The sequence below is a fragment of the Candidatus Nitrosocosmicus sp. R genome (assembly GCF_054408505.1).
On sequence record NZ_CP167090.1, the window covers coordinates 466,374 to 581,716 of the forward strand.

The 115,343-nt window shown below is 34.2% G+C and carries 110 protein-coding genes and 4 pseudogenes (1 of these 114 only partly in view); 52 read left to right on the top strand and 62 right to left on the bottom strand.

Annotation, left to right across the window (positions count from 1 at the left end; all coding sequences use genetic code 11):
• On the top strand, positions 1–7 hold the final stretch of the coding sequence (locus AAGU22_RS02460) for a heparin lyase I family protein (RefSeq protein ID WP_458720656.1). The gene continues 1,517 nt to the left of window position 1, outside the view; the window shows 7 of its 1,524 coding nt (coding positions 1,518–1,524); its start codon lies off the left edge, out of view; the stop codon is at positions 5–7.
• A gap of 541 nt (positions 8–548) precedes the next feature.
• On the opposite strand, the gene AAGU22_RS02465 is transcribed toward AAGU22_RS02460, so the two are convergent.
• Entirely contained in the window at positions 549–1,019 is a 471-nt protein-coding gene (locus AAGU22_RS02465) for a DUF2299 family protein (protein ID WP_458720657.1), read from the bottom strand.
• Between the two features lie 51 nt (positions 1,020–1,070).
• On the opposite strand from AAGU22_RS02465, the gene AAGU22_RS02470 reads away from it, so the two are divergent.
• The 3 genes from AAGU22_RS02470 to AAGU22_RS02480 all read left to right on the top strand — a co-directional run bounded on the left by AAGU22_RS02470 (position 1,071) and on the right by AAGU22_RS02480 (position 2,624).
• Positions 1,071–1,442 carry a hypothetical protein gene (locus AAGU22_RS02470; RefSeq protein ID WP_458720658.1) on the top strand — a complete coding sequence of 124 codons (372 nt, stop codon included), beginning with the start codon at positions 1,071–1,073 and terminating at the stop codon, positions 1,440–1,442.
• A gap of 297 nt (positions 1,443–1,739) precedes the next feature.
• Positions 1,740–2,240 carry a 4Fe-4S dicluster domain-containing protein gene (locus tag AAGU22_RS02475; RefSeq protein ID WP_458720659.1) on the top strand — a complete coding sequence of 167 codons (501 nt, stop codon included), beginning with the start codon at positions 1,740–1,742 and terminating at the stop codon, positions 2,238–2,240.
• Positions 2,241–2,492: 252 nt separating this feature from the next.
• Entirely contained in the window at positions 2,493–2,624 is a 132-nt protein-coding gene (locus AAGU22_RS02480) for a hypothetical protein (protein ID WP_458720660.1), read from the top strand.
• Positions 2,625–2,708: 84 nt separating this feature from the next.
• On the opposite strand, the gene AAGU22_RS02485 is transcribed toward AAGU22_RS02480, so the two are convergent.
• The 4 genes from AAGU22_RS02485 to AAGU22_RS02500 all read right to left on the bottom strand — a co-directional run bounded on the left by AAGU22_RS02485 (position 2,709) and on the right by AAGU22_RS02500 (position 5,329).
• Positions 2,709–3,017, bottom strand: coding sequence for a hypothetical protein (locus tag AAGU22_RS02485; RefSeq protein ID WP_458720661.1), 309 nt, complete (start codon positions 3,015–3,017; stop codon positions 2,709–2,711).
• A 376-nt stretch (positions 3,018–3,393) separates the two neighbouring features.
• Positions 3,394–3,936: a hypothetical protein gene (locus AAGU22_RS02490; protein WP_458720662.1), complete on the bottom strand. Its 543-nt coding sequence runs from the start codon at positions 3,934–3,936 to the stop codon at positions 3,394–3,396.
• 554 nt (positions 3,937–4,490) lie between these two features.
• Positions 4,491–4,865 (bottom strand): ZIP family metal transporter, encoded by a 375-nt coding sequence (locus AAGU22_RS02495; protein ID WP_458720663.1) that lies wholly within the window; start codon positions 4,863–4,865, stop codon positions 4,491–4,493.
• A gap of 38 nt (positions 4,866–4,903) precedes the next feature.
• Positions 4,904–5,329, bottom strand: a complete 426-nt coding sequence (locus tag AAGU22_RS02500) for a hypothetical protein (protein ID WP_458720664.1) — start codon at positions 5,327–5,329, stop codon at positions 4,904–4,906.
• Positions 5,330–5,593: 264 nt separating this feature from the next.
• Here AAGU22_RS02500 and AAGU22_RS02505 point away from each other — a divergent pair, with 264 nt between their 5' ends.
• A complete protein-coding gene (locus tag AAGU22_RS02505; protein ID WP_458720665.1) occupies positions 5,594–5,737 on the top strand; it encodes a YHS domain-containing protein in 144 nt (47 codons plus the stop codon).
• A 217-nt stretch (positions 5,738–5,954) separates the two neighbouring features.
• On the opposite strand, the gene AAGU22_RS02510 is transcribed toward AAGU22_RS02505, so the two are convergent.
• The 5 genes from AAGU22_RS02510 to AAGU22_RS02530 form a co-directional block, all read right to left on the bottom strand.
• A complete protein-coding gene (locus tag AAGU22_RS02510) occupies positions 5,955–6,143 on the bottom strand; it encodes a hypothetical protein (RefSeq protein ID WP_458720666.1) in 189 nt (62 codons plus the stop codon).
• Between the two features lie 355 nt (positions 6,144–6,498).
• Positions 6,499–7,110: a hypothetical protein gene (locus tag AAGU22_RS02515; RefSeq protein ID WP_458720667.1), complete on the bottom strand. Its 612-nt coding sequence runs from the start codon at positions 7,108–7,110 to the stop codon at positions 6,499–6,501.
• A gap of 41 nt (positions 7,111–7,151) precedes the next feature.
• Positions 7,152–7,472, bottom strand: a complete 321-nt coding sequence (locus AAGU22_RS02520; protein ID WP_458720668.1) for a hypothetical protein — start codon at positions 7,470–7,472, stop codon at positions 7,152–7,154.
• 17 nt (positions 7,473–7,489) lie between these two features.
• Positions 7,490–7,813 (bottom strand): hypothetical protein, encoded by a 324-nt coding sequence (locus tag AAGU22_RS02525; protein ID WP_458720669.1) that lies wholly within the window; start codon positions 7,811–7,813, stop codon positions 7,490–7,492.
• A 483-nt stretch (positions 7,814–8,296) separates the two neighbouring features.
• Positions 8,297–8,485 (bottom strand): hypothetical protein, encoded by a 189-nt coding sequence (locus AAGU22_RS02530; protein ID WP_458720670.1) that lies wholly within the window; start codon positions 8,483–8,485, stop codon positions 8,297–8,299.
• Positions 8,486–8,761: 276 nt separating this feature from the next.
• Here AAGU22_RS02530 and AAGU22_RS02535 point away from each other — a divergent pair, with 276 nt between their 5' ends.
• Complete coding sequence (locus tag AAGU22_RS02535) at positions 8,762–9,229, top strand: hypothetical protein (protein ID WP_458720671.1); 468 nt, start codon at positions 8,762–8,764, stop codon at positions 9,227–9,229.
• Between the two features lie 840 nt (positions 9,230–10,069).
• Positions 10,070–10,525 (top strand): hypothetical protein, encoded by a 456-nt coding sequence (locus tag AAGU22_RS02540; RefSeq protein ID WP_458720672.1) that lies wholly within the window; start codon positions 10,070–10,072, stop codon positions 10,523–10,525.
• 374 nt (positions 10,526–10,899) lie between these two features.
• On the opposite strand, the gene AAGU22_RS02545 is transcribed toward AAGU22_RS02540, so the two are convergent.
• Positions 10,900–11,820, bottom strand: coding sequence for a transcription initiation factor IIB (locus AAGU22_RS02545; RefSeq protein WP_458718676.1), 921 nt, complete (start codon positions 11,818–11,820; stop codon positions 10,900–10,902).
• Between the two features lie 406 nt (positions 11,821–12,226).
• Between AAGU22_RS02545 and AAGU22_RS02550 the strand changes: the two genes are divergently transcribed.
• Both AAGU22_RS02550 and AAGU22_RS02555 read left to right on the top strand, forming a co-directional pair.
• Positions 12,227–12,682 (top strand): M23 family metallopeptidase, encoded by a 456-nt coding sequence (locus tag AAGU22_RS02550; protein ID WP_458720673.1) that lies wholly within the window; start codon positions 12,227–12,229, stop codon positions 12,680–12,682.
• Positions 12,683–12,717: 35 nt separating this feature from the next.
• Positions 12,718–14,532: an alkaline phosphatase D family protein gene (locus AAGU22_RS02555; RefSeq protein ID WP_458720674.1), complete on the top strand. Its 1,815-nt coding sequence runs from the start codon at positions 12,718–12,720 to the stop codon at positions 14,530–14,532.
• Between the two features lie 537 nt (positions 14,533–15,069).
• On the opposite strand, the pseudogene AAGU22_RS02560 reads toward AAGU22_RS02555, so the two are convergent.
• Both AAGU22_RS02560 and AAGU22_RS02565 read right to left on the bottom strand, forming a co-directional pair.
• Positions 15,070–15,222 (bottom strand): annotated as a pseudogene (locus AAGU22_RS02560) (ATP-binding cassette domain-containing protein); the annotation flags it as partial.
• Positions 15,223–15,488: 266 nt separating this feature from the next.
• Positions 15,489–16,055 carry a hypothetical protein gene (locus AAGU22_RS02565; RefSeq protein WP_458720675.1) on the bottom strand — a complete coding sequence of 189 codons (567 nt, stop codon included), beginning with the start codon at positions 16,053–16,055 and terminating at the stop codon, positions 15,489–15,491.
• Positions 16,056–16,396: 341 nt separating this feature from the next.
• On the opposite strand from AAGU22_RS02565, the gene AAGU22_RS02570 reads away from it, so the two are divergent.
• A complete protein-coding gene (locus tag AAGU22_RS02570) occupies positions 16,397–17,413 on the top strand; it encodes a cache domain-containing protein (RefSeq protein WP_458720676.1) in 1,017 nt (338 codons plus the stop codon).
• A gap of 95 nt (positions 17,414–17,508) precedes the next feature.
• On the opposite strand, the gene AAGU22_RS02575 is transcribed toward AAGU22_RS02570, so the two are convergent.
• Positions 17,509–17,688 carry a hypothetical protein gene (locus tag AAGU22_RS02575; protein WP_458720677.1) on the bottom strand — a complete coding sequence of 60 codons (180 nt, stop codon included), beginning with the start codon at positions 17,686–17,688 and terminating at the stop codon, positions 17,509–17,511.
• A gap of 1,122 nt (positions 17,689–18,810) precedes the next feature.
• Here AAGU22_RS02575 and AAGU22_RS02580 point away from each other — a divergent pair.
• The 4 genes from AAGU22_RS02580 (at position 18,811) to AAGU22_RS02595 (ending at position 22,911) form a co-directional block, all read left to right on the top strand.
• Positions 18,811–19,002, top strand: a complete 192-nt coding sequence (locus AAGU22_RS02580; protein ID WP_458720678.1) for a hypothetical protein — start codon at positions 18,811–18,813, stop codon at positions 19,000–19,002.
• A 1,350-nt stretch (positions 19,003–20,352) separates the two neighbouring features.
• Complete coding sequence (locus AAGU22_RS02585) at positions 20,353–20,631, top strand: GNAT family N-acetyltransferase (protein WP_458721730.1); 279 nt, start codon at positions 20,353–20,355, stop codon at positions 20,629–20,631.
• Positions 20,632–21,507: 876 nt separating this feature from the next.
• On the top strand, positions 21,508–21,888 hold the full coding sequence (locus tag AAGU22_RS02590) for a response regulator (RefSeq protein ID WP_458720679.1): 381 nt from the start codon (positions 21,508–21,510) through the stop codon (positions 21,886–21,888).
• A 597-nt stretch (positions 21,889–22,485) separates the two neighbouring features.
• The gene (locus AAGU22_RS02595) at positions 22,486–22,911 is read left to right on the top strand and encodes a hypothetical protein (RefSeq protein ID WP_458720680.1); all 426 of its coding nucleotides are present in this window, start codon (positions 22,486–22,488) and stop codon (positions 22,909–22,911) included.
• A gap of 208 nt (positions 22,912–23,119) precedes the next feature.
• On the opposite strand, the gene AAGU22_RS02600 is transcribed toward AAGU22_RS02595, so the two are convergent.
• From AAGU22_RS02600 to AAGU22_RS02615, 4 genes and pseudogenes are all read right to left on the bottom strand, one after another.
• Entirely contained in the window at positions 23,120–24,829 is a 1,710-nt protein-coding gene (locus tag AAGU22_RS02600) for a PQQ-dependent sugar dehydrogenase (protein WP_458720681.1), read from the bottom strand.
• 1,609 nt (positions 24,830–26,438) lie between these two features.
• Positions 26,439–27,623, bottom strand: coding sequence for a right-handed parallel beta-helix repeat-containing protein (locus AAGU22_RS02605; protein WP_458720682.1), 1,185 nt, complete (start codon positions 27,621–27,623; stop codon positions 26,439–26,441).
• 328 nt (positions 27,624–27,951) lie between these two features.
• The gene (locus tag AAGU22_RS02610; protein WP_458720683.1) at positions 27,952–28,365 is read right to left on the bottom strand and encodes a carboxypeptidase-like regulatory domain-containing protein; all 414 of its coding nucleotides are present in this window, start codon (positions 28,363–28,365) and stop codon (positions 27,952–27,954) included.
• A 134-nt stretch (positions 28,366–28,499) separates the two neighbouring features.
• Positions 28,500–28,667 (bottom strand): annotated as a pseudogene (locus tag AAGU22_RS02615) (DUF1326 domain-containing protein); the annotation flags it as partial.
• Between the two features lie 1,352 nt (positions 28,668–30,019).
• Between AAGU22_RS02615 and AAGU22_RS02620 the strand changes: the two are divergent.
• Entirely contained in the window at positions 30,020–30,475 is a 456-nt protein-coding gene (locus AAGU22_RS02620; RefSeq protein WP_458720684.1) for a hypothetical protein, read from the top strand.
• A gap of 1,141 nt (positions 30,476–31,616) precedes the next feature.
• Here AAGU22_RS02620 and AAGU22_RS02625 read toward each other — a convergent pair.
• Positions 31,617–31,865: a hypothetical protein gene (locus tag AAGU22_RS02625; RefSeq protein WP_458720685.1), complete on the bottom strand. Its 249-nt coding sequence runs from the start codon at positions 31,863–31,865 to the stop codon at positions 31,617–31,619.
• 20 nt (positions 31,866–31,885) lie between these two features.
• Positions 31,886–32,776, bottom strand: coding sequence for a cache domain-containing protein (locus tag AAGU22_RS02630; protein WP_458720686.1), 891 nt, complete (start codon positions 32,774–32,776; stop codon positions 31,886–31,888).
• Between the two features lie 104 nt (positions 32,777–32,880).
• Here AAGU22_RS02630 and AAGU22_RS02635 point away from each other — a divergent pair, with 104 nt between their 5' ends.
• A complete protein-coding gene (locus AAGU22_RS02635; protein WP_458720687.1) occupies positions 32,881–34,227 on the top strand; it encodes an extracellular solute-binding protein in 1,347 nt (448 codons plus the stop codon).
• A gap of 330 nt (positions 34,228–34,557) precedes the next feature.
• On the opposite strand, the gene AAGU22_RS02640 is transcribed toward AAGU22_RS02635, so the two are convergent.
• Positions 34,558–34,755 carry a hypothetical protein gene (locus AAGU22_RS02640; protein WP_458720688.1) on the bottom strand — a complete coding sequence of 66 codons (198 nt, stop codon included), beginning with the start codon at positions 34,753–34,755 and terminating at the stop codon, positions 34,558–34,560.
• Between the two features lie 272 nt (positions 34,756–35,027).
• Between AAGU22_RS02640 and AAGU22_RS02645 the strand changes: the two genes are divergently transcribed.
• Positions 35,028–35,831, top strand: a complete 804-nt coding sequence (locus AAGU22_RS02645) for a CAP domain-containing protein (protein WP_458720689.1) — start codon at positions 35,028–35,030, stop codon at positions 35,829–35,831.
• Between the two features lie 682 nt (positions 35,832–36,513).
• Entirely contained in the window at positions 36,514–37,014 is a 501-nt protein-coding gene (locus AAGU22_RS02650; protein WP_458720690.1) for a hypothetical protein, read from the top strand.
• Between the two features lie 510 nt (positions 37,015–37,524).
• Here the strand turns inward: AAGU22_RS02650 and AAGU22_RS02655 are convergent.
• Positions 37,525–37,920, bottom strand: coding sequence for a hypothetical protein (locus AAGU22_RS02655; protein ID WP_458720691.1), 396 nt, complete (start codon positions 37,918–37,920; stop codon positions 37,525–37,527).
• An 89-nt stretch (positions 37,921–38,009) separates the two neighbouring features.
• Here AAGU22_RS02655 and AAGU22_RS02660 point away from each other — a divergent pair, with 89 nt between their 5' ends.
• Positions 38,010–38,471: a winged helix-turn-helix transcriptional regulator gene (locus AAGU22_RS02660; RefSeq protein ID WP_458720692.1), complete on the top strand. Its 462-nt coding sequence runs from the start codon at positions 38,010–38,012 to the stop codon at positions 38,469–38,471.
• An 871-nt stretch (positions 38,472–39,342) separates the two neighbouring features.
• Here AAGU22_RS02660 and AAGU22_RS02665 read toward each other — a convergent pair.
• Positions 39,343–40,686 (bottom strand): nucleotidyl cyclase domain-containing protein, encoded by a 1,344-nt coding sequence (locus AAGU22_RS02665; protein WP_458720693.1) that lies wholly within the window; start codon positions 40,684–40,686, stop codon positions 39,343–39,345.
• A gap of 225 nt (positions 40,687–40,911) precedes the next feature.
• On the opposite strand from AAGU22_RS02665, the gene AAGU22_RS02670 reads away from it, so the two are divergent.
• The gene (locus tag AAGU22_RS02670; RefSeq protein WP_458720694.1) at positions 40,912–41,037 is read left to right on the top strand and encodes a hypothetical protein; all 126 of its coding nucleotides are present in this window, start codon (positions 40,912–40,914) and stop codon (positions 41,035–41,037) included.
• Positions 41,038–41,796: 759 nt separating this feature from the next.
• On the top strand, positions 41,797–42,405 hold the full coding sequence (locus tag AAGU22_RS02675) for a hypothetical protein (RefSeq protein ID WP_458720695.1): 609 nt from the start codon (positions 41,797–41,799) through the stop codon (positions 42,403–42,405).
• A 256-nt stretch (positions 42,406–42,661) separates the two neighbouring features.
• Here the strand turns inward: AAGU22_RS02675 and AAGU22_RS02680 are convergent, their stop codons facing one another.
• Entirely contained in the window at positions 42,662–43,159 is a 498-nt protein-coding gene (locus AAGU22_RS02680) for an FxLYD domain-containing protein (protein ID WP_458720696.1), read from the bottom strand.
• A gap of 295 nt (positions 43,160–43,454) precedes the next feature.
• On the opposite strand from AAGU22_RS02680, the gene AAGU22_RS02685 reads away from it, so the two are divergent.
• The gene (locus AAGU22_RS02685; protein WP_458720697.1) at positions 43,455–43,763 is read left to right on the top strand and encodes an antibiotic biosynthesis monooxygenase family protein; all 309 of its coding nucleotides are present in this window, start codon (positions 43,455–43,457) and stop codon (positions 43,761–43,763) included.
• A gap of 84 nt (positions 43,764–43,847) precedes the next feature.
• Here AAGU22_RS02685 and AAGU22_RS02690 read toward each other — a convergent pair whose 3' ends face one another.
• The 6 genes from AAGU22_RS02690 to AAGU22_RS02715 all read right to left on the bottom strand — a co-directional run bounded on the left by AAGU22_RS02690 (position 43,848) and on the right by AAGU22_RS02715 (position 49,340).
• Entirely contained in the window at positions 43,848–44,009 is a 162-nt protein-coding gene (locus AAGU22_RS02690) for a hypothetical protein (RefSeq protein WP_458720698.1), read from the bottom strand.
• Between the two features lie 1,182 nt (positions 44,010–45,191).
• The gene (locus AAGU22_RS02695; protein WP_458720699.1) at positions 45,192–45,671 is read right to left on the bottom strand and encodes a hypothetical protein; all 480 of its coding nucleotides are present in this window, start codon (positions 45,669–45,671) and stop codon (positions 45,192–45,194) included.
• Between the two features lie 412 nt (positions 45,672–46,083).
• A complete protein-coding gene (locus AAGU22_RS02700) occupies positions 46,084–47,106 on the bottom strand; it encodes a methyltransferase (RefSeq protein ID WP_458720700.1) in 1,023 nt (340 codons plus the stop codon).
• A 413-nt stretch (positions 47,107–47,519) separates the two neighbouring features.
• Entirely contained in the window at positions 47,520–48,335 is an 816-nt protein-coding gene (locus AAGU22_RS02705; RefSeq protein WP_458720701.1) for an aldo/keto reductase, read from the bottom strand.
• Positions 48,336–48,656: 321 nt separating this feature from the next.
• On the bottom strand, positions 48,657–49,154 hold the full coding sequence (locus tag AAGU22_RS02710; protein WP_458720702.1) for a hypothetical protein: 498 nt from the start codon (positions 49,152–49,154) through the stop codon (positions 48,657–48,659).
• Positions 49,155–49,184: 30 nt separating this feature from the next.
• Entirely contained in the window at positions 49,185–49,340 is a 156-nt protein-coding gene (locus tag AAGU22_RS02715) for a hypothetical protein (RefSeq protein WP_458720703.1), read from the bottom strand.
• Positions 49,341–49,799: 459 nt separating this feature from the next.
• Here AAGU22_RS02715 and AAGU22_RS02720 point away from each other — a divergent pair, with 459 nt between their 5' ends.
• The 3 genes from AAGU22_RS02720 (at position 49,800) to AAGU22_RS02730 (ending at position 54,699) form a co-directional block, all read left to right on the top strand.
• A complete protein-coding gene (locus tag AAGU22_RS02720; protein WP_458720704.1) occupies positions 49,800–50,942 on the top strand; it encodes a cupredoxin domain-containing protein in 1,143 nt (380 codons plus the stop codon).
• Positions 50,943–51,557: 615 nt separating this feature from the next.
• Complete coding sequence (locus tag AAGU22_RS02725; protein ID WP_458720705.1) at positions 51,558–52,688, top strand: BMP family lipoprotein; 1,131 nt, start codon at positions 51,558–51,560, stop codon at positions 52,686–52,688.
• Positions 52,689–52,782: 94 nt separating this feature from the next.
• A complete protein-coding gene (locus AAGU22_RS02730) occupies positions 52,783–54,699 on the top strand; it encodes a sensor histidine kinase (protein ID WP_458720706.1) in 1,917 nt (638 codons plus the stop codon).
• A gap of 288 nt (positions 54,700–54,987) precedes the next feature.
• On the opposite strand, the gene AAGU22_RS02735 is transcribed toward AAGU22_RS02730, so the two are convergent.
• Positions 54,988–55,155 (bottom strand): hypothetical protein, encoded by a 168-nt coding sequence (locus tag AAGU22_RS02735; RefSeq protein WP_458720707.1) that lies wholly within the window; start codon positions 55,153–55,155, stop codon positions 54,988–54,990.
• 842 nt (positions 55,156–55,997) lie between these two features.
• Here AAGU22_RS02735 and AAGU22_RS02740 point away from each other — a divergent pair.
• Positions 55,998–56,651, top strand: a complete 654-nt coding sequence (locus tag AAGU22_RS02740; protein WP_458720708.1) for a DsbA family protein — start codon at positions 55,998–56,000, stop codon at positions 56,649–56,651.
• Positions 56,652–57,140 carry a hypothetical protein gene (locus tag AAGU22_RS02745; RefSeq protein WP_458720709.1) on the top strand — a complete coding sequence of 163 codons (489 nt, stop codon included), beginning with the start codon at positions 56,652–56,654 and terminating at the stop codon, positions 57,138–57,140.
• A gap of 417 nt (positions 57,141–57,557) precedes the next feature.
• Here the strand turns inward: AAGU22_RS02745 and AAGU22_RS02750 are convergent, their stop codons facing one another.
• The gene (locus AAGU22_RS02750; protein ID WP_458720710.1) at positions 57,558–57,728 is read right to left on the bottom strand and encodes a cupredoxin domain-containing protein; all 171 of its coding nucleotides are present in this window, start codon (positions 57,726–57,728) and stop codon (positions 57,558–57,560) included.
• Between the two features lie 1,183 nt (positions 57,729–58,911).
• Here AAGU22_RS02750 and AAGU22_RS02755 point away from each other — a divergent pair.
• From AAGU22_RS02755 to AAGU22_RS02775, 5 genes are all read left to right on the top strand, one after another.
• Entirely contained in the window at positions 58,912–59,499 is a 588-nt protein-coding gene (locus AAGU22_RS02755) for a hypothetical protein (protein ID WP_458720711.1), read from the top strand.
• 746 nt (positions 59,500–60,245) lie between these two features.
• Entirely contained in the window at positions 60,246–61,763 is a 1,518-nt protein-coding gene (locus AAGU22_RS02760; RefSeq protein ID WP_458720712.1) for a multicopper oxidase family protein, read from the top strand.
• A 28-nt stretch (positions 61,764–61,791) separates the two neighbouring features.
• The gene (locus AAGU22_RS02765; RefSeq protein ID WP_458720713.1) at positions 61,792–62,460 is read left to right on the top strand and encodes a hypothetical protein; all 669 of its coding nucleotides are present in this window, start codon (positions 61,792–61,794) and stop codon (positions 62,458–62,460) included.
• A 761-nt stretch (positions 62,461–63,221) separates the two neighbouring features.
• Positions 63,222–63,446 (top strand): hypothetical protein, encoded by a 225-nt coding sequence (locus AAGU22_RS02770; protein ID WP_458720714.1) that lies wholly within the window; start codon positions 63,222–63,224, stop codon positions 63,444–63,446.
• 377 nt (positions 63,447–63,823) lie between these two features.
• Entirely contained in the window at positions 63,824–64,168 is a 345-nt protein-coding gene (locus tag AAGU22_RS02775) for a hypothetical protein (protein ID WP_458720715.1), read from the top strand.
• A 1,210-nt stretch (positions 64,169–65,378) separates the two neighbouring features.
• On the opposite strand, the gene AAGU22_RS02780 is transcribed toward AAGU22_RS02775, so the two are convergent.
• Complete coding sequence (locus tag AAGU22_RS02780; protein ID WP_458720716.1) at positions 65,379–66,149, bottom strand: SIMPL domain-containing protein; 771 nt, start codon at positions 66,147–66,149, stop codon at positions 65,379–65,381.
• A gap of 464 nt (positions 66,150–66,613) precedes the next feature.
• Complete coding sequence (locus AAGU22_RS02785; RefSeq protein WP_458720717.1) at positions 66,614–66,838, bottom strand: hypothetical protein; 225 nt, start codon at positions 66,836–66,838, stop codon at positions 66,614–66,616.
• A gap of 362 nt (positions 66,839–67,200) precedes the next feature.
• Here AAGU22_RS02785 and AAGU22_RS02790 point away from each other — a divergent pair, with 362 nt between their 5' ends.
• Positions 67,201–68,658, top strand: coding sequence for a patatin-like phospholipase family protein (locus AAGU22_RS02790; protein ID WP_458720718.1), 1,458 nt, complete (start codon positions 67,201–67,203; stop codon positions 68,656–68,658).
• A 97-nt stretch (positions 68,659–68,755) separates the two neighbouring features.
• Here AAGU22_RS02790 and AAGU22_RS02795 read toward each other — a convergent pair whose 3' ends face one another.
• Entirely contained in the window at positions 68,756–70,213 is a 1,458-nt protein-coding gene (locus tag AAGU22_RS02795) for an SLC13 family permease (RefSeq protein ID WP_458720719.1), read from the bottom strand.
• A gap of 148 nt (positions 70,214–70,361) precedes the next feature.
• Here AAGU22_RS02795 and AAGU22_RS02800 point away from each other — a divergent pair, with 148 nt between their 5' ends.
• The 4 genes from AAGU22_RS02800 (at position 70,362) to AAGU22_RS02815 (ending at position 75,365) form a co-directional block, all read left to right on the top strand.
• Positions 70,362–70,574 carry a hypothetical protein gene (locus AAGU22_RS02800; RefSeq protein ID WP_458720720.1) on the top strand — a complete coding sequence of 71 codons (213 nt, stop codon included), beginning with the start codon at positions 70,362–70,364 and terminating at the stop codon, positions 70,572–70,574.
• 225 nt (positions 70,575–70,799) lie between these two features.
• Complete coding sequence (locus AAGU22_RS02805; RefSeq protein WP_458720721.1) at positions 70,800–71,639, top strand: 6-bladed beta-propeller; 840 nt, start codon at positions 70,800–70,802, stop codon at positions 71,637–71,639.
• A gap of 669 nt (positions 71,640–72,308) precedes the next feature.
• Positions 72,309–73,787 (top strand): carboxypeptidase M32, encoded by a 1,479-nt coding sequence (locus AAGU22_RS02810; RefSeq protein WP_458720722.1) that lies wholly within the window; start codon positions 72,309–72,311, stop codon positions 73,785–73,787.
• A gap of 1,188 nt (positions 73,788–74,975) precedes the next feature.
• Positions 74,976–75,365 (top strand): hypothetical protein, encoded by a 390-nt coding sequence (locus AAGU22_RS02815; protein WP_458720723.1) that lies wholly within the window; start codon positions 74,976–74,978, stop codon positions 75,363–75,365.
• 497 nt (positions 75,366–75,862) lie between these two features.
• Here the strand turns inward: AAGU22_RS02815 and AAGU22_RS02820 are convergent, their stop codons facing one another.
• Both AAGU22_RS02820 and AAGU22_RS02825 read right to left on the bottom strand, forming a co-directional pair.
• Entirely contained in the window at positions 75,863–76,315 is a 453-nt protein-coding gene (locus AAGU22_RS02820) for a hypothetical protein (RefSeq protein ID WP_458720724.1), read from the bottom strand.
• 313 nt (positions 76,316–76,628) lie between these two features.
• Entirely contained in the window at positions 76,629–78,182 is a 1,554-nt protein-coding gene (locus AAGU22_RS02825) for a cytochrome P450 (protein WP_458720725.1), read from the bottom strand.
• A gap of 466 nt (positions 78,183–78,648) precedes the next feature.
• Here AAGU22_RS02825 and AAGU22_RS02830 point away from each other — a divergent pair, with 466 nt between their 5' ends.
• Positions 78,649–79,032 carry an aminoacyl-tRNA hydrolase gene (locus AAGU22_RS02830; protein WP_458720726.1) on the top strand — a complete coding sequence of 128 codons (384 nt, stop codon included), beginning with the start codon at positions 78,649–78,651 and terminating at the stop codon, positions 79,030–79,032.
• 314 nt (positions 79,033–79,346) lie between these two features.
• Here AAGU22_RS02830 and AAGU22_RS02835 read toward each other — a convergent pair whose 3' ends face one another.
• Complete coding sequence (locus tag AAGU22_RS02835; RefSeq protein ID WP_458720727.1) at positions 79,347–79,877, bottom strand: hypothetical protein; 531 nt, start codon at positions 79,875–79,877, stop codon at positions 79,347–79,349.
• A 1,647-nt stretch (positions 79,878–81,524) separates the two neighbouring features.
• Here AAGU22_RS02835 and AAGU22_RS02840 point away from each other — a divergent pair.
• Positions 81,525–81,740: a hypothetical protein gene (locus tag AAGU22_RS02840; RefSeq protein ID WP_458720728.1), complete on the top strand. Its 216-nt coding sequence runs from the start codon at positions 81,525–81,527 to the stop codon at positions 81,738–81,740.
• A 663-nt stretch (positions 81,741–82,403) separates the two neighbouring features.
• Entirely contained in the window at positions 82,404–82,700 is a 297-nt protein-coding gene (locus tag AAGU22_RS02845; RefSeq protein WP_458720729.1) for a hypothetical protein, read from the top strand.
• A gap of 760 nt (positions 82,701–83,460) precedes the next feature.
• Here AAGU22_RS02845 and AAGU22_RS02850 read toward each other — a convergent pair.
• The 3 genes from AAGU22_RS02850 to AAGU22_RS02860 form a co-directional block, all read right to left on the bottom strand.
• A complete protein-coding gene (locus AAGU22_RS02850; RefSeq protein ID WP_458720730.1) occupies positions 83,461–83,805 on the bottom strand; it encodes a hypothetical protein in 345 nt (114 codons plus the stop codon).
• Complete coding sequence (locus AAGU22_RS02855) at positions 83,805–84,083, bottom strand: hypothetical protein (RefSeq protein WP_458720731.1); 279 nt, start codon at positions 84,081–84,083, stop codon at positions 83,805–83,807. The genes AAGU22_RS02850 and AAGU22_RS02855 overlap by 1 nt, the downstream gene beginning before the upstream one ends.
• A gap of 317 nt (positions 84,084–84,400) precedes the next feature.
• The gene (locus AAGU22_RS02860; protein ID WP_458720732.1) at positions 84,401–85,267 is read right to left on the bottom strand and encodes a class I SAM-dependent methyltransferase; all 867 of its coding nucleotides are present in this window, start codon (positions 85,265–85,267) and stop codon (positions 84,401–84,403) included.
• 775 nt (positions 85,268–86,042) lie between these two features.
• Here AAGU22_RS02860 and AAGU22_RS02865 point away from each other — a divergent pair.
• Positions 86,043–87,671 (top strand): hypothetical protein, encoded by a 1,629-nt coding sequence (locus AAGU22_RS02865; protein WP_458720733.1) that lies wholly within the window; start codon positions 86,043–86,045, stop codon positions 87,669–87,671.
• Positions 87,672–88,204: 533 nt separating this feature from the next.
• Here AAGU22_RS02865 and AAGU22_RS02870 read toward each other — a convergent pair.
• On the bottom strand, positions 88,205–88,708 hold the full coding sequence (locus AAGU22_RS02870; RefSeq protein ID WP_458720734.1) for a hypothetical protein: 504 nt from the start codon (positions 88,706–88,708) through the stop codon (positions 88,205–88,207).
• Between the two features lie 1,488 nt (positions 88,709–90,196).
• On the opposite strand from AAGU22_RS02870, the gene AAGU22_RS02875 reads away from it, so the two are divergent.
• A complete protein-coding gene (locus AAGU22_RS02875; RefSeq protein WP_458720735.1) occupies positions 90,197–90,469 on the top strand; it encodes a hypothetical protein in 273 nt (90 codons plus the stop codon).
• Positions 90,470–90,761: 292 nt separating this feature from the next.
• Positions 90,762–92,279, top strand: a complete 1,518-nt coding sequence (locus tag AAGU22_RS02880; RefSeq protein WP_458720736.1) for an alpha/beta fold hydrolase — start codon at positions 90,762–90,764, stop codon at positions 92,277–92,279.
• A 350-nt stretch (positions 92,280–92,629) separates the two neighbouring features.
• Here the strand turns inward: AAGU22_RS02880 and AAGU22_RS02885 are convergent, their stop codons facing one another.
• Positions 92,630–92,836 (bottom strand): YncE family protein, encoded by a 207-nt coding sequence (locus AAGU22_RS02885; RefSeq protein ID WP_458720737.1) that lies wholly within the window; start codon positions 92,834–92,836, stop codon positions 92,630–92,632.
• Positions 92,806–92,964 (bottom strand): annotated as a pseudogene (locus tag AAGU22_RS02890) (YncE family protein); the annotation flags it as partial. The gene AAGU22_RS02885 and the pseudogene AAGU22_RS02890, both read right to left, overlap by 31 nt.
• Positions 92,965–93,546: 582 nt before the next feature.
• Between AAGU22_RS02890 and AAGU22_RS02895 the strand changes: the two are divergent.
• Positions 93,547–94,086: a hypothetical protein gene (locus tag AAGU22_RS02895; protein WP_458720738.1), complete on the top strand. Its 540-nt coding sequence runs from the start codon at positions 93,547–93,549 to the stop codon at positions 94,084–94,086.
• Between the two features lie 580 nt (positions 94,087–94,666).
• Here AAGU22_RS02895 and AAGU22_RS02900 read toward each other — a convergent pair.
• The 7 genes from AAGU22_RS02900 to AAGU22_RS02930 all read right to left on the bottom strand — a co-directional run bounded on the left by AAGU22_RS02900 (position 94,667) and on the right by AAGU22_RS02930 (position 100,990).
• Positions 94,667–95,515, bottom strand: a complete 849-nt coding sequence (locus AAGU22_RS02900; protein ID WP_458720739.1) for a carbohydrate ABC transporter permease — start codon at positions 95,513–95,515, stop codon at positions 94,667–94,669.
• Between the two features lie 7 nt (positions 95,516–95,522).
• Complete coding sequence (locus AAGU22_RS02905; RefSeq protein ID WP_458720740.1) at positions 95,523–96,392, bottom strand: carbohydrate ABC transporter permease; 870 nt, start codon at positions 96,390–96,392, stop codon at positions 95,523–95,525.
• A 34-nt stretch (positions 96,393–96,426) separates the two neighbouring features.
• Entirely contained in the window at positions 96,427–97,746 is a 1,320-nt protein-coding gene (locus AAGU22_RS02910) for an extracellular solute-binding protein (RefSeq protein WP_458720741.1), read from the bottom strand.
• Positions 97,747–97,889: 143 nt separating this feature from the next.
• A complete protein-coding gene (locus tag AAGU22_RS02915; RefSeq protein ID WP_458720742.1) occupies positions 97,890–98,975 on the bottom strand; it encodes an ABC transporter ATP-binding protein in 1,086 nt (361 codons plus the stop codon).
• Positions 98,976–99,399: 424 nt separating this feature from the next.
• On the bottom strand, positions 99,400–99,681 hold the full coding sequence (locus tag AAGU22_RS02920; RefSeq protein ID WP_458720743.1) for a hypothetical protein: 282 nt from the start codon (positions 99,679–99,681) through the stop codon (positions 99,400–99,402).
• Between the two features lie 541 nt (positions 99,682–100,222).
• On the bottom strand, positions 100,223–100,492 hold the full coding sequence (locus AAGU22_RS02925) for a hypothetical protein (protein WP_458720744.1): 270 nt from the start codon (positions 100,490–100,492) through the stop codon (positions 100,223–100,225).
• A gap of 264 nt (positions 100,493–100,756) precedes the next feature.
• On the bottom strand, positions 100,757–100,990 hold the full coding sequence (locus AAGU22_RS02930) for a hypothetical protein (protein ID WP_458720745.1): 234 nt from the start codon (positions 100,988–100,990) through the stop codon (positions 100,757–100,759).
• 346 nt (positions 100,991–101,336) lie between these two features.
• Here AAGU22_RS02930 and AAGU22_RS02935 point away from each other — a divergent pair.
• Positions 101,337–102,263: pseudogene (locus AAGU22_RS02935) on the top strand (Dyp-type peroxidase).
• Positions 102,264–102,768: 505 nt separating this feature from the next.
• Here the strand turns inward: AAGU22_RS02935 and AAGU22_RS02940 are convergent.
• Both AAGU22_RS02940 and AAGU22_RS02945 read right to left on the bottom strand, forming a co-directional pair.
• Positions 102,769–103,146: a nuclear transport factor 2 family protein gene (locus tag AAGU22_RS02940; protein ID WP_458720746.1), complete on the bottom strand. Its 378-nt coding sequence runs from the start codon at positions 103,144–103,146 to the stop codon at positions 102,769–102,771.
• Between the two features lie 968 nt (positions 103,147–104,114).
• A complete protein-coding gene (locus AAGU22_RS02945) occupies positions 104,115–104,894 on the bottom strand; it encodes a DNA alkylation repair protein (RefSeq protein ID WP_458720747.1) in 780 nt (259 codons plus the stop codon).
• 451 nt (positions 104,895–105,345) lie between these two features.
• On the opposite strand from AAGU22_RS02945, the gene AAGU22_RS02950 reads away from it, so the two are divergent.
• Positions 105,346–105,489: a hypothetical protein gene (locus tag AAGU22_RS02950; protein ID WP_458720748.1), complete on the top strand. Its 144-nt coding sequence runs from the start codon at positions 105,346–105,348 to the stop codon at positions 105,487–105,489.
• Between the two features lie 560 nt (positions 105,490–106,049).
• Positions 106,050–106,493, top strand: a complete 444-nt coding sequence (locus AAGU22_RS02955; protein WP_458720749.1) for a hypothetical protein — start codon at positions 106,050–106,052, stop codon at positions 106,491–106,493.
• A 700-nt stretch (positions 106,494–107,193) separates the two neighbouring features.
• Here the strand turns inward: AAGU22_RS02955 and AAGU22_RS02960 are convergent.
• On the bottom strand, positions 107,194–107,748 hold the full coding sequence (locus AAGU22_RS02960; protein WP_458720750.1) for a CAP domain-containing protein: 555 nt from the start codon (positions 107,746–107,748) through the stop codon (positions 107,194–107,196).
• A gap of 616 nt (positions 107,749–108,364) precedes the next feature.
• On the opposite strand from AAGU22_RS02960, the gene AAGU22_RS02965 reads away from it, so the two are divergent.
• The 4 genes from AAGU22_RS02965 (at position 108,365) to AAGU22_RS02980 (ending at position 110,351) form a co-directional block, all read left to right on the top strand.
• Positions 108,365–108,601: a hypothetical protein gene (locus AAGU22_RS02965; protein ID WP_458720751.1), complete on the top strand. Its 237-nt coding sequence runs from the start codon at positions 108,365–108,367 to the stop codon at positions 108,599–108,601.
• A gap of 364 nt (positions 108,602–108,965) precedes the next feature.
• The gene (locus AAGU22_RS02970) at positions 108,966–109,502 is read left to right on the top strand and encodes a CHRD domain-containing protein (protein WP_458720752.1); all 537 of its coding nucleotides are present in this window, start codon (positions 108,966–108,968) and stop codon (positions 109,500–109,502) included.
• Between the two features lie 452 nt (positions 109,503–109,954).
• Positions 109,955–110,128 carry a hypothetical protein gene (locus AAGU22_RS02975; protein WP_458720753.1) on the top strand — a complete coding sequence of 58 codons (174 nt, stop codon included), beginning with the start codon at positions 109,955–109,957 and terminating at the stop codon, positions 110,126–110,128.
• Complete coding sequence (locus tag AAGU22_RS02980) at positions 110,109–110,351, top strand: MscL family protein (RefSeq protein ID WP_458720754.1); 243 nt, start codon at positions 110,109–110,111, stop codon at positions 110,349–110,351. The genes AAGU22_RS02975 and AAGU22_RS02980 overlap by 20 nt, the downstream gene beginning before the upstream one ends.
• Positions 110,352–110,621: 270 nt before the next feature.
• Here AAGU22_RS02980 and AAGU22_RS02985 read toward each other — a convergent pair whose 3' ends face one another.
• From AAGU22_RS02985 to AAGU22_RS03000, 4 genes are all read right to left on the bottom strand, one after another.
• Complete coding sequence (locus AAGU22_RS02985; protein ID WP_458720755.1) at positions 110,622–110,972, bottom strand: hypothetical protein; 351 nt, start codon at positions 110,970–110,972, stop codon at positions 110,622–110,624.
• 214 nt (positions 110,973–111,186) lie between these two features.
• Entirely contained in the window at positions 111,187–112,374 is a 1,188-nt protein-coding gene (locus AAGU22_RS02990) for an alpha/beta hydrolase family protein (protein ID WP_458720756.1), read from the bottom strand.
• Positions 112,375–112,550: 176 nt separating this feature from the next.
• A complete protein-coding gene (locus tag AAGU22_RS02995; protein WP_458720757.1) occupies positions 112,551–112,847 on the bottom strand; it encodes a hypothetical protein in 297 nt (98 codons plus the stop codon).
• Positions 112,848–112,866: 19 nt separating this feature from the next.
• Positions 112,867–113,172: a hypothetical protein gene (locus AAGU22_RS03000; protein ID WP_458719600.1), complete on the bottom strand. Its 306-nt coding sequence runs from the start codon at positions 113,170–113,172 to the stop codon at positions 112,867–112,869.
• Between the two features lie 283 nt (positions 113,173–113,455).
• On the opposite strand from AAGU22_RS03000, the gene AAGU22_RS03005 reads away from it, so the two are divergent.
• On the top strand, positions 113,456–113,992 hold the full coding sequence (locus tag AAGU22_RS03005) for a hypothetical protein (RefSeq protein ID WP_458720758.1): 537 nt from the start codon (positions 113,456–113,458) through the stop codon (positions 113,990–113,992).
• A gap of 79 nt (positions 113,993–114,071) precedes the next feature.
• Here the strand turns inward: AAGU22_RS03005 and AAGU22_RS03010 are convergent, their stop codons facing one another.
• The 4 genes from AAGU22_RS03010 to AAGU22_RS03025 all read right to left on the bottom strand — a co-directional run bounded on the left by AAGU22_RS03010 (position 114,072) and on the right by AAGU22_RS03025 (position 115,300).
• Positions 114,072–114,353 (bottom strand): SemiSWEET family sugar transporter, encoded by a 282-nt coding sequence (locus tag AAGU22_RS03010; protein ID WP_458720759.1) that lies wholly within the window; start codon positions 114,351–114,353, stop codon positions 114,072–114,074.
• 142 nt (positions 114,354–114,495) lie between these two features.
• Positions 114,496–114,663, bottom strand: coding sequence for a hypothetical protein (locus AAGU22_RS03015; RefSeq protein WP_458720760.1), 168 nt, complete (start codon positions 114,661–114,663; stop codon positions 114,496–114,498).
• Between the two features lie 89 nt (positions 114,664–114,752).
• Entirely contained in the window at positions 114,753–114,947 is a 195-nt protein-coding gene (locus AAGU22_RS03020; protein WP_458720761.1) for a manganese catalase family protein, read from the bottom strand.
• A complete protein-coding gene (locus AAGU22_RS03025) occupies positions 114,932–115,300 on the bottom strand; it encodes a manganese catalase family protein (RefSeq protein WP_458720762.1) in 369 nt (122 codons plus the stop codon). The genes AAGU22_RS03020 and AAGU22_RS03025 overlap by 16 nt, the downstream gene beginning before the upstream one ends.
• Positions 115,301–115,343: the final 43 nt, after the last annotated feature.

Genomic DNA, 115,343 nt, shown 5'->3' on the forward strand with positions numbered 1-115,343 from the left:
TTCCTAATGGTTAATTCGTTAGCACTTTACTACAAGTCTTATGACATTGACCTATAGATGAATAATTGTAGAATATCTATCTCTATTCTTATTTATTTGGCAGCAACCAAAAAAGAGAACATCTAGCCGGAATATAATAATAACTAATACAAATTATCATACCAAATCATGATCCAACAGCCATTATCTCCAATAAGTCTAGACTATACTTATCATCGTCTATCTAAGAATTATTTTCTTGGCCTTATCATTGACATAATCAATCTTTAGTAAGTTCATTCTTTATCTAGCATCATTGTAGTATTCATAGCGAAGTTAGCCCACTTGTATATACCTCATAAAACACTCGCTTGTGTGAAGGTGCGGGATACGTCATTGCTATTGTGCGGGATCCAGATACCTATTTCCTCACCAAGCCTGAGGCTCCATTTCTTTGGGGTGGCAACAATTATACGAACCCCTATACCATAAGGGACTTAATCCCACCGAATCCTAAAGTGTAGGGTAAAATTACTAGAACAAATCTATTCAAGAATCGTATAAGATCACTAAGATTTCTGCTGATCAGAAGGAAGATGACTTTCAGTAAATTTTTTCCACATAATAAAAACTAAGTCTGTCGCATCTGCCAATTTATAAATTTCGTGGATAAGTTTATTTCTTGAGAATCCATCAAAGTAGATGAAATTAGCTAAATTGATAGATTCTAATTTCTCAAAACTTGGATATATTTCCGTCGAAACTTCCATTTGCATTAGATGAACTTTTAGCTCATTCAAGAATTTGTATTTGTTGGTGGATAACCTATAGATGTTCTTAACGTCTGGAGGTACGAGAAGAGTATTCTGAATAGTTAGCCGGTCTACTGATTTTTCTAACCCTAAATAAATTTCTTTTCCACTGGAGAGAACTATTTTATAAGCCAGTTGAAAATTGGCATCGCTAAATTCAGAAAGTTTCCATTTTTCTGCCTTTAACCATTCACGAATATTACTAATTACTTCCTCCCGAGTAAACAATATCTATCAATGTTAATGAAAATTTATGATATAAATTTTCATACCATTATTATGTCATCTGACGATTTAAGAGAATTTGGAAATCTCAAATCTATTGATAGGGGTAATTATTCTGGAATTATCCCTTGTCATAGTGTCTGTTCTGGTATGGCGAGGGTAGGAATTAAGACACTGTTTACATATATTCCGTTAGTCATCCTATCTACTATTGGGAATAGCCTTACTCCCCCAGATCTTGATTTGACGATGACCTTTTCGAAACCGCTAAAAGCAATTATTCTGGTTATTTGCGGATACGCACTACAGTGCTCTAATATATACCAGCTTGAAGTCAATACTGAATATACTGTCGAGATTGGCTTATACTACTTGAATTGTAGAATTGTGATTATCGTTTGCGAGGGATTACTAACATACATCTGATTAGGTAACTATCCGCAATGTTTCAAAAGCATACAAGCAGCCATCGAAAAACTGATTTTCAATATCTTATAACGAATTACTTACAGATTTGTGATTCTTTCCACTGAACCCTTATATCATATGGAAAGTAATCCTAACGTGCCATCTTTTGTATTGTATACGAGGGGGCAAGTATTGACAAGCTGTATCACTCATGCGAGTAGCTTTATTGTAGATTAGAACTCCTTTCATTCTCAGAGAGAGTAAAACTCAAAATTACGCGTTAACCTATATCAACTTTGTTAACAACATAAAGATATGCCAATAGATCCAGAATTTCCAAAAAATCACAAAACAGTAGGAAAACATTCAACTTCAGATGGAGATTATACTCATTTGGTTTGGGGGCCAGGAAGAGCAAATGCAGAATCCTCTACCAACAAGGATGTTCAAGATGCATACAAAACAAGAGGAGAAGAATATGTCCCCTTGGGCGTCCATGGAACATTTGTAGCTGTTGACTGGGATTCTTGTATTTCTGACGGAGCATGTATCGAGGCTTGTCCTGTTCAAGTATATCAATGGTATAGATCAGAACAGGATGTTCCAGCTATAGAAATGGTAAATGCCGTAAGTGAAGGGATCGGAGATGATAATAACAGAGAAGGCAGAAAAGATTATACTGACAAACCAGATCCCATTAGGGAAAAAGCGTGTATTTGGTGTATGGCATGTGTAACAGTGTGTCCTACTCAATCAATTAAGGTCGACGAATCTAATTTATCAGTTCATGAGGAAATGCTAAAATCATTTGGTTAGACACCGAGATAACTTCTAAGTTATTTTGACTATGAAATAAAGTAATTTTATTATGAGCCATGAAAACTTTTCACGCGTTACTGTCTCTTACTAATAATATAGTAGAAGAGAACAACAGTTATTGATGATAATACAATTAATATATCTTCATGGCAAGGTTGAAATTGTGTAAGGAAACTAGCACTAGTAGTAGCGAAGGGTGGAGTAGATGTTGGAGCCGCGAGCCCGGTTATACTACCAATGGTAGGAACAATGACAATTATCACCACATTCATATCCCCATATATTATCAAATACGGATGGAAATTTACAGAAAGATTTGTAAAAGGACAGGATAAAAATAAAGGAGATCAACAACAGCAAAAACCACCCAATTCAGATTAAAATTCGGATATTGTGCCAACTTCTTGACAATTTTTGAATCAAAAATAAATTATACCATTTTTGTGTACATCAACCAGAAATATCTTAAAAAATCACTTGGTCATCTCTATCATAATCTTGCTTTAAGCAAATTGCAAATCCAACATGACCACAATCATCCGTGTTACAAGACATACACAAAGGCATGCACTCTCTATAATCAACGATAACATCTTTTGAAATACTTTTATCAAACAAAATTACATACTTATTAACAAGAAAATCTTTGACGATAATCAAAGAATCTCCAGAACCTGCATCTTTTGCTATTAACCATTTCATAAACTCCATTGTACCGAAATCAAGAGTAGTAAATACAGTTTCCTTCTCAGCTATTTGGGATTTTCCAGACAAAGCTTTCTTAATCTTTCCTTTCCAATTAAGGTACACACAAAAATGGGTATTAAAGTTATCTAAATTATGTTATCTAATATCATTTTTTTAAAATGTAAAATGTTGCACAATTATTACAGTATTTCAACCTCAACCTTTGTTCGAACTTAATTATAGCGAACTTCGGTTTCATTGACCGACACCGCAGATATCCATTTTTCAGTTTTCGGATAATCGATAAGAATGGTAGTCCATATAATTTTGTCGCTTAATGGAATTTGATTTGTCATAGTCTGATCGTGACGCAATCGAATAGCCTGAATATTTGATTTAGCATCTTACTATACATCAGGTTTAAACAACGAATACCTATCATGTTAATTCTTTTGAGCTTTATTCAGTGACCTGTATGCTCTGTAGATTGATAGGTCATAAATTGATTGATAGAACTAACCAGACTTGAATTATTTGTAATTAATAATAAGATGGAGCCATTTTTTAAATCCTGTATCTTGTATTGTATTTGATCCTTATTTTGGGCCATAGCATCTGTGCCAGGAACTGACTGCGCATGAATGAAGAATGGTTTTGTAAAGTTTCCTTCAGTAAAGTCATTTTGTATATCTATTGTGTGGCTTTTAATTTGGTTAATTGTTTTATTATCTTTCTCATCTAATGCTGTTATCCTTATTTGTCCTCCATCCTTAGTTGAAGCGAATTCATGAGCTATCTTGGTTTGATCAAACCCCATAGCAAGATTACCTCTTTGCATCATCTGAGTCATATTGTGACTATTCATAGGTTGCGATAAGTCATTCTGTAAAGCATCCCTAGAGGATTCTTGTCCAGATGTAACAACTAAGCTAGTAGTGGCACATAGGAATATGATAAAAGTAACATAAAGGGTTCCAATAACTCGTAAATTAAATGAACCTTTCATGATTATCGATGTATAGACTAATAATAAAGAATTATTGTTCATTCGTAGAATACCATGATGTTTTACGATATAGATAAGAGTAATTAGCGAATCAAATTGTGTGTGCAAAGATTTATCGTGAATTTTGAAACGAGTCAGTATCATCTAAAATTACAAAACTAAAAGAATGTTTAAAGAAGTGTCAAGAATCAATGGATCAATTTGCGGAATTGTCATTTCCAAAATGATGGATATGCATTATGAAATTAAATAAGATGTGTTCACCGCATTAACCTGCTATTAGAATATTTATTAGATATATCCTGATTTTCCCCCCATAATATAGTCATGTATCATTATTTATTCAGGGTATAACCCACAATTAGCGCCACGAGGTTCAAGTCCCAAACTTCATCCGATCCATTTTTGTATTTTTTATGACAAATCTAGTATTACATAGATTGATGATGATCAATTCTACATTCTTATTTTCGTTATAAACTTGGTTGTAAAGGGGCAACATTCTACCCATTTCATGACTTTCATGATTGATCATAATTTCAAATAACTAAATGTTAATAATAATGAAATATAATGAAACTTACAAATAGTCCTAAACAAGCAGCTAAACCGATATGCCAATTCACTTTTCTATAAGCATCGGGTATTAATTCTTCTGTTACAAAAGACATGAGTGCTCCTGCAGCGAAACTGAATATAATGGATAAATAATATTCATTTAATACTAACGTAAGTAAATAACCGATCGGTCCACCGATTGAAACAAAAATGAACACCATACTCCACTTGTGGACAATCTTTCTCTTAGATTCGTCTTCGGCTATCAATTCTCTGGTACCTACAATAGTAGCCGCAAAATTGCCAATAAATAATGTCAATGCTGTAGGAAAAAGACCCGGAATTCCCAATGCGATCATTACACCTATCATGATTGTTTCAGGGTGACTATCTGCTAAAGTACCTATAATTATGAGTCTACCTGATCCTTTCTTTTCTTTTTTTGTACTTCACTATTTCCATTGTTATCATGATTGCTATTTTCCTCGTCAGGAGTACTATTAGAATCGACAGGATTTTCAAAATAGTTTTTGCCTATAGGAGATGGCTTCTTTTGCAATAAATAGCGCGTAATACTAAAGGTGATAGCGCCGATGCCAAATCCAAAACCTAAGGTGTAAATATTTCCTAAATTTATAGCCTCTTCGATAATACTAAATGTTACTGTTCCAATAAAAATACCTGCAGAGAAAGAGGCAAGATCCGCACGTAATCTTAATGGGTGTCTATATTCTTTACTTATAATTGAAGCTACCAAAAATGGCGATGCTACAAATAATGATATACCAATGGTGAACAGGATCGATTCCAGAGTCAAGTCAGAATATTCAATCATTTTAGAATCTTTTGACTGGCATAATACGACGTATGGTTTTTCTGTTAGTTGAACCTAAATTCAAAAAAAACATCGTCTATTCTTATATCCTTGTGTTGAATCTTGTTTCAAATATTAATTTTAATTTTTGTATTGTTGCATTATTATTCCTTTATTTTAAAAACTCCTTCCATTATTATTTCACTTAACTCCATTCTATTGATAGATATTATTGTCAGCAATCTTTCAGTTTATGATTAAATAGTTTGTTTCTGAAAAACCAATATGGCAGCAGATCCAGTATGTGGTATGATTGTGGATGAAAAAACTACGAAATATTCTTCTCTATATAAAGGAAAAAATGTTTATTTTTGTGTAGATGCTTGCAAGAATAGCTTCGATAGTGATCCATCAAAATATGGATATTAATGGATCCTTTTGATTAAATAGAAAATAACTAGGAATTATTAATAAGAATAGTCTGTAACATTTTATAATTCTTTTAGAATTTTTTTAAACTCATTCTAAACTCGTATGAAATTTAATACTCGTCCTACCGAACCCTTATACCATGAGGGATTTAATCCCACCGACTCCGCTACCAATTTTAGTAACGATATTAAGTACTTTAACTAAAAATGGTTAATTAGAATGCATTATTTTCTTCTGAGCTGGTCAAAACCAAAGCTGTAGTAGCAAAAATTTTGTCTGTTTTTTTGACTTTCATTGTTATTATCTCCTTCAATTCGTCAACACTATTTGCAGAAATTCTCATAATTATATCATAGAATCCAATCACTTCTTTGACTTCGTCTACACCTGAAACTTTTACCAAAGTAGTAGTTCCAGCTCCAGCTGTATCATCGCCATCTGATGATGATGGAGATTCGGGCTAATTTTTTTTATTTTATACTTTAATTAAACATATGTTATTATGAATTATTTACTCATTATTCAGAATCTAATATTTTGTCCGCAGAAATGAATGTGTGTTGTGCTTAAATTCGATCTTTACTAATTAGCTAAAACATAGTAATCCAGAAGAGCAGCAGACCTAGATGATCAATTTATCTCATTTCAAGAGGTCTAGTAGAGATTCCTATAAACTAAAAACTATAAACTATAAACTAAAAACTAAAAATGAAATATTGATAGAAATAAAGAAGAAAAGACTAATTTATCTTTCTCTTCTAATTTTTTGATTGATGATCTTTTTGAGCAGATAACAATGCATCGTTGTTGTCTCTTTCAATTCTTTCATATGCTGATACATTTCTTTTTCCTATTTCTGCAAGATGTTTAGATTGTTTCTTTGTGTTATCAACTACATTTTTGAATATTTCAATATTAGAAAATGCCATATCATTGAAAATTCTACTCATTGCTATGGTATTTTCTGCATAATTATTCACCAATTTCGAGTACATCTCTGGCATTCTTCTAAAGTAGTCTTGGCTATTCAATAATTGGTTATTTACATTTTGTATATATGGGGTAGATATTGATTGAAAAGAATCAATTGTTTGTTTTTGATATTCAAGATAGTTTTCTGCAACATCTCTAGTAGCTTGAAGTGTTTGTTCTTGAACTTGATTAACGGTTTCAGTATAACGTGGAATCTGATTTCTTGCTTCTCTAATACTTTCATCTATACTTTTTTTTGACTCATCAAAAGCTTGTTCAAGTGATTCGGTGTTTTGTTCTACAATTCTATTATATAATCTTTGATTACTTTGGTAAATATTATTGTTATTTAAAGATGAAGTTTGGTCATTAATTTCTTTTTTATCGCTCTTAGACATTGTAATATTATATAGTTTCTATACTATATAAACACAGGTATCTATTGGTTTTTAATACCATGAAAGGGCTTATTCATCACAAATCGGCTCATATTGATCAATTGCTCTTTTCGTGATGAATACTTCTGCATCATCAGGATTAACAAAAATATGGCCGTTTCTAAGTAAATATCTCTTACATGATGACGGATTTCTAAATTTGAATGGTCATGTTTTTTATTGATATCTCTCGTACAAGCCTCCATGTAAACTTGCTCAAAAGTTACAGGACTTTTCAAATTACTTTTTGTCTTTTCAATCAAACTTTTTACAACAATATGGACTAACTGTCGTACCTCAAGAGAAACTTCGTCAGATAGCATATTTATTTATCTAAATTTTAGATTTTTAGTGGGCGTCCCAAATTATCGGTCTGGTTATTACATTTAATACTTGAAGAGAAATAATTATTTGTATTCTCACCTTCGGTGTGTTTATCCTTTTCATTATTAAATTCATTTTCAGATTTTTTCTTTTTTATATGGCTAGTATATTTTGAAATAAGTTGAAATTCTTCTTTGAATATTGTATACTTCCAATAGTATTTGTTAACAAGAGTCGAGATAACAAACCAAATAATACTATTGACTATGACAGTGATTAAAAATCCATAATAATGAGCCATAAATGACGCCGTTATTGTGCCCCCAATAAGATACGGCATTTGGCGCTTTAATACTGATTATAATAAATTATCCAAAAGAACTACTACTCATTGTTTATTGTATAACATAGTTTATAGACAGGTAAAAGATAACTGATACTTTTGAAAGGTTTATACCATTATCTGGAGATTACAATAAGTAAGATATTTCTAAATTTATTATGTATAGCGGGTCCTGTCTATTGGACAAAATTGCATTTATTTATAGGATGATTATGAATTACCATATTAAGATAGATATTCTATCTGAATGTTAAATGTTGGAGAACAGTTGGATAATATTCTTTTCAGACGACAATTGTATATCATAGATTTGAAGTCATCCACCATGATCTGAAGGAAAAAGATAATTTAGATAATGATATTAAATTAAGGACAAGAAATTGGTAGCAAATAGAAAACTTATTACGGGACGATAACCCCTAAATCCTAGTTACATTTTACAATGTGTGTTCTAGACACAAATGCCATTTTGCCCCCTAACTATACTCCGGTGATTATTGACAACGCTGTATCGATATTTGTGTCAGTTTTAACGAATTCCATCCCTACAGGAGCTATAACTAAAATTCCAAAAAGAAATCTTAGTAAAACTACTATAACGATAATTGCTATTATAATCAAAATAATTGTCCAAAGTGTTCCAAGCATATCTTCAAGAAATTTTATCAATAATAGTTTATATACATGTACCATCATTTATCATGGATGTTATATATTATGGTAATATCATACAGAAAAGAATAATACTATAAAACATCTATAATCGCTATTGAAATTACATGTTGCCACGTAGTTGATTAATACTGGATCATAATTGATTTTGATTTATCATTTGACAATCATTGTCTTAGTAATGCTTCGCCTAGTAAGCCTATTAGGATTATTTAACCCGAATGTTACTACTATAAAAACATTGTTATAAATTATATTTCAATGAAGACTTTCATGAATATTAGTATTCCAGTGGTATTAACCATTAGTTTGGTATTATTACTAAACACGGGAGGCTCCAGTATCTATGGACAAATTATAGGACAGACAAATCAGACCAATCAAACTAGTGGACAAAACACAACACAACAAGCTCAACAGCAATTAGATCAAGCTAATCAACAGATGCAACAAGCTCAACAACAAAAACAGCAAGCTGAGCAACAATTACAACAATCAAACCAAACCCAACAACAGCAACAATCCAATCAATCTAAGCAACAAGAGCCAGAAATGAATGAAAAATTGCTTAATTATACAAATGCAGCTATCTTAGCTTTAAACGACGATAACACAAGTGCAGCACAAGACAATCTCGTTCAGATTCAAAACGCACTGATCAACGCCAGTGGAAAACAAGTAGTAGTAGTTCCAGCTCCAGCTGTATCATCACCATCTGATGATGATGGAGATTCGGGCTAATTTTTTTTATTTATAACTTTAATTAAATATCTGTTATTATGAATTATTTACTCATTATTGAGAATCTAATATTTTGTCCGCAGAAATGAATGTGTGCTGAGCTTAAATTCGATCTTTACTAATTAGCTAAAACATAGTAATCCAGAAGAGCAGCAGACCTAGATGATCAATTTATCTCATTTCAAGATCTAGTAGAGATTCCTATAAACTATAAACTATAAACTATAAATGAAATATTGATAGAAATAAAGAAGAAAAGACTAATTTATCTTTCTCTTCTAGTTTTTTGATTGGTGATCTTTTTGAGCAGATAACAATGCATCGTTGTTGTCTCATTCGATTCTCTTGTATTTCGATATTTGTTGATACTGTTGTCATCAAAAAAAACTTGATAGAAAAACTTTATATCTAACCCAAATATCATTTTCAAAAAGTTGGTACTAGTATCTGTAGGTAGATTAAATCTCAGAGGATAGTTCTGGGATTTTATTTTATCATGAACTAAATATTATCTTGGTTATCAGAAGACTGTTTTGATACAATCTTAGGTCTTTTTTATCAGTCTTGTTGTAATAATTTGATCTCATTAAACCTTTTACTAAAAGAATGTTCCGTGATGCCTCTGAAAGGTGGCGCTCTATAACAAACAAGTGTATCATAAACATAGTGGAGGAATAGAGTATGATCTATCAGTAACAGGAAATGAAAAACAATTATCTATTTTGTTGACGTGTTCTTATGGGTATTAGGACAGACACATCTTTTTCTATCGTCGTAGAGGCATTCTCATTGCCATTATATTGTTGAAGATTAATATTAAGATAGGATTCAAAATATAAAATGAAGGTCTTTTATATTCAAAAATACTCAAAAATGCTCATTATAACAACTACAATACTTATTATAACTCTAGGAATTTCAGAATTAAATTACAGCTATTCTCAACCATCACCTCTTACAATCTCTGAGGACCAAACCAGTCAGCAAGGAAACGATCCATCCTTAATCAATACCTTAAACCAATCTAATGAGGTCCCAATTCAACAATCCATTAATTGGAATCAATCATTAATACTTGATCCTGCTAATGTTTTCTGCAATGACGATGGAGCGTGTGGGGGAATAGTAGAAGTCGCTTTTGAGAGCAACAACACCCTTGTATTAGAATCTTATAATAGCTATCGTATATTCGATATTGCAGATATGGCAAAAAATCTTAGTGGCTTTCAAATTATTGATATATCTACAACGCCTCAAGATGGAAGCATAAAATATTTAGTTGTCATGTCAAAATAAATTCATTGATCTATTTTTTCTCCTCAAGACGCGACTATCCAACGCCGCGCTTTACGGGTGGCGCTTCAATCTTCACATAGGAGACGGAGTCAAAAAATCCGTTTATCGATCCTATTATTCAAGTTTAAGTAATGGAAACAAAAGAATAAGTATGATAATCTATTATTAATGGCATAGTAAGATATTTGCTTAATCATCAGAATTTTTAAGGCCCCTATTTGTTCTTATTACAATTTTGAGGGATCGTCAATTATCGTACAACTTATCGATTAAACATTGTATGTTAATTAATTTCATTGTCGTCTAAAATAGGTCATGTTTTACTGTATCTATAGATTGTTAGCTTTCTAAACTTTACTAATATAACGACTTTATTAATTTAAGAAAGGTGTATTCATAATAACGGTTCTTACCTCTAACAACCTTTTTCGTAAAGTCATGATATTAATATTTGCAGCAGTAGCAATCTTTGCTTGAGAAATTTTTTGTTTATGTTTCCTGCACATGATGTAAAGGATGGCTGCAGCCAAAGAGAGTGAATTCTTACCCGATAATATGCTTTCATTTTGTATAGCTATTAGCATATCAATGGACTCTCTTACTGTTCTCTCATGAATATTAGCCACGTCAGCAATTTTCCGAATAAAAATAGAGGGCTTGAATTGGACGGGAGTTATTTTTAGTTCTCTTGTAATGAGCCTATAACACTTGCCAGCAAAGATCTCATTTGCTTCTACTATTTGTGAAATCTCTGTCAACGTTCGTGGAATACTCGAATTTCTACATACTACATAAACACATGCAACTATCAATTCCTTGATTGACCTTCCTTTTATCAGTCCCTTTGTAAGAGCCTTTTTGTAATACAAAAGTGCGTCCTCTATGCATACTGAGGTCAAGGACAACTTGTCTTTTAACCTGTTCAACAGATCTAAGACTATATTTAGATTTCTATTCTTGTTTGAACAACTTACTATTTTAGTAAGGAATTCAATCTTATTGTGTTGCCTTTTGTTAGAAAATCTCTTTGAGCTTTTAGTATTATAGTCTGCAATAGCAGTTGACATTCCATGGACATTTAGAGTTAGGGACCGTGGATATCCAGTATTAGTATCACTTGTATAATTATAGAAGTCTATATTTAATTCCGTATCATATAGTTTGTCCTGGACAACCATACCACAGAGATTACAGATCTTTTCACCATTCTCATAATCATAAATAACAGAGTGTTGATGTGTTGGAATCTGAGGTTGTGAATCTTTTACATTCTTGGCAACCAAAATATTAGACAATGTCTACCTTTAAGCAATATTCTATAACAAGTGGTTGTTTACAAATTTTATATTTATTTCTTAACTATTACAAAAGGATACAAATAGACACAGGTGCTATTCTAAAGGTCATTGTCTTTTTTGGTACAAGAGTCTACCAATTAGCATCCTCAGATCCTACGTAGCCAAGTATGACATTGTCCAATCTCCATACGACATGGGGCTAGCGTCGTCATAAAAGCGGCTTTATATTTATACTCTATGAGAGTAATGATGTTAGATAGGCCTATCATAAGGAAGAGTGTCAATGGTTCAACCCACTGTTGCAAATAAGGTGATCTAAGACATTAATGACGGGATTAATCCAGTTATAGTCTTATTATAGTTTATTAAATCATACTCGATATAAAGTGAATATTTTTTTTATATGACAGCAAAAAACGTATACACAATACCTATCTCTAGTGAATTGTTGCAAAGAATAGATAGATCTTCTCCTGCTCATGTTGGTAGGCTCCGAAATGCGGTGGATTTTATTGCTCCTATAGGTACACCTGTTCTTGCTGCAGCAGATGGTGTTGTAACTCACATCAAGGATGACTCGAATGTTGGAGGTCCTGATGCATCATACTGGTTTTATACTAATTTCATTACAATAAGACATTCAAACGGGGAATACTCTCGATACGACCACCTTGATTACAAGAGTTCCAAGGTCAAAGTAAATCAGAGGGTACTGGCCGGTGACAAGATTTCCAAAGTTGGAATGACCGGTTATACTTATATTCCACATCTACACTTTCAAGTATTTGTATTCACAGGTTACAATATTTGGACCGATTTTGATACAATAGAGATTAAAAATTTTAGAAATATTTTGTAGGTCAGTTTCTATACGAATATAGTGAGGGTTAAAACATGGATTATGTTGACGATACAGCGATTTTGAATGAGGTTCTTATCTCACTTGAGCTTGAAATCTCTACTGTAGATGCAAATAATGCTAGTTCTGGTGATAATCATTATGTGAACATCGTGTTTTCTGATGGCACACGCCTTTACGAGCCTTTTAACTTGAAACTTTATGATGAAATCGGGTTATCTGAAATACCTATTAGTATTGGGACTTTGCCACACCGTGGTAAGAAAAAAAGGTTTTCTCTCCCAGTCCCACCCGCACTTGACCGCAAACTAGTTGATATTGTTGAGGTATTCATTCGCAAGGACGGTACTAACGGATGGTTTGTAGGTAGCATACTTTTGTTTGCTAATGGCCACTCAATGCCCTTAATTGGAAATAGTAACGTCAATCAATTCCTTGACAACGATAATGCTGTGCTGATGCTTCGAGATTGGTCTACAGGGTCGTTCTGTGTCGCCCCAGCTACCAGTGCTCAAGATCCACTGCCACGATCCGGTTACCGTGTCTTGGGTCCTGTGGTGGGCCAAGTCTCAGACACTTCTGCAGTTATACTATATCGGGTGGACAGAGCGGGCTACTATCGCTTTATAGCATTTGATACTGTCACCAATCTTAAGGTACATGATGAAACCCAAAAGATAGAGCCCACTTATCGGTTCAATTTAACCGGTCTTCTACCGAATAGACATTATAAATTTGAACTCAATTTTTTGCGCGGTGGTCTTGAAACTCCAGTGCCTGATGGATCAGGATCAGTTCATACATATCCTGCTGAAGGGTCTCTTGGAAAATTTACGTTTGCATTTGGTTCTTGTGTCAAATCTAAAAAGCAAACAGCACAGGGATCATGGACGGCTATAAAGGCTTTGGCGGAATCACCATCAAATGATAATGGGCCTGTGCACCTGTTCGTTCATCTTGGTGACACGTTCTATTTTTACGATCATGTGACCAAAGAAGCACCTCGCAATGTAGAAACAATGCATGCTGCTCATGTCTCAATGCGACGTCATCTGGAATTCCTCGATATGGCTAAGGTGGTACCATCATGCGGAATCTGGGACGACCATGACTTTGCTGGAAACGATAAGGACAGCAAAGCTATTGATAGTGAGTTACGGATGCAGGCGGTAAGGACCTGGCTACAGTACTGGGGAAATCAACCCATTTCACCTGAAGAAATTGGTAAAACAGGACTAACCACTAGGATTTCTTATGGCCTAGTTGATATTTATTTGCTTGATGGTCGATTTAGCCGTGATAAGGACAGAGGCATATACTTTGGTAATGAGATAGTTGGTAAAGTACTTGATACGATCGATAAGCGTGGTGCCGTATCTCCGCGGGTTGTAATACTGGGTACTGGTATCAGCTGGAACCATCATGCAGAGGATGGAGAGGGTTACGGTCAAAGTATATACGATGATGAGCGAGAGCGGCTTTATAGAGAATTGGCAATTCGAATGGGTGGCACTATCAACGGTCTCCTGTTTATCTCAGGAGATACTCACATCAATGAAATTTACCATATTGATTTAGGCGAAGGTCGTATGGCTCCAGAATTGGTTTCATCGCCGCTTACCCTTAATACTGGTTTGAGAAGACCTCGTGATATTAAACGTGAGCGCGTTGCTAGTTTCTCTTCAAAGGAAAAGCGAGGTTTTGCCACCTTGACGATTGATACCTTGAAAGAAAGTAGAGATAACTGGACAGCGACTGTATGTTATTTTCAGGAGGCTGCCGTAGCTCAGTATGAGAGGCGTTCATACGTCCTCTTAAATGGTCAGTTCACGCCATTTACAAGAATGTAAATAATCCTAATGATTTAGAGTCTTATAATTACATAGTGCTTTAATTAAAACAAGATTAATGGGAACGTACAACTGATTCTGAATTTTGTGAGATTAAGTCCCGTATACTATGCGTGTTTGGTCGGACGAGTATGAAATTTCATAGTAGTTTAGAACTTTTTTTGAATAGTTTATGTTCTATAATCTAATTCTTACAACTGATTATCAAACTTTTAATTATTAAAAAATTTTAAAACAAGATTTGTTACCTTGTGAGATTGCAAATCATCAAACTTATAGACAACGTCACATAGCAACGCAAAACATCAGGGAATCAATGATATCATTGTCTTTTGTCTTATATGTTTATTATATTTACTGCTACAACGTTACTTAGTAAAAAGGAAAAGGAGAGATCATTATTCAACTAGCAGTGACCGTCAAGACCACAAGGTACATGGCTAAGGCAGCCCATAGTTAATTAAAAGATATTGGGACAATAATCGAAAGACACTCGGGAGAAGAAGAGAACGAAACTGAAACTGCTGCAAATCACGTCTTTCCACCGTCTGGCAAAAGAAACGTGCCAAGTATATGAACAGTGGTTGTTTTTCCAGCACCGTTTGGTCCAAGTAACGCAAGAACAGTGTCATACTTGACAACGAAGTCGATGCCGTCAAGCACTTTAAGGCGTTTGAACGACTTTACCAACCCTCTTTACTACAGTCGCATTTTCTGTCGGTGTATAATTTTTGATTAATCTATTATGACGCATAATATCATGTTTTTTGCCTGTTCCGCGGATGGACAAAATACTAATCCCTAAAACTGCAGAAACCACTCATAAAGGTATTAGATTATGAAAAGCCATCTTTAGGGTTAAGTTTTATTTGATTAAAAGTGGTTTTAAAAAATAAAGGAAAAGAAAACAAAACCACGTTGGATACCAAAGATTCTATTGGCAGTAGGAAGGCTTTTCAACACAGATCAAATGTGTCTAAATAGTAAATAGCGGAGAGGCACAATGTCTTATGCTGAGTGCCAAATATTGGCTGGCTTCCAAAATGGTTATCTGTTACAGATCCATCCAATTTTATACTAATTGCATAGTCCCCCAAAATATTAATTTGCGTTGGAACATTGTTTACCGGTCCTTCTCTCATAGTTACAGTTGATGTACCATTATACAGTGTGGAGTTAATGGTGTTGTCTATTGTTGGTTGCCCGGCTAATTTAAAATCATAAATCGAATGAGTATGGTTTGCAGTACCGTCAACTTTAACCATATAAAATGTTGAGTTGAATATAGGTGACATAGTAGTTGAATTGATGTTAGAGAACTTGAATGCGCCGCCCAGTATCCATGCTGGATCGGCTGAGGTGCCATTATTAGTGGTGCTAGTAATGGAGCCCCTTATTGCGTCATCCGTAGGATTGGTCAGATTTTTTGAGTATGCTGTATGGAGAGAACCAAACGGAATCACTAATGAAGATAATAACACTACTGCAAATATAGGCAAAAGTTTGAAGAATCGATTGTTCATCAATAACAGTTTAAGGCCACATTATATAAGCAATGCCCATTTTGTTTTTGAATTGGATGTTACAATTGAGGATTTATTAAGAATTGAATCGGATAGAGCAACCATAACAGTATCCGGTTAAGCCTTCATCGCCAACTCCCTGTAAATGGAAAATCCATTTAATTTAAAACAGCTTTAGGTATTTTATTTAATCAATTACAATTCATAGTAGTCAGATAATCAGCCAATACTCGGATAATGACAATACGCCTTATGGGTTAAATGGGATATACGATTAAATCAGCTTTCATGTAAAAGAAAGACCTTTCTATTACATCGTCTTTGTGTATAGGAGATTATCTATGCAAAACAAAAACATTGTAACTAAAAATGTATTCTATGGAATCGCGGGTTTGACTTTACTCATTATAGCAATATCTTTAGCAACACAAACACCTTCTAGTGCCCAGATTCCACCTGAAATGAATGGAAACAACAACAATAACACAACTATTTATGAAAACAATGCATATCAAGCCCATAATTATGTAAAACTTTTAGCGCAAGACATGGAGAACCGACTTGATAAATCTGCGACAATACTTGAACTCACCGGTATGTTGCCAGAAGTTAAAAATTTAACCTCTGTGAATATGCTTGACGAAACAATAGGACAGCAAAAAGGAATCCCCCAAAACGCGGATATCCCTAAAAGACAAGTAGCAAAAGACATTTTGGAAAAATATGGAGAGTTTCAGGTGGTGTTCTTTTTGATGCCGAATGGTGATATATATATTGAGGAGCCATATTCTCTTCAGGAGAATCTCTCTAAATCTAATTTTGCGTTCAGAGATTACTACAAGGGAGTGATAACTAATAATGATACTTTCCTGGGTAATGTAATAGTATCTGCATCCTCTGGTCAGAATCAGGCCGTGATGGCGGTGCCCATCTATTCAGGGACAAATGGATCATTAACAGGAATATGGGCTGGCGGCTTGGATATGAGTGAATTTAACAAGAGCCTTCAATTATTGAATCTGACCAACAATGAACGCATAGTATATGTTGACAATCTTGGTAAGGTGGTTGCTGACTCAGACATACAATCATCTAACCGAAACGAATCATTTGCCAATTTGCAGGAATTCAAAAATGCCATTAATGGGAAGTCAGGCACCGTTAAAGAAATAGTTGACGGCACGGAAATGCTAGTCTCGTACTATCCAGTCAAAGCTCTTTCCAACAATTGGGCCGTTCTGTTAATTCAACCAAATAATGGCAATTCTGTTTTATCATCCAGCAATTATGCAATAACCAATAATAGTATAATGGAAAACGATAAGCAAAAAGAAATGCTATTACAAAATACAAAGTGAAAAATGCCCTTGTTAGATATTATGGACAATCATCTCAGGAAATCGTATTTGCACTTCAATAAATGAATGACGGAGATTAACCCAACCAAAATAAGTTATGATTCATTTGGTTTTGTGGGAAATACACTAATTTTCCATAAAACATCTGGTGAACCATTTTCAGTCATATATGCTACAGATGCCTCGGTCAGATATGAAACTAAATGACTAGTAAGATATTGGGTAAGTATTTGTTCTATTTTTTTTCTATTATGATGTATTGAGATTTCAAACATATGTTACTTCAATTATTTTTATAAATAGTAGATCAAAATTAAAATAGTTAAAAAGGCGGGTCCAGAGATAGTAATGCCGATATCGGTCTTCTTGATTTGTATAAATATAAAGTAGGTTCTGATTTAGACCATGACCACACCTTGAACAAGAGGCTATCCTTTGTTCACATGACACATCTAGGTTCTGCCTGCTCAATTTGTTTCGGGCCCTCAAATTATTGTAGGAGCGATGTTCACTGAAATATTTAAAATTCATTGATATTTCTTAACTTTTGATACTTAAATCCTGGATATAGCCCATACCGTTACTATAAATATATAGCTGGTTCGGTAGAATCATGAGGATATCTATATGAGTCTGATAAGAGTGTTTTACTATATCTATTTATGGTTCCGTACTATAATCGGTACAAAATAGGTGTCTGAGTTGATGGTATCCAGTCCGATAGCTATTCGAATGTTATTCATTTAATTGAGAATTTAACATGTCTATTATATTTTTTTATACTTATATGAATCCATAAATCGAAGGATTCAGAACCTTTGAGTATTCAAGTTCGATCTTATTATGATATCTATCTAAATCTATAAAAAGGATTGCTAGCTTGCTTGAATCAAATCGATTTGTTACATGTATGAAATGCTAGCTCACCAGATATCATAAACAATATCATTCCTTAAAAGATGATGCTGACCAATGAGTAACAGACTGCCTAACTATTGTTCAGGGACACTCTTGCCATTGAGTTGAAGTGCTACTAATTTGTAGTCCCTATTCTGGCGTCACGGACGTCATCTACTCTATGAATGCAATTTGTAACACTGCCATCATTTCTTCTGCAATGAGATCATGTAATTGGCACTATTCAAAGCAATCCGGAAACTGTCAAGGATATCACCAATTCCATACTTAATGCAAGTCATCTGGATTTCTTAGATGCAGAGTCTCCTTTGCCAAATCACTCTTACAGTTTTTTACAAACTCTGGGCCATTGTTTATTCTTCGGCACAGTAACCTCATCACTGGACCCACAATAGGAATAGTAATCATTGGTGTTTTGAAAGGAATGCATTCACAAACTACCCAATAATCTTAAATCGAACCATTCATTGGTTGTAAGTATGAATATTAAAAAGATCTCCTGCCTCTGCATAATGGCTTTAATTATTTTTGTATTGACAATCACAGCCGTCTCTGTCACCCCAGCAGCAATCTCTCAGAATATGACCGGTGGTAATACGACCGGACAAATCGGTAGCTCTCAAGCAGAAGTTGAGGCACAGTGTTCGCTTAGCCCCGCTTGTATTACCTGAAAATACAATCTAATATATCGGTGCCTAACACAGACTGTAAAGTTAACGATAAATCTATAGGTTTCATCCGCACTAACTATTTAAGATTTATCAGACAATAAGAAATAGAACTCGACCAGAGGTATCATATAAACCATTAATCTATACTTTGACGCTCTTTCATTAAGGAAAACCTCAAAAGCATTATCTAGATTTGTTAACAGAAGCCACACTGCGATAAAAGACTAGATACAAAAGTACCTACCTCAAAGACCATTATCAAAAACAAAGAAAATTGACTAATACATAGTTGATGAAACCTTAATCAGAGTTGGTTCGGAATTAATCTGGCTCTAGATTGCAATCCAAAGCCAGAAAATAGGATAAATCTCGCACTATCCGTCTCTAAGGAAATAAAAATACTAATTGCTGAGCGATTTTTATCAAGTGTTGCCAGAGGTTACGGAAAACAGCCTTTTTCAACTGACTGTTGTGACTCTGATAATGACTTTTCATGCAGCATAAGAGATAACTGTCCTCGTACTTTTGATCCAGATCAGAAAGATATCGACAACGATGGGATAGGCGACCTATGTGATTAAGCTTAAAAGCCAACGGAATTCTTGTTGCATTGTACGTTCCTATTTCTTGTATGTAACTAATATTTTGGTTTATTTCATATTTAACATCAACTAGATGATGAATCTATAATTTATTTAATATTTTTTAATTAAGATAACCATTCCAATAATCATACTAAGAGACAATGATACACTACAAGGTGATTTAGATGCAATATGCGATGAAAATACCACATCAACTGATATTTTGCATATTTGATAAATTCTAAATATGATTGTATCTTACATAGAAATTACCTAAATCATTACATCCATCACATATTCCTTCCACTTTGTAGAAATACTGTGGGCTGCGTTCATTATCTGGATGTGGCATCATGTTCTGCCCACTTTATTTCTACTAGGATGTTTAATTATAGCTGAATATTTTCTCTTTTTTTACGAAACTATCTTTAGGTAATAGAATACTATAATTATAGTAGCAAATCTCGTAATCACTCACTAACAAATAACACCATAACCTAATAGATTGTAATTACCGTTAAAAGATTTGTAATATAACATAATAATCCTGATAATCTGTTAATATTATAATGACATCTGTCAAGATTACAAAAGGCTTCTTTTGAGGATCTCAAGGCTATCCTGTTATTACAAAAACAAGCTTTTGTAAGTGAAGCAGACATATACAATGATTTTGATATTTCTCCCCCCATTACTTCAAACATTAGAAGAATTAACAAAAGAGTTTTCAGAATCAATAATTCTTAAAGCGTAATTAGGGGATGATATAGTTGGATCGGTTAGAGGATTTCAAGTGGATGAAACTGTATTTATCAAAAGATTAATTATTAATCCTCATTTTCAAAATCAAGCCATGGGAACAAACCTTATTAAATCGATTGAAGATTCATTCAAAGACAATAAAAGATACGAATTATTTACTAGTCATAAAAGCAATAGAAATTTGCATCTGTATAAAAAGAATGGATACAAAGAATTTAATCAAATACCAATTCATGAGAATCTTACTATGATATATTTGGAAAAACATGTGTCTTGCAGATAATACTTGAGGTTGTAATAGGCAATATTGAATGTTAGATGGCCTTTCTAGATAGTTCATTAATTCTGTAATATACATGGCTGTAATTTCATATTCTGCTTGTATACAACCCTCACCTAAACAGATAATTGAAAGTTTTCTGAAGGAGAACTTAAATGAAGCAGATGTATGAGTTGAGTAATTAACCCTCATTCCTTGATTTATGCCTCCGCAAGCTAAAAGATATCTGATCAGCCGTTAAATAGTATTTTGCACTTTATTAATTGAAGAGAATATCTTCATTTCAGTAGGGATGGGTAGGAAAAAGGCATTCAGACCTATCTAACTTATTCCTACCATGGTAACATGTAGATAATTAGATATTCGCCCCTCGCTCTGTTATGATTTTGAATAGGATATAAGATTAAAGGAAATGATTTGAAAGGCTACGTTTAAGGTGTTGTGCGGGGTTAAATTATTTTATAGAATTAATTTATACTACCTGGGAATTCCGAAATTTTTAGGTAAACTGATGGTATAAGTAGATTTATGTTAGCCGATCTTTCAAATTAGTTCATTAAGCCTAGTCTATCTGTCAGTATTTTTGTACTCTACTTGTATACAATCCTCCATTAACACTGATTGTTACTTTAATTTTAATTAAATAGATACTTAAAATGTCAAACTATGCAATGACAGAATATAATTTATTAAATAGAAAATCAAAAAAATGCAGAATAAAACTCACAAGATTACTAATGCCTTTTTACTATTTTCTAGGAATATATTATTGCTAGCCCTTTATCATCCTCTAATGCCACGTTTTAACCTATATATTCCGAATATTATTACAGCCTTAAACCTTTTATAAGTGGTATACCATAGTAATGGCTATTGGAAATGTCCTCACCCCATTCGGTCATGGTGGTGGACGATGAACCAGAGATCGCAAACCTTTATAGTGAATTTCTACAAAGGTCTGGCATTAATTCGACTTGCTTCATCGATCCGCTACTAGCCCTTGAGCACTATAACCAAAATCCTAATCGATACTCTCTTGTTATTACGGATTTGTGCATGCCTAGCCTTGATGGAATAAGACTTGCTAAAAGGATAAGAGAATTTGATACCAAAATAAAGATACTATTAATTACAGCATTTTATTTCAATGACATGCTAGATACAGAAGAATATAGAGAAGCCAAACTGACGGGACTAATTCAAAAACCGACAAAGCTCTCAATATTAAGGCAAAGAATAATAGAGTTGTTGTCGAAATGACCACAATTGAAATCCTTTTTTATGAATAATCAGTTTGATTCCGATCACTTAGTATTTCCACCGAACTCGCTACCTATTTATAGTAACGCTATAATGTACAATCAGAGATGATGTAATTCTTATTCTTTAGCTATAAAAAAAGAAAATAAAGGTCAGTTTAAGTCATCCTACTCGGAATATTTGAGATTATCTTAATTAGACATTTTTGATTCTCAACTATTTTCAGCTTATTACACTACTGTATTAAGTAGAAGGTAAGTAGAAGGTAAGTAGAAGATAGATTAGATAAGGAATACAACAGACAGCACAGACAGTAAAACAAAAACTAGAATCAAGTAAATTGTCGTTAATCCAGATCAAAAATGTCTACCTGTTCTTTAAACACCATCAACTATTTTTTATTTCCATCAGACAGATTCAAAAATTTTTATCGTTTTTTACCTCAATTTTTTAGTATTTATTGATAGCGTTGATATCATACTAGCAATCCTAAACGTATTTAATCTATTAAAAAATAATTAATAAAACTTTGGTTTATTTTTCTGCTCGAAACATTACAATCGATAATATAGTTTGATACTCATAAACATATAACTCATGAGTTTGATATTAACGGTATGTGCATTGGTAATAGCTGGGCTCATGACAGTATACAGTTTATCAATATCAGATCTAGTTTTTTGTGTTAGCAAATCTTTTTATGATGATAATGAAAAATCATTGCCATCCTATCTCAGTGGAGGGAATTTGAAGCCTCTAGCGGACAAGAGTTTGGTAGAAATAGTAAAAAGTTTTAAGAATTCTTCAGGATTTTACAAAATTAATGGAACTTTAGAAAATCAGGGTACGCTCATACTTTCAGATATTAAAGTTGTAAAATATTACAAAATTCCTTCGGTAAATGATACAACTTTAATATGCTATGAGGAAAACGGTGCTAGATGCGAATATAAATCAATTAATCAATTACCTTCACAAAGTTTTTTCTTAAACATTCCTGATCCAAAGATGAATTCTAAGTAATGGTCTTATATTCTCATACGATAAAAAATATTTGCATATAGAGGTAAGACTGAGTCTAGATATTCTCCAAGATAGACAGATCCATGATATATCAAAATTTTACATTAGCGGTCTATCTCTGTCTTTATTTTCTCTTAAAATCCTCATCTTCGGTTTCATTGAGGATATTTTATCTCGATTAATTAGATTAAAACTAAGTATATTGCAGTTATTTTACTACTACTTCTCCTACCATTGAGGGATGATAAATGCAATAATATGGATATTCGCCAGAATCATCAAATTTGATACTAAAATATTGATTAGGTATAATTGCGTTTGAATCAAATTCTTCTCCTGCATCATTATCATCATCTTGTCCAGAAGTTACGGTGTGTGATATAGCGTCACCGTTATACCATGTAATTGTTTGACCCTTTTCTATTGTGATAGGATTTGGAGAGTAGGAACTATCACCATTTATCCCAACTATGACTGCCGGAATAGAATTGGCATTCTGTGAATCAGCTTGCTCGCTATTTTCAGACTGTTCCTGTTGCGTTTTACCATTAATTGTCGTACTAACAGGAGAAGTGTTAGTACTATTTGTTGCGCTAGCGGAAGAAGGTAAGATTCTAAAAAGCGAACCAGTATAACTTAACACATACAGGTATCCATCTGGCCCTGTTTGTAGGTCTGTTATGCCGCCGAACCCTTGACCAAATACTATAGGTTGATTTTCTTTAGGATCATTAACTTCTCTATCTACAAGCGGTGCTGTGTTTTCTACATATCCACTATCAAGGGATAGATCATTTCGCGCCTCATTAAGAATAAATCGATATAAAAGACCATTATTTATGTCACCAACAAACATGTTATTTTGATATTGTGTTCCTAACTTATCGGAATTCAGAAATTCTAACGCTGTAACGCCTATTGGCGTAACCCAAGAGAATTTTGGTTCGGAATATGACCCTTTTCCAAAATATACCAAATCTTCAGGTGTTGCTCCTGTGCCTAAAAAGTCATTCTTTGAAAATCCTTGAATTAATGACCATCCTCCATTAAATCCTGGATATACCAAATTGATTTCATCACCAGCTGTAGGTCCATTTTCTGTATCCCATAAGTTACCAGTCACCGGATCAAAATCTATTCCGAAACTGTTTCGAATACCCATTGCATAATACAAATTAAATGGAGATTCGTCTCCAAATATAATATCGCCTTTGACGATATCACCGTCTTGAGTGACTCTTAGTACTCCACCAAGTCCATCTGGTTCCCGTCCATTTTCATTATTCTGTGCTTGGGTCCTGTGTCCGCCCACTTCTCCTATTACATAATAGACGTTGTTATCCGGTCCAATTCGAATTTTACCTCCATTGTGCTCTCCTCTCCCATTATCTGGAATTGCAGGAAGATCTAATAATAGAGTGGGATTTTTTAGTTGCACGTCAACATATTCATATCGATATAATCTGTTCCCTGACGGGTCGACATTGTCTTCAAAATCACTACCATCCTCATCGTTGCCTGATTCAGTATAAGATAAGAAAACATCAATTTTTCCATCCGGTTGTTTTGCTAAGGCAATACCTAATAGACCTCGTTCTATGCTATTAGCCACAGCCACATCAAGCACTGGCGTATCTTGTATCTGACCATCTATAACATGCATTACCTTCCCCGTCTCTTTTTCAGTGACCAGTATATCGTTAGGTCCTAAAAATGCCATACTCGTAGGTTTTTCAAATCCACCAGTTACATTTTCTACAACAAGATTGTTATCTTTTACACTGGGTCCATTAGGTGATACAGGAGCTTTTGCATATGCTCCATATGATAAATTAATTGTAGAATAATTTGAACAAAATAACAAAAATATACAAAGGGCAGACAAAACAAATAACTTATTACTTGTTTTTTTTACCAATATTTACTGATTGTGAATGGCGTATTAAAGAGTATTCATGAACTAACTAGTATATTAGACATCAACTAAAACTAATCATAACTTGTGTATTGAATCAAAATAACCCTAGTATGATATTTGAGGTAAAAGTATAATAACATTAGCCTTAGAATATTAATATTTAATTCTTAAAATTTCAAACATCCTTTTTCTAAACAATATGCGAACTGAGATTGATAAAAATAATACCCATAGACTTACCACCGTAAATTCTGAATATTCTATCATTTACTAAAAGATGTCTTATTAGCGATTAATAATATTTTTCCTATCATTACAGGTTAAACTTCTCAGATTAAATTAATAATGATATTAAAAAATAAAACACAATCATAAATTCTCCAACTTGCTTTAACTCCTAAGTTAGTTTTCAATGAAACTTTGGACTGCTTTCATACTATTTGATACAGTGTGACTCAGCTCCACATTATCATTCACGTCTTAATTACAAATCATTTGTATTGTAATATTAGTAGGTATTGGATCTTTATCAATTTGTTGAGTATAACAATTATTGAATATCAATGATGCCAAACTTTGATCGTTAGGATCAGAATAGGATGGAACTAATAATTGCTCTCCGTAAGCGCTTAAATAAGGAGAAAAGAGAGATACAAAATATGCCATGGATATGAGTTGATAATTTCTTATTTTTCTATACATGTGATATGATTTTTTCTTAAAAAGTTGTTAATCAATAGGTCAGGAAATTATATGATACAACGGGTCAAACCTTGGTTTCAATGCTTTTGTGGTTTTAATTCTACGAAAAAGCAAGGTATAGTAATTCTGTGCAGTGCTAATACCAACTATTAACATTAGAGTGGGAGAATGACTGTATTATTTGTAAATCAAAAGATAAATCTTAAGTACTAGGATTACTAAACATGATACTCTCGTATTCAAAAACCACAGGACAGGTTGGACATGGTTTAGGACATCAAGCTTATTCTGTCCTGAGTCTGATTAAATAATATGAAAATATACTGAAAAATCAATTGCTTTACTGAATCGATTAAAGTAAATTTAATGTATATCAAATAATATTAATGGTAGTTTAGAAAGGTATGACTATGTCAAACCAATATGTTTCTAAAATTGAGACATTGTCTATGTACAAATTTACTGATTATAGAATCGCAGTATGATGGTTATCTATCGCATTCTGACACTCTTGTTAATCGCCATTACACGATTTAACAACCTTAGCAATTTACTCTGTCTTGAGGGCAAGATCACTATACTCTACTATTCTTCTTTCTGCCTGGAAATATATAATCTCTAATAGTTTCTAAGCCAGCCGGTTCAATGAAATATATCTTTTCGATTCCATTATAGGATATGAAAGAACTATTTAGCAAATAGAATATGTATTCTCTCAGAATCAATTCAGATGTTGGTATCACTCTCTGTACGCTCAAATATATTTCAGAGAATGATGATCCATAATACATTAATACATGCTAATAATACTGGCTCTGTAATAGCTATCTTGAGATAAACTGAAATAGTATTCTTATTATTTGTGCATTCATGATTCATATTACTATTTACCACATTTCTGTCCAATCTACTCAATAATGTTATTTGATATTTCGTTAGTGCCTCGTGAATCATCGCTTTCTTCGATTCCTTCTGTAGCATTGGTTAAGGTGTTGTTATAGACTTTATTTTCGACAGAGTTATGATAAATATAGATTCCTTGACTCTCACAGTTACTTATGTCATTATCATAAACTTCGTTGTTAGGTGATTGAGACAAAAATATACACTTTTCCTCATCATGAACATCATTATTTCTTGCAATAGAATCGGACATATTCCTGCTAAACATAATTCCGGACCCTGCACTGTTATAGACTTCATTACCTTCAATAGTTATATTATAACAGTCAAGAGAACATATTATGCCCATTGCTCCATGGTCATGTACCGTGTTGTTTCTGATCAACATATCATGAGTTGCAGTATGAGGGTCAAAACCATACATAAAGTTATGATGAACATGATTGTCTTCTAAGACTAAGCCACCTACCCCAACAGAATAAAATCCAAACCGATCATGGTGAATCTCATTATTCTTTACTATGCTTGTTCCATTATTGCCATAGTAGCTAATACCAGAACAACCGCTACCGCATTCATAACCTAAATAAGCTATTTCAGAATTGGTAATGTTCGTTGTTCCGGTAGTTTCATCTTCTATTTTTATATATGGTCTGGGTATAGCATCAATACCAGTGTGCTCAAATTCTCTGCTAGGTAGTATGTCAACTTCAAACTTTATGAAATCATTATTCTCAGGATCCCACGAAGTAATTTTTACAGAATCTATAATTAAATTACCAAAAACCGTAATAGAATTTACACTATCTCGGTCACCATCACCGTTCTTATCTCCAGCTAACATCTTAAGCCATTTGGTATCACTCGAATTAATCACAAGTGTTGAACCTTTTTCGACTACTATGGTAGCATCCAATATCCAAGTATTGTTAGTGGAATTATCTTCTATTCTTAGAATCTCTTGATTTTGAATACTGTTGTATATATCAGTAAGAGTTGAAGGATGCGAACAAGATACAGTAATTGTGTTTTTACCACTTTCCTCATCGGAATCGTAACTGATGCAGTCAGTGTTACTGGCTTGATCCACTTCCTGAGCAAGTGACCTGTTATTTATTAAACTAGGTCCACTAAAAGACAGTATGATAACGATAACAACTGTATAAGACGCTGCTGAGATAAAACTCACGGGCCGTTTCAATTTGTCTGATTGATGATTATTCTACCAGATTATAAGAATTATCTTCTCAATGTTTTAGAAATGATACTCTTGAAAAATATTGAGAATTATTTGCAATATTCAAAATAATTACAAAGGATTTTGTACAAAATAAATTAGGTCGTACTTATTTATTGACTAATCACCATTATGTTTTTCTATCACTATGGCGATAAAAAGACAAGCTCTTATGCATACAATTGATCAGAATATTAGTACAATTTTGAACTTGTAGGTGGGATCGGCTTAATTCGATAGGTAATAAATAAATTGAGGTTAACAGTTATTGCTATGTACCTTAATTAACTGTAATTGTCCTTGTTGCAGATGCTGAAATATGCTCAGCGTCACCAGCAAAGTATGCTTGAATTGTATATTCTCCCGGGCTTAATTGGACTCCTAAACTGTATTTACCAAACTCATTTGTTACAACGTTCTCACTATTCTCATTTATACCTGAAATTATTACGGTAGCACCTCCTATGGCTGAGTCCCCGCATTTAAGTTCACCTAGTAAATATACGGGAAGCGTACTTCCAGAAGCAACTGTTCCTCCCTTCGGATTTGAACTTAAACTTAAGGTTGGTTGACAGTCAGCCATTTGAGCCGATACTTGATTTACCGATAGTAATGTCATCGCAAATACGGATAAAGTCAAAATTCCAGTTACCTTTGCAAATATGATTAGTTTGTTATTGTGATTGTTATTCATAATTTACATGACAATACGTCATAAAATATTTAAGAGTTCTTACTTACTTAAGGGGTCTTACTTAAAAACAAATTATGACTTGAAGATCTCGGACCAGTGTAATGAAATTTGAAAAAATATTCAAAGTTCCTATCTCATATGGTTGACTTTATACTTTTGAGGTCTTTCATTAAAGCGAAGACATCAATTCCTTCAAGACTAATATCACAATAGTTTCCTGATCGAATGTGAAATAGAACCAGAGCTTTGCAGAAACCGTTGGATGGAAATCCATTGAAATTACTCGGACATCCATAATCACAATTACAAGTTTCAGCCTAATCTGCTTTTAAAGTCCAACCAGAAATTTGATTTAAAGTAGAAGCTATAATTATTTACTCTAATCGAATTATATTAATTTTTAGAGTACTGTAGATAACATGATTAATTTTAGATAAATAAAATTATTTGAACTATTTTAAATAACGGTTATTTTTACACCACTCATTTGTTATTGATGATGGCCCATGTGTATATCCTCATGATTTCCACTGAACCAGATACCTATTTATAGTAACGATATATTAGAATTTGTTATATCTCAAAAAACTAGACCATTTTTCTGATCATATTATTATTCAAGCATTGATTAATCCGTATGCTTAGGGAAAGGGCCTGCATAATACGAAAATTTTACATTTTCCCTTAAATCCAAAGATGTAAAAAGACAACATCCTTCATTGCTAAACAGAGGTTTGAGTTTTCTAAATCTTGAAGAAGCATCAAATAAAAATGTACTCGACTATTAAAGCTCGCCAAAAAGGGGAAAAGCCTGTTAGAAAGAACAATGCATTACATAAAGGGCAAAACAGAATTTTAAGATGATTATTTTCCATGCAGACTAGAAAATTGTAAACTAGAGCATATACGGGATTGGTCGAATCTATTCATTGAATATCACAACTAGGAGTTAGGAAGAGTTAATTGAACATAGCAATAGACTTATTATTAATCTCTATTTCTTCTGCAATTGCATTAATGCTATGTGTAGATTTCGAATGTAAATTAGAATTCTTTGACATGTTTGCTGACAGGAAATAGATTTGTTAAAACAAAGAAAATCTATTCGGTCTGGATAAAATAATCAAGTAGACCGAGTAAGTAAAAAGAAATCCCTTTCTAATGAGTCCAATTAGCTCAATTATTCATATTTATTTGACCTGTGAATAGGACATATATATGAAAGTGGAAAATCTATTATTATCGATCATTTTAGCCACGTTTATCGCCGGATTTGGTCTATTTGAATCCTCAAACACTAGTGCGCAGAACCCCCTTTAATGGGCTTCGGAAATAACTATCCATTGAATCATATAATTAAACTAGAGTTTGAATCTAGGACAAACATACATTGACTGTTTTGCAGTTGTGTTCTTGTTAATCATTACTATAGCCTAGACTTTAACCAAATGATCCCAAAGAAGATAAGGACGGTGTTGGATGAGTTGAGGAGAGAATTAAGTTAGTCTAAACAGCAGTAACGATAAAAATAGTCAAGGTTTGTTGTTTAGCGAAATGTTTAACTGATTACAGAACATAATTCAGACTATATAACGGATATTAAACGACTTTTTCTAGCTACAATGTTAAATAATAGTCAGAAAGAAATTAACTATTGAATATTAAAGGTAAAATGTTCCATAATTGTACGATAATTATATTGACCATACTTACATTGTATTTTCCTGTCTCTATCCAATCTAATCCAGTATCTGCCCAAGGTGACGGTTATACTCATGGATGCTCAGATGGAAAAATATCCAATCCGAATCAAAGATACCTAAATCAGCCAGGAAATGGACCTGAAAATCAAAATGAAGAATTCAGGAATGAGTATATCAAAGGCTTAAATGATTGTTATGGCAGCTACAATACCTGTTATGATCGGGGCGTCCTTGACGGAATGACTGTTAACGAAAACATGAGGACAGGTCAATTTGAGAGCCAAGTTCAAAGATACGGTGGTTGCTACGACCAGGGCTTTCATTTTGGATGTGCATTGGTAAAGGGTACTACAGAGGCTTGTTTTGATTATCTGTATGAGCCGCCCCAAAACATCGGGCAACCATGAATTAATTCATGGCAGATCCAGAGTGATCAGTCCTATTTACAAGATTAAAATATGAAGAAAATGGTCTAACCATTTCTTTGTACTTTCATAAACCTTCGGTTACAAATAAATCGATAATAGCTATTGTTAATTATTAATGCTAGGTTGAGTGGTTTTATATTGCCTAGTTTTGTTTGTTTGGCTTTCTTTGGTTTAATTTCATCAATCAAAATAGCCATGCTTTAATCTCTCAAGATCAGTAGATTCTATTGTTATTGTTTCAAATACTGATTGTGGAGAGTTTGTCATAATTCCCAAACAAGTAAATCTTAAAATTGACAAGCAGTCAGAAATTCCGAAATGTCCCTCAAAATGGTCAATAACTGGACTGATCCAGTATTGTGGACCTGATACTAACGAAATAATTACACAGAGGGTAACACCGGTGCTAGATTAGTAGAGGAAAGAGTTAAACATACAAAACCTCCAAATAATAGAGGTTGTTCCTTTAGACAGCTCTACTTGGATTTTACTCAGCAGGTCCCATCCGTACTGAAAAATGTGTTTTTGGCGGCCTAAATTGGACTGAATATTCCTCCGCCGGCCTGGTTAAAACATTGGTTGCCTACTGCTACACTGCAATCCGGACCAGTTTGATCGCCATATGCTGCGACACCAGATCCGGTGGCATCACTACCTTCTCCTATAGCAAATCCGCAATAGTCAAAATTACTATTATCAGTACCAGACCCTCCATTAGCAACACCACCTTTCTTAACTCTACATACTATCTTTATATTCTATTGGGGTGTTAGCTACATCCATGAAGGAACACATAAAGGTAACAACAACAAATGTAATTATTCTAACAACAGTAACAATAGTATTCATTGGTGCATTTATTTGTGCTATCACTATCTTAACAAAAGACTAATGCGTAGTATGTACCAAATCCAGCGTATTCTGGTGGTGGAGAAGGACCACCGATCATACCGTTCCATCCACCTAATGATGCCGCTCATAGCAAACAGCAAGAAGGGGTTAATACCAACGAACCCACATAGCTAACAGTTCTTTTAAATGGTTTGTACTAACAGATGGATAAAAAATGATAAAATTTATACCAGTCTTATCTAATTGGAAACTTCGATCTAACTTAGAATTAGTGCTTTCTTCCTCCAAAGCCTCCGAGCCTCCTGATGCCCAAGGCAGTTTTTGCCTCTTTCAATACATCATTTACATATTCTATCATCGACTCGAGAGATTCCTCTATTTCCTTCCTTCTTTTTTCAGCTTCAAATAGTTCCCTCGTTTTTTTTTCTACTTCTTTAATGAGAGTGTTATTCCACTTTGCTAAAAGTATTATCAATACTACTACAGCGACAAAGGTTGAGGTAAATAAAGTTAACATCTTTAGATTCTCGGCGGAAATTACATGTCGGATTTGAGAGTGAATTTGGTCCGTCGGTGTGACAATCTGTACAAAAATTCAGGTCTATCTCCGATGATGACAGGAGATTGGGTATTCAGTCTTTCTCCCCTTCCATAGTCATAAATAGCATAACCCGAGTTTCCCATCAGGAGAGAGCGAGTAAGGTTGTTCAATATTGTATTGTGATTTATAAAATCCTGTACATAGTTCCCAAAATAGTTTTGCCCTATCAATTTCTTGTCCACACCATTGGCTAGGATAGTCCCCGATCGATCAAAAGCGACCAGAAATTGTCTGTCCCCGAGTTCCACATTTCCATATTTTGCAAAAAAGGGCTCAGTGGGAATAGCTGCTCCTACTATTCCTATATATTGGTTCGATTCTCTATTGACTATCGGATATGTTATGAATTCCCTATAGATACCCTGTCTTTCAAATCCACCAGATAATGTTAGGCTGAGGTTGGCCTTGGTGTCTCTGACCCAATTTCTTAACGAGAAGTCTTGTCCCAGAAAAGTTTCAGTTCCTCTGGGTGCCATGCTCATACGTACTACTCCATCCTCGTCAATTACAAAGAGCCTATTTACAATATCGTCGTAGTTGGAGTACTTTTCTTTTAGTAACCTTTCTGGTTCTGTTCCCATTAAATCGCCTTCTTGAAAGTATTTAGATGTCGCCAATCCATCTAACATGGTAATTACAAGATTAAGATCTGACTGAATATGATTGGAAATACTCTTCGTGGACTCAAGTTGTCTCTCCTTCTCCTCCTCAATGAGCCTATCTCTAACCGATTCTTCAGTAATGCTCTGATTGTAGATGAGTAATCCTACGGACAAAGATAAAATCAATATTACTGATATTATGCCAATTTTCTTAACTTTGTCCAATCAGACCCATTATTATTACCATCTTAGTTCTTATTAACCAATTCTGGGATGAGGCCGAATTTGAATCTAGGCTTATATAGTTGACTTTATATCTCACTATAAGATTGCTACACCCAACTCTTATTACCGCTATAGGGGTACTAGCCTTTTCCATTTTAACGAATTATTCATTGAGTTTTGGAAGTAATTTGCAGCAGATAGATAACTCATCGAACAAAGAAAATGTCACACTTTCCGCAATCCTTGAAGACCAAGGCGATCCGGCAAGGTGGAATTCGCTGATTGGGCCAGCTCTGGATAGGCTTAGAGAGGAGCATCCTGACATCACTATCAACATCGACTACAAAACTTTTCCTTATAATGAAACAAGAGAGAAGTTATTATCGACTCTTTCGGAACACAACCCAATTGATCTTATTACACTTGACCAGATCTGGCTTGGAGAGTTTGCTGAGGACCGATTAATTACGGATCTTACAAACTACACACAAACCTGGGATCGTCAGAAAGATTGGTATGAAGTAAATTGGGATGGTGGTGCATTAGGTGAGAATATTTATGGTATATGGGCATGGACTGATGTAAGAGGAATTTGGTACTGGAAGGATTTACTAGAAGAGGCCTCAGTTGATCCTAACTCATTGAAGACATGGGACGGATATATCGCAGCGGCAAAGCAACTAGATTCAGTACTTCGATCTCAAGGGATAGAAGGAATTCATCTTACGGGAGCTGGGCATTCCCCTGACCTCTGGTATCCATATCTTTGGATGCTCGGTGGAAATATCTTACAGGAGAGAGAAGGGCATCCCACAAAAGGTATTTACTGGTTCCCTGCTTTTAATAGCAGCGAAGGAGTAAGGGCGATGAATTTCATAAAGGATCAGGTGGATGCAGGCATAAAACCTCAAAAGAATCATTTCTGGGGAGAGGAGTTTCTTGATCGAAAATTTGCTGTAATGATAGAAGCCCTACAACATCATATACCCATAACGACTCCCGACAACCGATCTGCATTTGAAGAGAAGGTCGGATTTATACCCATGTTTCCTGTTCCACATGAAGGCAATCAAACTTCTACCTTAATGGGGGGCTGGCTGTTCAGTATACCTTCATCTTCAACTCACAAGGATCTCGCATGGGATCTAATTACCATTATGCTGGAACCAGATATTCTTGGTCCATATCTCGTTAACCATGCAAATTTGCCCACTCAGATTCCAATTGGCGAAGGTCCTTTTTCGGAAGAACCAATGAGTGTTATACCATATTATGACGATTTGATTTCCATGATTAACTCTGGTCATGAGAGACCCAATATCAGAGAATATTCTCAGATAGCTGAGTTTGTGAAGGAGGCACTAGATGGCGTTTTCTATAAAGGCGCGGACCCAAAACGAGCTCTAGATGATGCTGCCTCTGATTCTGCAAAAGTGCTTGGTTGGTTGTAATTCACGATATATAAAGCTACCATATGCTGTTTCTATATGGAATAGAGGCATCGAGAATATTCGGGCATTGACTTGAGGTGTCATCCTTGAAGCATCACACGAGATCGCAGTCATATTTTCCAATTCATTGCAGGTTTAATTGTGGAGTAATGAAATATCTCGACACAGATTGCATACAGTAGTGTATTCCATATACCGCCGAATCTGCTAACTACTTATAGTAACTACTGGTAAGACAATGAAGTATCATTCTATGTTAAATTGCTTGGATATTGATAAATAAAGGGATGAGGGCTTTACCCAGTCCTGCGGTTTTTTTGTCTTATCCTGTTAAAAGTAAGATATTACCTGACTATCATGCTCTGTAGATCGTCCTTGGAATACGGGGGGACCAGAATACATGTTTCCAGCATCTGATTGTCCACCTGCATTATTTCCGGAATTTACCTGTACCTGAGTTTTTATGTTATTACCAGGTCCGAGTATTCTTTTAAATGATAAGAGTAACGTGCCAATTACTGAAACCATTTCTGGAATTAATTTTTAACATACGTATTTTGCATTACCTGGGTTATTCCTCTATCCAACTGGAAGACTCCACCATTCTAGTCGCTATGACCTCATCCTGAAAAAACACTAATAAACTCGTCAAATGGGTCCGTCAAGATGACCAAAATAAGAAAAATCTATCAAATTATACGATGATAATTCTAAAAAATTTTTTCTCAGGTACACAAACCTTCACTATGAACTAACCTTGTAGCAATGACTATTTATCTATGTACATTATAAGAGAAACATTGAATCAAATAACTAATTTGTTAGTACTTTTAGTAGTGACTTTGTTTGTTTTACCTGTCTCAGCATTCATGTATGCTAGTGGGTCTAGTGAATCATCACCGTCTGACTTTCTTCCCGATAACGTTGACTCATCATCCGGTAGTGAGTCTACTGATAATAATGACGGCACGTCAGACAGTGGGTCAACTGATAATAGTGAATCATTACCGTCTGACTTTCTTCCCGATAACGTTGACTCATCATCCGGTAGTGAGTCTACTGATGTAAATGCCGATTCATCAACAATGACTACGGAAAATAATCCCACTTTACCAAGTGAATCTCCGTTAAGTAACAATACTGGAAATGTACAAGAAGAAGATCTGGTCAGCATCATCCTGACCTTACACAACCAAGAACGTGCTGAAGTTGGGGTTCCACCGCTTACGTGGAGCGACACCCTCGCCGCCCACGCACAGCCTTGGGCCGATAATGTATATGCGACAGGTGATGCGTCCCATTCAAGTGGGCGTGCTGACTTCGGTTTTTATGGTGAGAACATGGCAAGGGGAGGAGGTCCATCTTACGCAACTCCGTCCTGGCTAGCTCAGACCTGGGCCAACGAAAAGAGTGGATATGTACCGGGCACCCCCGCGTCCGATAGCACTGGCCATTACACTCAGATGGTTGACACGCAATCAACCGAGGTTGGTTGCGGGTTTACTAGCGGACCCGGTGGTCTATACGCTGAATATGGTGGAACGAATGTATTGGTTTGTCAATATACTCCCCCTGGCAACTGGAATAATCAACCACCCTATTAGAAGGACCTCCTTCCTGTCACGGTAAGGACTCGCCTTTCACCCTGAACCAAGACCAAAGAATTGCTTTTACAAACAAATTAACTGACAAAATGAGAGTGAGGTGGAGTCTCCATCTTTTATTTTTTAAAAGAATTTGAAGGATTCAAAAAACCATAGTGAACAAATGATACTCTTATGCATTTAACGGAGTTTCCTTACGATGTGAAATTTTTGAGTAATAATTAATCGGTCTAGTCTATTCATAATAATTTTATCAAACTCAAATTTACTAGATCAATAATCATTTCGACAAGGTGGAGCCTACAGGACCTTAAAGAATAAAATTCACAATACAAAACCGTGAGAAATTGACGTTCATAATGGCAAAACTCTCTACATTCAGAAAATAGTATTTCAAAGCAGATAAATATTGTTTGTCAGTTCTTGATTTGCAAATTTGGTCAAATTTGTTTCACATACCACCGAACCAAAATTTAGGTTATTTTTTCTAGAGAATCTGCTTAAAAAGTCACTGAAGATTTAACATCTTTTAAAATTCTCGCATAGATGGAGGAGGATTGGCTAAAAGAATAAAGTGGATCTAGTTAAGGATAGTATGAGTCATTACTCAAATAATTCTTAAAGATTCTTCCCAATTGTTTATTGGTATAGTTTTTTTTCTAAAATCAATTAGGGAGAGATATTGTCCATCAAATTAATTCCAGTTTTAATTTTCATAGCGCTACTATCCAATATTCTATTGGATATAGATCCAGTCTTGGCTGACACTTTAGTGACTAGTGCAGAAGTTGGCGATAATCCTTTGTTGTTAGAATATGATCCCAATCGTGGTAAAGTCGATATATTAACTCGCGATTCTAATATTCTAAATCAAACTGTTGCTCCATGGGGTTGCACTCCTGAAATAACAAGGGGCTGTATAGACATGACCAATGCATCCAGCACATATCTTAGCATTGCTATAGGTGCTGTTGTTGGTGCGTTAATTAGTTGGTTGGTATACGCTTTACAAAAAAGGTCCACTGTCAAACAAGATGAAAACCTCAAGAGACTCAAAGAGTTAGATGAAAGACATGATAATATCTTAAACGTAATACAACAATTCCAAAAACATCAGGAAAAACTTCTTGAACAAATACTTGGTCTGGAAAAAAAAATTGACTCATTAATTGAGAGGAAATAGAATAATACCTGATATCATTAGAGGATAAATCATAAGTGGATGTATCACCGATGGTAATACAAAATAACTATAATTATATTTTTTAAAAAAGAAATGAGCTCTCAAACTCTTTCAGATTCTTAATCTATTTGTACATTCTACATATTACCCAAATCTCCCTCAAGATTATTTCTTTTTGTCTTTGAGACATACTTAGTTCTGAAAGTGTTAGTCAATTGTTAAATCCAAAATTGAACGTTAAAAATATGGATCTAGCCGACCTATCCAGGGTTATTTTGTGTGCAAGATAAGTCAAACATGTTTACATACCACCGAGGACAAATACAAGATAGTAATTCTTTTAATAATTTGTTATAATTGTTATAAAGTTATCTATGAAGAATATACGATAAAATGTTCATCTTGTTACAAATTATCTACTTCAAAATACGACGAGACTGTTTGTGATGAATGCCCTAATGAACTTGAAAAAAATAGTATGTTTAATGCATTATAGGATAAACTTCAAGTCTATTTATTCCCCGATGTCATTATCTTTTTTAGTTCTTCATAAAACTCCTTGCTTGGAGATGAAGTGGATAATGATGTTTGCCATTGTTTTTCAATTGTTTTAACCGCTAATTCGGCAGCTTTGTCTATATTATTTCCCCAATCTCTTTCAATTATTTTCTTTATCTTCTCTACATGAACTTCTTTTAAAGCTTCAAAAAATGCGCTTTCCAATAATTTTTTTGCACCTTCAATTGGATCGGTGTTGCAACACGAACAACTGGTACTACTGCCATGCATAGTTTCACACCCACAACTTTTGCATTCATGCATATCTGAATACTTGTTTTGACTGTGATGAGAAGATTCTCTTCCATAATGAACTTCGCAATTTGAATCACATTGATTTCCTGTCATCAATAAGTCACTTTGTAATAGTCACTATAAAAAAGTAAGTATATAAATTGGTAAGTGGTATAATTGTAAGTAGATGAGAGATTGGTAAGTTGACAGAAGAAACAAATACCTTAAAACAAAATTATCAATACGAAACTCGTTATAATCAGTCAGTTAGAATTGATGGAATGAAATGCAAATGCTGTCCTGTTTTTAATACCTTTAACATTATTGGTAAGAAATTTTCACTATTGATACTCCGGAATATGATTTATAATAATCAGAGAAGATTTAATGAATTTTTAAATTCTATTGAAGAAATAAATCCTAAAACATTATCTATTCGTCTAAAAGAAATGGAAAAAGATGGAATCATAAAACGCCAAATATATCATGAGACTCCTGTTAGAATAGAATATCACTTAACTCAGAAAGGTAAAGAATTACGACCTATATTGGAGCAAATGGCTTTATTTTCTCTAAAATATTGTTGTGATCAAATATTTGATAATCCTGATCCTGTCAAGATTGGTAAGATTACTGCCAGATCATTTGGAAAATATGGTGCATAAGTATATTTTTGAAAACGGTCCTTTTATGTATACAATACCGAATCATCCAGTTACTCTAGTTTTTCGCAAACTGAAAGGCAGAGATTAGACTAAGATTGATTACAGAAATTAACAAAGTATTTATTTGGTCTTATCCCCATTTGAGATTATTCTAAATATTTTTTCTATCTCTTATCGTCTGATACTGTCAACCAACTCGATTATATTAGTATGTTTATAGCTGATTCCCTTTTATATTTTGTTTTCTAAAACATTAAGGAATCATGTGAAATAACATGGGGTGTAAAAATATTTGTAAAAAGTATATGGCATCAAAACCATCAAACAAACAATCAAGATACGCAGAAGGACAAAAGAGATGTAGCGTATGCGAAATTTATATCAAATGGGATGGATCATGTTGTCCGTGTTGTGGTTATAAACTAAGATTCAGACCAATAAATACAAGACTAAGAAGGAAGATTACTAGGCCACTCTATCCAAGATTATAAAAAAATTAATCCAAAACTAGTGTTGATTATGTCTAAAATGATCATAGATTAAATAATATATATACAATAGTTAATGGTTTTTATCGCGTAGAACTATAATTTCGCAAGAAAATTATCTTTATTTAATAGTAGTATTTTTAGACTCTAATATGGCACATACGAGGATTTGCAAATATCGCTAGTTTAACTGTGAGAATTAGGATTATTCTTTAAGAGAACAGTATAATCATGATTGACCATCCGTCGTAATCATTATTATACCTAGGAAACCCACAAATCTTTGAATACATTTCATTCTCCTGATTAATAATAATTCCAAGTGTGAAATTTCATACTCGTCCCACCGAATCAGATACCTATTTATAGTAGCGCTTTATTATCTAAAAATACATTAAAAGTTGTGGCTTCCAGTAAGTATGGTTCCATATAGCGAAATCGATTCCCTCTCTGTCCTCGTAGATTATTTCCCATAGTTCATCGCTAGATAGTAATTCTTGTAAGAACAGTTCACAATTTTTGTAGGAAGTAGTGTTTGAATCAGAAAGCCAGATTCTATTTGTTTTTATACCTTGATCATGTTCTTTGATACCAAAACTTTCGGATTGTAAAACATATTTTTCTTTCCATAATCCCATTGCAGTACTTTTAATATAGAATGTAGGAACGCTGTCTTCCAATTTTCTTACAAGTTCTAAAGCTGTACTTGGATCTATTTCTAACAACGTAACACCCCATTCCTTATGCCATTTGAAAAAATCTGCACACAAATTTCTGGTTTTAGAATTCTGCCAATCTTTTTCAATAAGCGACTTATCAAGGATCATTATCCTCACACTTTGGAAATCTTTGATTTTGGTTCTCCGTATTAGGTTTGCATGAAGATTTAGGTATGACGTTTTTGATTGATATTCTTGGAATTTACTTGGTAACAGTAAATTAGTAGAATCATATTGACTAGCATCTTCAAATAGAGCATGATATAGATTTGTGGTTGATTCATCTAACAATACTATTTCTTTTCCGAGGTCAATTTTCTTCTTTAATGATAATGCTTCAGACTCTAAAAATATGTCAAAAGGGATTACCAATTTTGAATTTATATCTACTCTATCAATTAAACCTCTTTTATCCTTTGGGATCGCAATATTCCCAAAGGTAAATGATTTTCCATCTTGTTTGGTGTTGCAATAATTAAAAACATGTATTGGTTTCTTATGTTTTACAAAAAACTCTCCTAAATCCTGAAAGAATCTACTATTAGCTATTTTAAAACCGAATGATTCACTTGTTTCTTTTTTGTAGTTTTTAGTAAAGAATTCGTAGACATTGCTATCTAACAATATGTGACTATCATCACAAAGATCGCATAACCTCCTAGCAAACGTTGGACCATTTCCCCATACAGGTATACCTAGAATAGATTTCGCTGACTCAATTTCTATTGCTTTATTTCGTGAAATACCAATTTTTAATCCAAAATTTTGTTCCTCAGAACATGGAGGAAATTTTTCATGAATCTTTAATGCCAGTTGTAAAGGTAATAGAGAATCTTCTTTGAACCAAATTATTGCACCATCGCCAGTAAAAGATATTTGTAACATTTTTTCGGAATTTTCCAAAAAGTCGTTTATTACTTGAAGTAAATCTTTAATGTTGTCTACCTGTGAATCAACGTCTTTAGATGATCCAACGATGTCTATACAGAAAAAATTGTAATATTCCACCAAATATAATATTGCATACTCTATATTATTTTTTTAAAAATACCAGTTCTAAATCATGAACGCAAATACTGACAGATGAGTATACTATTCTGACTAAAAAAGAATCATAGAGCAGATGTCCCAAAGAATGAATGAAGACAATGAATATAGGATAAAATATATGAGTCAGATAGTGCATTTTTTGGCTACAAACCTAGCCATTTTGCAAGCCTCTGTTTAAAAGAAATGAGAACAATTAATGTAAAAAAATTATTAGAATTAGGTGCAGGTCATGGTAGAGATTCGATATTTTTTGAATCAAATGTAATTCAGATAGGGTCATTAGATTATTTAAACGCTGGAGTTGATTAATACTCAATAGGATAACAAAAGAAAGAATCAAATTTTTAGATTAATTATACAAATTAAGAACGATCTATAACTTCTAAAAAAAATTGACACGTAAAATTGATTTAAGATATTATCTGCAATTGTATCATTTTTACTGAACAATCGGATATGCAGAAATTATGTAATAAGTAGTGGATTACTCTCAGATCTGGCGTCTTTCCACATAAACTTCTTAGTGACTCTAAACAATAAATTTGATTCATCATTCTGCAATTTTATGCCATCTTGCAGGATGCGAAGTTCAAGTAAAAATTGAATTTCAAAAAGTTTTTTAATATGTTCAATGAGTAAATGATTACCGTAGTCAAAAATCGTCTTCCAATTAAGGTCTTATACTCTTTTTGTGTAAGACCTTACTAGTATTGGATGCCTCTAACATTTACCCACGAGAAGAGAACCTGTTTATCTAATAAGTAATCTACGAACTAGATTCTAACATCCCGAGAATATTATTAAGAATTACCCTTTCGACAGATGATCACTTTGATTAACAAAAATGTCATTTCATCGATTTACCATAATGATTCGCACTTGCTGTCTTATTAGATCATACGTTTGCATCTTATTCAAAAATCATTTTAAACTAGTATGAAATTTCATACTCGTAATACCAAACTCACATAATAGAAACTTAATTCTAGGGAGCCTATCCTAGTCAATATTTGGTATTAAAAACCGTTTGATACCCATGTTTATATAGTATGTTAAGTCATTTATAATATGTCAAAGAAAACAGGAACTAAAGAAAACTATTCAAATAATACCAATGAACAAATTAATAACAATAACAATAATGATTTCCAAGAATCCGTTAACCAATCACTAGATGAAACCAAAGATAATATCAAAAAATCAATAGATGAATCAAGACACCAAATTCCACGAATTAATAATATTGTAAATAGTTATCAAGAAGAATCACTACAAACTGCAAAAGAGATTTCAGAGGATTATATCGATTCTCAAAAACAAGTCGTTAATTCACTCCAATCAGTATGGAGACCATACAATGAAATCTTTAATGGGTTAGTTACCACCTTCTTTTCCCCTGATGCAGCAGCTAAAGCATATTCTAGATTTGTCAGCAACGTTGCAGATAATACAGTATCGGCTGTTAGACTTTCAAACAACGTTATTTTCTCAACCTTAGAATCATGGAAACCAGCTTTAAAACAAGCAAAAGATATATCTAGACACATATCAAACACGGGAGTAAATACAGCAAGAACATTTGAACAAAATTCAAGCCAATTAGTAGAAGATGTTAAAGAAGTAGCCAATTCAAACATAAACTCTTCTACTAAAAATAAAGACTCCACACATCATTAACAAAAAAATAGACAAATTCAAAACTATAAATAAAATCAACCCATCAGTTTTCCTTTGGAGTTGAACAAACTCAAGGAATTTTTTTAGTTTACCACTATTGTTCAGATTGCTTCTTGATTGAGTAAATTAATTAACTGTTGTAATTTCATTTAAGACACCTTCTAAATACTTTACATCATCTAGTGTATTTAGATTACAGGATCCGAATCACTTCATGAATTAAAGGTTGTGCAAACAGTATCTCATTGGTGAGTTGTTAATTGTCTTCGTCATCGTCCCCATCGTCCCCATCTGCATCATTTCCTCCGCTATTATCTGTTATCTCTCCTCCTGTCGATTTGGTAAAATAGCTAAATGATTGTTCATCTTGCCATTTAACGGTAAAGTCATAGCTGGTAGCATTACTCTTAATCGCTTCGTCAAGTATTTGTAAAGTAAAATCAGATCTGTCTCCTGGGCCGATAGTGGTAGGGCTGGTACCGCCTGATTCGTGACCTACGGTTCTCCCCCCATCATCAAAAAAGATTGCAGATATTTCTACTGATCTTGCAGTGGCTGTACCATTATTCAAAATCACACCAACAATATCGTCCGCAAATGCTTTACTATTATAATTTTGACTTAGTAATACCATGTCATACTTTTTTTTGTTTTCCTGACTAAAAGCATCAGAATGAAAACTTCCGGCTAAAACCGATATTGTTATCAGCACAAATGATAATCCGAAAATTCCGATATTTGACCATGCTTTCATTTTAGGTCATTAATAACGAGCGTCTAGAAAAAACTTTTATGGTAGATTTTTCTATTCAATAATTCTACTTGATAATCAATAAAGTAATATTAAAAATTAGCATCCATAACTATTCTTACTAACTAACTTTACCTTCATAATCGAAATTATCACGATGTATTTACAAACAGGGCAATCGATTATTTAGAACATTTAGAGAATAAATAGAGATTCAAAATATTGTTCGCAATAATCATAATTACTGGATACATTATGTAAAATAACTGTAATAACTCATGAAACGCATCGTCTCGGAATGTCTAAAATGGTAGAAGATATTAAAAAGGTTATAGATATGGGTGATCCACTGCCGCCAAACGTAGTGATTGGAGGTTTAAAATGTGTTAACATAGTGGAAGGCAAAGAAGATGAATTTGAGTCGCTCTTTAAAGAATTACCAGTAGAAGTTAGAAAACAGGATAAAAGATGCAATTACTATGATCTTCACAACCCTGAACAACCTAAAACCTACTTAGTTATGGAACAGTATGAGGACAAAGAACCAATACAAATGCACCCAAAATCAGCACACGGATGGCATATTGAGTTTTTCTCAAAACATTAATTATGGTTATAGGAATATGCATTTTAATGATGACTCACTCATCTCTACTCTTTAAGGTATCGGGCCAGCCTAATGCTACTAACATTAGTGATTATGATGTGGAATTTGCCCCGCTACTTTGAAAAACAGCAGTGTTGCGAGTGACAATGATACATCTCTTTCTGATACTAACTGACAAAAAAATTCTTGAAATTTATGACGGCCCAAGGATTGTCTACCAGATGCTGTGTAAATATCCTCAATCATAGTCGATATTTCCTTTTTCCAGCAGATCTATCGTTATTAAATTCAGAACTTTGATTATAGATACCTTCATCAAATCTCTAAGGAAGGTTCAGCCAATCAAATATTATCGGAATGTAAAAATGGTGTCTACACTAGTGTGAATCTTATGAAATAAGTAAATGCATGCTTTCATGTAAAAATTTAATCCCAAGTGATTAATTTGTTATATGCAAATTCAAAAAACAGTTCCTAGAATGTAAAATAAAAAAGGTTAATTAGTTGTTTTGGGGATTTGCGTTAGCTGTTACAGTTTTTTGTTGCAGATGTTGGATCGTTTTGATCATCCCCTTCATATATCGCTTGAATTGTATATACTCCTGGACTTAGTTGGACGCCTGTTCCATAGTCACCACCATTACTAGTCTTTACTTGCTTGTCGGGTCGTCTATTCCACTAATTGTGATGAAAGTGTTACCCATTGGCTCTCCACAAGTTTTAAGCTGACCTGATAAACTTACAGGAAGGGTATTGGTTTCAAAACCTACAGTTCCTTTATTAGGTTACACACCAATTGTTATAGATGTTGGACATTGAGCAGATACCTCCTTAACTGGAATTGATGAAATTGCAAGTATAGATAGAACCAAAATTCCGGTTACCGCCGTAAATATGATTATTTTGTTATTACTATTCTTATTAAAGTGACATTAGGAGCTTGAATATTTAAGGATTCTTAAAAATTAGAAACTAATAAACGACTTTCTTTATGAGTCTTGCTCGCTTAACGAATCTGAGAAGAAGAACATATTAGGGTTGAGAATCACATGATCCAATTTGAATCTTGCATATATATCAATAAAAAAGGGCGGATCGTAAGACCTAAATAGGATTATTGGTAAGGCAATATTTTAATTGTTGGTATCAATAATAGTTGTTCGTGTTCTATGAGCAGAAAGTGATATCTCAAAGCGGAAAACTAAAACCTTATTCAAGACCTAGTTGCAAAGATAAAACCAAATCTGTTTCACATACCACCGAACCCACTTAGAATACACACCAATATATATGAAATGGACTATAGTATCCATACAATTTGCAAATCGTTGAATCGACTCCTTATCCAAATTTTACCTATGCTTCTTATTCCTTCACCCATTCCTATTTCCAATGCCACATAAGAAATACCATTCCCATTCTTGTCCACTATGTCTTTATAGATCCTACTGAATTGCTCAAAAAGGAGAGTTCACCCGTAGCACCATCATCGAAAATTACCGCTCCTATGCTACCAAAACTACCATCTGGATGATAGATGCCAATTGCATAAAAGTCATACGCTGCTATACCATTATCATCAGTAGCATACTGTGCTTTTCCTTGAATATAGGATGTAGCATTGTTTCTGAATGTCTCAGTAGAATTCCACTCTGCAGTTATGTTTACTGTACCATTAATTGTTCCCTCACCTGTAAAACTTGAGAAAATAGTATTGTTTGTTATTCCTGGTTTCCCTGGCTCTGTTTGATAATGTTCAACATGAAATGGAACTCCAAAATCTACATCTTGAGAAAGGTTCGTGTTATCAAGGGCTTGAGTGTATTGCGTGACAGTGACCATTGAAGAAAAAAGTACAAATCCAATAATTAATGTGAAAGTATTAGTGGTTTTGATTCTGAATTTCATAACAATCTCCTTGGTATAATGAGGTTAATAAGTTGCATCGTATTTCAAGAACGTTGACAATAATTTGGATTATAACTTGCTAAATTTGCCTACTATGTGGTTTGAGGATGTCCTTTGACAAAAACTTTATTCTTTGTTCTATTGTTAACTAAACCATTCCTATTGTAACAATTTAGAATCGGTTTAACAAGATAAGATAGTTTTTCAGAAACTTACAAGCAATCAAATTTCATTCACGGATGAGCTACATTTTATAAGATTTTTCTTATGCTTCAAAATTAAGTCAAATTTGTTTTCCATACCACTGATTCCTCAGAGTATATGGGTCTCTATATGAGTAATTCACTAGTTCATTTCTAAAAAAAGATTAAGGGGAAAAGGCAAAAAAACCGTGATGAATTAGATGGTTTAATTATCTTGCTTTACTGCCTTCAATAACGCCGATCACGTTAAATTTGGGGTAATGAGTTTGAATATGTCTCCATCCGGATTGGTTTAAAATTGATTCATACTCTTCAATCGTTCTTTCTCTTCCAGTAGTAGCACACATCATATGTATATCAAATAATTTGGAAAAATGCGGTGTATTTGGGTCTGGTACTATATGTTCAACAATTAATATCTTGGAGTTGTCAGTTGCAGATTTGTGAATATTTGAAAGTATTTTTATACACTCATCATCATTCCAATCATGAAGAATCAATTTCATTATATATAAATCTGCAGAGGGGACTTGTTCAAACATATTTCCTTTAATATATTTACAGCGTTCCTGCAAACCCAATTTATTTGGCCATAATGAATCTTGATTGTTGACTACCGGCTCCAATTCTAAAATCTTTCCATTGAGGTGATTATATTTTGATAGCAAGTGACTTAAAAGATGTCCTTGACCACCACCAATTTCACAAATATGTGAAATATTAGAAAAATCGTATCCATTTAGTGCCTCTAATACAATGGCGGTATGCATTGATGAATAACTACTCATTGCGTTATTGAAAACTTTAGAATATTCTGAATTTTTGGCAGCATATTCAAAAATATTATTTCCATATTCTGAACTAAATGCATTTTGTTGTCCATCTTTAATCATTCTTGGCAAATGCTTCCATATTTGATAATGTTCTGACCCCTCCTCTAGAAGCAAAACTCCTTGAAGAGTTTGAGGATGGTCTTTTCTTAACAATTCTCCTAAAGTGGTGATTGAGAATCTTCGGCCGTCCTCCTCTTCTTTCAAAAAACCCAAAGATGCTATTGATCTTAGAATACGATAAGCCATTGGCTCATTCAGATTCAAATCCTGTGCAATTTGACCTATTTCGTTAGGACTTGTTGTTAGGTAATCAAATATACCTATCTTGGCACCAGCATATAGTATTTGACTTTTCCATCTACCAAATATGATATCCATAGTTTTATCAATTTCAGACATATGCTTATTCTATCAAACTTTTTATTATATGTTAATCAAAAATAATGAATTTCATCTAAACTGGGTTATTGCAATTCTAAATCATTTTTTCATATCTTTAAGCTGTACACAGAAAAAGTGCCTTTTGATACTGTTGCAAAACTTATCATATTATTGTTTTTTATTTTGATGTTCTTAAGATACCTGGAATAATCCATTAAACTTATATTGATATGTGGGTATCCCTATGATTTCTGCCGAACACCTATACCATACGGAACTTAATCCCACCGACCCGGTAATTATGTAGTTCTCATGGTGGGTGGTGGACCTAAAACAAGAGAGGTAATTATTTAGACGTTATTTTCATGTTATCTAAAAAAATTCAATTCAACCAATTGATGAATACGTATGTGATAATATTGTAACTGTCGCTAATCCAAAAAAACTGTATGCAAATCCTCATTCAATGGATCTAAAGTTTCCATGTCTTTTTGATTGATATGAAAATCAAATACCTTGCTGTTTTCTAAAATTCTTTCTTCATGACTAGATTTTGGAATAACAATCAGATTGTGTTGTAAACTCCAACGCACAAGTATTTGTGCAGGGCTCTTGTCATACCTTATTGCCATTTTTACCAAGTCATGATGGTTAAGTCTTTTACTTCTTGTGAGTGGACTATATGCTTCAAGCTGAATTGCATTACTCTTGCAGAATTGTAATAGATCTTTCTGGTATAAGAATGGGTGAAATTCCACCTGATTAATAGCAGGTACAATATCAGAGTTTTGTATCGTTTCTTTGAGTTCATTAATAGAATAGTTGCTTACTCCAATCGCACGGACTTTTCCATTATTTAGTAATTGGATCATAGCCTTCCATGTTTCAATAATTTTTTTCTGGACTGGCCAATGTATAAGATAAAGATCCACATAAGATAAACCAAGACGTTTCAGGCTAGCTTCAAATGCTCTTAAAGTTGAATCGTATCCTTGATCACTATTCCAGACTTTTGTGGTGATAAAGATGTCTTCTCTTTTTATGTCACTGACTTTCAAAGCCTTACCCACATCAGATTCATTACCAAAAATCTTGGCGGTGTCAATGTGTCTATATCCAATTTTTAGGGCATATTTGACTGCATTGGTGGTTTTTCCCCCAGGAGGTGTTTGATAGACTCCAAGTCCAAGCCGTGGAATTTGAATTCCGTTATTTAAATAAGCAGTGGAATTCAAGGTATATGACATACAAAAAGTAATCTTGAATCTGACTTAACTCTATCTTTCTATCTATCTATCTATGACAGTAAACCATCAAAACAATATTTTACTTCAAACATTACAAATTGGTAAAATATGATTTCCACCGAACCCTCATACCATACCATACACTTGATTGTAACCAAACATTAATGTCCGCGACTTAGGAGATAGAGTTGCAAATTCGATCAAATTTGTTTCACATTCCACCGAACCAGTTACATATTTATAGTTTAGTAACAATTTAGTATTACTCGCCTATGAAGAATTGTCCCTTATATTGAAGATGTAGAAAAATACTTTTTCTTGTCAATCCTTAGTAGTATTAATAGTGTAACAACTTATAGATTCTAGTGGATTATGTCTTTGCGTACAGTCGAAATCATCTGGCTTGTTACCAATTTGACTGGAGATAACTTCATACCCATTCAAGTCTAAAAATCTTGGTGAAACAGTGGTTTCAATGAATATGACGCGGTTATATGGTAAAGATGCCTCAGTAGTCTCTCCCATCTGACCTTCACCTATTGTGACATCTCCTCTAAGTATGTTAGCTCCTGCAGCTCCCAAATACGACCCTGCGTGACCATTACACCCATGATCAGTAGCACGACCAGGTTCACTTCTAGGGCAGATAATGAATTGTATTATTAATTTTATTTTTACTTTGTCTTCATTTGTATGAGTTCCATCTAAGCCATCAATAGTACGTATATCGCCAGAAACACTAGATGTAGTCTTTGAATTAATCTGGCTATCACACTGTGCATTATTCTCCGATAGTGTAGCAGTAGCATCTCCTGACATTATCTGATTATCTTGTCCAGATGATTGAGATTATTCGGTTGCTTGCTCTGAATCGCTATCAACACTTTCTGATAACACGCTATTCTTAGCACTTGCGCTAAAGAGAGGAGAATTGAATGTTACTACTACAATTAATAAGAGAAGGAATATGAACATGAGCGGTAAACTCAACTGTTTTATTGACATATTAATTCAATATTAATAGATCATATTACAATGGCTATTAATTGTACTTTTAAATATTACTGTGTCAATATCATTGATTTTTGAGAATGATAATGTTGATATGCTAAATATTGGACTATTCTTAGATTATCAACAAAATCAAAAGAATGATATAAACAAGGTGGGATGCACTCAAACTCGTGTGGAAATCCTCATGAATTCCACATAACTAGCTCTATATATTAGTAACCATAAATACAATGATAGTCTAACCCGGATTGAAAATCATGAATTATTCAATCGAATTATTTCGATAGCGTCAATTGGTTCCTTATGGTTTATTTTTATTCTTTTTTGTTTCTTGGATATTGAAATATACCTAGCAGGTATAATACTTTCCAAATGTTCTTAATATAATATACCATCGTGTTGATGGGGATCATGAATATATAGTTGCATGGTTAATGAAGAAACATAAAATTGAGAAAAATAATAATACCAATAACATTTCTTGCAATTTTGATGCTAGGCTTTAATGAATTAGATGTGAGTGCTCAAGAAAGCAATTTTACCATATTCTTAAATCCTGGTGCAACAAATAGCGACAGCCAGAATCCTATGTCACCTGTCAATGTTACTATTCCTGCAGGGACCAATGTTACTTGGATAAATAAAGACTCTTCTCCTCACATGTTAGTCTCTGGAACCCCAAATGAAGGTCCAGATAACATATTCTATGGTGATTTCTTTGGTACAGATGAGAATTACACTGTAACATTTGATGAACCAGGCTTGTATTCATACTATGATCCAATTTGGAGTCATATCAGAGGAGAGGTAACTGTTGAGAATCCCGTATTTCCTGCCGATCTGGGATCGAGTACGAATTACTCAAGTATGAATGGTATGGATGATAACCCTGTGCTAAATTCTAATACACCTGACGTAATTGATTCAAATACAAATAATTTAAACACATCAAAGAACGATTCTTTGTCAATCCCATACTCGTCTTTTTTATCGTCAGTTCCTAGCTTTACCACTAACGATACAAGTGACCAAACTTCTCCGTTATCATCACTAGGTTCGGATCAGGCCCTTACAAACATATTCAATAAGGTCGGTCCACTGCTCGGCCTTTTGATGAATGGCAATAGCAGTTCCTCTTCTTCACCCTTCTCCTCTCTGTCCCAATCAAACGAATCTTTTGGTGTCGGTACGCTGAATAATCAATCCTCATTTACGTCATCCACCACTCAAACGTCAAGTCCCGATCAGGCCCTTACAAACATATTCAATAAGGTCGGTCCACTGCTCGGCCTTTTGATGAATGGCAATAGCAGTTCCTCTTCTTCACCCTTCTCCTCTCTGTCCCAATCAAACGAATCTTTTGGTGTCGGTACGCTGAATAATCAATCCTCATTTCCGTCATCCACCACTCAAACGTCAAGTCCCGATCAGGCCCTTACAAACATATTCAATAAGGTCGGTCCACTGCTCGGCCTTTTGATGAATGGCAATAGCAGTTCCTCTTCTTCACCCTTCTCCTCTCTGTCCCAATCAAATGAGATGTTTGGAGAAAACTTGATGGATACTGCTAATATTAGTAACGGTGAACCTTAAGATGAATTATTATCATATGAAACTTCCATCCCTCCTCTCAGGGACACTTTTTCTGTACAAGACAATCTATCACTTCATCAGATAAAAGAAGGGTAAAAGTTCGGGAAGAATTGATGATTGCCTTAAAAGATCCTACCGTATAGTAGCTGAAATACCAGAACTCCCTACATTTTTAGATGATGAAGGATATCATATTCAGATGCTACATTTAAGGTGGGCTCAGAGAAATACATATCTTTAAGGCTGATTTTGGATCATTACTATAGGGTAATTATTGCAACGGTTTGATATAATATGTCAACCCATCTTTATTTCATATTTAACAGACATGTCAATAAGAAATTACTCGGATGAATTTATCATAATAAGATCATCATAGAACAGATTTGAATTTATCTTCTATATTTTCAAAAGAATATTCATAACTACCGATTGTGGAAAGTTTAAACAACAAATTATATCATATTGGGAATATCAGACAAAGATACCTATAAAACTTAACGAATGTGTTGAAAAGGAAATTAAGCCTAAAGGGACGATATCTAAATAATTAAAAAAGATATATTAGAATTTATTATAAATACAATAAACAAAACATTAATACATTAAAATTCGATGAATAATAAGATAAGTTTGTATATTAAGACCCTTGTTATGGTAGTTCTTGTCATGTTTGGAGTGCTTGTCATTTTCTCTTCTAATATTTTTCCCATAAGTGCCGACTATACGAAAATATCCGAAAAGCTAATAACAACTCCAACACAAGACCAGTCTACAGCAGATAATGGAAAGAAACTGAAAATAGCTTTTCTAACAGATGGCTTATTTAGTGATGCAGGGTGGGGGGCATTCGGATACAACGCAGCACAGGCATTACAGGGAAAATATTCCTATATAGTCGAACTTAAAGAAAACGTGCCTATTCCAAAAATAGAAGATACATTAAGAGATTATGCCAAGGCAGGTTATGACTTAATAATATCTCATGGCTTTGAGTGGGGAAAGCCGGCAGTTAATGTAGGTAAGGATTATCCCGAAGCGAAGTTTGTAATTTTTACAGGACTTGTTAATTCTAGTAATGTGGCTTCAATCTATCCGATGCAACAAGAAGGAACTTATATGTTAGGAGCACTTGCAGCAACTATGTCCAAAACAGGCACTATTGGTTTTGTAGGTGGAGAAAGATACCCTAATCTGATCAATATTTATGAAGGATATAGACAAGGCGCTCAGGATGTTAATCCTAGCGTAAAGATACTCGTCACATATTTAGACGATTGGGATAATTCCACAAAAGGAAAAAAAGCAGCCATTTCTCAAATAGATCGTGGCGCAGACTTTCTATTACATGTGGCTGATACCTCTGGCCAAGGTGTTATTGAAGCTGCTAAAGAAAGAGGAATATACGCCTTTGGTGCAATCTCTGACCAGAATAAGTTAGCTCCTGATACAGTACTTACATCCTTTGTATTAGATGCCGAAAAGGCATTTGATCAAGTTATTAAATTAGTAAAAACAGGTAATTTCAGTGGGCAAATATTTAAGCCAGGGCTAGAATCAGAAAAGGGCTCATCTGGGGAGGGAATCGTGTATATAGCACCATTTCATAACCTCGATCAGAATGTTCCAGAAAACGTAAAGCTATGGTTTGAACAGTTAAAAGAAGATATTGTCAACGGAAAAATCAAAATACCAGAAAGATATTCCGGTAACATTGGAAACTACCTTGCTAATAACACAGGTTAAAATCTTTGACGAATATCTTTTTTTAATCCTTCTAAAAGTATTGAAATAGTGAAGCAAATTGGGAAAGCGTTTTCTATTTCTCAGAAGAAAAGAAATGACCATTGTTTCAATAATACTATTAATTGCTGGATCTTATTCTTTATTATTCTTCCAACAAAATATTGCAGAACAGAATATTAGAGACAGTCTTTTCCAAGCTCATAGGAATAATCAGATAGAGGTTACAAAGGGTCTTTCAGAGCATGTTAGTGCCGATCTTCGATTGGTAGCATCGATTCTCCAAGGATTATCCGATTCTATTTATTTGCAACAAGGAGAATTGTATGGCGATAGGGTTGGAAACCTAATAGAAGAACGATTTAATGAAATAAACAACATTAGTAAAATCGATGGGCTTTTTATCGCAGACAAAAATAATATAATAACGCATAATAAGGTATCAGAAGGACAAAGGAGTTTTGTCAATATAGATATTTCACTTAGAGATTACGTAAATGAAACAAAGAGGACTTTAAATCCCGTATATTCAAATGGCTTCAAAGGAATTGATGGCACTCATAAAATAGCATTAACTTCTCCTATAATAAATAGAGATACCGAAGAATACCTCGGAATGGTAGGAGTGGAAATACCATCTGTTGATTTCTTTGCACGATACGGAAATGTATATAACATTAGCTCACAATTTTTGGTAGCGTATGATCGAAATTCAAATTATATATCCACTCCTAGAACCAACTTTTTAGGGACAAGCTTATTTAGTGATGAAGTTCAGCGTTTTTTCAATTTTAACTCTATCCAAAACAAATATTATCATGGTGTTTTTGATGGTCGACTATTTGGAGGATATGCCATATATGATTTTGGAACTGGAGAAAGACTTAATACTGGATATCCTGTTTCTATTGATGGAAACTCCAAATATTTCGTTTTCCTAATTACGCCTACAGCATCGGTTTACTCTGATATTGATGAGACTTTATCTGCAGAAAGATCAAAGTTTTATTTGTTGATTGCGGGGATTACTACTACAATTGTAATTTTGGTTTTATTTTTAGTAAAACTGAATAGTATATTGAATGGACAAGTTAAGAGAAGAACAAAAGATTTAGAGGAATCAAACAAACGCCTTAAAATTGCTAATGAAAAACTTAATATCCATGACAAAATGCAAAAGGACTTTATCAATATAGCAGCCCATGAACTAAGAACCCCAACTCAGGCGATATCAGGAAATTTGGAATTGATCAAAATGACTTATGTTCCTTCTATTTTCCAAACGTCCCCGCCAGATAAAATAGGCATTAAAGGTGAATTAGAGAGACTGGTCAAAGATGAAGATAGGCTACATGATTTTACATATACACTTGTATCAACACATAGAAATGCACAAAGACTAGAGAAACTGGTGAATGATATTTTAGATACTGCACGAATTGAGGGTAATCGTCTTGAGTTGCATAAAGAATCCTTCAATTTAAACGAAAAAATACAGAATGTAATTAAAGATATTCACAATAAGACTAATCTTAGTTCACATTATGGTAATTCCTATACTTCTTTTAACATAGTTTTTGAACCGCATGAAGATCCCATCATGGTATCTGCAGATAAAATAAGGATTTTCGAAGTTCTTTCAAACGTGATAAATAATGCGATAAAATTTTCAAATGGTGAACCCATCACTATTTCAGCGAAAAATTTTCAAAAAAATGAAATTGTAGAGAAGATAAGTAATCATAATAATGAAGTAGTCGACACCGAAAATACAAGGGAAAATGAAGATGAAAAGGTGGTGGTGGTATCAGTTAGGGATAGAGGAACAGGTATAGACTCTGATATTCTACCAAGGTTATTTACAAAGTTTGCTACAAAATCAGATCAAGGTACAGGACTAGGACTGTATATAGCAAAAAGTATTATTGACGCTCATGGTGGGATTATATGGGCTGAAAATAACAAAGATGGAAAAGGGGCTACGTTTTATTTCACATTGCCATTAACTAAATAATCATAGGATACATTATAGCCAATTTTCTATGCCTATCGTTTTCTCTTTATTCATTAAATGCATTATGGAAACTAAATAAACAAACCCATTTGAATATCCTCATGATTTCCACCGAACACGCTACTAATATTAGTAACGACAAAGGTAGGTATAAGATATAGGGCAATACTTAATTTTCACCTTTTTAAAACAAATCTTTTTGTGTTTTCATCTTCACAATTGAGATGGGAAAAACGACCATTGACTATTCTGAGAGTAAAGGTCAGATAAACGATCTTTTGGATCCTGTTATTTTATATTCTTTTTTGCGCAGGAATCACAGTATTTTTCTATCATGGTAGCTCCCTCTACAGTGAATATTGCTTCCTGAGTAGCTGTATTACCGCAACTTACACAGTATTTTGTCTTTCCGCTAACATCAACGTATGCCCTTATCGACGAAAAATTCTTTTCCATTCTATGTCTCTATTTTATTATTATGCAATTGCACTTATAGTATCTGTTTGCTAGATGTGAGCCAAATTTATATAAAAAACTATTAGCAGATGAATGTTTTATGCTCATTGGTGAATTTAATTTATTTTTTCTGCAGTAGTTTTTTGTATAAAAACAGAGGACAAGTTAATTAGAGCATCCAAAGAATTTAGAAAATCCATTCCTAGACTTAAAGGATCTTTACAGGTTACTAGATCATCATTTGATCTATTTCCTTCACTTTTGAATTAAATCACTAATTGCCCGCATTAAAATAGAGAACGCATATATTTATGGTAGTTAATCATAGTCGAAACGTCAGAATCCTTATACCATACGTAACTTAATCCCCATAGAAGCCTATGAATTTTTCTTTATATATTAGAAAGAAAATTGGGTTAATCGTTTGACTAATCACTGGATATCAATTAAAGGATAAATAGAAGATGGTAATTGTTTTAATAATTTGTTATACATATTGTTAAGTTATGTATGAAAAACATACGATAAAATGTTCGTCGTGTGGTAAATTATTTACATCAAAAGAAGATGAGACTGTCTGTGATAAGTGTTCCAAAGAGCTTGAGAATATAAAATAATTTCTACTTTAATCTAGCTTTGTAAAATGATAGTTAATGAAACTCTATAGCCACGTTTACTACCATGTAACTGTTTTAATTAGGTTAAAGTCAATCACAATCGGATCGAGATATTGGAGGAGAGTATATACAGGAAATGATGACAATAACTTTTAGAGCATGATATTTACTCAAAGTAGCGTCAAAATTTATTCATCTTTTGTCTTCGTATTTTTTTTCCTATTCTTGGCACTAAATTTCATTTATACAGAATCAAATCAATATATAGTAAAGAATATTGTTTTTGCCCAAACTCTTGATAACCTAACACTATCTACTATGATTAATCAAGGCTCTCCTTATTATGGAAATCTTAGCTCTCCATTAGTGGTCATAGATTTTAGCGATTTTCAATGTCATCTATGTAAAAGATATGTAGATAATACAGAACAACAAATCAATTCTTCCTATGTCCAACCAGACAAAGCAATCTATGTATTTAAACATCTTCCAAATAGAGGATTTGATTCGAAAAACGCTTCATTAGCAGCACAATGTACAAATGACCAAGGACAATTCTGGGAGTTTCATAAGATTTTGTATGCAAATCAAGGTCCAATAGATTCCGGTTGGATCAATACTGAAAACTTGAAGAAATTTGCTTCACAGTTATCTGATATCAATATTACTGAGTTTAACTCATGTTTTGATACTAAAAAATATGAATCATTCATAGACAAAGATATTGCCTTGGCAAATTCGTTAGGATTTACAGAAACTCCATCTTTCATAATAATGAACAGCGAAGGTTCCATTATCGAAAAAATTCAGGGTCCAAAGCCATTTCCAATATTTAAGACAGTTATTGATAACCTGGAAAACAAGATAACTAAGAATTAGATGTCCGGATTTTTTGCATTCAAAGTAGTATACGGTTCAAATCCAATTTTGTATATAGGATTAACCATTCTGGTATTTACTGTCTTTTGGATTTTTTTTAATGCATTTGATGAGCTGCTATATTTTTCACCAATCCTTTATTTTTATCTACCAAAAGACGCTATAGTCGGATTTCTTTTATCTACTATTAGTGCACTGCTTCTGGGAGTTCTTGTTTCAATGAATATTTACCTATTGAGAAATTCGAGTATTAGATTTAATAAATCGTTAATTTCGAGTTCATTTTTTACAATATTATCTAGTGCTTGCGTCAGCTGTTCTTCAATTGGATTTGTAATCATCTCTACATTTGGGAGCGCAGGGATAATTGCTACTACCTTTCTTACAAATTATCAGATTCCACTAAGATTGCTTGCAATTGGTGTTTTGATTTTAGCTCTATATACTGTTTATCGCAAAATTACAAACAGTTGTTCATTAAATAATTAATAATATGAAAATTCATGATGAAAGTAATCGTTTAGTTTAGGTGTATCCCAAATAGGAAATATGTAGTAAGTCTATAAACTAAAATAATAAATATCGCTCAACGAGAAGATGCTGATAAAATGTAGATGGATCCCTTATTCTGTTTAAAATTACCGTAGATCCTGAAAGTATTGACTATCACTTTGGTAAATCTCCTTTAATATTTGTTGTTAGTGGCAACCCAGAATTCACAAGAGATCCACATATTATACAGTTATTATTTTGATTTGACATACCATTTTTATTAATTATCTTTGATTAAGAAATTTTTTCACGTATAATGACATAATAATTATCAACCAGATTTACGGAAGGGTTTACGAATGAAATTTGTAATTATATGAAATAATAAAGTTGTGGTAGTGGCGGTGGCGGTGGCTAGTTTACAATTACTTTTCCTGTCATAGTGGGATGTAATTTGCAATGATAATCAAAAGTACCCGATTGATCGAACATGTATTCAAAAGTTTCATCTGGTCTGAGATCGTCGGAACTAAAAATATCGTTATTTTCTGTTACTGTATGAACACCAAAGTCGGTATTATCCATGTGACTGTATCACCTTGGCTTATAGTTATAGGATTTTGATTTTATGCTTTATCTCCTAGTGTAGAAGCATTCGAAACTATTGATACTTCCCTATTTGATTGTGCGTAGGCACCTGGAATTATAGAAGATGACTAATGCCAACGCAGTCAATATTAATACGAAACATTTCCGTTACAGTTAAAATTCAATCTGTTATATTTCCTTTAGTTATTTTCTGTTTTGAGAATGATGTATTCTTAATCCTTGAAATAGTATGAATATAATATCAATATGTCACACTGGTTCTGCATGAATTATTACTCGAGATGCTCCAGTGTTTTTTGCTTAATGGATATATAATGACCTCATCTTTGATTGAACCAGGGGCATTTTCCTCTAAAACTTTATCTACATTATCGTTTAGTCCCCTTTATGTGATTCTATTCTTGTTATCAATGATCCAATTAATTGAGTCATGCAGCTTTAATAGCTTCATTTGAGACTTCTCTGAATCACAATAATACCTTCGGATGAACTAATCCGATCCATATCTGCCTCGGGATCATAATCTATCGCGCCAGTATCATATTCAGTATAGTTAAACTTTGATATTACGTTGGACTATCTAGGCCTTTGTTTGGTCGACATACGATATCCTACAAATTTACAGGAAATCCACAATCTGTTTTATCCATTAAATTACGAAAAGTTGGTACACGCCTCATCTTACAATCTTTCATATCCTTTAATTCAGGTTATTGTCAAACGTTTAGTACCCTTCTTGTTCTAATAGTATTTGGAATCCAATTATTCAACTGGGATCGATATTGATGTCACTCTGTTTTAGTCATTACCTGAATTTATCTCAATTGACAAAGTGTTATCATATATATCAAATTCCATACACACAAGTGGCTCTCACTTCACAGTGAAATATTTCTTGTTTTAATGTGAGGGTACTAACTCTTGTTCTCTTCCTGGTATTTCCCAATACTCCGTTCATAATTCGACTGTACTTGAGTATTTTGTATTCATGGTCAAAATATGACAAAATAACACAACCATTAAATACCAATTACTATAAATAAGTATTAGTAATATGAGACAGATTAAAAAAGCCTACTTTATTCATAAACAGAACAATGTAGGATTTGAACTCAAAAGGAATTATCTGGAAAGATCAAAACAAGGTGGATTTAATTAAATGATTCAAAAAATAAGATCCTCCATTAATACCTATGGATTATTATCCGCTTTTTCCATCTCGATGTTTGTACTGGTAATGTTTGCATTTGATCATTCAAATTATACTACAGTATTTTTTATTCCGAACGCATATGCTATCAATAATACTGAGGCAATAGGTGGTCTGGCCACAACTGTTGATTTAGGTAGTCCATTTTTTGTTCAGATCTATTCGCATGATCCTGCGCCGCCAAAATCGGAATCTGAACCAAATCTTTACGTAAACCATACAAATGATGGAATTATCAATGGAAACTTGAGCGTCGTTCATGTGGGAAACGACACTGAGACTCTCAGAAATAATAACACGGTCCATCTCCAAGGTAACTATAGTCTAACGTCTCATAATGGTATGGATACGGCAAGTTATAATTTCCAAGGAATAGGTACCTATGGTCCAAACGACACGTACGAAAGTAAGGGCGTGGCAATTTTTGATGAAGTCGCTACTGGAGAACTATCATCCCTAGCGAATTCAATTGCCGTCTATAAGGTCAAGGTTGATGCAAACGATAACGGGGCATTTCTTATGTGGCACTGGAAGTAAATATATGGCACTGAAAAACTATATAATTAGAATTACAAGTCTTTGCGTAAATGGCACATAAGAGCAGCAAAATTTTTCGATTTAGTTTAACCAATTGGAGTACTGAACCTGGAAACCTCAACTATTATAGGAGTAAATAATACGGATAGTAGCTGCCTTTCCTCATAGAATTGTAAAAGCCAGCACACTTGTGACTGACACTTCACAGTGAAATATTTCTTGTTTTAATGTCCAGATCCTAATACTTGTAATAATTCTGGGATTTGCAGAAATTCTGTTCATAATTCCCAAGTTATACTATCTTTATATTAAATAACGATAGAAGATTAAAATTAAAAAACTGAAGGCTTTCTTGATAACTTTGATGATTGCATCTATCGAAACGAAGTCGCAGTGTAAATTTCATTAATCTGCAATATGGTATTAGTTTATTCTATTCCGATGATTTTATAAATCATATAATTACATTTTCTAATGGTTAGTATCTACATAGATAGTTAAATGCATCAATACATGAATGTATTATTCATTTTTTAATATTTTTTGGTTAGGTCGTACATATTATGGCAAATATATGAGGTCAAAACCAAAAAGTATAGCAAGCAATAAATAGCAATCGAAAGAAACGAGCATCACTGATGATACAGAATAATAACTATTACTTTTTTAATAAACAGTACAGTTTAAGAATTGAACATAAAAGAAATCATTTAGAAAGATCAAAATACTTGGTGGGATTTAATTAAATGGTAAGCAAAATAAGGTCCTCTATTAATAACCGTGGCTTTGCATACACTTTTTCCATCTCAATTATTGCTTTAATGCTGATTTCTATGTTTGCGTTTGATCATTCAAACTATAATGCTTTAGCCCAAAATCAATCCTTGCCTTTTTCTGATATTTATACCAAACAAGATTTAGCAAAAATAAATGATAAGGATCATTTGGCTGGGATGAACTTTTCAAAGCCCGTAGACGTATACAGCAAAGACGGTGTTTTGAAAACTACACTCGTTGCAGATTACAAGATAGGTAAAGTGGACAACAAGACAACCACTGGAATGGTATACAATGGTTCTCTCGTGGGGCCTGCTTTCCATGTCTATCCTGGAGACAGAGTGGAGATTAACTTGGTAAACAATCTCAATGAGTCTACCAACCTCCATTTCCATGGACTTCATGTGTCTCCTGGAAATACTTCTGATAATATATTTCTGAATGTTGAGCCAGGTAAGACACTGCATTATGTTCTAGATATTCCAAAAGATCACGACCCAGGCACGAATTGGTATCATTCACATTTGCATATGCTTTCTTATGGACAAGTTTCGGCAGGTCTGTCTGGCTTGTTTATTATTGAAGGTTTAGAAAAGTTATTGCCAGAGCCATTACAAAATATCACTACACAGGCCATTGCCATGAAGGATTTTCCATTTGACAATCTATTCGTTACTACACATAATTTGAGTAACACCATGACAGGCCATGAAAGCCTAACCGTTAACGGAGAAGTCAACCCGACTATCAACATTACATCTGGAGAGACTCAGTTATGGCGACTTGCCAACATCGGATCTGAGAATGAATATACACTTACACTCCCTGGCAATACATTCAATGTAATAACAGAAGATGGAAGCCCGGTTTGGGAGGTATGGAATAATGAATCTCTTTTCTTTCCTTCTGGAAAACGGTTTGATGTATTGGTGACTGCCAACGGGAGTGGGTCTATTCCACTAGGAGTTCCTGCTAACCCCTTTACTGCACCATACGATTGGAATGTTGCGACTGTAAATATACAAGGCAACCAAACCAATGAAAAACCTGCAGATATCCTTCCAACAAGCTTAATTCCAAACAGAGACCTGAGTAATGCGAACATAACTAATCACCGAGTCCTTAATTTCTCATCAAATGATAGAGATTGGATCTACGAGATAAATAATACGACCTTTGATCCTAACAGAGTAGATATAACAGCGAAGCTTGGAACTGTAGAGGAGTGGAAGTTAGTAAACCTTGATAAAATCTCATCTGGCAATATTCATCCATTTCATATCCATGTAAATGACTTTCAGGTAATGTCAGTTAACGGAATACCATATGACGCTCACGGATACCAAGATACAGTTATTATTCCGACTGAAGGTGAAGTGGTCATTAGGATACCGTTTGATGATTTTGTAGGAAAAGCCGTTTATCACTGCCACTTGATGTTCCATGGGGACTTTGGCATGATGGGTATCTTTGAGGTCGTTAAATAGGTGTTGATATGATTTGGAGATTAGTGAAATGTTTAATACAAATATATCCCTAAAAGGAAAAGCAGTGGCTTTGTTCGTTGTGCTAGCCTTTACCGTAGCCGGACTCACAGCAGTAACATATCTTTCAAATTCGTCTGTGGTAGCACAAAGCTCCGGAAATCTTTCAAATTCGTCTGTGGTAGCGGAATTATCTGGCTTGAGTAAACATCCGCATTTAACTCCAGGGAATGTTTCAGATCTGTCTGTGGTAACACAAAGCACCGGAAACGACCCGAATGATTGTTTCAGGACAAATGATAACATAGATACTTGTCCTATGCACTCACATTTCAAAGGCCTTAGTAGCACCACATCGGATTGTTTCAAGATAGTTGGAGAAGCAAAGGTAAGCACCGGCGATACCCAAAACTACACAAAAAGTGTACAGAGCTTTTTCTCCTTACTATCTGAGAACAACAAACTAACATCAATAAATGAGAATATAGCGGGAGGCAGCGGTCCAATAACTAATATGAAGGGCATATGGGATTTAATGGAAAATGAGGTCATGACTCGAAACGACAGACAATTGGTATTGGACGAAATTAATATCGTCTTGGCAGCCGCCCAACCCGGGTTTACCCAAGCACAACAGGATGCACTAAGTTTCTGTTTCGCAGATGAAACCACTGCTTTGGGCCCTGGACTTAACTATTAGATCCATATTTTTTTTCTTTGGATAAGACAATAGTCTGCAATTTTCCCCTATTCATCTATTTATTTTTATTGAAGCACTTGACACTCAAAGAGAATGACCACTGAACCTGAATCCCAACCATCAGGATCTTATAGTTCCATGTCATTTTTGCCGCGTAGCCACTCGATTCGCAATTGAATACTGCAGTCAATATCTTGCCCAATAAAAATCTGAAGAGATATATTTAATACAAAAACTCTTAAAACTTTTCAAAAATTTATTATAGACTCAAGTGAAATTTCCTACTCGTCACACCAAACGCTTATACCATACGGAACTTGATCCCTATAAATCAACTCTTCATTTTGGTAACGATATCGAGTAGAAGTCAAGCCAAAAACCCTATCCTAAATTCTTCATTTTCACATCCAAGAAACAACGTATACAGTATCACAAATAGTAATCAAGTTAAAGACATCTAATACTCTGATTCCGTAATATATGTCCTATTAAGTCATATAATCAAATTTTAGACTCTAACACGGACCTTATAATATTTGAATAAAACATAAGCAAAACTATGTCTCAGGCTACCAAGTATCAAAAATTCATGGGCTTTTCATACAATAAAATGATAAATAAAGTCCATAGTAATTTTTGTTTTGGGCTTATTATTTGCTAGATAATACACCTATCATATTACTTTGTCTTGGCTATTCACAGAAGATGATCATTAAACATGACAAAGAGTTTATCAATAATATCGATGTAGAATTGGAGAAATGAAAACATGTGAAATTTGTGGCGGTACAGTATCATCTGGAACTACCACCACTATATGTTCATCTTGTACCAGTATTAAAGAATCTACAACGGCTTCAAGAGGTTCTCTTGAAGATCATATATGTGGTTGTATCAATACAGACAGAAGAAATTGTCCATGGTGCAAGAAACCGTGCCATCATGATACATCCTTAAACCCTAAGATATTAATTTCACCAATGTGATATCTACCCCACAACTACTTCAGTCATATTAAGAAATGGTGTTAAACTAGAAAATACCTGCATAATTCTTAAGGATTGGATTTGAGATGTATTAGGTATGGTCATCGTTCAAAAACATTTACCTTTACCTTCATTCTAATACGACATCAACTAATCCTCCGTATGTACTTTACCCATTTTTTCTTAATAGTTGAAATGCAAGCAATTTTGGGGTTGTTCCCACCGAAACAGCTTACTAACATGGTCTCATGGTAAGAATGGTTTTATGAATTATTCAACCAATAATATAATGAAATGATACCCAGAAAAACGCAATTGATTGCAATTGATTACAACACAAACGTGGACATTATTAGCCCAGATTTTCAATCATTATTATGAATTTTCAAAACATCAATTCACAACAATATACTGATCATATGCCGAAACTAACATCGATATTTTCAATTCTTTTTGTTTCCATGTTTATTATGACAATCATTTTGACAGGTGATAAAGGGGGCGTAAATGAGAAATCAATACCAAGACCGCAATTACCAACTTCTGAATCATCTTCGACAATCGGAGATGATTTCGAATCAAAAGATCTTACGATCCCGTCACATAAATATTTGGATGAATCTAAAATCACAAAGCAGTCAGGAACGAGTTATTTCATATCAAACTATATTAATGCGTGGAAATTAGGTAAAGCAAATTCGGCAATCCAAATGATTGTATAAAATGAATAATACGTCTCTTTCAATAGTAGTTATACACATCATGGCGGTACAAACTAGGTAACCATTGTCATCAAACCGATGTTATATCCTGATGATTTTAACCGAACCCGACGACTATACGGGTTATTCTTTAATATATTCGTCATAAAAATATGGATCTTTATGATTTTCAGCTCTATTCAATTCAGCATTTCTAACTCCTTGCTATGATGGTGGATAAATAGTTTCAGCAAATTCTTTGAATGATTAAGTTTGCAGTTTTTCAACCCATAAGGATAGTAGGCATCAAAACTCTCGGTTTTGTCCTTGATATACCACATCGTCCTTTCGAGATGCTTTTCTGGTAACAGGCATGATTGTGATTGGATATTTGATATTTGTTTTAGTTGTCATCATTACCACGATAATGAAAACAAATGACATAGTGCTATGAAAATGAATGCATCTATAACTAGCAGGGAAGAATAGTAATAGTATAATATACCTAACTACAATTTTCAATGGATATATGATTTGATAATCCATACATTATAAGTTTACTTAGTTCATAGTCTCTAGTCTCAAAAGTATGGTTACCATGAAGCATATCATCGATTAGGATTATTATATAATTCCTAATTTGACAAAGAAATAATCAGAACAAGAACATATCAAAATTATCAAGATTTGATGATACAATATCTATTTTTTTCTAATCAAGTCGTTCACTTCCTTTAAATCCGTACATAGAGGTTATTTAACCTTAAATATTCTGATAGACTCTAAAGTTCAAAGGATCTAGTAATTAAACTAAATAGAGCGGATTTTGAACCTGAATTATCCAATGTGTCATCTAAAGCATTTACCCGTAAAATAAAATTAACCACTTTATCATATTTCGTCAACTGTATTTGCTTTTTGTGTTAACGCTGATGGTTTTAACAATAGACCTCACAGATCTTGTCTTAAACCTTAAAGAACCTAGCTAACTGAAAAGTTATATGAATTGATTCTCCAATGAGAAAGTTACATTCTTAGTTTCTTTATGCTCCCTCTTGTATGGGTGTCTTATCACAAGGGATTCAATTATAAAAAATCGACATTATCACAAGAAATTAATTCATACAAGAAAGATGAATCGGTTTGCACTTACAATATTGTTTGTTTATCCACAAAAGTTTGCTAGACCCTTTATCTTTATGGACAAAGAAAAATAAAGTATTTTTAACATCTAATTGAGCAGATAGGTTATCTGCACACTGACAGAAACCTCTTGTTGTCCTGGAATTATAGGAGTTGAGGAAGCTCCAGAAGCAAATGATCTTTGCATAAATTGATCGCTAAAAGGCATGGGGTTGAATCCATCTGTATTAACTGATATTGATTTGATACCTACGATTGTAGACCCTATTGCCGATGAGGCTATATCTGCATTTTGTTTGGCGTTGCTAATAGCTTGTTGTATTAGTGTATTTTTGACCTTGTCTAACGATTTGTCAGAAACTTTAAAATCCACCCCATTGATGGTATTGGCTCCTGCAGTTACAGCAGAATCAATCCATGATGAAATATTATCAAAGTTCGGACTTTGAACTGTCACGATGTTAGACACTGTGAACCCAGTTTTTACCATATTTCCTGTTTCAGTAAAATTGAAATTAGGTTGAATACTATATTGAGAAGTACTGATCTCATTTTCTTTGACGCCATTATCTCTTAAACTAGCGATTATTTCGTTTGCTATTTTCGAGTTTGATGTTACTGCATCAGTGACAGATTCATTTGTAGATTGTACTCCAATCGAGATAGTTACCAAATCGGTATTTACTTTTTCCGTTGCAGAACCTGACACAAATAAAGTATTATTGAGAGATGCTGTTTGAGTTTTATTGACTTGGTTAGAATCCGTGACTTGGGCAAATGCCTCAATAGGCTCCATGTACATAACAATAAGAGATACGAATCCCAATCCCAAAAATAATAAGATTGTAAGATTACTCATATTTTGTTTAAAATTTTTTTCATAATAATTTGACATCGATTTATTAGAACCTACTCCAATATATAAGAAGACCCTATTTTTTAAGGCTAGACGAGTCTATAATGAATTCTGAAATCTTCTTTTTATTGATAAATTTTCTTGTGGGTTGTGCTTTTGAATCCACTTTCAACTCGCGCCGTGGCGCTTCTTTTGACTTTGTTTAAGAATGACATTGTTTTGACAACGTTTCTAGTCGACAAACCAGGATAGAAGAAATAAAGACTAAATTCCAAATCTAATAGAAATGTCTTGCTTCTTTTAAAAATCATATTAGAGATTGAGCCCTTTCAAGGTATAGTTTTGTCGTTAAATTATTAGAGCCACTAAACACATCATATTAAATTATTTGTTTTCAAAAAACTGGACTTGGCTTAGGCTTTGTCTAAAATTTACTTTTAGATCCAATACTTTCTACATTCATGTTATCAGTAAAGAAGATCTGAAGAATTACTAGGATCCTTAAGTAAATCATCTTTGTCGTTATTAGTAAAGTCACCAGATCCTAAATTATCAGGAGTAAGGTTCTTAAACAAGTTGTATATCTCCTTAGGAGTAATCATGTAATATACTTTTGAGTCGTTTATATTCACATCAACAGCAGCTCCCAGATGCATTATAAACATAGAATAAATGGTGAGAGATTTTATCAAATTTGACTTAATCAACTGGAGTATAACTTATGTATGTCAAAGGATAAAAGGTTATCTTGAGTTTTTGCATTAACATCAATACTTTTGTCTCTAGAAGCCATTATTCCTGCAATAACATTCTAGACAAAAGCCGGAAATGCGACGAACTGATTATCCACGAATGCGAGGATCAAATTAGGAGCCCCAAGAAAAGTATACCAATACTGTTTCAAACTCAAAGTATCAATATCAATCCTCTACAAGTTCATCCTACGATGACGTCGGATCCCCATCAGGAAATATTTTAAGATACAACCTTCAAGTAGCTAGAAATAAGATGAAAGTTATAAAAGTAGCCATTTCCTTATTGCAATGTTGAAAGATTGAATACAACAAGTCACTTTCAAAGGGCTTTGATATTTCAGGGAGGCGGATCTTTAGGAGCTTATGAGGCTGGCGTTTACAAGGCTACTTATGAATTGCTTTCTGAGAGGGATGTAAAACTGGGTAGGAAAGGAAAACCGATATTTCATATTGTAGCTGGTACCTCTATAGGCGCAATGAATGCAGCCGTACTAGTCAGTTATATAAAAGAGAACAAGAGCTGGCAAGGATCTGCGGATCGGCTGATTGAATTCTGGGAATATATGGCTACGGAATCCTTTATGGATGCAATTCCAAGTTTTAATGAATGGTGGAATTATTGGCAATATTTTAATAAAGATTTGGCGTCAAGCGAATCGGCGAGAAGATATTATGACACTAAACAATTCATGCTTAGAGGAGTACCAAATGTATTTACCCTGTCCAACATGTTGGAAGATAGGAGGTTTTTGGATCCTGTCAATACTCAGTATCTTTATAGTAACGAACCGCTCAGAAAGAGTCTTGAGAAATTTGCAAAGTTTCCGATAGCGACCAGTTACCAAAATAACGAACCTCGGCTCCTTCTGGTGAGCGTCGACGTACAGGAAGGAAGCACTGTAGTATTTGATAGTTACGAAAAGGAGGATGGCACTCGGAAAACTGAATATGGTCGTTACGGTCCTGAATATGTAAGGGGACCCAATGACCATGGAGGATATGAGTTTGTAATAAGTCATAATGAAGGGATAGAAGTTGACTTTGTTCTTGCAAGTGGTTCAGTACCAGTTAACTACGAATATACCAAATTACAGGTCGAAGATACCAATGGTAGTAATCGAATTAAAAGCGGAATCGAACAGCAGAAAGAAGAGGTAAATAGTCCTACTACTAAGAAAGTTCGGTATTTTTGGGATGGTGGCATTATAGCAAATACTCCACTTAGAGAGGCCGTTATTGAACACCGCAGGTATTGGGCTTCCATTAGAAAATCTGAAGTACCTCCTCTACGCGTTTTCATAGTCAATGTACATCCAATTAAACAAGACTCCTTACCTACTGATCATGACTCTCTCGTGGACAGAAAAAATGACTTGACGTATCATGATAGGACCTTATTTGATGAAAGGATGGCGTTACTGATGACCGACTATGTTAACATCACTAATAGCCTCATTAAGCTAGCCGAAGAAAACAATGTTAAAAGGTCCTTAATAGATGACATTCTAAAGCGGCAGGCCGATACTAGAAATTTTAGCACTGGGAAGCACTTAAAATACGCGGATCTGGTTGAACATATGGTTTCTGTAGAACAGGTAATTAGAATAGAACGCAAGAACGACACACATACTATATCGAATAAGACTTTTGATTTCTCAAGCAACACAGTTAGAAATCTAATAAGAGATGGTTATAAAGAAACATTAGAGCAAGAAACTAAAATACTACAAGTGTGGGATTCGGAGCACCCAAAATAATATAATATTAACAGTTGCGTATCTATTACGATTATAATGCAATGACTTTTCCAGTTAATCTCTTATTCTTAATTGCTCTTTCCTTTTCTTAAATTCATTAAGATATCTCTGGCAAGAGCAAAGGGTATAGGTAGATTGTAAATACCGAAATCATAATGATTCCAACAATGGTGAGTACAATTCCATTCTTGATCATCTCTTTGACCTGTATTTTGCCTTGTTCATAAACTAGTGCATTAGGAGGAGTCCCCATTGGTAGGAGGAATGCGAGGGAACTAGATAATGTGATAGCAGCAAGAAACGGTAATGGGGGCCATTGATTTAATGCAGCCATGCTTGCAACAACGGGTATGAATATAGCTGCCGTTGCTGTATTTGACATAGTATTACCTATAATCATTGTTATAGAAACAATAACAATTACTATTACTGGGAAGGGCAGAATGCTTAATACTGATAATTTGGTCCCCAGATAGTCAGCAAGGCCAGATGTTGTAAACGCTAATGACAGGGAAATTCCTGCACCCAGGATAAATAAGACACCAAGTGGGACTTTTTGCACATCTGACCAGTTCAGAAATTTTTCAGTTCTATTTTTTGGTATCACAAATAATGTTACACCCCCAAAAATTGCAATAACTGCAGTTTCAAGATATGAATCATCACCAGCCCAATATGGAGCCGCGAACATTAAGATTAAGACTGATAGCAAAATTATTAATGAGACCTTCTGCTCCCTTGTGATTTTTCCTAATCTTTCTTTTTCAGCGATAATTATCTTCTTAATGAGGGATTCATCCATTTGCTCCTTTCTTACTTGAGCTGTGAAATATAAAATAGATATCATCAACATTGTAATTGCCAGTGGAGCAGCTACCGAAGTCCAAGTACCAAATGTGATAGTTTTGCCGAATAACTCGTTTACAATTTCTGCATAGATTAGATTAGGAGGGGATGCAATAAGGGTTGTAATACTCCCAATTGAAGAGGAGAATGCAACCCCAAGTAAAAGGCTAACTTTAAACTTTTTACTAAATTTAATACCGTTATCAGATAACAGGGATAGAGTAGCGAAAACCATTGGAATAATCAAAATAGCTACCGTAGTGCTCATAATAACCGTGGAAATTAAAGCCGTACAGATCATAAAACCAAGTATTATTCTCTTGGATGAATATCCGAAAATGTTAATGATTCCTAACGCAATTTTTCGTTGTAACCCGGATTTTTCAACTGCGAGAACAACCAGAAACATCCCCAATAGAAGAATAATTATTGGGCTCATGTATTCTGCTCCTACGACTCGTAGTGGTAAGACACCTGTTATAGGAAACAGAGCTAGAGGTAATAGAGCAGTTGCATAGATACTAACAGCTTCGGTGACCCACCACACGACAAGCCAAAGTGTTATACCAGCAACTAGTTTACCTTGATCTGGTAAACCTTCTGGGGCAGGAATAACAAGAAGGATGAAAAACAAAACTGGACCTAAAATGAGTCCAATTAACTTAGTTTTGCTTACTTTTGCAGATGGGGAGGAAAGGCTGTTCTGCATCCATGCTAGCATTATTTGACAGTAATATAAGTGAATAATGTGTATCAGAAACAAACAATGGCAAAGACCAAACTGACTCGCTTAATAGCTGGCGTTAGTGAAAGAAACATAATGCAAATGAATATTTGAACTGTGATAAATATTTAGCTTGAAATTTTCAAAGCCACAACTTCCAGACGATTCTACCGATGACAGTTTTGAGGATATAAGCAGATTAGTGCATACAAATAGTCCATCTTCAGTATCGTATTACTCATCTTTATTCAAAGGTTTTTGGGAACAGGCAAAACTCTACGAAAGGACAAAAGAAGAACTGGACACCACCAAAGACGAATTGACAAAGATGAAGGACTATATATAGACAATTGCAAAAGAACTCTCGATTATGTCATAAGATAGAATGGGTTAATTTTAATAGGAAATAAGAAAAATTTTGTTATCTATTTGGCTTCAGTTGAATCTGATTGTTCCTCTATTTGAACTCCACAGAATGGACAACAAGCTATATCATAATTATGAAGTTTTGGATATGAGAACATGGTAGCAATAGATATTTTTTTATTGAATGAAGTCACCAAGATTGGCAATGAGGTTCGAGTTTCCCAAAGGCGTAGCCGTGGATACATCTGGCTATGTGTACGTAGCTGACGATGCGAATCATCGTATTCAGAAATCTGATAGCAATGGAAATTTTAGAAAAGAATGGGGAGAAGAAGGCTCTGACAAAGGAGAGTTCAAGTTTCCCAAAGGCGTAGCCGTGGATACATCTGGCTCTGTGTACGTAACTGATGATGGCAATTGCCGTGTTCAAAAGTTTGACAGCAATGGCAACTTCATTGGTGAATGGGGACGCAAAGGCTCTGACAAAGGAGAGTTCAAGTTTCCCAAAGGCGTAGCCGTGGATACATCTGGCTCTGTGTATGTATCTGACGACGAAAATCATCGTGTTCAAAAGTTTGACAGCAATGGCAACTTCATTACAACTTGGGGTTCAGAAGGTTCGAGTGATGGTCAACTTAAGCATCCTTATGGGATTGGAGTTGACTCCAATGGCTATGTGTACGTAGCTGATGATGCGAATCATCGTGTTCAAAAGTTTGACAGCAATGGCAACTTCATTGGTGAATGGGGACGCAAAGGCTCTGACAAAGGAGAGTTCAAGTTTCCCAAAGGCGTAGCCGTGGATACATCTGGCTCTGTGTACGTAGCTGATGATGGCAATTGCCGTGTTCAAAAGTTTGACAGCAATGGCAACTTCATTGGTGAATGGGGACGCAAAGGCTCTGACAAAGGAGAGTTCAAGTTTCCCAAAGGCGTAGCCGTGGATACATCTGGCTATGTGTATGTATCTGACGACGAAAATCATCGTGTTCAAAAGTTTGACAGCAATGGCAACTTCATTGGTGAATGGGGAAGACGCGATTGACAATGTGATTTAATCATAATCACAAAAAATAAAATATGTCTAAAACGAAAATTATCATTTAACATAGTCTAGAATGTTAAAATCCTAAACGTAACCTCCGGACCAGTTACCTGTCCTGATCTATTTTATAGTTTTTATTTATATTTTCTTGATATTGGATTCTAAATATACCAAAGTATTGCAGTAAGGTTATTGAACCCCTTTACCTATACAACTCTAATCCATTTGTGACCAGTCCAGTGATAGTAAAAGGTACCGTCATTAGCAAAACAATAAGGAACTGCTTAATTTAAAAGTAAATTAATTAACTATAATTTGGTCACATAGTTTTTCATGTATGTAAATTGGTTAAATTGAGTCAAATTTGTTTCATATATCGCCTAACCCATATCAGATCTGTAATGGATATTTGTATAATCTGATGAGAATGGCAGCAGCCCTAGAATGTCTGATTTGAACACTAGATGAACTAGTTTATTGAGCAAGTATTTCGGCTAAAGATAAATCAAAAGCTACGTCAAGACAATTAAAGCATATAACTATCACTTTTGCTTTCACTTTAAAGCAATTACAGTGATTTTTCAGTCAAGGGCTTAACTAGGAAGGATTAATTGACCGATCTGATTGAGTTCATGAAAGATTTACAAAATGAGATGCGAGAACCCTGTCATGAATCAGATACTCGATGCTTATAAACCGATGTGGGCGCTAAAACATGCCATTTCTCTAATGGGTTGGGACTTTGAAACTTATATGCCCAGAGAAGGGGCAGAAGAGAGGGGAGTGGCCGATTCTCAGCTTCACATGATGCATAAAGATCTCCTGCTAAAGAAAGATTTTAGTGGTCTTGTTGAGTCAGCGAAGAAACTGAGGAGCCTTAGTGACTTTGAGAAGGGAATTGTACGAGTACTTGATAGGGAAATAACTAAGCAGGTCAAGATACCCAAAGAATTGACTGAAGCAGAATCTTTGGTAAGGATAAGGGGAAATATGGCATGGAGGGAAGCAAGGGCAAAATCTGCTTTTAAGATGTATGAACCGCACTTGAAGAAGATGATAGAAATAAAGAAGCAAATCGCTGCGAAGATAGGTTATGAAAAACATCCATATAATGCACTCTTGGATACATTTGAAGAGCAGCTTACCGTAAATGACTTGGATAAAATATTCGATGCATTAACCCCTCGTATTCAAACGCTTCTGAAAAAACTCGTAGATTCAAATAGCCCGTTCTGCAAAACGAACAAACTTGCAAAATCAAAATATGATATCAATAAAGTGAATGAACTCAATCACGATATTTTGACTCTTCTGCAATACGACATGAAACGTTTCAGAATGGATATATCCACTCATCCTTTCACCGAGACTATGGGGCTAAACGATATCAGAATAACTACTCGGTATGAAGGGATTGATTTCAAAAAGTCGATATTTAGTACCATTCATGAAGCTGGTCACGCATTGTACAATCTACAATGCGATCAATCATTGTCTTTTTCTCCCATTGAAGGAGGATCTTCACTTGGACTCCATGAATCTCAGTCAAGGTTTTGGGAGAACATTGTGTGCAGAAGTATGCCTTTTGTTCAATTGATAAGTCCATTGATTAGAAAACAAATAGATTTCACAAACCAAACTACAGATGACGAATTATACCTTTATTTCAATAATGTCAAAGCTGACTATATACGAGTTGACGCCGATGAAGTTACTTACAATTTACATATAGCAATTAGGTATGAGATAGAGAAAAAAATATTTGGAGATGAGCTCAATGTATCTGAGATTCCTGAATTCTGGAACGATAGAATGGAGCAGCTTCTTGGTGTGAGGCCAACTAAGGATTCAGAGGGAGTGCTTCAGGATACCCATTGGAGCAGCGGCCTTTTTGGGTATTTCCCAACTTACACTCTGGGAAATTTGGTTTCAGCAATAATTGCTTCAAAGATGCGAAAAGATCTAGAAGACTCCGAGGAAGACATTAAGAGGGGTAATTTTGATCCTATCAGAAAATGGTTAAGATTAAAAATACATCAGTATGGATCTGCTTTTGCTCCCAAAGTACTTCTTGATAAGAACCTAAATGAAGGATATAACCCAGATTACTTTGTTAACTACCTTGATACTAAATATCTTCGCTCCTGAACCATTGTCTGGATGATATATAGAATCCGACTCATTATCGGTTCAAATGAATTGCAATATTTAAACATGTATCCAGATAGAAGATGCTAATTCAGCCTAGTTGGAATTGAGTTTGCAGGTTGAAGCAAAATTCCAATATTGGCTACCGTTCTCTGATACCAATTAATGGAAATAATACTAATCATTGTTAAACTCAGTTTTGACTGTTACGGGATGGAACATGAAACTTGGAGCATTTCCTAGGATAATAGCGAATATTGTTGGCAAGTTCCATAAGTTATCTTCTGTGGAAAATGATTGGATAAGTTCTTATGCAATCATTCAAGAAATATCAAGAAGCTGAGTTAGGATTAACATGTATACCTTGTGGGTGAACCAAAGTTTGTCACAAGTCACAATTCTCCGTGTAGTACACCTCTCCAGATGGAGAATGACCCACCGTTAGTCTCCACCACATTATTATTTTGGTCTACTACCGAAACTGAGTCCTAGAATTGATTTATCACATACGTATGCCCATTGTCCGCGTTAAAGACTACACCTCTTGGGCCGTTCCCAACCGTTATAGTTGCTATGACCTCATCCTGAGCTAGCACGTTAACTAAATCAGCAAATGGAACCGCTAAAACAACAAATAAAAAAAAGGTTAGAAAACAAAAGATAATGAAGTCAAGATCGAAAATGAACTTATTGTATACACAAATCTTCATCTTGAACTGGCCACATAATAATGACTATTAATTTTACTTTTAGATGTTCCTTCTATATCACTTTATGTTGTTCTAATAGAATAAATTTGATTTCGTGGTCTGTGATCATCAAAAATATCAAAGTTATTTTGTTATAACCTGTAATCACGGAATGATAATATTCCAGGATTACAAAACTCAGTTGCAAATTCTGTCAAATTTGTTTCATCTACTTATCTTACCCTCATACTATGGGGAATATATGCCAGATATTCTTTATTATATTCATCATGATGTAAGGAACTTTATTGTTTTCATATTATCTGGAGATTAAATATATCTCTGGAAAATTAGAGATCACAAAAAGAAATATTTAATTGTTGGAAAATCTCTCATGTTTAAGCATTATTCTAAAATCTTATCCAATCTAGTCAAATTACAAATCAGGCCAATAACTGTAAAATATTAGAACTCTGAATATTGAGTATCTGTGAATATTATGGATAGTCAAGGAAACGGAAAAAACAATATTAACAACAATAACAACAAAGAAGAGCAAAACATGAACAATCCTAACCAGTTTAAATTGATGACGGATTGGTGGCAACAAAATTCGCCTATGGCTTGGGGTGAATTGTATAATGAATATATTGAATACATTACGTCCATGACTGAAATATACAAAGAGTACATTAAGAGCTCGGAAAAAATGACCGAATTGTATAAAGAATTGGCAATAAATACCGAAAGAATGACTGACCTGTATAAAGAGTCTGTTAAGATTACCGAAAGAATGAGTAATCATTGGTTAAATAAATTTCCTAATCCCCTATTTTCAAAAGAACAAAGACCAAAAAAACGGGTTAGTAAACTAAAAGATAAACAATAACTATGATTAGAAATTATTTACAAACAAACTTGAAATTCTCATGCGGATATCCTTATGATTTCCACCGAACCAGATCTCTATGTTAGTATTGATCAGGATATTATTGCAAATACTACAAATTCAAGGGGATAATAACGAACTAAGACATTAATTTTCTTCTCCTTTCTCATTATTCAGATAAATATAACCACTTCTTGTTGAAGATGGGGGCCATATGGTCAAGCTCTCCGATTATCAACGAAAAATTTGGTGGTGGGTTTGATGGTCAAATTCTCAAATATCTAATTAATGTCAATTACTAAAGTACAAGGCAAATGTTCAAAAGCCCCGATTCAAACATATCTTCTACCCTATCCGATATTGTTACTTCTCCTGTCTCTATCTCCAATGCCCCATAAGAAATGTATATGTTCCATTTTTGTCGACTTGATCCTTGTAGATTCCTGCTGAATTGCTCAGAAATGAGAGTTCACCTGTAGCACCATCATCAAAAATCGCTATTCCGTTGCTATCAAAACTACCGTCTGGGTTATAATTGCCAATCGCATAAAACAAGTCGGTATATCTTTATCATCAGTAACATATTTTGATTTTCCTTGGATGTAGGATGTGTCATTATTTCTGAAAGTCTCAGTGCCATTTCCCGATGCAGTTGTGTTTACTGTACCGTTAATTAATCCCTCGCCTGGGAAACTGGAGGTAATACTGTTGTCTATAGTTTCCGGCTTCCCTGCCATAGTCTCATAATGTTCCACAAGAAATGGGTTTCCCAGATTCATAAACTGAGAGGTGTTGGTGTTATCAATGGCTTGGGTGTATTGTGTGATGGCGGTCATAGAATAGAGGAGTACAAATCCAATAATCAATGCTAAAGCACTATTGTTTTTGCTTCTGAATTTCAATTCAATCATTTTGATATAGTAGGCTAATAGGTTTGCGTCGTATTTCAAGGACGAATGTTGAAAATAATATTGATTATAAATTGGTAATATTCCTTACTCTGTTGTTGATGATTCTTTTGACAAAATCATGTTCGTATTCTAGAACTAACTAAATCATTCAGATCATAACAATGGAGAATCTATTTAACAACAAGAAATGAATTACAGAAATTTCTGGGCAATCAAACTTTAATCGCGGCTTAATTTCATACCTATAGATTTTTTCTTATATTTCAAAAATATGTCATATTTGTTACACTTACCACTGAAGCCATCTAGGGTAACTAATCTCAGGTATCTTGGGTAGGCTATCTGCCCCATGTCAGTCACTATATCTCTTCGATATTTTCATCCTTATACCATTTTTTGGTCTGAGTGTTACTAGTGACTGTATTTTTATATTTGCACTATCTTTCTCTTCAAGTGTAATCTTCCAATTATTAAGAACATTTGCTAACACGATAATACCTTCAATCCAAGCTAATGGTTCTCCTATGCATGATCTAGGACCGCCACCAAAAGGAAAGTAGCAAAATCGTGGCATTGATGTTTTAAATTCTAAAGACCATCTTTCAGGAATAAACTTTTCAGGATCTGAAAAATACCTGACATCATGATGCATTAGATATTGACTCATTATAATAACTGAGCCAGAAGGTATGGAATACTTTTCATTTAGAGAGTAATCCTGTATAGTCTGACGACCTATAGCCCAAGAAGGAGGGTAGAGTCTCATTGACTCCATCAAAACTTTTTCTGTATATTTTAATCTTGTTAAATCATCAACGGTGATAATTTTTCTGTTGCCCTCATCATCCTCTTTCTCCTTATGTATGGTGTAAATTTCATCCAGAATTTTAGACTCAATCTTAGGATGACAAGATAACAGATACAAAGTCCATGTCAACGCATTAGCAGTCGTCTCATGCCCTGCTAAAAATATCGTCATTACTTCATCTCTAAGCTGCTTATCAGTCATTTTTAAAGCAGCTTTCTCTTGTTCTTTACCTTTCTCGGATAATAATTGTTCTTCATTATCATTTACTTTTTTGTCTGTTGAACCGATAAGAACAGAAAGAATATCTAATTCGTTTTCATATTTTTGGAAATTCTTTTGTCGTCCTAATTGAGTACCATTAGTTTTAGATCCATTTATTTTCTTGCTTTCATCAACAGAAGGTTTTTGACGTTGCAGATCAATTTTACTATAAATTGTATTATCTAGTTCTTTTAAAGCCTCTTTATATTCCAATGTTAAGGGTATAGGAAGTCGTTCAATAAATCTTAAAAATGGAAGTCTGAGTTTGTTAATATACTCTATAATTAGTGTAATATGATCACTAATTTTATCGATCTCATTTAATGTTATTGCATTTTTTCCAAATAGTAGTTTACTAATTATAGAGAGTGTTAATTTAGTCATTTCTTTATGAATGTTTACTATCATTCCTTCTCTCCAGTTTGTATTTGTATATTCAATACAATGTTCTGTTATTATGTTTCCAAATATCCTTATCTTGTCTTTGGTAAATGCTTGCTGGATCATTCTCCTTTGCTTTGAGTGACTTTCTCCCTCATTTGTTATTAACCCATTACCAATTACTCGTTTTGCTAACTGCAATCCTGGACTTTTTACAAAATTTTGATTATGTTTTACTAGAATATCCTCAATCAGATATGGGTCATTTATGAGATATACATGTAACTTTGGTCCAAATTTAAAATGAGAAATATCGCCGTACCTATTGGTGATTTCTTTTAGTATTGGTAAAGGATTTGATATGAATTTAAAAGCCAACCTGTAAGGAAATATCTCGCGTGGTCCTGGTGGATATACGTGATCTCCATTTTTATTAGAAATTGACTTCACTTTCATGAATTCTATTTATGTTCCAACATGCCGAGGTATAATTATTTTTACGTGATTTGATTACTTTTTGTGAAATATTCATATTATTTGATAACTTTTCACTGGCGCCATTCAAAATTCATGGTATAAGGAGTTTCATTATCAAGTTAGAAAGGTGACGAAATATTCACAGAACCGTAAATCATCCTTGTCTATCTCTCCTACTAACAAGTCCCCTTCCCCACCGACTGCGCTACTCTATATGAGTAACGATATTTTATGAAAGGGTATTAGTAATTTAGAATAATATTACTTTTAGGTACCCCTTGATATTTAAATCACCATGATATCATTGCACTACCACAGTCTATCCATTAAATCAATTTGAGTATTTAAGGTCCCAGAGCTTATTATGGTGGGAACAATTTGAAGAGTGATAGCAGCTTGTTCTATATATTAAATATCATATAATTTAGTTTGTCAAGTGAAAGAAATGAATCTGCAGGGTAATAAAGTAGTGATGATTTTTTTGGTAAGATCCGATATAAAAATGAGCAAAGGACAAATCGCAGGTAAAGTAGCAGATGTTACTCAATATGTTATAGTGGAATGCATACAGGGAAAATACATTACATATACAACGTGGAAGAAATTTCATGACTCTCAAAAAATTGTCTTAAGGGTAAATTCAGAAAATGAATTTCATGATTTACATTCAAAACTGATTGAGTTATCTCATGAACTAAGTTTTCCAATCAAGATTGTAAAAGATGATCAAAAAACAAAGAAATCTGAAAATATGCCCACAGTTTTAGCATTTGGACCTATAAAAAGAAACAAGGTTGAACATATTGTTGCTGATTTAAAATTATTGTGAATTGCTATAATAATAAATTATTACTCTCGTACGACGCAATGTGCTTAGATAGATTTACTTATTCAATTATATTTTGTTATAGATTGATGATCTTCTTGTAATGGATCCCTTGTATAACAACGCCCGCGTCAAAATCTATTTTTAACTAATTGTTTGTTGGTCGACTCATATAGATATCCATATGAGTTCTACCGAACACGATACCTATCCATGGTAGCTATTGGACATTCTTTTGTTGATAATGCAAACGAGAGTATTGATACGCTGAATTATGTTACGAATCTACTTATGACTATTCTTATAATTACTTAATATTATTGAAGAGGATTTTCTATTTCATTTTTCGTATAGATCTTAAACATTCTTTTGATTTCATCTCTCATTCCTTCCGGTACTTCATAATAGACTATTATCTGTAAGGAATTGTTTGGTAGGCTGTGAGATTGAGAGCCATGAGTTTTTCCTTTGAATTCTTTTATTAAATCAGATAGCGTCTCATAATGTGTTATGATCGTATCGGGTGACCCTTCTAGTATTTCCACAGAGTTATCCATCGGCTGTTTGTTGTTTGAGTTAGGCCATGATTTTTTATAATTGTAGTTATTCTTACTGTTATAATTATTCTGGAAATCATTTTTGTAAAGCGTGGGCCTTGACGAGATACTATTGTCAATTGTTCCTGCACCTGCCGATTTATTGCTATAGATTGCTCTGTTCGGACAAAAATGTTTCTTCTTTGTTAGAACCTCTGAATATTCGCTATTTAGGGTATTCCAGTAAATTTTGGTGTTACAACCATAGACACAATACTTTGAATTAGTGTTGGAGACCTCGGATGAACTCATCTAAATAATTATACTTTTTAGTTAATATGTATTACGCTGTGTAACAATAGGTAATTTATCAAGATATTTTCATTATTGAAGTTACGGACTTTGACGAATTAATTACTATTATGTTTCGTTAAGTCATTAATCATACTGAAGACCATTATTTTAATAACCCTCTCATGATCAATATGGAATGTTTTCTGTCTCAAATAAGTAAGTCCTACCTTCTGCAACAGGAACTGATGTCGTAGGTCACTACACGCAGATGGTATGGAAATCTACAACTGAGGTTGGTTGAGGGACCGCCAGCGGTGGGCCAGATGACTCCAATGAGTTGGACATTCTAGTTTGTAGCTATAGCCCACCGGGCAACTACATGGGGCAAGCACCGTATTAGGAGAGTTTTTCCTGTCACTATAAATATCCCATATCACTCTGTACCAAGATCACGAACGGAGTTGCTCCAAACAAAATAAGCAATGATTGATGAGAAGAGGTAAACAATCCTATGTTCACACAACTATTAGGATCAAACATCCTTTTTGGTTCGAATAAAGGTCGGTCGAGAATATAATTATTCCTGTTGAAGATATACGATAATTAAGAGGATTGCAAATATTCTCAGAGAAGCAAAAATAGTAGAATGCTCTTAATTTATATCGAGTTTATTTTGTATAAAACCATGAAAGTAGATATTTAACTGAGCCAGGGTCCTAATTTTATTTTGAAGATTTTGTTCTATAATACCAACCCAATTAGATTAATATCACATCATCTGTTTTATCTATTAGGATCATGGTTTTCTATTGTGCGACTGTAATATTTCCTACAGGTAGTGTACGATTAGAAAGTTCTAAAGGCTAATTAGATTCCTGCACTAGGGGTTCAGCCGGATCTGCAATTGCAAGTGGCCCTCCATTTACGGCTGTTGGGTACAATGTGAAATCCTAATATTGAAAAACTAACCATTATGACGGCTACCAAAAATACCTTAAGTACATCCATGTTCCTATAACTTTAGCACGAGTATTTAACATGTGTATTTTTTATCTGTATGATTTCAACGTTGTCATTTGATATATCAATACCTAACCATTCAGTGAATGACGCGTTAGTATAGCTCATAACTTCAAAAAATAGAAATCATCTCAAATTTGCATACTTATGAATTTCATTGTATAACGCTAGTTAACAATGTAATTATAAATTTTGTATGACCTCATATATTTACATAAATTTTATCATAAATATGAAAGCCGTGACAAACTTGGTGATATTGCAGTTGCTACTTCGGTTAAATATCTCAAAAACAGATAAATCGAATATACATGGAATAGATTTTTACTATTCAGGATTACATTTTCCAGGGATTGATGAAAGTACTTGCTTTTGCTATGATCTCTTATCCACCAACAAACTTGATCAAGTAGATGATTATCTAAATATGATTGACAACCTTTTGGATCAATTTGATATGATGATCAATAAAACAAAATAGAATTGCCAATTAATTAATAGAATGTTCTATTTGTTCTAATCTTTTATACTAGTCTTGACAAAAAAACTGATGTGGGATTCGCGATATTAGCTCTACTAAAAACCTGACTTGATCTTGGCCTTCTAAATTCAAAATCCTTTAATATTGTTATAATAGACCCTTTGATGAATTCGAAAATCATTGCCACAATCGTAATTATTTCAATGTTTGCAGGCTTTGCAGCCTTAGTCGGCCAAATATCTCAACAGGCTTCTACCGCTTCTATTCCTTGTGATAGCAAAGGGTCAAGTGGTCAAGGAGCTACACATTGTAACTTTGGAGATTGTAAGGTAATAATTACACCAAGTGATAAAATAAACTCAAATAGCAAGTGCCGATAATACCTACAATAATCAACAATTGTATGTATAGCCTTTTTTTATTACACCAAAATTAAAATTGGGTTAGAGTACTTATCAAGATATTTTATTATCGTTCTTGTGCCTGTAAATATAAGATTTCATTATTTGACAATATGATGAAAACAAAAGGTCAGAATATAAATAAGTTTTGCTAGTAATAAAATCAAATATTCTCAGATTATCAATCCATTTACCGGACTGAGTCCAGTTAGAGAAACCTATTAAACCCATGTGGATCTCCTCATGATTTCCACTGAACCCGCTAGCTGTTTTACTATTATTGAGTGATAGAAATGGGTCAAATTTGTTTCACCTACCACCGAGCCTGTTATGTTATTGCTCCTTTTTCAGAACTTTATCCCAATAACCAGAAAAAGGTAGATTGATAGAAATAGAATACAGTGATCAATATTCAATGATCCTGTTTGCAATACGGACATCCAAAACTTGAGAAAAATACGTAGGAGGATTAAATATGTTCATTGACTTTGTGGATAATCTTCGTGGGAAACAGGTACAAGGATACGTCCAGGAGGTAAGAGATGAGTCTATACTAATTATCAAGTTATATATATAACGATAATACATAGAATTGGGATTTATTACCAATATATTTAATAGGATCCATTACGATACTAAAGTATGGTTTTTAAAGTTATTATCAGACACCCCAGTGAAGATGATGATGAACACACTTATTATGGGATAGTTTTTCCCAACCGAGACATAGGGCAAATAAAGCGACTTGGATTTGATGCACCTGATAAACTGAAGGCTACGTTTACTTTTGATTCGGATAAAGTAAAACCAGGAGAACATTTTCTAGCTATACTAGTACCAGTTAACGAAAGTGAAATTACGGAAAGCACTTGCGGCTTGCTTGCATGTAAAATGGGAACAAACTCAGATAAACCTGTGCCAGAAGTAGTTGATTTCTAAATATTTATTAGAAACAACAGAAAAATCCAACCATTTGGTTTATCCTTTGAGTCAAACAAACTCAAAGAATTTTTAAACTCATCGATACTGAAATTAAATTCACTTTTCTGAGCCTTATCTTTTTCATCTATATGAAGAAACTTGATTTAATAATTAGACTAATTTCAAGGAGTGACTCAAGTGGAAATTGTCATGATATATACCAAACGTGCCACATATTTTGGTAACGATGTAATATAATAGTCACTGGCACGACAGATTTATAGATTGACGATGGACAGATCTTGGCAGATGAAGTTGGTTACCGAAAAGTAAGATTATCAAGGTGCCCCGTTTTAGACTATGGGCTGGAACGGCGCTCCCGGTTATTACGCTCAGGTATTCTGAAGGACTACGACCGAGGTTGGTTGTGGAACTGCACATAATGATGTACTGTGGTTCACGTTTCTGGTGTGTTAGTACACCCCGATGGACAATATCTTTGGGCAGCTGGAGTATTAGAAAAGCCTTGTTCCAATCACCGTAAGTATCTGTCTATCAATGTCTGCCAAGATCCCTGATAAAGTTGCTCTAAGCAACATATACCCTATTAAACTAAGGATAGGTAGAATCTTAATCATCTCCATCTTTCCCTATTCCCCTACTTCCTCCGCTGTCCCCTTCCCCAGTAGTCGTATAAGGAGATACTATGGATTCACTGTGATAATATATGGTAACCATATTTTATCAGTTTAATCCATTCTTTATATTCTCAGAGGCATTAATGCCCATGTTCAGGTGGATTATTACCATAAATGTTTAATGTCCCTGTACCATTATTATATTGGTAAAACGATGCAACTGGTTCAGGATAAACCTTATTGTTTACGGTTATTGGTGTATATTTACTAATTCCTTGATATAATTGACCATTATTTTCCTTTGTAATGTTACTCACACTAAAAACTCGACTTATTTCTTCAATGTTTTGTGAATTATTTTTTTGTAAATCACCAATTCTAAATGAGAATGATGAAAAAATACTAATATTTGAAATAATCACTTTGTTGTTTTCTGAGTCGAACAATGGATGTTGGTCTATCCTTTGATTTCCACTTTCATTCACTAGAACCGTACACTTCCGGTTGTAGGGTTGTATCGCTCTCCTGTAGAACCATACCCTTCAGGATCCTTGATTGTTTGCATGGTAATAGATAGGTAAGGCTTACTTACGGTATTTGCATCAGGAATTTGAGTTGCATTTTCAACCGAAGATACTGTCGTGTTTCGTTGTTGCGAATATGATTTGCGAATAATAGGAATGCCACCATTAATCACACAAACAGTTGTTATAAATATTGATACAACACATATACATAACCAACTATTAAAAGTTCTATCCATTGTTAATATGATGATTACCTAGTAAAATACTTTAAAGGTCGTCTATTCATACGATGATTTCAAATACTTTAGAAATCAGTCGATTATATTATTAAAAATGGCTTTCGAGTCAAATAATGTGCGATGCAGCTGAAGTATATTTTCCCATTATAAGTTTGTACATATCCCTTACCTTATTGAATTGGCTCATCTTAATATCCCCCTCATTTCCACATGACCTGCTTAGAAATACACCTAATATAACAGATCTATGCTAGTAAGTCAAAATCGCAATGTTAGCTTGTCAAGTAAATCTATAGTAGTTTTCGTGTGCTAGATCATTGTTTTTCACCCACTATACATATAGCTTCATTATCTAGAACTATGGAATCTGTATTATTTTTTACATATTTTGTTGCTGCTTCTGTAACTGCTTTCCATATCAATTCTTTGCGATCTGAAGTTTGATCGGCTAACATTGCAAGAACCGGGGCGGCTATATCTTTAGTGAAATTTGTATATTCTTCAGCAGTATCAAACTCAAAGGTTACATTAATCCGTTCAATCTCGATATTTTTGAATCCACACCTGATAAAAGAATTCTTGAGAATTGTTTCATCAGCTAGACTATATGGTCCCGGTGTTCTACGAGAAGATGGTGATGGAATATTGAGTACCTTTCTTACTGTATCCATAGCCAAAGCAAGTTGAGGAACTTTCTCTGATGTTGCCCAGACACTAGCCGCAAAACGCCCACCGGTTACCAATGATTTATAGATATTAGATAATCCTGAGTCGAGCTCGTCTAAAAACATCAATCCCAATCTACATAATGCCACGTCAAAATTCGATTCGGGTAAGTCAATCGTTGCTGCATCACCTACTTTAAAGTCAATAATTCCTTCCAAGTGCTCTTCGATGGCCCTCTTTTTTGCTATTGACAACATTTGTAATGATATGTCTGTAGCCATCACATGACCACTGGTACCCACTCGTTTAGCTACAGCAATTGCGGGTTCTCCTATCCCAGTTGCTATATCAAGAACTCTTAAAGCTTGTTTTACTTTTGACATATCTATTAATTTGTCACTCATTTTATAAGCACCATTTTCAAATGTCTTATACCACTTTTCCCAGCCTGCAGCTACACTTTCCCAATCTTGACGTTGATCTCGTCTCGATTGCTCCACATAAGAATTAGGCATATTATATTAACTCTATCGATCACATTATTATTTTTAAATTGTATTGACTTTAAGGATCAATTTAACTTGGCAAAATTAATAAAACCTAGGCTGATTCGTCTTTGCATAAATTCCAATCGATGATCTAAAGACTACCGAATTACTCTATCTATTATTTAGAAGTGTGGATATCTCATTATTTTCACCGAACACCCTTAGGCCTATACAATAATATATCAAATTTGGACTATATGTATTGTATATTAATTACAAAAATCTGGTCCATCACCGTATCAAAATTTTGTAGGCATTAAAATCAAAAGAGGTTAAACGACCGTATTCGATGATGCTTTCATGGTTTTAGTAGGTTATGTTTCATAATACTTCAAAAAAAGAAATACTGATACACTGGAAACTTACAACATCAGAAATATTCATCCTTCGCTCATTTATTGAACCAGTACATAGAGAAATCCGGTCTTGAATCAAAACGTGGAGCCTATGATAAAGTAACTGAATTTGATTTTGTTTTACTTTATCTAAATATCGTTTTAAAGAAAAACATATCGTATGACGCTATTAGAAGTGATTGTAGTGAGTTAGAATCAAATAACAAGGTCCCAGACTTAGAACACATATTTCAATTCTGAACAAAAGATAAATGTATAGTGCCACTATATTTGAGGACGATTTTAGAAAGAGGCCTGAAAAATAAAAAGAAAATATAGACAAATTTCTACTCGAATTAGTAATCATATGCATGACTTTATATACCCATATTCGTAATAAGTGCTGAATGCGTAGCATTTCTAATGTAAATACTCTGTCTTTAGTTATAGTTTCAATATCATTCATTTTACTTTTAGGTCCAACTTCAATGACCATGAATGTGTTTGCTACAACCAATACAGCCAATCAAGGCATAGGCCAATCACAATCTGCAATTCAACTTGGTGTTTGTGTATCGGGGAACGGTACACTTTTTTCGTGTAATAATTCGAATACACAAAACCAACAAAACACTGGAAACAACGCATTATTACAACAAGGTGGCAGTGGTAGTGGTGGCAATTCAGCCAATCAAGGTATAGGCCAATCACAATCCTCTAACCAAGGTAGTGGCGTAGCCTCTGGTGGCAACACAAATAATTCTGGAAACAACGCAAATACTCAAAACCAGACTAACACTGGAAACAACGCAGCAGCTCAAAGTGGCGGTAGTGGTAGTGGTGGTAACAGTGCCAATCAAGGCATAGGCCAATCACAAACCTCCAACCAAGGTAGTGGCGTAGTATCTGGTGGCAATACTGCTGGTTCCGGAAACAACGCAAATACTCAAACTCAAAATAATACCGGTAGTAACGCTGTCGGACAACAAGGTGGCAGTGGTAGTGGTGGCAATTCAGCCAATCAAGGTATAGGCCAATCACAATCCTCTAACCAAGGTAGTGGCGTGGCCTCTGGTGGCAACACAAATAATTCTGGAAACAACGCAAATACTCAAAACCAGACTAACACTGGAAACAACGCAGCAGCTCAAAGTGGCGGTAGTGGTAGTGGTGGTAACAGTGCCAATCAAGGTATAGGCCAATCACAATCCTCTAACCAAAACGCACAATGTGTAGCAGGCGGCAATACCGCAAATTCATGTAACAACACAAGTACTCAAAACCAAGCAAATAGTGGAAGCAATGCAGTAGGACAACAAGGCGGCAGTGGTAGTGGTGGTAACAGTGCCAATCAAGGCATAGGCCAATCACAATCCTCTAACCAAAACGCACAATGTGTTGGTGGCGGAAACGTAGCTGATTCATGTAACAACACAAGTACTCAAAACCAAGCAAATAGTGGAAGCAATGCAGTAGGACAACAAGGCGGCAGTGGTAGTGGTGGTAACAGTGCCAATCAAGGTATAGGCCAATCACAATCCTCTAACCAAAACGCACAATGTGTAGCAGGCGGCTCCTTAAGCAATTCATGCAGTAACAAAAATACACAAAGTCAAACAAACACTGGAAACAACGCAGCAGCTCAAAGTGGCGGTAGTGGTAGTGGTGGTAACAGTGCCAATCAAGGCATAGGCCAATCACAATCCTCTAACCAAAACGCACAATGTGTTTCTGGAAAAGACGCAATAGTATCTTGTAACAATGAAAACTTCCAAAAACAAGTAAACAGTGGAAGCAACGCATTATTACAACAAGGTGCCACGGGTAACACTGCTAACCAAGGCATAGGACAAGCACAAACATCCAACCAAGGTAGTGACGCAGCATCTGCTGGCGACACAACTGATTCTGCAACCGGCGCAAACTTACAAAGTCAAGACAACAGTGGAAGCAATGCAGCAGCACAACAAGGAGGTAGCGGTGATAGCGGTGATAGCGGTGATAGCGGTGATGATGGAGGAAATTCATCTGACTGAGGCATAAACCAATCACAAACCTCTAATCAATACAGTGGCGCAGCATCTGGTAGCGTAACAACTAATTCTAGAAACGACTATATGATGCTGTGACCTTTATTCATTCATCAATATTTTCAATACTTTTGTTTCTGCCTAGAAAGAAATACCGATGTTGATTTTGAAATATTTGATAATCTACCTGCTGGCGTTCCTTTCAGGATATCCCAAATATAAGTGATAGAGATGTTTATACCAGGAAAAAAGGATTACCTAATGAAGTAAATTCTTAAATCAAAGGAGATAGTGAGACAACATCTGTCACTATCGAACAGGTTTTCGAATTTTTTGAATTTGGAGGATACTCTTGACGAAAAGTGATATCAACTTGTAAATCTTACTGAAAACGACTCCGAATTACTCCAAATAAAAAACCACAAAAAAATTGCAACTTCAACATTTGAGATAGCTATTCTTACTATTTACCGACTCAGTTTTTGTTAATATTGGACTATGCTGACCTCTATTGATATTTCTTTGGTACTATTCCAATGTCACTTTTCTAATGACGAATCTATTATAAGTGTATTAGATATCTTTTCTGAACCTCGAGTATTAGTCAAATAAACTTCCGCTTTGACTTTTTGTATTGTTTTATCTGTGAAAGAAGTTGCAAATTGAATTATACCTGATTGACCAACTATGTATCCTTTTTGAATAGATGATGTTTTTAAAGGAGTTCCATCAGACAAATACACTTTCATAGTTCCTTTCATAGGAGTGTTTGCCAATGATTGGTCATTTGTTTGATAATTAACAAGAACCTTAAGCTGATTAAAATTACTATCTGTCAGAGGAGCAAACTTTGCAGAGTCTAGTTGAATTGTTATCTTGTCCTGTGATGTTGGAATATCAATCTGTTGTTGAGCTTGTGCGTATGCGTCGTTAATAATTACAAAATTCTCACTATTTATGACATCAAACAGCGAAATTATCAACGTAATTACAATAGTGATGATAGCAATTTTCGGGTTTGGGATAAAAATAAGCGGTTGCAATTCTTGTCTATGGAGTTTATAGTTCTCATTAATACATTTGATATACAATCTACATTTAGAGACATTAAATTAAGAGTAATACTATATTATATAGCCAATAATGCAAATATTTGATTAAACATAATTAGAAGAAAAAGAGAGTATCATTATTTCTTTTATTTTCCTCTCTTCAAGTATTATGGTTTTAAGATATTAGATAATTAATCAATTGCATTGATTCGTATTTCTATGCAGAATTCATTCATAAAATAATCTACCAATCCTTTGAAAATATCTCACCTTGATCAAAATAGTGCTTTATAGATTATTACAAATCTACTGGTACAAGTAGATATCAGTTAACAATTATTAGTGACTGGTTGGGTTAATCCAAATAACTGTGTTATCATATTGAAATAAAAATAGAAAATCAACAGGGGATTAAATTAAATCTTTTTTCGTATTACCTGAAATATTCTTTTTCTAGCTAATATGCCTACAGAAATTGATATAAACATTACCCATAGACCTACCATCGTGGATTCTGAATAGTCTATCACTTTCTATTTAGTATGCTAGTATAATTATATATTTTATCTTCTCTTGTGAATCTATTCATCTCAAAAAAGTATTTATTATTTTTAGAGATCTAATTACTGCAATACTTGTTCGATAATTATTAATAACTTGATCTTGCCTTGCAAATTTTACCACATAAAGATTATAAGATTTATAAAATATATTTTCTTGATTTAGTCATGTTATATTATTAAATCATTTACCAGATAAAATGTGTATTTTCCTATCCTTCATACAGAGGTTGGTATCATTGTTTAAACTCTATGATCGATTTCAGATACTGGTAATCCGTCTATAGATGCCAGCAATATCTATTTCATCCTGGCCCATGTACTACATAGTAGAAATATTGAATACCCCACTTTAATAGTCACGCATAGATACCAAAGGTACAAATAAAACCAAGGTGCTTTTTTAGATTTGGAACTCAAATCTAATCCGTCAATATGCTATCTATAGAACTTGTGGCTGAATTGAAAATAACTATGTAGTGGTTTAAATTATTAGTAACATCATGTACTCAATCAGCTACTTTGAAAAATTATTTTACAGAACCTTGTGAGAAAAGAACCTCTCATACCAAATTGGAAGATACATCTTTTTTTTGATCTGACCTCATCAACAAAGACTCTGTTTTCTATTTAATTTATGAGATTAATAATTAGATAATCTGAAAAATCTTCGAGTATAGTTCTTTTAGATTAATTATCGTTAACTTGTATTCTGCCTTCAATTAAATTTAAACAGAAAATATCAAAGATTGTATAGATGTTCATTTCTTGTGATCCCGGACTCGCACCTTCCATATTGATTCGAAATAATCTTATTATTTATTAGAATAAATTACTCGTCATTTAGTATAGAGAAAAATTGCAGTATCAGGTGTCTAAACTGTGATATTGGTAATTTCTCTTATAAATTATAATTACAATGAGTAATATAACAAAAAACTATAAGGTTGGACTTTTTGCAATGTTTATCGCAGCTGCTTTGATAGGGTCGGTAGTAGCATTTGGAGATAACATGGCTTATGCAGGCGGAAAACACAAAAAATCTAATGACGCAGAACAGGCAATTGAACAAGACCAAGAGAACGAACAGAATGCACAGTGTGTGTCTGGGGACTTTACAATAGCTGGATGCAACAACTTAGGCTTCATGTTCCAAAACAACGAAGGTAACTTAGCCTTAGGTCAAAGATAAACCTCTTTTTTTATTATTATTAAGATAATATCTAAAAAGTAACTCATTAAAATTGGTAAAACTTCGTGCAGATCCAAGTTGATATTACCTTCAAATGTATCTTATTATTTCCAAAGATTATACTTGTTAGTAAATACTAAAATCTTCTATTTATGCAAGAGATCTACTGAAGCAAGATTTGGCTAAAGGGGTATTAAATATGTTGACAATAATGGAATGAATTTGGCATATAACGGCCTTGTGAGGATGTAATCTATAGTTTCTTAATATACTATTAGTAAAAAGAAGATATATGAATCCTAATACTAAATTAAAAAAAAATAACCCTGTTACACTTACCAATAGCAATGATGATCATGTCAAATCTCAATTAATGGAAACATATATTGATGCCTTTGCTTCTTCAATCGAATTCTATTCTAGGGTAAACCGAGCGTTTATTGAAGCTTTCTCTGTGCCATTAATTGATGCGAGGGAAGATTTAAAAGAAATAAAAAAGGAAGCATTAGCTGGAATGGACTTCATGTTTAATAGTTATGATAAACAACAAGAAATCTACGATAAATCCGAAAAAATAATACTTTCTAAAATACGTAATAAATTTGATACAAACTTTAGAGATAAAATATTTGTGGCATCTCTTTCAGAATTTATTAAAAGCTATTGCGACCTAGCAAAAATTACAGGTACTGGATTGATATATCAATATATCTCGAATGTCACCTCCTTTTGGAATACTGAATTTATCGAACCTTTGAGAGACGTAATGTATAGAACACCATCTCACAAGATCCACTCTGAAAACAAATATGCTTTGTTTCATTATGATGTGCCTCAAGAGAATAATGATATACAAAAAAACGAAGAAGATAAGATTGTTAAAAAGAGGATATCAGGTACAAAACTAGCAACTGGTGGATATACTACGTCTGTTTCTACACCACTACTGATTATCTATGCCTTTATTAACAGAAATTACATTCTTGACCTTCTCCCCGATTTGAGTATTGTTAGAAATTTCCAAAAACAAGGCTTTGATGTATTTACGACAGATTGGGGGACTCCAAGTGCATATGATAGGGAATTAACTGTGGGTCATTATGTGAACCATTATCTTACCGACGCGGTCGATCACATATTAGAGCATTCAAATTCCAAAAAAGTTTCATTATTGGGTTATTGTTGGGGAGGTGACCTAGCTCTTATGCTAGCTGCGCTCCATCCTGAAAAAATAAAGAATATAGTGGCTTTTGCAACACCAGGTGATTTTAGTAATGATAATAATCTTTTAAGTGTGTGGACAAAAAGTATAAACGCGGATTCTATTGTAAATACTTTTGGTAATACGCCTAGTGGGTTTATTAACAATTCATTTTTGCTAAGAAGTCCAATAGATTTTCTGCACAAATATCCTCACTTTTTCTTTGAGGGAAAACCTAAAGACATGGATTCTATAATCCAATTCTTTGCAACTGAGACTTGGCTGTATGATAGTCCTCCTATAATAGGTGAAATATACAAACAATTCGTAAATGACTGTTATAAGAAAAATCTATTAATAAAAAATGAAATGATAATAGGGAAAAATGATAAGATTGATTTGAGTAAAATTAAACAGCCTTTCTTAAATGTAGTAGCAAAGAGGGATGATTTGGTTGATCCTGCATCAAGTAGAGCGTTAAATAATGCGATAGGAAGTTCAGACAAATCGACTATAGAATTCAATTCAGGTCATGTTGGTGCCTGCATAAGTTCTAGGGCACATGAACAGTTATGGCCTAAGGTAGGCGACTGGTTAAAGAGCAGATAATGAGAAATAAGGACTTGATTAGTTCTTGGACTAGGGCAATTTATCCTTATTGATTGACTTGCTTTCCCGTAACGACTCACTAATCAGGCGAGGGGAGATACTTTTCTCACATGATTTCCTTGACTTGTGCGGCTAGTCAAATGCTTAAGTGAATAAATCCTATTTGTGGTATTTGCTTTTCTATGTAAGATATATATCATGCAATTCGTTTAAAGATTGATACGACAATTTTGTTATAATGATGAATTACGGTAAGACTTAACTATGTACAAAATGACTGTATTTGCTGGATTTCCAAATGACAAATAGAAAAATAAAAATCAGAAACAGAACTATTATTCTAAGTTTATTTAATACAATATTTTTTCGGCTGTGGAGTTGGTCTCATTTGTGGTTATTAACGACACATTGTCTGAATTTTCGTTAGTCACATAGATATTACCATTGCTTGGGTTGTACTTCAGAAATTGCGGGCAATCTCCTGCATCAATAGTATGGATCATTTTGTTGGTACCGCATTCTATTACTAATATCTGTTCCAAGTTACTAGCATACATTTACCATTGCTTGGGTCGTATTCTAAAGCGTTGGGACTACTGTTTACTAGTATTGTATGGATCACTTTGTTGGTACCGCTATCTATTACAGATATATCTCCTGAATTAAAATTGGATACGTAGATATTACCATTGCTTGGGTTGTACTCCTATTCTGTGGAGACTCTCCCACTTTGATAGTAATCATTGTCGATTGTGCCGATACTTTCCAGGTATTCAAAAAAGTAGGAGACAAAACAATTGACATCAGCAAAACAGTATAACATATATATCTAGAAATAGGTTTTTTATCTTTCAATTCCTCTTGTTTTTCAGGTAATCACATAAACAGATTGTTAAGTTTTTTTTTACACTTTCATAAAATTTCTGTTCTTCGTATTAACCTCGTTATCTTAAGGATATTTTTACTTGGATTTATATATTCAAAACCAGTAAAGGCGGCGGATGAAACCGTGTATAATCAAGCGGTGCTAATTCCTGTTCTATCTTTGATCAAGAGCAATCCAAAAATAATTATCATAGACTCGCAATTTAGACTCCTCAGGGTAGTACAAATAAATCTTATTTGAATAGCAGCTTGCAATAAAGTTGGAGATTAAAATTGAGAATATTTTAACATAATTTAGTAGTTTACCCCTTCAATGCGTGAAAACTTGTTGGACTGATAAGTCACAAAGCAATTTTATATATTATCATTTATTGTTATTGATATGCAACCTATAATATTATTTATAATAATACTATTTAGTGCAAGCATGTTATTGCCAAATGACAAGGAGGCATTCAGTCAACCATATCAAAATGAAAATGAAACCGCAAATCACGATTTCAAGACGTTACTAACGAACTCCTTGAATTTTTCTGATCCAGTTTATCAAGCATACTCAGGAATCTTCCTAGGAACTAAAAATTTATCATCTGGTCCACCTATAATAAGCGAAGATTATGCTATCGAAAAAGCAGTTATGAAAAACGTGGGTAATGTAACCAATAATATGACCTTCATAAATACTCATTTATCAGATGGTACAATTCAGAGTGCAGCCAAGGGAGTGATTACATCTGAAGACGGACAGAGCATTAGTTGGATCTCTTCAGATATTGGAATGATTAATGACCAGGGTGAATTGTTTCATGGAATTGTCCAGTTTGAAAGTACAAATAGTTCAAGTTTCTCATTTCTAAGTAATGCCACAGGTATGGACAAACAGACTCCAGAGATTAAAAGGACAATTTGGTTAATTAAGTAGATGGAATAGTGTGGAGGGTAAACAACTCAGCAAATGAGTTAGTTGACCATGTCTCTAGACCGCGTTAATATCTTATGATCTCTATTCAAAGGGCATATCAATAGAAAGAAACAGTGAGATTCGTGTGAAAGTACTACAGATGGTTAAACACCTTTGTATATAATAATTATAGTAAAATGAGATAAAGACATTGTAAATTGACAATCAATAAAGATCCATAATTTATTATTGATAGACCATGGATGCTTGTAAGAGTAGTTGAATTTGATGTTTTGAGTAATTTTTTACCCACTTAATATTTTATGTAATGTTTATTTAATGTCGCAAAATTGACTTGATACCTTTATCAGTGGCGATATTCCTGTGATTGACCAAATCCCTATCCGCAGGAAGCTTAATCCCGCCGAATTAGAAATCCATGCTAGTCATGATAGTTATTAAATTAATAATAATAAGTCATTAATCAATGACATATAAAAAAAGCGAAAAATTTATGATAATCTCAATAATTAATCAGTTATCTATTCAGTCTTCTTTTGATATAGGGAAGTTGAATACACTAGATATTATTTTATCTGCTTTATCCCCTTATCGATCCCAAAGTAAATCCTTTTATCATTTGTCTTTGGAAAGCAACGATAAGAATAACCACAGGCAACAGCGCTATAGTGATCCCTGCAGCCAGATATCCCCATTCGATCCTGTACAAAGATATGAATTGGTATAGTGCCACTTGAAAAAGAGTGGAATTCGGAGAATTTGCGAGTACGATCGGAAGAACAAACTCGTTCCAAGAAAAAATAAAAGAAAATATCGATGCTACTGCAAACCCGGGCATAGATAGTGGAATGGTGATTCTTCTCAATACTCCAATCTTTGAACATCCATCGATTTGTGCAGATTCTTCTAATTCTTTCGGTATCGTTTCAAAATAATTTTTTAATAATATCACGTTCAATGGTATAATGAGTATTTGAAAGGTTAGAATCAGGGAAACTAGGGAATTAAGTAGACCTAGATTTGCAAGAATACTATATAGAGGTATTATGTTTATAACAACAGGTATCATAAATAAACCCAGTATAAGGGAAAACAAGATCCTTTTAGCTTTAAACTCAAAACGAGCTAGAGCGTACCCAGCTAAAGCACAAATAGTAACATTTAGAATCATACTCCCAAAACTAACTATTAAACTATTGTACAGGCTTTTTACAATAGTAGAATTTGTAAATACAAAAACATAATTTTCAAATGTAACATGCTCTGGAATTAGTTTCGGGGGAAAACTCATAGTTTCATCATTTGGTTTTAATGATGTAGTGAAAACCCAAATCAAAGGAAATAAGGTGAGTCCAATGAAGATAAATATCGCAATATAAATAAAGGATTTTTCAATTTTTTCAATCCTACTATTAGAAAGTATACTCAATTTTATGTTATCCCCTCCGTTTTAACGCGATGATATAGATAAAAGCAACTACTATGTTGATAGATAGCAATATAATTCCTGATGCCGAACCCTTAGACAAAAGTCCAAATTCAAAGGCCTGTCTGTACATGTAAAGCGATGCAGGAGTACTAGCGAATAATGGATTACCTCCAGTCATTATTAATGGTATTTCAAAAAAGTTTATCGACCAGATAGTTATCAAGATAATGTCAATTATTATAAATGATTTTATCATGGGAAGCGTTAGATAGAAATACGACTTGATTTTAGAGGCGCCATCCACCTTAGCAGATTCATAAATAGATGGATTTATAGATAATAATCCTGCGGTGAGAAATAAAATAGTAAATGGTGTTCCATACCAAACATTTGCTATAACTATTGACCATACAACTATGTTAGGATCTGACAACCATGCAATAGACGAAAATCCCAGATATTCTAGAATGTAGTTTATAATTCCAAAACTGTTATCAAAAATAAATTTAAATGAAAAAGCAGCAATCAATCCAGATGTAATCCAGGGGATCATAATCAAAGCGATCAAAATTTGTTTTCCTTTAATATTTTGATTTAATAGGGATGCAATAAGTAGACCAATCAAAAACTGAAATGCCACAGATCCTCCTACAAATATTACCGAAATTTTGATTGAAGTATGAAAATTTGGATCATTTAAAACTTGTATAAAATTATCAAGCCCTACAAATTCCCATTCTTTTAATATTGTTGTTATCGAGACTCCATGTGTGGAGATATAAATATTCCATACGAATGGAAACAATAGAAATGCACACAAAATTGAGATGGCCGGTAATAGATAAAGATAGGGCTCATATTTTGCTATAGAATGCATTTCTATAAAAAATAATGTATGGATGTAGACTTTGTTACCAGCCTAGAATTTCAGCAGTCTTTTTGGCGGCATCATCCAGAGCCTGTTTAGGTGCTTTTATGTTGTAAAAAACCTCATCGATAGCCTGTTTTATATTCTCAGCAATTTGAGGATACTCTGGGATGTTTGGTCTACTATTACCCTCAGGAATCATAGATATCAGTTCAGAGTAATAAGGTATAGTACTATTTAGTTGGGATGAGTAGTTACCCTCGCCAATTGGTTTTTGAGTTGGAAGATACCCTTCTTGTTGTAACATGGGGGTTAAAATCTCAGGATCCACCATTAGTGTCAACAACTCCCATACTAAATCCTTGTTAGGAGATGTTTGTGGAATACTTAATATCCACCCACCCATCATTGTGGTGGTATTAACGTTTGATGATGGGGTTGGGAACATCGGAAGCATTCCAATCTTTTCATCCAGTGAGTTCCATTCACTTTTAGGAAAAGTACCTAACAACCATGATCCCTCTAGCATAACTGCAAACTTTTTATCTGCAAATTCCTGTCCCCAAAAGTGATTAGGTTGAGGTGAAATACCTGCGTCCACTTGTTGCTTTAAGAATTCCAATGCCTTTACACCCTCCGAGCTGTTAAATGCCGGATACCAATATGATCCCTTAACAGGATGATTGTCTCTTTGTTCAAGGATTTGACCGCCTAGCATCCATAAATATGGATACCACATATCAGGAGAATGAGCAGCTCCCACAAGATGTACTCCCTGGATCCCACGGTCTTTTAATAAATCATTTAACTTCTTGGCGGATTCGATATATCCATTCCATGTAGTCAAATTCTCTGGATTAATCCCTGCTTCTTTGAGAAGATCTTTCCAATACCACATCGCTCGAACATCAGTCCAAGACCAAATACCATAGGTTTTATTTTCATATTTTCCTCCTTCCCAATTGGTTGGATACCACTCATTTGCTCTTCCCCACTCATTTACTTTATCGGTTATATCCGAAAGAAAACCACCCTCTGCAAATTCTCCGAGCCATATTTGATCAACAGATATCAAATCTAATGGAGTTTGTCCTGCCATAGAGGTTAAGATCTGTGTTCTGGTTGCGTCATATGGCAATACGCGATAGTCAATCTGAATGTCTAATTCTGGGTGGTTTTGTCTTAATTTGTCCAATGCCTTTTCAAATAAAATATCCCATCTCTCTTTAGGCTCTGCTACAATCGCTGTCAGTGTAACTTGCTTTTGCTGCTGCCCATACACCTCCCCGTAATTATTTTGTATAAAAAAAGTTACGAAGGCTAATAAAACTAGTATAGAAAATGAATGCACATATAATTTCATTAGCCTTATAAGTACACCAACTTTTTTAAGTATTACTCAATCTATAAAATTTCATCTAATCAATCTCCAAGTTTTGAAGTTGCATCTACCGTATTTCTAAAAGTCGGTTCATATTACAAGCAGAAAAACACATTTTGAAAGAGTCACTCTATTCTCTCTCCCTTATCGTCAAAAAAATGCATCTTTGAATACTCAATTCCTATTTCTATTTTATCACCCACATGCCAAGGATTTAAAATATTATTTGTAGTAACAAGCAAATTATCCGATCCAATTTTTACTTCGATTGTTGTGTCATCACCAAGCATTTCAATAAAGACCACAATTCCATCCAACCTGATTCCTGTTGAAATGTCAGTTTCCTTAAGAATAATTACATCTCTTGGTCTTATCCCAACAATGAATTTTGGAGTTAGTTTTTTCTCAAGTAGTATTTTATCAAAAGGCTGAATAACAATTGGCTGTGAGAATAAAAACAGGGATTTATCCCTAATAGATCCATTGATCAAATTCAATTGTGGGTTACCAATAAATTGTCCAACAAAAGTGTTCTTAGGGTGATGATAGACTTCAGTAGGAGTTCCAATTTGCTGTATATTACCATTTTTCATAATGGCTATCCTATCTGCCATACTCATGGCTTCAACTTGGTCATGAGTTATATACAAAGTAGTTATTCCAATTTTCTTTTGCAGTTTCTTTATCTCGGTTCTCATATGTGTTCGAAGCTTTGCATCCAAATTGCTTAGAGGTTCATCCATGAGAAATAACTTGGGTTCTCTTACCAATGCTCTACCAAGTGCTACTCTTTGCATCTGTCCACCGCTCAATTCCTTTGGTTTTCTGTTAAGAAGATCCTTTATTCCTAGTAGCTCAGCCATTTGGATGACCTTTTCTTGTATGTGAGATTTAGATATTTTTCTCATTTTTAGTGGAAATGCGATGTTATCATAAATAGACATATGTGGGTATAGTGCATAGTTTTGAAAAACCATCGCTACGTCTCTATCCTTGGGGGATAATTCGTTTACCTTTTTATTTCCCAGATAAATTTGTCCATTTGTGGGAGTTATTAATCCTGCTATGCATCTAATAGCGGTAGTCTTTCCACATCCAGATGGCCCCAACAATACCATCAATTCACCCGACTTTATATCGATACTAAATTTATCCAAAGCAGTCGTCTCTCCGTATTTTTTTGTGAGGTTTTCTATTTTGAGATCGACCATATCTATCTCTCCTGGTGTATATCATTATTTACCCTACATAAAGAATTACATCAGAAAAAATTAAGAGAAAATGAAATTGCTAAATTACTTTAATTCATTTTTTTATCTACAATATATAACTATTTGAACAAGAAAAACATCATATCAAACCATATAGATTTCGAGATCACCACAGAAGTCGATATCTATATTAGTAACGAATATATCATGAAACTATTCTAATTATTACAAAAAAAGGTCATTGCTAATGGCTATGATATCTTCGACCTTCGATGCTAATGGGTATGATAGTAGGATAAGTCCTATTGGTGAAGAGCCATACATGCTATAAAGGATACTGCAAATACCACACCCATATAAAAGGGTAGATGTCGCCCAGAAAATTACTAAAGCTCATCTATACCTTTTTGTTTTTATTTTCAGATTATATTGTTTTTTCCTTATTATATTCGTCACCCAGGTCTTTGTCAGTATCTTTGACTTTATTGACAACGGCTTTTGTACCTGCCTTTACCTTATCAACTGCTTCAGTATCTTTGACTTTATTGACAACGGCTTTTGTACCTGCCTTTACCTTATCAACTGCTTCATCGAGGACACTCTCAGATTCATCTTGAGGCCTTTCATTTTTATTATAATCGTCTGTTATATCCACAAGGTTTTCACCGCGATTCTCTGTCTTTTTATTATTCTGATTCTCAGACATTGCAAATTAGATTGTATAACACAGTATAAATAATCAATACAATTGTTACCTATTTTCTCGTATCATTTGAAGTTACAACTAGTCATCCGATGCATGGAGAAATTGGTAAATCCGGTTTGTAAAATAGCGATATGGTGAGTCAAATATCTAGTGGGAATAAATCAACAAAAGTTTGTATGAGTATTTACTTACTATTGTTCTTATTTAGATAAACAATAGATCAGATCTATTTATGCTGACACGGTCTCTTCCGCTATACCCATACATTGGGAAAGATGACCCTTAGATCTTATTTATAATTAAATAAATCGGCATAATGTCAGCTATTTTATTAATTACCTTTCATAGTACCACACTTTCTGATTTCATTGATTTGAACATATTTCACTTCGATTTTGCATCATCACAATGAATATAATTAGACAGGTTAAAACGATGTGATTGTTTTGTATGTTGATATTATGAGAAACGAATAAAAGAAAAATTGAATTGATATCTGAGTTTGTTTTGCTATTTTTATTAATAATTACATCAAATTTAGTTATTGGCTTGAGCCATTAACTACGTCTTGAATCCCTTCTAGTATATTTCCAGTAGCATTCGAGAGGGCTTCACCAGTTTCATTCACTGCTTTTCCTAACCCTTCAGTTACATTACCTGCAGCTTCACCCGTTTCATTCACTGCACCCTGTGTGTATTCTCCCGTTTGATTAGCATCCTCAGTGACATTTTGAGCAAAGGCGTTGACCCCTACAGTTCCCAACAATAGAGCTAGAGCACCAATTATAGTGAACAATATGTTATTATTCATTAATCATGAGTGGTAAACATGCCATTTAAGCTTTATATATTTACAATGCACATTTGAGATGATAATTAATTCATCAAATCTGTCTGATAAATCTCTTTAATCCCATCTGCTGATTTAAAAATTTTCTATTGATTGGACTATCATATCTACGTGAATTTCGTTCTGATATTGAACTAGTAATACATCTTTAAGTTCACCAGGCCCGTTGACTTTTAAATTAGGAAATAAATAAAAGGATAAGATCTCAGATTTAGAAATTAATCACTAGTTTGCTTTTATTGTATTAGCCATACAGTCTCCAAGTTGCGGGTTGAGATTACTAGGTAACTTTATCCATCCTTCACGACAATCCATTTCCTTCTTTTTGAATGCAGCTGCATTAACATCACCTATAGTTATAAAAGTACTCATCATCAGTGCTAATGCAACCACTATTGCTATTGAAGCAACTACTATTCTTGTGTTTTTATTCTTGTTTTTGAGAGTTATTATACTCATACGATCTAAATGTAAAAATAATTATATTGAAATTGCTAACTAATTGCAATACTCTAATACTCTAGCAACACTAGAAAATTGCTTATGTATTTCCAGCAGGTAAGGTAACTTGGAATCCACTATAAATCTACAAGTTTTTCTTTATCAACAAAAGGGCAGTCTTATCTTTGGTAAATGTCCGTAAGTAAACCTTTTGCATAATTAGCACCATTAAGAAAACTTGCAAAAGAATGAGACAACATAGTCGTAATTCGCAAAATATAAATTGTATATATCATATTTTGCCCCATAGGATGCAAAATCCATAAAGCTTTAAATGAATAGTAATTAAGTCTAAATATTTGATATGGATATCGAGTCACAGAATGTATTAGATTATCATGGTAACAACGCCATATTTATGGTTTGGAATTTTAAGAAAGATTTAGACTTCAGAGATGGTTTTAAGCGGGTTAGCAAATTGATTATCAATCTTAATAATTCAGCCAATGTTCGTTTTCCTGATTCCGGGGCAAGCTGCGTAGTGGGGATTGGTCATAATGCTTTGCTTCAGCTTAATCTTCCTATTCCGCTCCCTAAAGAATTAGAAACCTTTATGCCTATTGTTGGTGAAAAACACACAGCAGTTTCTTCCGAAGGAGATTTGCATTTTCATATCAGAGGTAATGGTAGCAGTATGTGTTATGATATGGCACATGCATAATCGGGGGTTTTGGAACCGGTGACTATAAGCACGGAAGAAATCCATGGTTTCAGATATCGGGACGGTCGTTCCATTTTAGGTTTTGTTGATGGGACTGAAAACCCTCCTGAACAGGAACGGGCAATATTTGGATTGGTTGGAGATGATGATCCTGTTTATAAAGGTGGAAGTTAGCTTTTTGTTCAAAAATATATTCATGATTTAAATGCATTTGAAAGATATTCTACTGAAGAACAGGAAAAGGTAATAGGCAGATATAAAATGAATGATATCGAAATGTCGGATAATATAAAACCCTCAAATTCTCATATTGCTTTAGCCAATGTTGGTGACGAATTTAAGATTATTCGTGATAACATGCCCTTTGGAAACATATCCACCAATGAAATGGGCACTTATTTTATCGCATATGCCAGCACATTCAGTACCGTAAAGAAAATGCTTGATAATATGTTTATTGGTTCTCCTAAAGGAAATTATGATAGGTTATTGGATTTCAGCATACCCAAAACAGGAACTCTATTTTTTGTTCCAATATTAGATATGTTAGATGACTTTTCATCAAGTTAAATCAATTTTTTTGATAGATTAAAACTTTGTTTTGTTTTGAACTTTAATTCAATAAACTAGAAAAATTGGTATGGTGATATCCATTTGAACGAATATTAAGTGAATTAAGAATACCGACAATAATTTTTTCAAATGTCTGATTTTTTTGTTCTTTGTTTGTGTAATTCTACCAAACTTTTGTCAATTTCATTGATGTTCCCATCATGGTGGTACTATCACTGTAAGAATATATATCTACATACCCATTTTTGACTCCACTGGATATGCTCTGATTACAACAATTATTATGTCACTCCCTGAAAAGAGATATGCTAGAATATCATAATAGATATCTGGTCATCGATCTTGTCAAACATATCAGGTTCGTCAGCACTCTTAGATCAGTATCAAAAATGGGAGAGGTATGCATGTAAGGAAGGAAGCGACTAAACACAATGATTTGATTTGATTTGTTTGCTACATTCATGTTTAAACCCAGCTATGACATTAGAAGGCCGACCCTAATTCAGCTAGGTTTCTCGACCCACTTGGATCTCCATTCAGGAGGTTCGAATGGATCTCCAAAGTAGAGTGTTTCATGTGCGATTTTTTCATCTATGAATTCCATGATACATACTACATTAACTGGACGACCATCATAAGTTATAATATATTCAGTTACCCAAAGATTTCCTTCTCCACGCGTCCGAAGGATCTTAAATCCAAGTTTGGCAGGGTAATGTTTTCTGAGTTCGTATAGGTTTTTTTTACCCAAAATTCGTTCACCAGACTGAGGAAATTCAACAATGACGTCGTCATGATAGATCTCGTGTGACTTGTCTATATCTACGCCAGTAAACTCCCAGTGGCGATCCAGTGCAGTCCGTATTTCTAGATTGCCCAATCTCCTCTTAACTATTTCAAAAACCTAGATTATTAGGTTTCTCATCGATTCCGACCCTGACAAAGAATGGGAAAGGCAACTTATGGTTGGAATCAACGGATATCAAGTCCTGTCATTGATATACTGGATCCTTTTAAGAAAGCGTCGTCTAAAAAGTATCAAACTCATGGAAATCCACATGATTCCACACCCACCTAATTTGTACATACTCTATTATGTCACTATTTCATTTTATAGGCGACCTGTTAATCATTATTATGATTACACATCATCATGTTTTTGATATAGGCATTCCAATAGTTCTGACCGACAATTTCAGATGATTATCTACCTAAAATACTGGCTACTGGCTACTGACTCCAGATATCGAACCTGTTCGTTCATCATGGTTATACTTTCTATTCTTATAATCATGTTAAATTGAGATAAATGGATGCTGCTCGAAAATGTAAAAAAATTGTATCTTGAATATCAATTAAAAGCTATAATCTGATTCGTCATACTTTGATACAAATCCACAGCTAGGACAACTTTCAAGATTTGAGAAATGTCTATGAAAATGATGCTCATCCAACCGATATATATTTGAAATATGGTTAAAATCACACTGTTTACATTTTATTCTAAGCGTCATAATACTTATGATAAGGCATAGTACTTTAGTCTTTTTTTAAAAAGACTTTTAACAATTGTCTTTCTAGAGCTGTTGATTTAGTATTTAGTCCATCACATTACGAACTCATTTGAAATTAATTATGATTTTAGGGTATGACAGGTGTAGTACTTCTTCGAATTTAAAATTGATAAAATCTGAGATTACAGAAATCGTCTAATCCATAATGAGTAACTCAAAGAACAGTAAATCTTTCTATCGAAATCGCTTCTAATTTGAATTTTTACTTGATTCCGTTAAATACAATGGATTGGATAACAGCAGATCAAGTCTGCAAATTGATTTTCCATGTCCGTTAATTCCTTGGTATTAGTGTTTTAACTTCCGGGTTTTCTTTCTTTATTTCATTTCTTATTGCATGTTTTATTATCCATTGAGTATCAGTATTACGAGTCTCTGACCATTTTTTTAATACCTCAATTCCAGTATCATAGTTATCTTTTAGAATATCATTGAGGTTATTCGCTACAGATTTTTTAACAAATAATGATTCGTCCTGTTTTAGATTCTCGAGTATGGGTAGGATTGGTTTCGGATCTAAGATAAATTGGTCCAGCTTTTTTGCCCAGGGAAGTCTTGGTCTAATACCTTCAGAAGACAACCTCCTTACATGAACGTTTTTACTTTGAGACCACTTTAGCATTAAAGATGTCATTTTTTTTGGATATTTTACAAGAAAAGGGCGTACTGCATATTCTCCAGTGTTTCGTTGTGTTATTTGATAGATTGCATCAGTTGATGTATCAAAATCATCAATACCATACTTTTCTACAAGAAATGCTATTGGCATAATCCAGTAACCCTCTCTAAACATTCCAGTCTCATTTTGATTCGGAGGCCCAAGAATGCTCATCATTATATTAATGGCTTCTTTGTAGTCTCTGGGAAGATATTCATATAATGTGTCGGCAATTACCTCGACACGACCTTTTAGTTCTAAATTTGTGATTTTCTTATCCACTGTATCGATAAACTTTAGTTTTTGAAATTTTGGATAGGTTTTGAAAACTTTATCTGCAAGAAGTTTTGCAAGGTCCCTACCATAATAAGATTTTAGTTTAGTATATTCTGTCATTATCTTTCAATTCCCCTTTGTAGTTGAATTCCTATTCTCCATTACCAATAGCATAGGATGATGAGTATTGGCATTTATTCCTTAAATTTTTTGAACTAATGATAAATTACTTGATTAATGTTTTTATATCCTTAATTTTTTTTGGCATCCGCAAGTGTTGAGATCACTCCTTAGTATTCGCATACAGAATGCTACCATCCATCGGAAGTACAAATTGTTTATTTAGTCTGCTTCTAAGCAAGCATTACGTTAAGGAGATCTACTTCAATTCTAACTTGTCTTCTGATAACAATAGTGGTAGGAGCTGCTAGCTTTTACACGATGCCCTTTGATTCAGCTTGCTAGATCAAAAGATTCATCCTCTGCGTGTTGGAATCTCAGGGGAATTATTGACGAGAGGATTTGAGCATATATTCTTCCAGAACCGTCCCCTGGAATCGTGCAGGATTCCATGGTCTCAACAACGGAATTTGACCTTGCATCTTTTACTAGGGACAAGACAGGACAACTTGGATTTGCATTAACTCCAACTCCAACTCCAACTCCAACTCCACCAGTTGACAGAGGTCAGAACATCAACTACTCTCAAAATTAAGATTGAGGGAGTAGTTCAATAACTAAGAAGGGATGAATAACCTGTATCTTTTTTTAGATCCAGAGGTTTCGAAACGACTGGCCGATTGAATCTGATACCCTGAAAACAGACGATACATCTGAGTTTATATTTGATGAGATGGGATTTTTTGATTATTTTGGAATTAGGAGTGATTCAGTGCCTGATTATTGTGCATTTTTCTAGAAAGTAATCTAATATTTTTCAAGCATGATACTGTGTATTCGAGTTTCTTTCAATAAGGCTCCGCTGTAGAGACTTTATGCTCAGTTTGTATTTTTTCTCATTTGCAAATTCTGTGTAGAATTAATTGGTGCTGTTCTTGACCCTTAATGATCTTTTTCTCTCCACAGATTTCTATTAATAACCGTGAATAAGGTTGTAATTTAATATTTAGTAAAGAATGATATCTTAGCGTAACGATATATTATCGGGGCAATTTGAAAGTACTGAATGTTAGAATAAGCTCTATAAAATTTATTTATATAAATTTTATATTACTAAATCGAGTACTTATATAATAGTAAATTCAACTTTACAGCATGAATAAGTTTTCTTTATTCTTAATTATGAGTATAGGAGCAGTATTTGTCACAGCATCTATTTTTGGATCAACCGTGACATCTGCATTAGCACAAGGAAATGAGACTGGTGAAGTTCAAGTGGGAACCCCATTGTTATTTACTCCAGAGAATATGTCAATGCCAATGAATAATATGAGCAATGTGACTACCGCAGCAGCCGATTCTTCGGTTGCGAGTGATACACCGACAGCTGCAGTTCCACAAGGTGGATCAAGCTCAGATGATGGATCAAGCTCAGATGATGGATCAAGCTCAGATGATGGATCAAGCTCAGATGATGGATCAAGCTCAGATGATGGATCAAGCTCAGATGATGGATCAAGCTCAGATGATGGATCAAGCTCAGATGATGGATCAAGCTCAGATGATGGATCAAGCTCAGATGATGAAAACAATGATTAAAATAAATTAACCAAATTTCTTTTTTTTGTTTATATTTTAGCCGACTTTTGTTAACATACAGTATATTAGAAAAGGATAGAACTATCATATTTGACAAACCCCCGAGAATTTACCAGTTTAGTAAATTTGATCCATAGTAATCGAATCTTCTTTAGTAGGAAAATGCAAGGGAAACTCCAGGATTCGCTATAATTTTACTACTTAATTAAGACTTGAAATCAAGTTTCTACTAATTTTAATTTTCACAAATTTTTTGATATACTAGAGCCATCACACAATAGGCTTTTGTGCTTGCTTGCTACTACACAGGTGCTGTCAAATATGGCAGAAAGGTAAAAAATTCCTACTATTATCGTAAATTTCATTTTGTTGCTCTCATAACACTATAATCTTGCTAGAATTGATTCAAAGCAAGGATTTTGATTAACACGTAATATTTAGAAAAGTTGAGTTGAAAGGACTTTTTAGATGATGTAGCATTGAAGATTGTCCTATGTTTTACTCTAAAGCTAATCATAAATGAGGCAGCATCTGAGAATGCAAAAAAATACTTTAAGCTATTTATTATTTCCTAAAATCAATCTATTTAGCAAGTTTTGGTCATAGAGTCTTATCTGATCTACATGATCTTGCTAACATTATTTAAAAAAAATGGGAAGGTAATGTAAGTTTTTTACCGCCTTTGGATGGATTTGCTCCACTAATAGGGTGTCTGTCCCAGGTAGTTGCCTGGTGGGCTGTAGCGGCATACTAAATAGGTTTGACCAGCGTCACTGGCGATCCCGCAACCGATCTGAGTGGTGCCCTTCCAAACCATCTGTGTGTAATGACCTATCATTGGAACACCCTCAACAAAGTCATTTTCAGTGAGCGGTTGGCCATCATAATTTGACTTTTCGGCGGCCCATCCATCGACACCGGCTGCGGTGGTAAAGTAATCTTTGTGGCCCCAGGCTAGGTTCTCACCTTGAGGGTTGTTAATATCGAACGGAGCATGGGGTGCTTTATCGTTTGGGCCCAGCCCAAGCGTAGTAATATGGTCCGCCCAACTTTGTGCGTCAGCGGCTAGACTGTCACTCCACGAGAGGGCTGGGTTATTAACTGCTTTGCGCTCTTGGTCGTGGATATTCAATATGCTGTTTTGGAAATCTGCATCCCCCTGCGAGTATGAAATCTGCGAAACCGATGATGGCACCGTCAGAATTGCCGTTGTGACTAAAATCATGATTACTTTTACTGATATATTATTATACATAATTTATCAGTTAATGTTTGATGTATTTTACTTATTAATGAATCGATTAGGTAATATACTGGTCTTTTTTTGAGAAAATTTGTATTTGTTATCTATAAATGCTATGTTACCGACTCAATAATCAATTTATATTCTAAGGAATACCGAGTAATACCAAAGAGCTACTCATAGGAGACATAGTCAACAAATCAAAAGATGCAATTAATTTAGGATTTCAAGAACCTACTAGTAGAAAGACATAAAGCTTGAAATATTCTACAGAAAATAACATCCCAGTCTTTGGGAGCACTCATTGACATAAGTTCTATCTCAAAGATATCAAGATCTAGATGTTAAGCATCTTCGACCTTCTATAATCCTTAAATATTTGTCCGAAATAAACTAAGTTTTGAATTTTAAAGGTAAAATGTTCCATAATTGTACAATAATATTGGCTGTACTTTCCTTGTGTATTCCAATCACTAATTAATTTAATTTAGTATCTGCTCAAAGTAACTCACTAACGGGTTATGATCATGGACGCTCTGATGGGGATATACCCATATCGGGTTAAAGATATTTAAATCAGTCAGAAAATGGACCTGAATATCAGACCGGTGAATTTATGAAGGGCTATATGAAAGGGTTTGCTGAATGCTATAATGGAAACTATTCCTGTTTTGACCAAGGCTACTTTGCCGGAATGAACTATGCTGGAATGGCGGGTACATTTGATAGTGGTAATTACGATAGATGTGGTTCTCTCTACTATAACGGTTACGTGTTACATGTTTGGATGCATATCAGTACCGGGAAATTACTAGGGGCGTATAGAAATGTTCTAGGCGAAGACAAAGTTATTGACAGGCATTAACAAGGATGAACTTAAAGCTATTTAATTTATCACAGATCTTTTCAATTAATTTTGATTAGTAAAGTACAATATACTTTAAGACAAAATAGAATTGTAGAGATCTCATTGTCACATTCTTTGTTACGTCAAGTAATGTATAGATCTCAACGAAACCGAGAGTGAAACCAATCATCTCATTATGTATTATGCCATCTACATTGCGTTACATGGTCATTCATTTCAAGTATCAAATAATGTCCATACGAACTGAGGAAAAAAAGTTAAGAGGAGGAACTCATAATCACTGTCAAAAGTAAATACGCGATTACCTTATAAATGACAAAACTATAGATACGTTACAATGAAGCAAGATCGCAATAGATTTGTGAACATAGAAAGTAGCAAGTTTTTAGTAGCAGTTACATTGTGTTTTAGTCTTATGATTATAATAACTGCGACAAATATGATGTCGCCATCAGCCATCAAATTTCCAACTTTTGCCTTAGCACAAGAGCAGCAAAACTTTACCACAAATCTTGTCGGGCAGGATGTGGTTCCACCAATAAATTCTAAAGCTACTGGTACCGCTGAGTTTACTCCTAGCAGCGATGGAATGAGTATGAATTATGAGGTGTACGTTAAGGATATAGATGGTGTCACACTTGCTCAAATATATCAAGGTCAAGAAGATGGAAATGGTCCTGCATTATCAACACTCATACGCTTCAAAGATATAACTCCAAGCGGTCCAGTGAATGGACTGTTAACCCAAGGCGTTATAACATCTGATGATCTTCAAGGGCCATTGATTGGAAAACAGGTGTCTGATCTGACTGAACTTATGGAAAATAACAATACCTACGTGGAAATCCAGACCACAGAAAATCCTAACGGAGAAATTAGAGGACAAATAATCAAATAAAATAATTGACTATGCATATCGATTATTTGGGATAATTGATATGATTGATTTCTGATAGAATTTTATGGTTCTTGATAGTCAACAAGAATCGCCTAGTGAATATGGAGAGCTTTCAGCTAGCCACAATACCAAAATTATGTGTCATACAACTGCACATGTTATGAAATATGTATAATGATGCCAAACGAAATATTTGGATTCAGTAAACCCGATATATAAGAAAAGAAAAACCAGTAAAGCAGACTAATTTAGTTTAAAATTTTATTTCGATCTAATAAACTCATACTGATATCCTTATTATTCCCACAGGCTCGCTACTTATTTGAGTAGCACTATAAGACTAATCATCTAATAGTAACACGTGCAAACATTATAGAACTAGAATTATCTTATTGGATGATAGCTAGGAAACATTCAGATATCATTTATTTGTAGTTTTGAAAAGCTACCCAATGAGTAGTGACGATATAAAAAAGGGCGAGCCAACTGAGGAAGTATTAATTGTAAAAAAAAAACACTCGCTCAAGAATTTTTCTATTTTCTTAAAACATTTGGTATATTGGGTTAGCAATAGCCTTCGTTATTGGTCAGGCTGCTTCTGGACTAGTGACATCCTTCGTAGATGACATCATAAATCCCCTAATTGGATTATTTTTGCCTGCGGGAAATCTAGATGCAGTGTCTGTACAGGTACCTGATATATCAGGCAGAACTACCGAGTTTAGAATTGGACATCTTATATCAAGTATTATTGACTTTCTGATAATCGCTCTAGTCGTGTTTCTTGCATATAAGCGACTATCGCGATTCAAACTGGTAGATGATAAAACTATACCTGAGAAGAAATAATCTGCCATATTCTTTTTTGATTTCTCTTATTCTTTATCCAACTTGTGTGAATATCCTCATGATACTCACCAAATCTCTATACAATTCTATTTAATCTCACTAAACTATGCATCAATTATTAATCTTGATGACAAAAGTGAATTAAATATGAGCAAACATGTCAAATGATGACAGTAGGATTCATTTACATTTTGTAGGAGCTGACTTTGGAACAACTGATAATCTTTTTATATTCATAAAGAAAATAATTACTAAATAAATGGACTACTATTATCGTGTTACGTTAATTGTTTTAGTCTCAATTGCGGCAACAGGTTTAATTGCAATCCCATTTGGAAATCCAAAATTTATCGACAGGGCAATTATTTTGGAGTTAACATTTATCTCACTATCCGTTTTAATATGGAAAGGATATGATAAAGCATTGTATGCATGTATCCCATTAGCTACATTAATCATCATTGGCAATAGCCTTGCTCCACCACATGTTAATTTGATGATGACCTTTTCTAAACCACTAAATGCAATTGTTCTGATTTTTGGGGGATATGTATTCCAAGTTATTCTTATATATAGCAGCTTGAGGTCAATACTGGATATTAGGTCAAAGAGATTGACCACCGCTACATGATTTTATGAAATATACCTTACAGGATTACGATAAACTTATCGCCTAAATTTTATAGGCAATTATCATCCGAATGTTTCAATTGGCATACAAAGTGTCTACCGCTATCCGTATTTTCAATTTTTAAAAAAGGATTAATGACTGATTTATAGATCATCCTACTGAATCTGTTAACAACTATTACAATTGATCAGGTAAACTGAGAAATTATTTGAAGTTTCTAACTGGGTCTGAAATCCATTTAAAGAGGTCTTCTAGAACCTTTTTTTCTAATGGTCCTCCGACAGTGGTAACCCATTGTGATGATGGATAAAATAGATGCCCCAGGTTTGGATATGTAATCAATGCATGATCAGGGTGTCTTAGTTCTGTTAGTTTTTGTTGTAAAAGCAATGCTTGTTGTATTGGTGTATCTGAATCATTCTCTCCTTGAAGAATTAAAACAGAAATATTGGATGGAACTTTATCTATGATATCGACATTAGGTAACAAAGAATATTGTGAATGAAGCCAAATAGGACATGGGCCGGATAGACCATTGCATTTCTCATTTGGGATCACAGCCGTAAAAGACTTGAGTTTGTCTAATTGCCTGGGCTTGAGCTCATCATTAATACTTATGAGAGTATCGTTATTCATATCGTATTGGGGACCCAGTCGTTCTCCCGTACCTCCTGTTCCATTTACCGATGCAACATTTTGGGCAAGAACCAAGGTAATGTTTCCAAATAGGGATGTGAATACAGGATCCTCAGAAGCCTCTTTTACTGAAATTAAACCATTATAGTCATGGTCTAGAACCTGCTGAGCGTACAACACGGGTCCCATTACCTGGCCATATCCTATTTCGTACAAATTTTGGGCCAAGGTGCCCATAAGTACAATTGCATCCACTCTATCTGAATTGTTAATCGCAATTCTTGGTACTATAGTGGTACCCTCGCTATGTCCCACCAAAACCACTTTGCTAGAGTCAACCTCTGGTTGCTGTAGGAGGACATCCAATGCTTTCTGAGCATCACGAACTAGATCGTCAAATGTTACATTTCCCCATACATTATAATCTAAAATTGTTGCATTTGCACCTACGCCTCTTTTGTCATATTGCAAAACTGCGAAACCTCTTTCTGAAAGGTATTCAGATATATCAAAGAATGGTCTAGCAGAAGGGTAAATCAAGGAGTTTGTATCATTATCTATACGAATATAACCCGCTGTTTCATTCATATCCGTCATTCCAGAGCCAGGTACCAAAAGAACAGCTGGGTAGGGACCGTTCCCAATAATTGGGAGATTTAATCTTGCATTAGTCTCCAATCCATTATCCAGATTTATTACCATATTTCTATATTTTGTTATCTTTAGCTCTGATTGACCATGAACTGTGAGAACCACACTACTAAATAAGAAACATAAAGTTAAAACATAAAATACTACTGATACCTGATTTAATGACAAAGCATATGTAATTATTGGATCTATGATTTAAGCATTGTTTAGGGTACCTTATCCGAAGGGATGTTATGCCTTGACTATTTTCATGGGTCATCACTTTTGTGGGCGCTGTTAACTTAGGCGTTTGGCACCTCCTTGTTGTGTATTTTTACAAATAGATTCAACCAGTTGTTGACATGATCTAGTTTACACTTCTCTTTACTACATGGAAAGTAATCGTCAAATCCTTCAGTTCGATCCTTGATGTACTGCATAGTTCTTTCAATCAGACTTTTCTCAAACGAAGAATTGATATGGTGTTTTAGTTTTAGGAATCTACAAGCCATTGGGTACCAGGTTCCACCGTCTGTTGATACGTCATGTTTTCCGTGAATCTTGATCAGACCTGAAATAAATCTCTCTGCGATAAGCATGTTCCTCTCCTTGGATTTATTAGCTAAGAAAGAGTGCGAGAATTTGCCTATTTTCTGGTTCGATTGCTGCCCATAACCAGGAGTATTCTGAGCCGACTTTTATTAATGTCTCATCAATGAGGTATTCTGATATTTTTGTTCTTCTTGTTGAAACCTTTCGAGGTTTATACCTTTGAATCCAATTCCAAATTGCAACGTGACTTCTATTGATAATATGTAAAAAGGACAATGCCTTGGCAGTATTTCTAAGCGATAAGCCAAGAAAGTACAAATAAAGACCATAGTAAATATGCTCTGAAGATGTTTTATTTCTTTTACTTAACATAACAGAAATAGAGCGTCTTTAAGCTAAAGATTTATCGTTAAGTTAACAGGGCCAGCCAGGACTAAGAAACATTTAAATAAATCCCTTCCTTGCTCTTTCATACTATACTCAATTCATAAGGTGTTGATGGGACACGACTGAATAACATACCTTTTAAGATATTTGAAAACTAGAATATAGATGACTTTTATAGACATTTACCTCTCCATAGACACGGATATCTCTTTTTGAATGGTTTGGATTCTATTAGTCTTTTATAACTTGTTAAATAGATAGTATTACCATGTCCAGTAAGCATGAAACAGAATCTCCTGATATAATTGAAGAAATTATTCCTGGAAAGAATAATGATTACAACGCTAAACCCATCAATCAAAACAATAACAATAATCAACAATCATTTATTGAGAATTATAATGAACAAGAATCCGCCCAGGCTGTCATCGAGGCCTCGGGAGAATCTGAAAAAAGTATGAAGAGAAATGTAGACGAAGCAGTGGATCAGATTCCTCGTTATGCTCAAACAATCGTTGAAACCCAGGAACAAACAGCACAAGCAACAAGGAAAATAGCCGAAAATTATTTGGAATTCCAAAAACAGACTATAAACTCATTTCAATCATTATTTATACCATACTTTCAAAACATCCAAAATCAACTATGGAATAATGAAGAGTTCTTTAAAAATATATCCGTGATGTATTATAAGTTGGTTAATAATTATGCAGAAAGTACAATCACTTTCAGTAGGATTTGGAACTACACTATATTTACAAATCCTGGCCTTTACAAAAATGTAACCAACAAGGCTAGTAAATAGTCAATGAACACGCCAAAAGAGGAAATAGAAATGGTAGAGTTTTGGTCGAAAGTTGGTCATGTAATACCTAAAGCTGTGTTCATTGTTCCTCTAATGGTTCTCTTGAATATTTCATCTTAAGAACTAACATCCAAATGTTTAATGATGCTCCAATAGAATTACCTATAACTATAACAATATCCGCTCTTCCAATTCCATAAATAACCCATAGTGAAAGACCAGTAATCAAGATCAGGAGAAACCGAACTGAAACATCCTCGGTATCCTTTGTTCTTAATGCTTTTTTAATCTGTGGAACGGTACTCGCAACTGTGAAGGCAGTGGCCAAAAGTCCTATGAACGTTATTAGAATATCTACCATCTATTTTATGTGGTATAACTCCTCTTTTATTGACTCTTGTGATTGTCATTTAACTTGAAGAACGCTACACGGCTTAAGCACTTTCCTAATGGGAATATTGAGAAATAACTGACTTAAATAAAAATTTTGGGATTTAATCCTTTCATAATTTCTTTGTCAAGTTCTTTAAATCTGCATCCAATCCCGGTGAAAATTCTTGTGGAGCTTCAAACATACTGGGTATTTCAACACCTTCGGGAAATCCTTCAATAACCTCAAGGGTACCACCATCATCAAATGGTGAATCACCTTTGAATATTTTATCTAACAAAGACTCTTCCCCCTTATTTGCAAATGTCCACATCTGATTATTTAGATTCTTGCTTTCCAGATCCCTGACTTCTTAAATATTAGATGTATCTATTCTTGGAACGGGTAATGATTTTCCCCAATTGACTCCCAGAGTCTCCAAAGCCTTAGCAAAAGCCTTTTCATGAACCAATCCCTTACTATTAAATAGGAGACCGTAGACCTGAATGCCTTATTATCACACATTTCATACAATCGACACTTTTGTAATCTGTCTGTTGCTTCTAGCATTAAATTATACAACATGTTAAGCACAAGATTTCCACTATCGTATCGTATACATAAGAAGCAGACCAAAGATTTCTTGCTCCACTTACTGGTCGAGCACTTTGAGCTGTAACCAAAAAGCGATGAATATTAGGAGATTCTAAAGCGATAGATAAAGGTAGTTCATTTGGATTATTTGAATTAGTTGAAGCACCTTCTAAAAGAATATTTATTGTGTTTGTTATTTGTTCAACATGTCCCATCTCTTCAGTGGCCATACTTCTTAGTAAATCTTGATAAGGTTTGGCGTTACCTCTAAAATACGTGTTTTGGAAAAAATACTGTATCAAAGTACGCATCTCCCCAAATTGACCTCCTAATCCTTCTTGCAAGGCTTGAGCAGCTTTTGGATCAGGTTTGTCTGCAGGTTGTATT

Coding starts and splice junctions, on each gene's coding strand:
- AAGU22_RS02750 (WP_458720710.1), bottom strand. CDS start 57,728: ATGGATAATACCGACTTTGGTGTTCATACAGTAACAGAAAATAACGAT.
- AAGU22_RS02575 (WP_458720677.1), bottom strand. CDS start 17,688: ATGTTTGAAATCTCAATACATCATAATAGAAAAAAAATAGAACAAATA.
- AAGU22_RS02735 (WP_458720707.1), bottom strand. CDS start 55,155: ATGGAAAAGAATTTTTCGTCGATAAGGGCATACGTTGATGTTAGCGGA.
- AAGU22_RS02925 (WP_458720744.1), bottom strand. CDS start 100,492: ATGAATAATAACATATTGTTCACTATAATTGGTGCTCTAGCTCTATTG.
- AAGU22_RS03000 (WP_458719600.1), bottom strand. CDS start 113,172: ATGTTAAGTAAAAGAAATAAAACATCTTCAGAGCATATTTACTATGGT.
- AAGU22_RS02760 (WP_458720712.1), top strand. CDS start 60,246: ATGGTAAGCAAAATAAGGTCCTCTATTAATAACCGTGGCTTTGCATAC.
- AAGU22_RS02610 (WP_458720683.1), bottom strand. CDS start 28,365: ATGAATAACAATCACAATAACAAACTAATCATATTTGCAAAGGTAACT.
- AAGU22_RS02725 (WP_458720705.1), top strand. CDS start 51,558: ATGAATAATAAGATAAGTTTGTATATTAAGACCCTTGTTATGGTAGTT.
- AAGU22_RS02745 (WP_458720709.1), top strand. CDS start 56,652: ATGTCCGGATTTTTTGCATTCAAAGTAGTATACGGTTCAAATCCAATT.
- AAGU22_RS02755 (WP_458720711.1), top strand. CDS start 58,912: ATGATTCAAAAAATAAGATCCTCCATTAATACCTATGGATTATTATCC.
- AAGU22_RS02680 (WP_458720696.1), bottom strand. CDS start 43,159: ATGAAAGCATGGTCAAATATCGGAATTTTCGGATTATCATTTGTGCTG.
- AAGU22_RS02495 (WP_458720663.1), bottom strand. CDS start 4,865: ATGATAGGTGTAATGATCGCATTGGGAATTCCGGGTCTTTTTCCTACA.
- AAGU22_RS02535 (WP_458720671.1), top strand. CDS start 8,762: ATGAATATTAGTATTCCAGTGGTATTAACCATTAGTTTGGTATTATTA.
- AAGU22_RS02765 (WP_458720713.1), top strand. CDS start 61,792: ATGTTTAATACAAATATATCCCTAAAAGGAAAAGCAGTGGCTTTGTTC.
- AAGU22_RS02810 (WP_458720722.1), top strand. CDS start 72,309: ATGAATCAGATACTCGATGCTTATAAACCGATGTGGGCGCTAAAACAT.
- AAGU22_RS02675 (WP_458720695.1), top strand. CDS start 41,797: ATGTCAAAGAAAACAGGAACTAAAGAAAACTATTCAAATAATACCAAT.
- AAGU22_RS02955 (WP_458720749.1), top strand. CDS start 106,050: ATGAATAAGTTTTCTTTATTCTTAATTATGAGTATAGGAGCAGTATTT.
- AAGU22_RS02715 (WP_458720703.1), bottom strand. CDS start 49,340: ATGTCAATAAAACAGTTGAGTTTACCGCTCATGTTCATATTCCTTCTC.
- AAGU22_RS02960 (WP_458720750.1), bottom strand. CDS start 107,748: ATGTATAATAATATATCAGTAAAAGTAATCATGATTTTAGTCACAACG.
- AAGU22_RS02570 (WP_458720676.1), top strand. CDS start 16,397: ATGCAAAACAAAAACATTGTAACTAAAAATGTATTCTATGGAATCGCG.
- AAGU22_RS02710 (WP_458720702.1), bottom strand. CDS start 49,154: ATGTCAGGAGATGCTACTGCTACACTATCGGAGAATAATGCACAGTGT.
- AAGU22_RS02845 (WP_458720729.1), top strand. CDS start 82,404: ATGGTTTTTAAAGTTATTATCAGACACCCCAGTGAAGATGATGATGAA.
- AAGU22_RS02505 (WP_458720665.1), top strand. CDS start 5,594: ATGGCAGCAGATCCAGTATGTGGTATGATTGTGGATGAAAAAACTACG.
- AAGU22_RS02835 (WP_458720727.1), bottom strand. CDS start 79,877: ATGAGTTCATCCGAGGTCTCCAACACTAATTCAAAGTATTGTGTCTAT.
- AAGU22_RS02525 (WP_458720669.1), bottom strand. CDS start 7,813: ATGCCGTATCTTATTGGGGGCACAATAACGGCGTCATTTATGGCTCAT.
- AAGU22_RS02590 (WP_458720679.1), top strand. CDS start 21,508: ATGTCCTCACCCCATTCGGTCATGGTGGTGGACGATGAACCAGAGATC.
- AAGU22_RS02915 (WP_458720742.1), bottom strand. CDS start 98,975: ATGGTCGATCTCAAAATAGAAAACCTCACAAAAAAATACGGAGAGACG.
- AAGU22_RS02540 (WP_458720672.1), top strand. CDS start 10,070: ATGAAGGTCTTTTATATTCAAAAATACTCAAAAATGCTCATTATAACA.
- AAGU22_RS02730 (WP_458720706.1), top strand. CDS start 52,783: ATGACCATTGTTTCAATAATACTATTAATTGCTGGATCTTATTCTTTA.
- AAGU22_RS02965 (WP_458720751.1), top strand. CDS start 108,365: ATGAAAGGGTTTGCTGAATGCTATAATGGAAACTATTCCTGTTTTGAC.
- AAGU22_RS02480 (WP_458720660.1), top strand. CDS start 2,493: ATGACAATTATCACCACATTCATATCCCCATATATTATCAAATACGGA.
- AAGU22_RS02880 (WP_458720736.1), top strand. CDS start 90,762: ATGAATCCTAATACTAAATTAAAAAAAAATAACCCTGTTACACTTACC.
- AAGU22_RS02950 (WP_458720748.1), top strand. CDS start 105,346: ATGGTCTCAACAACGGAATTTGACCTTGCATCTTTTACTAGGGACAAG.
- AAGU22_RS02885 (WP_458720737.1), bottom strand. CDS start 92,836: ATGTATGCTAGTAACTTGGAACAGATATTAGTAATAGAATGCGGTACC.
- AAGU22_RS02780 (WP_458720716.1), bottom strand. CDS start 66,149: ATGAGTAATCTTACAATCTTATTATTTTTGGGATTGGGATTCGTATCT.
- AAGU22_RS02700 (WP_458720700.1), bottom strand. CDS start 47,106: ATGTCTGAAATTGATAAAACTATGGATATCATATTTGGTAGATGGAAA.
- AAGU22_RS02905 (WP_458720740.1), bottom strand. CDS start 96,392: ATGCATTCTATAGCAAAATATGAGCCCTATCTTTATCTATTACCGGCC.
- AAGU22_RS02550 (WP_458720673.1), top strand. CDS start 12,227: ATGACAGCAAAAAACGTATACACAATACCTATCTCTAGTGAATTGTTG.
- AAGU22_RS02805 (WP_458720721.1), top strand. CDS start 70,800: ATGAGGTTCGAGTTTCCCAAAGGCGTAGCCGTGGATACATCTGGCTAT.
- AAGU22_RS02875 (WP_458720735.1), top strand. CDS start 90,197: ATGAGTAATATAACAAAAAACTATAAGGTTGGACTTTTTGCAATGTTT.
- AAGU22_RS02705 (WP_458720701.1), bottom strand. CDS start 48,335: ATGTCATATACCTTGAATTCCACTGCTTATTTAAATAACGGAATTCAA.
- AAGU22_RS03010 (WP_458720759.1), bottom strand. CDS start 114,353: ATGGTAGATATTCTAATAACGTTCATAGGACTTTTGGCCACTGCCTTC.
- AAGU22_RS02595 (WP_458720680.1), top strand. CDS start 22,486: ATGAGTTTGATATTAACGGTATGTGCATTGGTAATAGCTGGGCTCATG.
- AAGU22_RS02475 (WP_458720659.1), top strand. CDS start 1,740: ATGCCAATAGATCCAGAATTTCCAAAAAATCACAAAACAGTAGGAAAA.
- AAGU22_RS02860 (WP_458720732.1), bottom strand. CDS start 85,267: ATGCCTAATTCTTATGTGGAGCAATCGAGACGAGATCAACGTCAAGAT.
- AAGU22_RS02695 (WP_458720699.1), bottom strand. CDS start 45,671: ATGAAATTCAGAATCAAAACCACTAATACTTTCACATTAATTATTGGA.
- AAGU22_RS02795 (WP_458720719.1), bottom strand. CDS start 70,213: ATGCAGAACAGCCTTTCCTCCCCATCTGCAAAAGTAAGCAAAACTAAG.
- AAGU22_RS02555 (WP_458720674.1), top strand. CDS start 12,718: ATGGATTATGTTGACGATACAGCGATTTTGAATGAGGTTCTTATCTCA.
- AAGU22_RS02825 (WP_458720725.1), bottom strand. CDS start 78,182: ATGAAAGTGAAGTCAATTTCTAATAAAAATGGAGATCACGTATATCCA.
- AAGU22_RS02855 (WP_458720731.1), bottom strand. CDS start 84,083: ATGGATAGAACTTTTAATAGTTGGTTATGTATATGTGTTGTATCAATA.
- AAGU22_RS02920 (WP_458720743.1), bottom strand. CDS start 99,681: ATGTCTGAGAATCAGAATAATAAAAAGACAGAGAATCGCGGTGAAAAC.
- AAGU22_RS02580 (WP_458720678.1), top strand. CDS start 18,811: ATGAATATTAAAAAGATCTCCTGCCTCTGCATAATGGCTTTAATTATT.
- AAGU22_RS02895 (WP_458720738.1), top strand. CDS start 93,547: ATGCAACCTATAATATTATTTATAATAATACTATTTAGTGCAAGCATG.
- AAGU22_RS02930 (WP_458720745.1), bottom strand. CDS start 100,990: ATGAGTATAATAACTCTCAAAAACAAGAATAAAAACACAAGAATAGTA.
- AAGU22_RS03005 (WP_458720758.1), top strand. CDS start 113,456: ATGTCCAGTAAGCATGAAACAGAATCTCCTGATATAATTGAAGAAATT.
- AAGU22_RS02470 (WP_458720658.1), top strand. CDS start 1,071: ATGTCATCTGACGATTTAAGAGAATTTGGAAATCTCAAATCTATTGAT.
- AAGU22_RS02685 (WP_458720697.1), top strand. CDS start 43,455: ATGTCTAAAATGGTAGAAGATATTAAAAAGGTTATAGATATGGGTGAT.
- AAGU22_RS02640 (WP_458720688.1), bottom strand. CDS start 34,755: ATGGTTTCAGTAATTGGCACGTTACTCTTATCATTTAAAAGAATACTC.
- AAGU22_RS03020 (WP_458720761.1), bottom strand. CDS start 114,947: ATGTTGTATAATTTAATGCTAGAAGCAACAGACAGATTACAAAAGTGT.
- AAGU22_RS02690 (WP_458720698.1), bottom strand. CDS start 44,009: ATGATTGAGGATATTTACACAGCATCTGGTAGACAATCCTTGGGCCGT.
- AAGU22_RS02975 (WP_458720753.1), top strand. CDS start 109,955: ATGAGTAGTGACGATATAAAAAAGGGCGAGCCAACTGAGGAAGTATTA.
- AAGU22_RS02515 (WP_458720667.1), bottom strand. CDS start 7,110: ATGTCTAAGAGCGATAAAAAAGAAATTAATGACCAAACTTCATCTTTA.
- AAGU22_RS02625 (WP_458720685.1), bottom strand. CDS start 31,865: ATGTTAACTTTATTTACCTCAACCTTTGTCGCTGTAGTAGTATTGATA.
- AAGU22_RS02770 (WP_458720714.1), top strand. CDS start 63,222: ATGAAAACATGTGAAATTTGTGGCGGTACAGTATCATCTGGAACTACC.
- AAGU22_RS02840 (WP_458720728.1), top strand. CDS start 81,525: ATGAATTCGAAAATCATTGCCACAATCGTAATTATTTCAATGTTTGCA.
- AAGU22_RS02995 (WP_458720757.1), bottom strand. CDS start 112,847: ATGCTTATCGCAGAGAGATTTATTTCAGGTCTGATCAAGATTCACGGA.
- AAGU22_RS02490 (WP_458720662.1), bottom strand. CDS start 3,936: ATGAAAGGTTCATTTAATTTACGAGTTATTGGAACCCTTTATGTTACT.
- AAGU22_RS02520 (WP_458720668.1), bottom strand. CDS start 7,472: ATGCTATCTGACGAAGTTTCTCTTGAGGTACGACAGTTAGTCCATATT.
- AAGU22_RS02775 (WP_458720715.1), top strand. CDS start 63,824: ATGAATTTTCAAAACATCAATTCACAACAATATACTGATCATATGCCG.
- AAGU22_RS02945 (WP_458720747.1), bottom strand. CDS start 104,894: ATGACAGAATATACTAAACTAAAATCTTATTATGGTAGGGACCTTGCA.
- AAGU22_RS02910 (WP_458720741.1), bottom strand. CDS start 97,746: ATGAAATTATATGTGCATTCATTTTCTATACTAGTTTTATTAGCCTTC.
- AAGU22_RS02565 (WP_458720675.1), bottom strand. CDS start 16,055: ATGAACAATCGATTCTTCAAACTTTTGCCTATATTTGCAGTAGTGTTA.
- AAGU22_RS02830 (WP_458720726.1), top strand. CDS start 78,649: ATGAATCTGCAGGGTAATAAAGTAGTGATGATTTTTTTGGTAAGATCC.
- AAGU22_RS02865 (WP_458720733.1), top strand. CDS start 86,043: ATGCGTAGCATTTCTAATGTAAATACTCTGTCTTTAGTTATAGTTTCA.
- AAGU22_RS02670 (WP_458720694.1), top strand. CDS start 40,912: ATGAGAACAATTAATGTAAAAAAATTATTAGAATTAGGTGCAGGTCAT.
- AAGU22_RS02655 (WP_458720691.1), bottom strand. CDS start 37,920: ATGACAGGAAATCAATGTGATTCAAATTGCGAAGTTCATTATGGAAGA.
- AAGU22_RS02500 (WP_458720664.1), bottom strand. CDS start 5,329: ATGATTGAATATTCTGACTTGACTCTGGAATCGATCCTGTTCACCATT.
- AAGU22_RS02815 (WP_458720723.1), top strand. CDS start 74,976: ATGGATAGTCAAGGAAACGGAAAAAACAATATTAACAACAATAACAAC.